The sequence below is a fragment of the Phycicoccus sp. DTK01 genome (assembly GCF_017312765.1).
Taxonomy (GTDB): Bacteria; Actinomycetota; Actinomycetes; order Actinomycetales; family Dermatophilaceae; genus Phycicoccus; species Phycicoccus jejuensis.
The window spans coordinates 637545-752887 of the sequence record NZ_BOPU01000001.1 but is presented as its reverse complement, the minus strand read 5'-3'; the positions used below and the strand labels follow the sequence as shown (position 1 = coordinate 752887).

97 protein-coding genes and 1 tRNA gene (1 of these 98 only partly in view) are annotated in these 115343 nt (G+C 73.1%); 54 read left to right on the top strand and 44 right to left on the bottom strand.

Going from position 1 to position 115343, the window contains the following annotated elements:
* The 12 genes from trpC to J3473_RS03390 form a co-directional block, all read left to right on the top strand.
* Positions 1-243, top strand: the final stretch of a protein-coding gene (trpC, locus tag J3473_RS03445; protein WP_242525657.1) for an indole-3-glycerol phosphate synthase TrpC. 558 nt of this gene lie to the left of the window's left edge; only the last 243 of its 801 coding nucleotides appear in the window; its start codon lies beyond the left edge, outside the window; its stop codon occupies positions 241-243.
* Positions 240-1487: a tryptophan synthase subunit beta gene (trpB, locus tag J3473_RS03440; RefSeq protein WP_242525656.1), complete on the top strand. Its 1248-nt coding sequence runs from the start codon at positions 240-242 to the stop codon at positions 1485-1487. Before trpC ends, trpB begins: the two co-directional genes overlap by 4 nt.
* Positions 1484-2302, top strand: a complete 819-nt coding sequence (gene trpA, locus J3473_RS03435; RefSeq protein WP_207021888.1) for a tryptophan synthase subunit alpha — start codon at positions 1484-1486, stop codon at positions 2300-2302. The genes trpB and trpA overlap by 4 nt, the downstream gene beginning before the upstream one ends.
* Entirely contained in the window at positions 2299-2817 is a 519-nt protein-coding gene (locus J3473_RS03430; RefSeq protein ID WP_030528327.1) for a MauE/DoxX family redox-associated membrane protein, read from the top strand. The genes trpA and J3473_RS03430 overlap by 4 nt, the downstream gene beginning before the upstream one ends.
* 30 nt (positions 2818-2847) lie before the next feature.
* The gene (locus J3473_RS03425; protein ID WP_207021887.1) at positions 2848-3627 is read left to right on the top strand and encodes a thioredoxin domain-containing protein; all 780 of its coding nucleotides are present in this window, start codon (positions 2848-2850) and stop codon (positions 3625-3627) included.
* A gap of 31 nt (positions 3628-3658) precedes the next feature.
* On the top strand, positions 3659-4558 hold the full coding sequence (gene lgt, locus J3473_RS03420; RefSeq protein ID WP_207021886.1) for a prolipoprotein diacylglyceryl transferase: 900 nt from the start codon (positions 3659-3661) through the stop codon (positions 4556-4558).
* Between the two features lie 129 nt (positions 4559-4687).
* Complete coding sequence (gene gltB, locus J3473_RS03415) at positions 4688-9229, top strand: glutamate synthase large subunit (protein WP_207021885.1); 4542 nt, start codon at positions 4688-4690, stop codon at positions 9227-9229.
* The gene (locus tag J3473_RS03410) at positions 9222-10673 is read left to right on the top strand and encodes a glutamate synthase subunit beta (protein ID WP_207021884.1); all 1452 of its coding nucleotides are present in this window, start codon (positions 9222-9224) and stop codon (positions 10671-10673) included. Before gltB ends, J3473_RS03410 begins: the two co-directional genes overlap by 8 nt.
* Before the next feature lie 196 nt (positions 10674-10869).
* Positions 10870-12333 (top strand): pyruvate kinase, encoded by a 1464-nt coding sequence (gene pyk / locus J3473_RS03405; protein WP_207021883.1) that lies wholly within the window; start codon positions 10870-10872, stop codon positions 12331-12333.
* A 39-nt stretch (positions 12334-12372) separates the two neighbouring features.
* Positions 12373-12455 (top strand) — tRNA-Leu (locus J3473_RS03400).
* A 1-nt stretch (position 12456) separates the two neighbouring features.
* Positions 12457-13050 (top strand): ANTAR domain-containing response regulator, encoded by a 594-nt coding sequence (locus J3473_RS03395; RefSeq protein ID WP_030528333.1) that lies wholly within the window; start codon positions 12457-12459, stop codon positions 13048-13050.
* 164 nt (positions 13051-13214) lie between these two features.
* Positions 13215-13775 (top strand): GNAT family N-acetyltransferase, encoded by a 561-nt coding sequence (locus J3473_RS03390; RefSeq protein WP_207021882.1) that lies wholly within the window; start codon positions 13215-13217, stop codon positions 13773-13775.
* 27 nt (positions 13776-13802) lie between these two features.
* On the opposite strand, the gene J3473_RS03385 is transcribed toward J3473_RS03390, so the two are convergent.
* The 3 genes from J3473_RS03385 to J3473_RS03375 form a co-directional block, all read right to left on the bottom strand.
* Positions 13803-15101: a DUF1501 domain-containing protein gene (locus J3473_RS03385; protein WP_207021881.1), complete on the bottom strand. Its 1299-nt coding sequence runs from the start codon at positions 15099-15101 to the stop codon at positions 13803-13805.
* A gap of 11 nt (positions 15102-15112) precedes the next feature.
* Complete coding sequence (locus J3473_RS03380; protein WP_207021880.1) at positions 15113-16867, bottom strand: DUF1800 domain-containing protein; 1755 nt, start codon at positions 16865-16867, stop codon at positions 15113-15115.
* 168 nt (positions 16868-17035) lie between these two features.
* Positions 17036-17467, bottom strand: coding sequence for a hotdog fold thioesterase (locus tag J3473_RS03375; protein WP_207021879.1), 432 nt, complete (start codon positions 17465-17467; stop codon positions 17036-17038).
* Here J3473_RS03375 and polA point away from each other — a divergent pair.
* Entirely contained in the window at positions 17466-20174 is a 2709-nt protein-coding gene (polA, locus tag J3473_RS03370) for a DNA polymerase I (RefSeq protein WP_207021878.1), read from the top strand. The two genes, J3473_RS03375 and polA, sit on opposite strands and share 2 nt — an antisense overlap.
* A 24-nt stretch (positions 20175-20198) precedes the next feature.
* On the opposite strand, the gene J3473_RS03365 is transcribed toward polA, so the two are convergent.
* Both J3473_RS03365 and J3473_RS03360 read right to left on the bottom strand, forming a co-directional pair.
* Positions 20199-21518 (bottom strand): lipopolysaccharide biosynthesis protein, encoded by a 1320-nt coding sequence (locus J3473_RS03365; RefSeq protein ID WP_207021877.1) that lies wholly within the window; start codon positions 21516-21518, stop codon positions 20199-20201.
* 29 nt (positions 21519-21547) lie between these two features.
* Positions 21548-22258, bottom strand: a complete 711-nt coding sequence (locus tag J3473_RS03360) for a class I SAM-dependent methyltransferase (RefSeq protein WP_207021876.1) — start codon at positions 22256-22258, stop codon at positions 21548-21550.
* A 65-nt stretch (positions 22259-22323) separates the two neighbouring features.
* On the opposite strand from J3473_RS03360, the gene J3473_RS03355 reads away from it, so the two are divergent.
* A complete protein-coding gene (locus J3473_RS03355; RefSeq protein ID WP_207021875.1) occupies positions 22324-24039 on the top strand; it encodes a hypothetical protein in 1716 nt (571 codons plus the stop codon).
* A gap of 42 nt (positions 24040-24081) precedes the next feature.
* A complete protein-coding gene (locus tag J3473_RS03350; protein ID WP_157577530.1) occupies positions 24082-24222 on the top strand; it encodes a DUF2613 family protein in 141 nt (46 codons plus the stop codon).
* Here J3473_RS03350 and J3473_RS03345 read toward each other — a convergent pair.
* The 3 genes from J3473_RS03345 to J3473_RS03335 are packed head-to-tail and all read right to left on the bottom strand — an operon-like array spanning position 24207 to position 28818.
* A complete protein-coding gene (locus J3473_RS03345; protein ID WP_242525655.1) occupies positions 24207-25340 on the bottom strand; it encodes a glycosyltransferase family 4 protein in 1134 nt (377 codons plus the stop codon). The genes J3473_RS03350 and J3473_RS03345 overlap by 16 nt on opposite strands.
* The gene (locus J3473_RS03340; protein ID WP_207021874.1) at positions 25337-27370 is read right to left on the bottom strand and encodes a hypothetical protein; all 2034 of its coding nucleotides are present in this window, start codon (positions 27368-27370) and stop codon (positions 25337-25339) included. The genes J3473_RS03345 and J3473_RS03340 overlap by 4 nt, the downstream gene beginning before the upstream one ends.
* Complete coding sequence (locus tag J3473_RS03335; RefSeq protein ID WP_242525654.1) at positions 27367-28818, bottom strand: bifunctional glycosyltransferase/class I SAM-dependent methyltransferase; 1452 nt, start codon at positions 28816-28818, stop codon at positions 27367-27369. The genes J3473_RS03340 and J3473_RS03335 overlap by 4 nt, the downstream gene beginning before the upstream one ends.
* 114 nt (positions 28819-28932) lie before the next feature.
* Between J3473_RS03335 and J3473_RS03330 the strand changes: the two genes are divergently transcribed.
* Complete coding sequence (locus J3473_RS03330; RefSeq protein WP_030528345.1) at positions 28933-29775, top strand: 2OG-Fe(II) oxygenase; 843 nt, start codon at positions 28933-28935, stop codon at positions 29773-29775.
* Here J3473_RS03330 and J3473_RS03325 read toward each other — a convergent pair.
* Positions 29714-30961, bottom strand: coding sequence for an acyltransferase family protein (locus J3473_RS03325; RefSeq protein WP_207021873.1), 1248 nt, complete (start codon positions 30959-30961; stop codon positions 29714-29716). The two genes, J3473_RS03330 and J3473_RS03325, sit on opposite strands and share 62 nt — an antisense overlap.
* Positions 30962-31098: 137 nt before the next feature.
* On the opposite strand from J3473_RS03325, the gene J3473_RS03320 reads away from it, so the two are divergent.
* Complete coding sequence (locus J3473_RS03320) at positions 31099-32043, top strand: DUF3068 domain-containing protein (RefSeq protein WP_207021872.1); 945 nt, start codon at positions 31099-31101, stop codon at positions 32041-32043.
* 9 nt (positions 32044-32052) lie between these two features.
* Here the strand turns inward: J3473_RS03320 and J3473_RS03315 are convergent, their stop codons facing one another.
* A complete protein-coding gene (locus J3473_RS03315) occupies positions 32053-32853 on the bottom strand; it encodes a class I SAM-dependent methyltransferase (protein ID WP_207021871.1) in 801 nt (266 codons plus the stop codon).
* Positions 32854-33007: 154 nt separating this feature from the next.
* Between J3473_RS03315 and rpsA the strand changes: the two genes are divergently transcribed.
* From rpsA to J3473_RS03285, 6 genes are all read left to right on the top strand, one after another.
* Positions 33008-34501 carry a 30S ribosomal protein S1 gene (gene rpsA, locus J3473_RS03310; RefSeq protein WP_030528349.1) on the top strand — a complete coding sequence of 498 codons (1494 nt, stop codon included), beginning with the start codon at positions 33008-33010 and terminating at the stop codon, positions 34499-34501.
* Positions 34502-34678: 177 nt separating this feature from the next.
* The gene (locus J3473_RS03305) at positions 34679-35644 is read left to right on the top strand and encodes a carbohydrate ABC transporter permease (protein ID WP_084696758.1); all 966 of its coding nucleotides are present in this window, start codon (positions 34679-34681) and stop codon (positions 35642-35644) included.
* Complete coding sequence (locus tag J3473_RS03300) at positions 35641-36501, top strand: carbohydrate ABC transporter permease (protein WP_030528351.1); 861 nt, start codon at positions 35641-35643, stop codon at positions 36499-36501. Before J3473_RS03305 ends, J3473_RS03300 begins: the two co-directional genes overlap by 4 nt.
* 96 nt (positions 36502-36597) lie before the next feature.
* Positions 36598-37890: an ABC transporter substrate-binding protein gene (locus J3473_RS03295; protein WP_030528352.1), complete on the top strand. Its 1293-nt coding sequence runs from the start codon at positions 36598-36600 to the stop codon at positions 37888-37890.
* Positions 37891-37903: 13 nt separating this feature from the next.
* On the top strand, positions 37904-38995 hold the full coding sequence (locus tag J3473_RS03290) for an ABC transporter ATP-binding protein (protein ID WP_030528353.1): 1092 nt from the start codon (positions 37904-37906) through the stop codon (positions 38993-38995).
* A gap of 30 nt (positions 38996-39025) precedes the next feature.
* Positions 39026-39496, top strand: a complete 471-nt coding sequence (locus J3473_RS03285) for a PPOX class F420-dependent oxidoreductase (RefSeq protein WP_030528354.1) — start codon at positions 39026-39028, stop codon at positions 39494-39496.
* Here the strand turns inward: J3473_RS03285 and J3473_RS03280 are convergent.
* Both J3473_RS03280 and J3473_RS03275 read right to left on the bottom strand, forming a co-directional pair.
* Positions 39449-40678, bottom strand: a complete 1230-nt coding sequence (locus tag J3473_RS03280; protein WP_207021870.1) for an acyltransferase — start codon at positions 40676-40678, stop codon at positions 39449-39451. The genes J3473_RS03285 and J3473_RS03280 overlap by 48 nt on opposite strands.
* A complete protein-coding gene (locus J3473_RS03275) occupies positions 40675-41853 on the bottom strand; it encodes an acyltransferase (protein ID WP_207021869.1) in 1179 nt (392 codons plus the stop codon). Before J3473_RS03275 ends, J3473_RS03280 begins: the two co-directional genes overlap by 4 nt.
* 71 nt (positions 41854-41924) lie before the next feature.
* Here J3473_RS03275 and coaE point away from each other — a divergent pair, with 71 nt between their 5' ends.
* Both coaE and J3473_RS03265 read left to right on the top strand, forming a co-directional pair.
* Positions 41925-43109, top strand: a complete 1185-nt coding sequence (gene coaE / locus J3473_RS03270) for a dephospho-CoA kinase (protein WP_207021868.1) — start codon at positions 41925-41927, stop codon at positions 43107-43109.
* 88 nt (positions 43110-43197) lie between these two features.
* The gene (locus J3473_RS03265) at positions 43198-44619 is read left to right on the top strand and encodes an APC family permease (RefSeq protein WP_207021867.1); all 1422 of its coding nucleotides are present in this window, start codon (positions 43198-43200) and stop codon (positions 44617-44619) included.
* Here J3473_RS03265 and J3473_RS03260 read toward each other — a convergent pair.
* The 6 genes from J3473_RS03260 to J3473_RS03235 form a co-directional block, all read right to left on the bottom strand.
* Entirely contained in the window at positions 44609-44758 is a 150-nt protein-coding gene (locus J3473_RS03260; protein WP_207021866.1) for a hypothetical protein, read from the bottom strand. The genes J3473_RS03265 and J3473_RS03260 overlap by 11 nt on opposite strands.
* A gap of 337 nt (positions 44759-45095) precedes the next feature.
* Complete coding sequence (locus J3473_RS03255; protein WP_207021865.1) at positions 45096-48158, bottom strand: glycoside hydrolase family 38 C-terminal domain-containing protein; 3063 nt, start codon at positions 48156-48158, stop codon at positions 45096-45098.
* Positions 48159-48174: 16 nt separating this feature from the next.
* Positions 48175-49098, bottom strand: coding sequence for a carbohydrate ABC transporter permease (locus J3473_RS03250; protein ID WP_207021864.1), 924 nt, complete (start codon positions 49096-49098; stop codon positions 48175-48177).
* Positions 49095-49913 carry a carbohydrate ABC transporter permease gene (locus J3473_RS03245; RefSeq protein ID WP_084696776.1) on the bottom strand — a complete coding sequence of 273 codons (819 nt, stop codon included), beginning with the start codon at positions 49911-49913 and terminating at the stop codon, positions 49095-49097. Before J3473_RS03245 ends, J3473_RS03250 begins: the two co-directional genes overlap by 4 nt.
* Before the next feature lie 124 nt (positions 49914-50037).
* A complete protein-coding gene (locus J3473_RS03240; RefSeq protein ID WP_207021863.1) occupies positions 50038-51396 on the bottom strand; it encodes an extracellular solute-binding protein in 1359 nt (452 codons plus the stop codon).
* A gap of 140 nt (positions 51397-51536) precedes the next feature.
* Positions 51537-52853: an ROK family transcriptional regulator gene (locus tag J3473_RS03235; RefSeq protein ID WP_207021862.1), complete on the bottom strand. Its 1317-nt coding sequence runs from the start codon at positions 52851-52853 to the stop codon at positions 51537-51539.
* A 90-nt stretch (positions 52854-52943) separates the two neighbouring features.
* Here J3473_RS03235 and uvrB point away from each other — a divergent pair, with 90 nt between their 5' ends.
* Complete coding sequence (uvrB, locus tag J3473_RS03230) at positions 52944-55058, top strand: excinuclease ABC subunit UvrB (protein ID WP_207021861.1); 2115 nt, start codon at positions 52944-52946, stop codon at positions 55056-55058.
* A 100-nt stretch (positions 55059-55158) separates the two neighbouring features.
* Here the strand turns inward: uvrB and J3473_RS03225 are convergent, their stop codons facing one another.
* Positions 55159-56184: an aldo/keto reductase gene (locus tag J3473_RS03225; protein ID WP_207021860.1), complete on the bottom strand. Its 1026-nt coding sequence runs from the start codon at positions 56182-56184 to the stop codon at positions 55159-55161.
* A 112-nt stretch (positions 56185-56296) separates the two neighbouring features.
* Between J3473_RS03225 and J3473_RS03220 the strand changes: the two genes are divergently transcribed.
* Positions 56297-56764, top strand: a complete 468-nt coding sequence (locus tag J3473_RS03220) for a hypothetical protein (protein WP_207021859.1) — start codon at positions 56297-56299, stop codon at positions 56762-56764.
* Between the two features lie 12 nt (positions 56765-56776).
* On the opposite strand, the gene J3473_RS03215 is transcribed toward J3473_RS03220, so the two are convergent.
* The 3 genes from J3473_RS03215 to J3473_RS03205 all read right to left on the bottom strand — a co-directional run bounded on the left by J3473_RS03215 (position 56777) and on the right by J3473_RS03205 (position 61207).
* Positions 56777-56965 (bottom strand): hypothetical protein, encoded by a 189-nt coding sequence (locus J3473_RS03215; RefSeq protein ID WP_207021858.1) that lies wholly within the window; start codon positions 56963-56965, stop codon positions 56777-56779.
* Between the two features lie 9 nt (positions 56966-56974).
* Positions 56975-58432 carry a DUF222 domain-containing protein gene (locus J3473_RS03210; protein ID WP_207021857.1) on the bottom strand — a complete coding sequence of 486 codons (1458 nt, stop codon included), beginning with the start codon at positions 58430-58432 and terminating at the stop codon, positions 56975-56977.
* A 117-nt stretch (positions 58433-58549) separates the two neighbouring features.
* Positions 58550-61207, bottom strand: coding sequence for a phosphoenolpyruvate carboxylase (locus J3473_RS03205; protein ID WP_207021856.1), 2658 nt, complete (start codon positions 61205-61207; stop codon positions 58550-58552).
* Between the two features lie 66 nt (positions 61208-61273).
* Here J3473_RS03205 and J3473_RS03200 point away from each other — a divergent pair, with 66 nt between their 5' ends.
* Positions 61274-62293, top strand: a complete 1020-nt coding sequence (locus J3473_RS03200; protein ID WP_242525653.1) for a TerC family protein — start codon at positions 61274-61276, stop codon at positions 62291-62293.
* 21 nt (positions 62294-62314) lie between these two features.
* Here J3473_RS03200 and J3473_RS03195 read toward each other — a convergent pair whose 3' ends face one another.
* From J3473_RS03195 to J3473_RS03180, 4 genes are read right to left on the bottom strand one after another with little or no spacing between them, the layout of a single operon-like run.
* Positions 62315-63190, bottom strand: coding sequence for a DMT family transporter (locus J3473_RS03195; protein ID WP_207021855.1), 876 nt, complete (start codon positions 63188-63190; stop codon positions 62315-62317).
* A 16-nt stretch (positions 63191-63206) separates the two neighbouring features.
* Positions 63207-63869 (bottom strand): MBL fold metallo-hydrolase, encoded by a 663-nt coding sequence (locus tag J3473_RS03190; RefSeq protein ID WP_207021854.1) that lies wholly within the window; start codon positions 63867-63869, stop codon positions 63207-63209.
* Positions 63870-63871: 2 nt separating this feature from the next.
* The gene (locus J3473_RS03185) at positions 63872-64567 is read right to left on the bottom strand and encodes a maleylpyruvate isomerase family mycothiol-dependent enzyme (protein ID WP_207021853.1); all 696 of its coding nucleotides are present in this window, start codon (positions 64565-64567) and stop codon (positions 63872-63874) included.
* A gap of 10 nt (positions 64568-64577) precedes the next feature.
* The gene (locus tag J3473_RS03180; protein ID WP_207021852.1) at positions 64578-66371 is read right to left on the bottom strand and encodes a glycoside hydrolase family 15 protein; all 1794 of its coding nucleotides are present in this window, start codon (positions 66369-66371) and stop codon (positions 64578-64580) included.
* A gap of 92 nt (positions 66372-66463) precedes the next feature.
* Here J3473_RS03180 and uvrA point away from each other — a divergent pair, with 92 nt between their 5' ends.
* Positions 66464-69481: an excinuclease ABC subunit UvrA gene (gene uvrA, locus J3473_RS03175; RefSeq protein WP_242525652.1), complete on the top strand. Its 3018-nt coding sequence runs from the start codon at positions 66464-66466 to the stop codon at positions 69479-69481.
* A 19-nt stretch (positions 69482-69500) separates the two neighbouring features.
* Here uvrA and J3473_RS03170 read toward each other — a convergent pair whose 3' ends face one another.
* From J3473_RS03170 to J3473_RS03145, 6 genes are all read right to left on the bottom strand, one after another.
* The gene (locus J3473_RS03170; RefSeq protein WP_207021850.1) at positions 69501-70400 is read right to left on the bottom strand and encodes a hypothetical protein; all 900 of its coding nucleotides are present in this window, start codon (positions 70398-70400) and stop codon (positions 69501-69503) included.
* An 87-nt stretch (positions 70401-70487) separates the two neighbouring features.
* Positions 70488-71201, bottom strand: a complete 714-nt coding sequence (locus J3473_RS03165) for an ABC transporter ATP-binding protein (RefSeq protein ID WP_207021849.1) — start codon at positions 71199-71201, stop codon at positions 70488-70490.
* On the bottom strand, positions 71198-72028 hold the full coding sequence (locus J3473_RS03160; protein ID WP_030528379.1) for an ABC transporter ATP-binding protein: 831 nt from the start codon (positions 72026-72028) through the stop codon (positions 71198-71200). The genes J3473_RS03165 and J3473_RS03160 overlap by 4 nt, the downstream gene beginning before the upstream one ends.
* Positions 72025-73737, bottom strand: a complete 1713-nt coding sequence (locus J3473_RS03155; RefSeq protein WP_207021848.1) for a branched-chain amino acid ABC transporter permease — start codon at positions 73735-73737, stop codon at positions 72025-72027. The genes J3473_RS03160 and J3473_RS03155 overlap by 4 nt, the downstream gene beginning before the upstream one ends.
* Complete coding sequence (locus J3473_RS03150; RefSeq protein ID WP_207021847.1) at positions 73734-74693, bottom strand: branched-chain amino acid ABC transporter permease; 960 nt, start codon at positions 74691-74693, stop codon at positions 73734-73736. Before J3473_RS03150 ends, J3473_RS03155 begins: the two co-directional genes overlap by 4 nt.
* 183 nt (positions 74694-74876) lie before the next feature.
* Positions 74877-76094, bottom strand: coding sequence for a branched-chain amino acid ABC transporter substrate-binding protein (locus J3473_RS03145; RefSeq protein WP_242525650.1), 1218 nt, complete (start codon positions 76092-76094; stop codon positions 74877-74879).
* Positions 76095-76348: 254 nt separating this feature from the next.
* Here J3473_RS03145 and J3473_RS03140 point away from each other — a divergent pair, with 254 nt between their 5' ends.
* From J3473_RS03140 to J3473_RS03090, 11 genes are all read left to right on the top strand, one after another.
* The gene (locus J3473_RS03140; RefSeq protein ID WP_207021846.1) at positions 76349-76828 is read left to right on the top strand and encodes a Rieske (2Fe-2S) protein; all 480 of its coding nucleotides are present in this window, start codon (positions 76349-76351) and stop codon (positions 76826-76828) included.
* 189 nt (positions 76829-77017) lie between these two features.
* On the top strand, positions 77018-77950 hold the full coding sequence (locus J3473_RS03135; protein WP_207021845.1) for a type IV toxin-antitoxin system AbiEi family antitoxin domain-containing protein: 933 nt from the start codon (positions 77018-77020) through the stop codon (positions 77948-77950).
* Positions 77951-78102: 152 nt separating this feature from the next.
* On the top strand, positions 78103-80043 hold the full coding sequence (gene uvrC, locus J3473_RS03130; protein WP_030528385.1) for an excinuclease ABC subunit UvrC: 1941 nt from the start codon (positions 78103-78105) through the stop codon (positions 80041-80043).
* A 70-nt stretch (positions 80044-80113) separates the two neighbouring features.
* The gene (rapZ, locus tag J3473_RS03125; RefSeq protein WP_084696779.1) at positions 80114-80953 is read left to right on the top strand and encodes an RNase adapter RapZ; all 840 of its coding nucleotides are present in this window, start codon (positions 80114-80116) and stop codon (positions 80951-80953) included.
* Complete coding sequence (gene yvcK, locus J3473_RS03120) at positions 80950-81906, top strand: uridine diphosphate-N-acetylglucosamine-binding protein YvcK (protein WP_207021844.1); 957 nt, start codon at positions 80950-80952, stop codon at positions 81904-81906. The genes rapZ and yvcK overlap by 4 nt, the downstream gene beginning before the upstream one ends.
* A 21-nt stretch (positions 81907-81927) precedes the next feature.
* Positions 81928-82908: a DNA-binding protein WhiA gene (gene whiA / locus J3473_RS03115; RefSeq protein ID WP_030528387.1), complete on the top strand. Its 981-nt coding sequence runs from the start codon at positions 81928-81930 to the stop codon at positions 82906-82908.
* Positions 82909-83069: 161 nt separating this feature from the next.
* Positions 83070-84074 carry a type I glyceraldehyde-3-phosphate dehydrogenase gene (gene gap / locus J3473_RS03110; RefSeq protein WP_030528388.1) on the top strand — a complete coding sequence of 335 codons (1005 nt, stop codon included), beginning with the start codon at positions 83070-83072 and terminating at the stop codon, positions 84072-84074.
* 21 nt (positions 84075-84095) lie between these two features.
* Positions 84096-85301 (top strand): phosphoglycerate kinase, encoded by a 1206-nt coding sequence (pgk, locus tag J3473_RS03105; protein ID WP_207021843.1) that lies wholly within the window; start codon positions 84096-84098, stop codon positions 85299-85301.
* Positions 85302-86099 (top strand): triose-phosphate isomerase, encoded by a 798-nt coding sequence (gene tpiA / locus J3473_RS03100; protein ID WP_207021842.1) that lies wholly within the window; start codon positions 85302-85304, stop codon positions 86097-86099. It begins immediately after the preceding gene.
* Between the two features lie 100 nt (positions 86100-86199).
* Positions 86200-86442, top strand: coding sequence for a preprotein translocase subunit SecG (gene secG, locus J3473_RS03095; RefSeq protein ID WP_030528391.1), 243 nt, complete (start codon positions 86200-86202; stop codon positions 86440-86442).
* 13 nt (positions 86443-86455) lie between these two features.
* Positions 86456-86806, top strand: coding sequence for an RNA polymerase-binding protein RbpA (locus J3473_RS03090; protein WP_084696763.1), 351 nt, complete (start codon positions 86456-86458; stop codon positions 86804-86806).
* Positions 86807-87256: 450 nt separating this feature from the next.
* Here the strand turns inward: J3473_RS03090 and J3473_RS03085 are convergent, their stop codons facing one another.
* From J3473_RS03085 to tkt, 7 genes are read right to left on the bottom strand one after another with little or no spacing between them, the layout of a single operon-like run.
* Entirely contained in the window at positions 87257-87733 is a 477-nt protein-coding gene (locus J3473_RS03085) for a hypothetical protein (protein ID WP_207021841.1), read from the bottom strand.
* Positions 87734-87737: 4 nt separating this feature from the next.
* On the bottom strand, positions 87738-88472 hold the full coding sequence (gene pgl / locus J3473_RS19430; protein WP_030528394.1) for a 6-phosphogluconolactonase: 735 nt from the start codon (positions 88470-88472) through the stop codon (positions 87738-87740).
* Entirely contained in the window at positions 88469-89605 is a 1137-nt protein-coding gene (gene opcA, locus J3473_RS19425) for a glucose-6-phosphate dehydrogenase assembly protein OpcA (RefSeq protein ID WP_030528395.1), read from the bottom strand. Before opcA ends, pgl begins: the two co-directional genes overlap by 4 nt.
* Positions 89602-91146, bottom strand: a complete 1545-nt coding sequence (gene zwf / locus J3473_RS03075; protein WP_207021839.1) for a glucose-6-phosphate dehydrogenase — start codon at positions 91144-91146, stop codon at positions 89602-89604. Before zwf ends, opcA begins: the two co-directional genes overlap by 4 nt.
* Complete coding sequence (locus J3473_RS03070) at positions 91143-92756, bottom strand: glucose-6-phosphate isomerase (RefSeq protein ID WP_207021838.1); 1614 nt, start codon at positions 92754-92756, stop codon at positions 91143-91145. The genes zwf and J3473_RS03070 overlap by 4 nt, the downstream gene beginning before the upstream one ends.
* Positions 92753-93868, bottom strand: coding sequence for a transaldolase (gene tal, locus J3473_RS03065; RefSeq protein WP_207021837.1), 1116 nt, complete (start codon positions 93866-93868; stop codon positions 92753-92755). Before tal ends, J3473_RS03070 begins: the two co-directional genes overlap by 4 nt.
* Before the next feature lie 7 nt (positions 93869-93875).
* Positions 93876-96152 carry a transketolase gene (tkt, locus tag J3473_RS03060; protein ID WP_207021836.1) on the bottom strand — a complete coding sequence of 759 codons (2277 nt, stop codon included), beginning with the start codon at positions 96150-96152 and terminating at the stop codon, positions 93876-93878.
* 194 nt (positions 96153-96346) lie between these two features.
* On the opposite strand from tkt, the gene J3473_RS03055 reads away from it, so the two are divergent.
* Positions 96347-97276: a heme o synthase gene (locus tag J3473_RS03055; protein ID WP_207021986.1), complete on the top strand. Its 930-nt coding sequence runs from the start codon at positions 96347-96349 to the stop codon at positions 97274-97276.
* Here the strand turns inward: J3473_RS03055 and J3473_RS03050 are convergent.
* On the bottom strand, positions 97218-98534 hold the full coding sequence (locus J3473_RS03050) for an MFS transporter (protein ID WP_207021835.1): 1317 nt from the start codon (positions 98532-98534) through the stop codon (positions 97218-97220). The genes J3473_RS03055 and J3473_RS03050 overlap by 59 nt on opposite strands.
* Positions 98531-99103, bottom strand: coding sequence for a helix-turn-helix transcriptional regulator (locus J3473_RS03045; protein WP_030528402.1), 573 nt, complete (start codon positions 99101-99103; stop codon positions 98531-98533). The genes J3473_RS03050 and J3473_RS03045 overlap by 4 nt, the downstream gene beginning before the upstream one ends.
* 198 nt (positions 99104-99301) lie before the next feature.
* Between J3473_RS03045 and J3473_RS03040 the strand changes: the two genes are divergently transcribed.
* On the top strand, positions 99302-99493 hold the full coding sequence (locus tag J3473_RS03040; protein ID WP_207021834.1) for a hypothetical protein: 192 nt from the start codon (positions 99302-99304) through the stop codon (positions 99491-99493).
* 20 nt (positions 99494-99513) lie between these two features.
* Positions 99514-102345: a LuxR family transcriptional regulator gene (locus tag J3473_RS19700; protein WP_207021833.1), complete on the top strand. Its 2832-nt coding sequence runs from the start codon at positions 99514-99516 to the stop codon at positions 102343-102345.
* Between the two features lie 19 nt (positions 102346-102364).
* Here J3473_RS19700 and J3473_RS03030 read toward each other — a convergent pair whose 3' ends face one another.
* The 3 genes from J3473_RS03030 to J3473_RS03020 are packed head-to-tail and all read right to left on the bottom strand — an operon-like array spanning position 102365 to position 104793.
* Positions 102365-103288, bottom strand: coding sequence for a heme A synthase (locus J3473_RS03030; RefSeq protein ID WP_051750489.1), 924 nt, complete (start codon positions 103286-103288; stop codon positions 102365-102367).
* 51 nt (positions 103289-103339) lie between these two features.
* Complete coding sequence (locus J3473_RS03025; protein WP_207021832.1) at positions 103340-104083, bottom strand: ABC transporter permease; 744 nt, start codon at positions 104081-104083, stop codon at positions 103340-103342.
* On the bottom strand, positions 104080-104793 hold the full coding sequence (locus J3473_RS03020; protein ID WP_207021831.1) for an ABC transporter ATP-binding protein: 714 nt from the start codon (positions 104791-104793) through the stop codon (positions 104080-104082). Before J3473_RS03020 ends, J3473_RS03025 begins: the two co-directional genes overlap by 4 nt.
* A 113-nt stretch (positions 104794-104906) precedes the next feature.
* Between J3473_RS03020 and pssA the strand changes: the two genes are divergently transcribed.
* The 11 genes from pssA to J3473_RS02965 form a co-directional block, all read left to right on the top strand.
* Positions 104907-105869, top strand: coding sequence for a CDP-diacylglycerol--serine O-phosphatidyltransferase (gene pssA, locus J3473_RS03015; protein ID WP_207021830.1), 963 nt, complete (start codon positions 104907-104909; stop codon positions 105867-105869).
* Positions 105870-105945: 76 nt separating this feature from the next.
* Positions 105946-106638: a metalloregulator ArsR/SmtB family transcription factor gene (locus J3473_RS03010; RefSeq protein WP_036829888.1), complete on the top strand. Its 693-nt coding sequence runs from the start codon at positions 105946-105948 to the stop codon at positions 106636-106638.
* Positions 106635-108056 carry a Fe-S cluster assembly protein SufB gene (sufB, locus tag J3473_RS03005; RefSeq protein WP_207021829.1) on the top strand — a complete coding sequence of 474 codons (1422 nt, stop codon included), beginning with the start codon at positions 106635-106637 and terminating at the stop codon, positions 108054-108056. The genes J3473_RS03010 and sufB overlap by 4 nt, the downstream gene beginning before the upstream one ends.
* Positions 108056-109234 carry a Fe-S cluster assembly protein SufD gene (gene sufD, locus J3473_RS03000; RefSeq protein WP_207021828.1) on the top strand — a complete coding sequence of 393 codons (1179 nt, stop codon included), beginning with the start codon at positions 108056-108058 and terminating at the stop codon, positions 109232-109234. Before sufB ends, sufD begins: the two co-directional genes overlap by 1 nt.
* Complete coding sequence (locus tag J3473_RS02995) at positions 109231-109572, top strand: non-heme iron oxygenase ferredoxin subunit (protein WP_242525649.1); 342 nt, start codon at positions 109231-109233, stop codon at positions 109570-109572. Before sufD ends, J3473_RS02995 begins: the two co-directional genes overlap by 4 nt.
* An 8-nt stretch (positions 109573-109580) precedes the next feature.
* Positions 109581-110345, top strand: a complete 765-nt coding sequence (gene sufC, locus J3473_RS02990) for a Fe-S cluster assembly ATPase SufC (RefSeq protein ID WP_030528413.1) — start codon at positions 109581-109583, stop codon at positions 110343-110345.
* Position 110346: 1 nt separating this feature from the next.
* Entirely contained in the window at positions 110347-111642 is a 1296-nt protein-coding gene (locus J3473_RS02985) for a SufS family cysteine desulfurase (RefSeq protein WP_207021827.1), read from the top strand.
* Entirely contained in the window at positions 111642-112088 is a 447-nt protein-coding gene (sufU, locus tag J3473_RS02980) for a Fe-S cluster assembly sulfur transfer protein SufU (protein ID WP_207021826.1), read from the top strand. Before J3473_RS02985 ends, sufU begins: the two co-directional genes overlap by 1 nt.
* Entirely contained in the window at positions 112085-112411 is a 327-nt protein-coding gene (locus tag J3473_RS02975) for a metal-sulfur cluster assembly factor (RefSeq protein WP_030528416.1), read from the top strand. The genes sufU and J3473_RS02975 overlap by 4 nt, the downstream gene beginning before the upstream one ends.
* Before the next feature lie 2 nt (positions 112412-112413).
* Positions 112414-112938 carry an acVLRF1 family peptidyl-tRNA hydrolase gene (locus tag J3473_RS02970; protein WP_207021825.1) on the top strand — a complete coding sequence of 175 codons (525 nt, stop codon included), beginning with the start codon at positions 112414-112416 and terminating at the stop codon, positions 112936-112938.
* 110 nt (positions 112939-113048) lie between these two features.
* Positions 113049-115343, top strand: a 2295-nt coding sequence (locus J3473_RS02965; RefSeq protein WP_207021824.1) for a fibronectin type III domain-containing protein, incomplete at its 3' end; no start/stop codon positions are given.

Here is a 115343-nt window from a genome sequence, read left to right as displayed (position 1 = left end):
AACGCCCGCAACCTCAAGACCCTCGAGGTGCACCCCGACACCTTCTCGCGGCTGCGGCCGCTCGTCCCGGACGGCGTCGTCATCGTCGCCGAGTCGGGCATCACCGGGCCCGCCGACGCGGCGGCGTACGCGGCGCAGGGCGCCGACGTCGTCCTCGTCGGCGAGGCCCTCGTCCGCGACGGCGACCCGGCGGCCGGGGCCGCCGCGATCGTCGCCGCCGGAGCCGTGGAGGCGACCCCGTGACCGACACCACCGACACCACCGAGACCGGCCTGACGGTCGACGAGCTGCCCCGCCCGGGACGCTTCGGCGACTTCGGCGGCCGCTACGTGCCCGAGGCGCTCGTCCCGGCGCTCGAGCAGCTCGACGAGGCCCGCCAGAAGGCCGCCGTCGACCCCGAGTTCCAGGACGAGCTCGCCCGCCTGCACGCCACGTACACCGGCCGGCCGAGCATCATCACCGAGGTGCCGCGCTTCGCCGCGCACTGCGGCGGCGCCCGGGTGGTCCTCAAGCGCGAGGACCTCAACCACACCGGGTCGCACAAGATCAACAACGTCCTCGCCCAGGCACTGCTCACGAAGCGCATGGGCAAGACCCGCATCATCGCCGAGACCGGCGCGGGCCAGCACGGCGTCGCGACGGCCACCGCCGCGGCGCTCATGGGCCTGGAGTGCACGGTCTACATGGGCAAGGTCGACACCGAGCGCCAGGCCCTCAACGTCGCGCGGATGAAGATCCTCGGCGCCGAGGTCGTCGCCGTCGAGCACGGCTCGGCCACGCTCAAGGACGCGATCAACGAGGCCCTGCGCGACTGGGTCACGAACGTCACGACGACGCACTACGCCATCGGCACGGTCACCGGCCCGCACCCGTTCCCCGAGATGGTCCGCGACTTCCACGCGATCATCGGCGAGGAGGCGCGGGCGCAGGTCCTCGAGCTGACCGGGCGCCTGCCCGACGCCGTCGTCGCGTGCGTCGGTGGTGGCTCGAACGCGATGGGCATCTTCCACCGCTTCGTCCCCGACGCCGGCGTGCGGCTCATCGGCATCGAGGCCGGCGGCGAGGGCGTGCAGAGCGGGCGCCACGCCGCCCGCTTCGCCGCGGACGCGACCCCCGGGGTGCTGCACGGCGCCATGAGCTACCTCATGCAGGACACCGACGGGCAGACGGTGGAGTCGCACTCGATCTCGGCCGGCCTCGACTACCCGAGCGTCGGCCCCGAGCACGCCCACCTGCGCGACAGCGGCCGGGCCGAGTACCGCTACGCCACCGACGACGCGGTGATGGAGGCCTTCCGCCTGCTCTGCCGCACCGAGGGCATCATCCCGGCGCTGGAGTCGGCCCACGCCCTCGTCGGGGCGATGGAGGTCGGGCGCGAGCTCGGCCCCGACGGCCTCGTCCTCGTCAACCTCTCCGGCCGCGGTGACAAGGACATGCACACCGCCGCCGCGTACTTCGGCCTCGTCGAGGAGGGCACCCAGTCGTGAGCACCACCCAGGTCACCCGCCTCGGTGAGGTCCTCGAGCGCTGCCGCGCCGAGGGCCGCGCCGCGCTCGTCGGCTACCTCCCGGTCGGCTACCCGAGCGTCGAGGGCTCCATCGAGGCGATGAAGGTCCTCGTCGAGGCCGGCTGCGACATCGTCGAGGTCGGCGTCGCGTACAGCGACCCGGTCATCGACGGCCCGGTCAACCAGGAGGCGATGGCCGCCGCCCTCGCCGCCGGGGTCCGCGTCGACGACGTCTTCACCGCCGTCTCGGCCGTGCGCGACGCGGGCGCCGTCCCGGTCGTCATGACCTACTGGAACCTCGTGCTCAAGCGGGGGGTCGAGGCCTTCGCCGCCGACCTCGAGGCGGCCGGGGGCGCGGGCCTCATCACCCCGGACCTCGTGCCGGACGAGGCCGACGACTGGCTGGCCGCGAGCGAGCGGCACGGCCTGGACCGGGTCTTCCTCGTGGCCCCGAGCAGCACCCCCGACCGCCTAGAGAAGGTCACCTCGGCCTGCCGCGGGTTCGTCTACGCCGCCTCGACGATGGGCGTCACCGGCGTGCGCACGAGCGTCGACACCGACGCCCGCACGCTCGTCGAGCGCGTCCGCGAGGTCACCGACGTCCCCGTCTGCATCGGCCTCGGCGTCTCCACGCGCGAGCAGGCGGCCGAGATCGCCGCCTACGCCGACGGCGTCATCGTCGGGTCCGCGCTCGTGCGGACCCTCGCCGGCGACGGGGAACTCTCCGAGCGGCTCGAGGCGTTGCGCAGTCTGACCACCGAGCTGGCCCAGGGTGTCCGGGAGGGGAAGCGATGAGCACGAGCACCGACGAGGTGGGCACCGCGCCCGCCCCCTGGTACCGCTCGGAGCGTGTCCTCGACGTCGTCGGGCTCGCGGCCCGCCTCTTCCTCGGGGTCGTCCTCGTGTGGGCCGGGTTCGCCAAGGTCGGCCGCCCGCTGACCTCGCAGCGCGCGGTGCAGGCCTACGACCTGCCGTTCCTTTCGTTGGACGTCGCGGGCTGGATCGGCCTCGCGCTGCCCTTCCTCGAGATCGTCCTCGGGGTCCTCCTCGTCCTCGGGCTCTTCACACGGCCGGCGGCGATCGTGGGGACGCTGCTCATGGTCGTCTTCGTCATCGGGATCTCGCAGGCGTGGGCCCGTGGCCTGACCATCGACTGCGGCTGCTTCGGCGGCGGCGGCCAGGTGGGCGCCAACGAGACGAAGTACCCTCAGGAGATCGCGCGCGACGCCTCGTTCGCCCTCGCCGGTGCGTGGCTCTGGTGGCGGCCGCGCACCCTCGCCTCCCTCGACCGCGTCCTCTTCGGACACTGACCGACCGCACCGAAAGGCATCATCCCCGACATGGCCAAGAACTCGACGAAGCCGAGGCCGGGCAACGCCCGCCAGGCGAAGATCCAGGCGGCGCAGAAGGCGAACGGCGGCGGGGGTGTCAACAAGATCGTCGTCGCGACGGTCGTCGTGGTCGTCGCCATCGTCGCGGTCGTCGGCGGTGTCATCTGGATGCAGACCTCGCAGAAGAACGCCGTGACCGGTGGCGGCAACGCCGTTCCGGCGGGCGCCGCGGGCCTGGGCGCCGGGTACCCGGCGTTCACCGACGTCAAGGCGGTCGCGGGCGCGCCGACGCTCGACGTCTTCGAGGACTTCCAGTGCCCGGCCTGCAAGGCCTTCGAGGACCAGCTCGGCCCGACCGTCGAGTCCCTCGCGAAGGAGGGCAAGGTCAAGGTCGTCTACCACGTGAAGAACTTCCTCGACGACAACCTGCGCAACGACAGCTCCACCAAGGCCGGCAACGCCGCCTTCTGCGCGGCCGACGCGGGCAAGTTCCAGGAGTTCCACGACCAGGCCTACGCCAACCAGCCGAGCGAGGGCGCCGGGTTCACCGACGCACAGCTCAAGGGCTTCGCCTCCGCGGCCGGCATCACCGGCAGCGCGCTGACGACCTGGCAGCAGTGCTACGACGCCGGCAAGTACGTCGACTACGTCAACTCCGTCGAGAAGAAGAGCTTCGAGGACGGCGTGCGCGGCACCCCGACCCTGCGTCTGGACGGCAAGGACCTCGACCTCGGCCAGGTCGGCACCCCCGAGCTGCTGACCCAGGCGATCCAGGGCGCCACGAAGTGACCCCGGTGCTCCGGCAGGCGGGTCGTCCGGCGTGACGACCTACCTGCCGAGCCCGACGGTCGCGGCGTTCGACCTCGGGCCCCTGACGATCCGGGCGTACGCCCTGTGCATCCTCGCGGGCATCGTCCTCGCGGTGTGGCTGACCGGGCGCCGGCTCGCGGCGCGCGGGGTCGACTCCGGCGTCGCGCTCGACGTGTCGGCCTACGCCGTCATCCTCGGGATCATCGGCGGCCGGCTCTACCACGTCATCACGACGCCCGAGCCGTACTGGGGCGAGGGCGGCCGCCCGCTCGACGCGTTGAAGATCTGGAACGGCGGTCTCGGCATCTGGGGCGCGATCGCGCTCGGCGCGGTGGGCGTCTGGATCGGGTGCCGCCGGGCCGGCGTCCCCTTCCTCACCTTCGCCGACGCCGCCGTGCCGGGCGTCGCCTTCGCCCAGGCGATCGGCCGGTGGGGCAACTGGTTCAACAACGAGCTGCACGGCGGCCCGACCACGCTCCCGTGGGGGCTGACGGTCCACCAGTGGGACCAGGCCGCCGGCCGCGCCGTCACCGACGCCTCCGGCAACGCCGTCGTGGCCGGCGTCTACCACCCGACGTTCCTCTACGAGTCGCTCTTCCTCCTCGTCCTCGGGTTCGGGCTCCTCGCGCTGGACCGGCGCCGTCGGCTCGCGCCCGGGCAGCTGCTCGGCCTCTACGTCGCGGGGTACCCGGTCGGGCGCATCGTCGTCGAGAAGATGCGCACCGACGAGGCCGAGCTGATCCTCGGCCAGCGGCTCAACGTGTGGACGAGCGTCCTCGTGTTCCTCCTGGGCGTCTGGATCGTGTGGCACACCGGCCGCCGGGCCCGCAGGGCCGAGCCCGAGCAGGTCGACGAGCCGGCCGCGGAGGCGTCCACGGCGGAGCACCCCGAGTCCCAGGATGTGGGATAGCGACGCTCGAATGGCAAGACGCGGGGGGCCGGGGATAGCATTCCGGCACGTGGCCAGAGACGTCCGCGCCTGACCTTGCCGTGCCCGGTCCCGCGAGGGGCCGTCGACCCCCGAGGACGGTGATCCGACGTGACCGTCGCCCGCTTCTCCGCCCAGCCCGACGACGTCGGGCTGTACCGCCGCGAGCACGAGCACGACGCGTGCGGTGTGGCGATGGTCGCGACGATGCGGGGGAGCGCGGGCCACGACATCGTCGCCCACGCCCTCGACGCGCTGCGCAACCTCGACCACCGCGGCGCCACCGGCGCCGACCCGCTCGTCGGTGACGGCGCCGGCATCCTCACGCAGGTGCCCGACGCCTTCTTCCGGGCCGTCGTCGACGCCGAGCTGCCGCCCGCCGGCGCGTACGCGGCCGGGATGGCCTACCTGCCGACCGACGCCGCCGAGCGCGAGGCCGCCCAGGAGCGCATCGAGGCGATCGCCGCCGAGGAGGGCCTGCGGGTCCTCGCCTGGCGCGACGTGCCCGTCGTCCCCGACCTCGTCGGCGAGGCCGCCCGCGCGACGATGCCCTGCTTCCGTCAGCTCTTCGTCGCGTCGCAGGAGGGCCTCACGGGCATCGAGCTGGACCGGGTCGCCTTCGTCCTGCGCAAGCGCGCCGAGCGCCAGGCCGAGGTCTACTTCCCGTCGCTGTCGGCCCGCACGGTGGTCTACAAGGGGATGCTGACCACGGGTCAGCTCGAGCCGTTCTTCCCGGACCTCTCCGACGAGCGGTTCGCCACCGAGCTCGCCCTCGTGCACTCGCGCTTCTCGACCAACACCTTCCCGAGCTGGCCGCTGGCGCACCCCTACCGGCTCATCGCCCACAACGGCGAGATCAACACCGTCAAGGGCAACCGCAACTGGATGCACGCCCGCGAGAGCATGCTCGCGTCCGACGTCCTGCCCGGCGACCTCTCCCGCATCTCGCCGATCTGCAGCCCGGAGGCCTCGGACTCCGCGTCCTTCGACGAGGTCCTCGAGCTGATCCACCTCGGCGGGCGCAGCCTGCCCCACGCGGTGCTCATGATGATCCCCGAGGCCTGGGAGAACCACGCCTCGATGGACCCGGCCCGCCGCGCGTTCTACGAGTTCCACTCGACCTTCATGGAGCCCTGGGACGGCCCGGCCGCCGTCTGCTTCACCGACGGCACCCTCGTCGGCGCGGTCCTGGACCGCAACGGCCTGCGTCCCGGCCGCTACTGGGTCACCGACGACGGTCTCGTCGTCCTCGCCTCCGAGGCCGGGGTCCTCGACCTCGAGCCCGAGAACGTCGTGCGCCGCGGCCGCCTGCAGCCCGGTCGGATGTTCCTCGTCGACACCGCCGCCGGGCGGATCGTCAGCGACGAGGAGGTCAAGTCCGGCCTCGCCGGCGAGCACCCCTACGAGGAGTGGCTGCACGCGGGCCTCATCGGCCTGAAGGACCTGCCCGAGCGCGAGCACATCGTCCACACCGCCGCCTCCGTCGCGCGCCGCCAGCGCACCTTCGGGTACACCGAGGAGGAGCTCAAGATCGTCCTCGCGCCGATGGCGCGCACCGGCGCCGAGGCCCTCGGGTCGATGGGCACCGACACGCCCATCGCGGTGCTCTCGGAGCGGCCGCGGCTGGTCTTCGACTACTTCACCCAGCTCTTCGCGCAGGTCACCAACCCGCCGCTCGACGCCATCCGCGAGGAGCTCGTCACCTCGCTCGCCGGCTCGATCGGGCCGGAGGGCAACCTCCTCGACGCCAACCCGGCCCACGCCCGGCAGGTCGTCCTGCCGTTCCCGGTCATCGACAACGACGAGCTCGCGAAGATCGTCCACATCAACGCCGACGGCGACCTGCCCGGCTTCGAGACGGTCGTCGTCCGCGGCACCTATGACGTGAGCGGCGGCGAGGCGGCCCTGCGCGCGCGCCTGCACGAGATCTTCGCCGAGGTGTCCGAGGCCATCGCCGGCGGAGCACGCTTCGTCGTCCTCTCCGACCGCGACTCCGACCGCGACCTCGCGCCGATCCCGTCGCTCCTGCTCACCTCGGCGGTCCACCACCACCTGATCCGCGAGAAGACCCGCACGCAGGTCGGCCTCGTCGTCGAGGCCGGCGACGTCCGCGAGGTGCACCACGTCGCGCTCCTCGTCGGCTACGGCGCCGCCGCGATCAACCCCTACCTCGCGATGGAGTCCGTCGAGGACATGGTCCGGCGCGGGGACATCACCGACGTCACCGAGGAGAAGGCGGTCGCCAACCTCATCAAGGCGCTCGGCAAGGGCGTCCTCAAGGTCATGTCGAAGATGGGCATCTCCACCGTCGCGTCCTACCGGGGCGCCCAGGTGTTCGAGGCGATCGGGCTCTCGCAGGAGCTCGTGGACGAGTTCTTCACCGGCACGGTCAGCCAGCTCGGCGGCATCGGCCTCGACGTCGTCGCCGCCGAGACCGCGGCCCGGCACGGGATGGCCTACCCGCCGGACGGCATCCGCCAGGCGCACCGCAAGCTCGTCGTCGGCGGCGAGTACCAGTGGCGCCGCGAGGGCGAGCCGCACCTCTTCGACCCCGAGACGGTCTTCCGGCTCCAGCACGCGACCCGCCAGCGCCGCTACGACGTCTTCAAGCAGTACACGCAGCGGGTCGACGAGCAGTCCGGCCGGCTGATGACCCTCCGCGGGCTCTTCGAGCTCGGCGGCGCGACGCCGCGCGAGCCCGTGCCGCTCGAGGAGGTCGAACCGGTCGAGTCCATCGTCAGGCGGTTCTCCACCGGCGCGATGAGCTACGGCTCGATCAGCAAGGAGGCGCACGAGACGCTCGCCGTCGCGATGAACCGCCTCGGCGCGCGCTCGAACACCGGCGAGGGCGGCGAGGACGTCGACCGGCTCCTGGACCCGGTGCGCCGCTCGGCCATCAAGCAGGTCGCCTCGGGCCGCTTCGGCGTCACGTCGATGTACCTGACCCACAGCGACGACATCCAGATCAAGATGGCCCAGGGCGCCAAGCCCGGCGAGGGCGGCCAGCTGCCCGGCCCCAAGGTCTACCCGTGGGTCGCGCGGACCCGGCACTCGACGCCCGGCGTCGGCCTCATCAGCCCGCCGCCGCACCACGACATCTACTCGATCGAGGACCTCGCGCAGCTGATCCACGACCTCAAGAACGCGAACCCGCAGGCGCGGGTCCACGTCAAGCTCGTCTCCGAGGTCGGGGTCGGGACGGTCGCAGCGGGGGTCAGCAAGGCGCACGCCGACGTCGTCCTCATCAGCGGCCACGACGGCGGCACCGGTGCCGCGCCGCTCACGTCGCTCAAGCACGCGGGCGGCCCGTGGGAGCTCGGCCTCGCCGAGACCCAGCAGACGCTCGTCCTCAACGGCCTGCGCGACCGGATCGTCGTCCAGGTCGACGGGCAGATCAAGACCGGCCGCGACGTCGTCGTCGCCGCGCTGCTCGGCGCCGAGGAGTTCGGCTTCGCCACCGCGCCGCTCGTCGTCTCCGGCTGCGTGCTCATGCGGGTCTGCCACCTCGACACCTGCCCCGTCGGCATCGCGACCCAGAACCCGGAGCTGCGCAAGCGCTTCTCGGGGCAGCCCGAGTTCGTCGAGACCTTCTTCGAGTACATCGCCGAGGAGGTGCGCGAGCACCTCGCCGCGCTCGGCTTCCGGAGCATCGAGGAGGCGATCGGCCAGATCCAGCACCTCGACGTCAGCAAGGCCGTGCAGCACTGGAAGGCGTCGGGGCTCGACCTCGGGCCGGTCCTCGCGGCCGTCGAGAGCCCCGACGGCTCGGGCATCCGCCACCGCGTCGCGCAGGACCACGGCCTCGAGAAGGCCCTGGACCACCAGCTCATCGCCGCGGCCCGCGACGCGATCGACCACGGCGAGGCGGTGCAGGCGCGCTTCGCCATCCGCAACGTCAACCGGACGGTCGGCACGATGCTCGGCCACGAGGTGACCAAGGCGCACCCGGACGGGCTCGCGGACGGCACGATCGACCTCACCCTGACCGGCTCCGCCGGGCAGAGCTTCGGGGCGTTCCTGCCGGCCGGTGTCACGCTGCGGCTCGAGGGCGACGCCAACGACTACGTGGGCAAGGGCCTCTCCGGCGGCCGCGTCGTCGTCCGGCCCGCCCCGGGGTCGGCGCTCGTCGCCGAGGAGAACGTCATCGCCGGCAACGTCATCGGCTACGGCGCGACCTCCGGCGAGCTGTTCCTCCGCGGCCGGGTCGGCGAGCGCTTCTGCGTCCGCAACTCCGGCGCCACCGCCGTCGTCGAGGGCGTGGGCGACCACGGCCTCGAGTACATGACCGGTGGCACGGCGCTCGTCCTCGGCCCGACCGGGCGCAACGTCGCGGCCGGCATGTCCGGTGGTGTGGCGTACGTCCTCGACCTCGACCACGACCGGGTCAACCCCGAGCTGGTCGACCTGCTGCCGCTCCGGCCGGACGACGAGCTCGTCGTCCACGACCTCCTCGAGCGCCACGTCCGGTGGACCGACTCGGGTGTCGCGGCGCGGCTCCTCGCCGACTGGGGCAGTGCCCGGTCGGCCTTCACCCTCGTCCTCCCGCGCCAGTACCAGCGCGTCCTCGACGTGCGGGCGCAGGCGGAGACGGAGGGACTCGACCCCGACGGCCCCCAGGTGTGGGAGCGGATCATGGAGGCCTCCCGTGGCTGACCCCCAGGGTTTTCTCAAGACGCGTGAGCGCGAGCTGCCGCGCCGCCGCCCGGTCCCGGTGCGCATCCGGGACTGGAAGGAGGTCTACGAGGCGCAGGCGGTGCCCGAGCTGCAGCGTCAGGCCGGTCGCTGCATGGACTGCGGGATCCCGTTCTGCCACAGCGGCTGTCCGCTGGGCAACCTCATCCCCGAGTGGAACGACCTCGCGTGGAAGGGGGAGTGGCGCGAGGCCATCGAGCGGCTGCACGCCACGAACAACTTCCCCGAGTTCACCGGTCGGCTCTGCCCGGCGCCGTGCGAGTCGGCGTGCGTCCTCGGCATCAACCAGCCGCCGGTCACCATCAAGCAGGTCGAGGTGACGGTCGTCGACCGCGCCTTCGAGAACGGCACGATCCTGCCGGTCTCGCCGGAGCGGCTGTCCGGCAAGACCGTCGCGGTCGTCGGCTCCGGCCCGGCCGGCCTCGCGGCCGCCCAGCAGCTGACCCGCGCCGGGCACACCGTCGCGGTCTACGAGCGGGCCGACCAGCCCGGCGGCCTGCTGCGCTACGGCATCCCCGAGTTCAAGATGGAGAAGGCCGTCCTCGACCGGCGCATCGCGCAGATGAAGTCCGAGGGCACCCGCTTCCGCACCGGCGTCGACGTCGGTGGCGACCTCACCGGGGCCGACCTGCGCAAGCGGTTCGACGCAGTCGTCGTCGCCATCGGTTCGACCGTGCCGCGCGACCTGCCGGTCCCCGGCCGCGAGCTCGACGGCGTCGTCCAGGCGATGGACTTCCTGCCGCCGGCCAACCGGGTCGCGCTCGGGCAGAGCGTCGAGAACCAGGTGACCGCCACCGGCAAGGACGTCGTCGTCATCGGCGGCGGCGACACCGGCGCCGACTGCATCGGCACGGCGCACCGGCAGGGCGCCCGCTCGGTGACGAGCCTCGAGATCATGCCGCAGCCCGGCATCGATCGCGCCGGCGCCCACCCGTGGCCGACCTACCCGATGCTCTTCCGCGTCGCCTCGGCGCACGAGGAGGGCGGCGAGCGGGTCTACGCGACGACGACGAGCGAGGTCGTCGGCGACGACCAGGGTCGGGTGCGCGCGCTGCGCCTGCACGAGGTCCGGATGGGCGAGAACGGCTTCGAGAAGGTCGAGGGCTCCGAGCGCGAGATCCCGGCCCAGCTCGTGCTCCTCGCGATGGGCTTCCTCGGGCCGCAGCCCGGCGGGCTGCTCGAGCAGCTCGGGGTCGACAAGGACGAGCGCACGAACGTCGCGCGCGACGGCCACTTCATGTCGTCGGTGCCGGGCGTGTTCGTCGCCGGCCGCGGGCAGTCGCTCATCGTCTGGGCCATCGCCGAGGGACGATCGGTCGCCCACGAGGTCGACGCCTGGCTCATGGGCAAGCCGTCGCGGCTGCCCCGGCCGGTCGCGCCGACGGACCGTCCGCTGACGGCCTGAGCCGGCACCCCGGTCCGACCTCCCGCCCGACACAGGGCTTCGTCCGCGAGACCCCGGTTCCGAGCCGGGGTCTCGCGGACATTTCGGGGTGACCCCGAAATGTCGAGGCGCGGGGGGCCGGTGGGGTTCGGCGGGGGAGCGACCGCGATGTGGCCCGCGTCACGATGGAAGCGGTTGCACCGATAGGCTCGGCGACATGCGTCGTGCCAAGATCGTCTGCACCCTCGGCCCCGCCACCTCCAGCGCCGAGAACCTGCGAGAGCTCGTCCGGGCCGGGATGGACGTGGCCCGTCTCAACCTCAGCCACGGCGTCCACGCCGACCACGAGCAGGTCTACCTCGACGTCCGTCGCGCGAGCGACGCCGTCGGCCGCGCGGTCGGCGTCCTCGTCGACCTCCAGGGCCCGAAGATCCGCACCGCGCGGTTCGCGGACGGCCCGGTCGTCCTCCAGAACGGCGCGACCTTCACGATCACCACGCGCGACGTGCCGGGTGACGTCACCGAGGTCGGCACCACCTACGACGGGCTGCCGGGCGACGTCCACACCGGCGACCGCATCCTCATCGACGACGGCAAGATCGCGCTCATCGCCACCGACGTCACCGAGACCGACGTCGTCTGCCAGGTCCTCGAGGGCGGCCCGCTGAGCAACAACAAGGGCATCAACCTGCCGGGCGTCGCCGTCTCGGTGCCGGCCCTGTCCGAGAAGGACGAGGACGACCTGCGCTGGGGCCTGCGGGTCGGCGCCGACATGATCGCGCTGTCGTTCGTCCGCAGCGCCGACGACATCCGCCGCGTCCACGAGATCATGGACGAGGAGGGCCACCGCCTCCCGGTCATCGCGAAGATCGAGAAGCCGCAGGCCGTCGAGAACCTCGACGAGATCATCCGCGCCTTCGACGGCGTCATGGTGGCCCGCGGGGACCTCGGCGTCGAGATGCCGCTCGAGCAGGTCCCGCTCGTGCAGAAGCGTGCCTGCGAGATCGCCCGCCGCCGGGCCAAGCCCGTCATCGTCGCGACGCAGGTGCTCGAGTCGATGATCGAGAACAGCCGCCCGACCCGCGCGGAGGCCTCCGACGCCGCGAACGCCGTCCTCGACGGCGCCGACGCGCTCATGCTCTCCGGCGAGACGAGCGTCGGCAAGAACCCGTTCGCCGCGGTCCGGACGATGGCCCGCATCATCGAGAACACCGAGACGCACGGCCTGCACCGCATCCGCCCGCTCGGCACCCGGCCGAACTCCAAGGGCGGCGCCGTCACGGCGGCGGCCGCCGAGATCGGCGAGCTGCTCGGGGTCAAGTACCTCATCACGTTCACCGAGGGCGGCGACTCCTCGCGGCGCCTGTCGCGGGTGCGCCCGCGCATCCCGATGCTCGCCTTCACGCCCAACCAGTCCACGCGCAGCCAGCTCGCGCTCACGTGGGGGGTCGAGACCTTCCTCGTCGGCAAGGTGCGGCACACCGACGAGATGGCGATGCAGGTCGACGAGGTGCTCATGGGGCTCGGCCGGGTCCAGGAGGGCGACCAGGTGGTCATCGTCGCGGGCTCGCCCCCCGGCATCCCCGGCTCGACGAACGCCCTGCGCGTGCACAAGGTCGGGGACGCCAAGAACCGGGTCGCGCCGGCCTACGTCGAGGCGGCGAAGCACGGACACGCCTGAGGCCGGCACGGTGGCCCTCGATATGCTGTCCACGCCCCGGCCGGGGTGGTGGAACGGCAGACACGGCGGACTCAAAATCCGCTGCCCGCGAGGGCGTGCGGGTTCGAGTCCCGCTCCCGGCACATGACCCAGAGTGCAGCCACCACCAAGCGCGTCCTCGTCGCCGAGGACGAGGCCATCATCCGGCTCGACCTCGCGGAGATGCTCCGCGAGGCCGGGTACGACGTCGTCGGCCAGGCCGGCGACGGCGAGCAGGCCGTCGAGATGGCCCGCTCGCTGACCCCGGACATCGTCATCATGGACGTCAAGATGCCCGTCATGGACGGGCTGACGGCCGCCGAGACGATCGGCGCCGAGCGCATCTGCCCGGTCGTCATGCTCACCGCGTTCAGCCAGCGCGAGCTCGTCGAGCGCGCCCGCGACGCCGGCGTCATGGCCTACGTCGTCAAGCCCTTCACCGCGAGCGACGTGACGCCGGCGCTCGACATCGCCCTCTCGCGCTGGAGCGAGCTCAAGCAGCTCGAGGCCGAGGTCGCGGACCTGGGGGAGCGGCTCGAGACGCGCAAGGCCGTCGACCGCGCCAAGGGCGTGCTCATGGCGAAGCTGAAGATCAGCGAGGCCGACGCGTTCCGGTGGATCCAGAAGACCGCCATGGACCGGCGGATGGGGATGCGCGAGGTCGCCGACGCCGTCGTCGCCGGCATGGAGAAGAGCTGACCGGATCCGTGGGCCGGGAGCGGTCCCACGACGGGATCCGCGGGGCGCGTCGGGCCGTTCGGACCGGTTCCGGCCATCCGGACTTCCCTCGGGTGCCTGCGGGGGCATAGTGTCCGGTGTCGGTGCGGTTCCCGCGGGGGACCACCGTCGGACAGGAGGCGAACGTGGCGCGACGACCCGTCGAGGTGGCTGCCGTCGAGGGTGACCTCGAGGCCCTCACCGCGCTCTGGCGCGAGGCGAAGGTCGACGCCGGGACGAGCCCCGAGGTCTGCGCCCGCGCCATCTCCGACGGCCGCCTCTCGAGCGCCCTCCAGCGTCCCGGCGTGCAGGCGTTCATCGCCACCCTCGAGGGCGAGCCCGCCGGCTACGTCATCACGACCGACAACCCCTTCGGCCTCGCGCCGAGCCCCGAGGTCGCCATCGAGCAGCTCTGGGTCACCCCGGACGCCCGGCGCCACGGCGTCGCGAAGCAGCTCCTCGCCGCGGTGCTCGCGGCGGCCGAGCGCGCCGGCTGCGAGCAGGTCGTCTCCAACGTCCCCACGACGAGCCGCGAGGCCAACCGGTTCTTCGCCCGCCTCGGCTTCGGCTCCACGGTCACCCGTCGCGTCGTCGCCACGGGCACCCTGCGGCGCCGGATCGCGCCCGAGACGGCCGACACCGGCCTCGAGCTGACCCGGCGTCGCCGCAGCCTGCGCCAGCGGGCCTTCTCGACCCGCTCGGCCTGAGCCGGCCTCCCCGGCGGCCGGGCCCGTTCAGGCCTTCGGGCGCAGGAGGCCCAGCCGCGCGCTCGGGGCCCCGGGCAGGACGCCGCTCGCGGTGAGGCCGCAGCGCTTCTCGAGCACCTCGGCGAGGACCGAGCGGTAGTCGGTCGTCGCCTTGAGGTCACCCGCCTGCGTCTGGTCGGGGGCGACCCCGGGCCAGGTGCCGTAGACCTTGCCGCCGTTGACGCCACCGCCGAGGACGAAGCTGAAGTTGCCGTAGCCGTGGTCGACGCCCCCGGAGCCGTTCTCGGTGACGCGGCGGCCGAACTCCGACAGCGTCACGAGCGTGACCCGGTCGGCGGCGCTGCCCAGGTCGGTCATGAACGCGGCGAGCGCCTTGCCGACCTCGCTCAGCTGGCCGAACATCCACCCGCCGGTGCTGGACCCGAGGTCGGTGTGCATGTCCCAGTTGCCGGAGTCGATGCTCACCGCGCGCAGGCCGACGCCGGCCTTGACGAGGCGGGCGGTGTCGCGCAGCGCGTCGCCGAGGCCGCCCGAGGGGTAGGTCGCGCCGTTCGCCGGGGTGTAGCCCGCGGTCCGCAGCGTGCCCGCGGTGGTCAGCGCGTCGAGGGCGGTCCGGGCGGGGGTCGTGATGGCGTCGGCGTCGCCGGCGTGCATCGCCCGCAGCGCCGTCGTCCAGCGGGCGGTCTCCGTCGCGTCCCACGCCCCGCTGAGGGTGAAGGAGTCCACCGAGCGCATCGAGAGGTCGGCGGTCAGGTCCCCGAGGAAGGAGCGCGGGGCGGTCGTCGAGCCGATCGTGGTCCCCGCGAAGGGGCCGGGGGTGGTCGTGGCGCCGACCATGCGGTCGAGCCAGCCGGTACGGATCGAGGAGCCGGGGGCGGCACGCTCCATCTCGTCCATGTCGGTGAAGTGCGAGCGGGTCGGGTTGGGCTGCCCGACGGCGTGGACGACGGCGAGCCTGCCCGCGGTGTAGAGCGGCAGGAGCGGCGCGAGGGCGGGGTGCAGGGCGAAGCGGGTGTCCAGCGCGAGGCCCCGGGACTGGGGGATCGCGATGGAGGGCCGTGCGGTGTAGTAGGCGGGGTCGCCGACCGGCGGGACGACGGACAGGCCGTCGATGCCGCCGCGGAAGGAGAGCACGACGAGGGTGTCCCCGGTGTAGCCGGCGTCCGCGAAGGTCAGGCGGGTCATCGCCTCGGCCGGTCCGGCGAGGGCGAGGGTGGCGCCGGCCGCGCCGAGGACGGAGGCGCCGGCGAGCAGCGCGCGGCGGCTGGGGGCCATCGCGGCGAGTCCCTCGGGGCAGCCGCAGGTGGGGGTGCTGGTGGTGGTCATCGGGGCGCTCCTCAGCGGGTCGCGAACTCGGGGGTGTCGAGGATCAGCGCCACGACGTAGGGCAGGCGCCAGCCGACGGCTCCGTCGGTGGGCTTCAGCGGGTTGCTCGCGCTCCGGCCGAGGAAGGTGCAGACCGCGTCGCGCTTGGCCACGGGCAGCGGCGCGGAGAGCAGCCGGGTGGACAGGGCGTCGACGTAGTCGCCGTACGTGGCGGGCAGGGTCGTCGGGAGCAGCCCGCGCAGGGCGGGGAAGACGACGCGCTTCTCGTTCGTGTCCGCGGCCTGCCAGCCCTGGTACATCGAGAAGTTCCACGTCGCGAGCGTCGCCCCGGCGCCGGCCCAGAAGCCGGCCACGTCCGGGTAGCCGTTGGGCGCGGGCCAGGCGAGGGGGGCCTGGCCCGCCACGCGGGCGTTCCACACGACGTCGCCCAGCCACGCGCGGGGGTCGGCGCCCGGACGGACCCCGAGGATCCGGGCCGTCGAGACGATGCGCTCCAGGGGCCGCTTGACCTTGAGGCCGGTCGAGCCGGCGAACTCGGCGGAGGCGAAGAGGGCGCGCAGGACGGGGGCGATCGCGGTGTCGTTGGCCAGGTAGACCTGGGCGAGGGAGTCGACGAGGCTGCTCGGCGGGGTGTCGGAGACGAACCGGATCGCCAGCTTCGTGGCGATGCGCCGGGCGGTGCTCGGGTGGCGCGCCAGGTGCTGGAGGTAGGAGGTCGCCACCGCGTCACCCTTGGGCGAGGTGTTGGGGCTGGACCACCCGAGGAGACCCAGCTCGCCCACGTGGTGGCGGTTGTAGCGGTAGAAGTACTCGCCGGTCTCGTGCTCGGTCGACACGCCCGTCATCACGAGGGCCGAGGTACGGATGTCGGACTCGGCGTAGCCGCCGGTGACGCCGACGGTGTGCAGCTCGAGGAGCTCACGGCCGAAGTTCTCGTTGGGGGCCCGCTTCGAGGAGGACTCGTTGTCCAGCTGGGCGAGCATCGCCGGGTGCTTGGCGGCGGCGACGAGCATGTCGACGTAGCGGCCGAGGGCGTGCTTGCGGACGACGTCCTCGTGGAAGCGGTGCACGCAGTCCCACGTCTCGCCCCAGGGCGCCGTGACGACGAGGTGGTTGCTCCAGAAGTCGACCATCACCTCGAGCAGCTGGCGCTTGGACCAGATGGCCCGGGCCGTGTAGGCCTCGATCGTGTCGTACCCGAGGTCGCCCGTCTGGTTGGGCCAGTAGCGGTCGCGCACCTCCCAGGTCTGCCACCACAGCCGGGGGAACCGGGTCTTGAGCAGGTCGTCGACGACCGGGTCGGGCATCGTCTTCGGCGACAGCTGCGCCTCGAGCCACGCGCTCGCGCCCATCGACGTGATGGCGTCGATGACCTCGGGCGTCGCGCCCCAGGTCGCCCGCCGGGCCAGGTGCAGCGCGGCGACGGGACTGCCGGTCACGCCGGCGGTGGAGCTGCGCCGCGGGGCCGTCCGGACGGCCGTGTAGGGCAGCGTCCGGCCGCGGGTGGTGCGCGCGGGCGTCGCGGCGGCCACGGCCGCGCGCGGGGCGTACGCGGCGTCGACCGCCCTCGCGCTCGCCGTCCGGGTCGGCACCACCACGCCGGCCGGCGCGGTGGAGCGCGGCGGGGTGGGGTCGGGCAGCCGGGTCTTCGCCCTGGCGGCCCTGGCGGCCTTCTTCGCGGGCGCGGACGGGTCGGAGCCGGCGGTGGCGGCACCGAGGATGGCCTGGAGGGTCGCGGCCCGGCGAGGGGGCAGGGGAGAGCTCACCCTTCAATGGTTTCGGCCTGTGCCGCAACCGTCCTCGTCCGTTCGGGTGCCGCGCCATCGGGCCAACGGCCCTCGTCCGCCGGATTTGACCGGGGCTTTACCCGGGCTTGGCCGGGGGAAGGTCCGCCGCTGGTGAGCGCCTGACCCGAGCCGTCCGCCGGCCCGGCGTCACGCGCCCGGGGCGGCGTCCCGGATGAGGCAGGTGATGCGGCTCGTGCAGACCCGGCGGCCGTCCTCGTCGGTGACGACGACCTCGTAGCAGGCGAGGGTGCGCCCGAGGCTGAGCGGCGTCGCCGTGCCCGTCACGAGGCCGGAGCGGGCGGCCCGGTGGTGGGTGGCGTTGATGTCGAGCCCGACGACCGCCTTGCCCTCGCCCGCGTGCAGGGCGGCCCCGATGGACCCGAGCGTCTCGGCGAGGACGACCGAGGCGCCCCCGTGGAGCAGGCCGTAGGGCTGGGTGTTGCCGGCGACCGGCATCGTCGCGACGAGCCGGTCGGACGTGGCCTCCAGCACCTCGATGCCCATCCGGTCCATGAGGGAGTCGGGGTTCATCGCGCGCATCCGGGCGACGGCTGACATGAGGTCGGGGCTGTCGGTCATGGTCGTTAGGCTGCCACGCGTGAAGCTCCTCCTCCTCGACGGACACTCCCTGGCCTACCGGGCGTTCTTCGCGCTCCCCGTCGAGAACTTCTCGACGAGCACGGGGCAGCACACGAACGCCGTCTACGGCTTCACCTCGATGCTCATCAACGTCCTGCGCGACGAGGCGCCGACGCACGTCGCCGTCGCCTTCGACGTCTCGCGCCAGACCTTCCGGCTCGAGCAGTACGGCGAGTACAAGGCCGGCCGCTCCAAGACGCCCACCGAGTTCACCGGCCAGCTGCCGCTCCTGCGCGAGGTGCTCGACGCGCTGCGCATCAAGCACATCGGCGTCGAGGGCTTCGAGGCCGACGACGTCATCGCGACCCTGACCCGCCGCGCCACCGAGGCCGGCGCCGAGGTCGTCGTCTGCACGGGGGACCGCGACGCCTTCCAGCTCGTCACCGACAAGGTCAGCCTCATCTACCCGGTCCGCGGCGTCTCCGAGGTCTGGCGGATGGACCCCGCCGCCGTCGAGGAGAAGTACCTCGTCCCGCCGGACCGCTACAGCGACCTCGCGGCGCTCGTCGGCGAGGCCAGCGACAACCTGCCCGGCGTGCCCGGTGTCGGCCCGAAGACCGCGGCCAAGTGGATCGCGCAGTACGGCGACCTCCAGGGGATCGTCGCCCACGTCGACGAGATCAAGGGCAAGGCCGGCGAGAACCTGCGCGCCCACCTCGACGACGTCCTGCGCAACCGCCGCCTCAACAAGCTCGTCGACGACCTCGACCTGCCCCTGTCCGTGCCGGACCTCGAGCGCGCCACCTGGGACCGCGAGGAGGTGCACCGGGTCTTCGACGGCCTCGAGTTCCGGGTGCTGCGCGACCGCCTCTTCCAGACCTTCGACGTCGAGTCCGACGAGGTCGAGGGTGGCTTCGAGCTCGGTGGTGACGTGCTCACCGCCGACGACCTCACGACGCGGTTCGCCGACGACGGCCCGGGCCGCGCGCTGCCGCACGGTGTCGTCGTCTCCGGGCACTACCGCGCCGGCGAGGGCGACGCCACCGCGCTCGCGCTCGCGGGGGAGGACGGCGCCACCGCCCACCTCGACCTCACGGCGCTCACCGCCGAGCAGGAGCAGGCCCTCGCCGGCTGGCTCGCCGACCCCGACGCCCCGAAGGTCCTCCACGACCTCAAGCCGCAGCTGCAGGCCCTCAGCGCCCGCGGGCTCGCGCTCAACGGCGTCGTCAGCGACACCGCCCTCGCGGCCTACCTCGTGCGCCCCGACCAGCGCTCCTACGACCTCGAGGACCTCGTCGTGCGCCACCTCGGCCGCGAGCTGACCGCCGAGGGCGACGCGACGAGCGACCAGGGCGCCCAGGGCACCCTCGACTTCGACACCGACGACGACACCGCCGCCCGCGACGCGATGGTCCGCGCCCGCGCCGTCCTCGAGCTGTCGGCCGTCCTCGCCGAGAAGGTCGAGGAGACCGGCGGCACCGAGCTGCTCGCCGACCTCGAGCTGCCGCTCGTCGGCATCCTCGCCGAGATGGAGCGCACCGGCATCGCCGTCGACGAGGACGCCCTCACCGCGCTCGAGGCCGACTTCGCCGCGAAGATGCGCCAGGCCCAGCAGGACGCCTACGACGCGATCGGCCGCGAGGACGTCAACCTCGGCAGCCCGAAGCAGCTCCAAGAGGTCCTCTTCGACCAGCTGGGCATGCCGAAGACCAAGCGGACCAAGACCGGCTACACGACCGACGCCGACGCCCTGGCCGACCTCTTCGTCAAGACCGAGCACCCCTTCCTCGAGGCGCTGCTGCGCCACCGCGACACCAGCCGGCTGCGGGTCACCGTCGAGGGGCTCATCAAGTCGGTCGCGCCCGACCGGCGCATCCACACGACGTACCTGCAGACCATCGCGGCCACCGGGCGGCTCTCGTCCACGGACCCGAACCTCCAGAACGTGCCGATCCGCACCGAGGAGGGCCGGCGCATCCGCGACGTCTTCGTCGTCGGCGAGGGCTTCGAGTCGCTGATGTCGGCCGACTACAGCCAGATCGAGATGCGGATCATGGCGCACCTCTCCGGCGACGAGGGGCTCATCGAGGCCTTCCGCACCGGCGAGGACCTCCACCGCTTCGTCGGCGCGCGGGTGTTCGCGGTCGAGCCGGCCGACGTCACCCTCGAGATGCGCAGCAAGGTCAAGGCGATGAGCTACGGCCTCGCCTACGGCCTGTCGGCGTTCGGCCTCTCCAAGCAGCTGACCATCTCGACGGGCGAGGCGCAGGGCCTCATGGACGAGTACTTCGCCCGGTTCGGCGGGGTGCGCGACTACCTGCGCGAGGTCGTCGTCGAGGCCCGCGCCACCGGCTACACCGCGACGATGCTCGGCCGCCGCCGCTACCTGCCGGACCTCCTGAGCGACAACCGCCAGCGCCGCGAGGGTGCGGAGCGGATGGCCCTCAACGCCCCGATCCAGGGGACGGCCGCGGACATCATCAAGCTCGCGATGAAGGGCGTCCACGCGGCGCTGCAGGCCGAGGGCGCGCGCAGCCGGATGCTCCTCCAGGTGCACGACGAGCTCGTGCTCGAGGTCGCGCCCGGCGAGCGCGAGGACGTCGAGGCCCTCGTCCGCCGCGAGATGGGCGCGGCGATCGACCTCGGGGACGTGCCGCTCGACGTTAGCGTCGGGGTCGGCCGCTCCTGGCACGACGCCGCGCACTGACCCGGCACCGGCGCGGCCGCTCCCTCAGCGGACGGCGGGCTGCTCGGGCGAGGCGGCGTCCTCGGCGAGCGGCGGGTCGACCGTCGGCACGGCCGGGTCCTCGTCGGGCCCGGTGCGGGCCAGCAGGTAGCCGCCGAGGACGAGCAGCAGCAGGGCGTCGAGGCCGAGCTTGACGAGGAGCAGGTCGTGGGCGGTCGTCACGACACCGGACAGCGCGGCGGTCGCGGCGAGCGCGCCCCACAGGAGGAGGACCGCGCGCGGGTGCCGCCGGGCGAGCGCGCCGTAGACGAGCAGCTGGACCATCGCGAGCACCGTGCCCAGCGTCGCGAAGAGCCACAGGTCGTCGCGGACCGGGGCGTAGGCGGCGCCGCCGACGAACTCGAGGGCCAGGCCGCGCAGGAGGAGCACCCCGGCGACGGCCACGAGCCCGAGCGCGAGGATGGCCCCGAGCCCCCAGGCGTGCGTCCGGCGCAGGTCGTGGCCGCGGGCCATCCGGGGGAAGAGGACGACGACGACGAACTGCGGCAGGAAGAGCATCGCCTTCGTGAGGACGAGCCCCGCGGCGTAGTGCCCTGCCTCGTCGCCGGGCAGGACGACGCGGGCGAGGAGGACGTCGATGTTCGAGACGGCGAAGAAGGCGAGCAGGGCGGAGGCGCTGTGCACGACCTCGCGGGCGACGCCCTCGCGGTCCCACGCGCGACGCACCTGCTCGGGCACCGCGCCGACGGGGATGGCCGTGCGCCGGCGACCCGGGCGCCGCAGGGCCACCGTGCCGACCACGACCGGTGCCGCGGCCGCGAGCGCCACGCCGACGAGGGCGGCGGAGGCCGAGCGGTCGACGAGGAGCGCCGCGCCGCCGGCCACGAGCCGGGCGGTGCCCATCGTGACGTACAGGAGGGCGAGGGCCCCCCAGCGCTGCCCGCCCTGGAGGATCCCGGCCTGACCGCCCATGACGGTGAGGAGGCCGGCCGACACCGCGAGGCAGACGGCCCCGACCGGGCTGTCCAGCCGCAGGCCGCCGACGACGAGGGGGACGGCGAGCGTTCCGACGAGGGTCACCCCGGCGGCGGCCCGCAGCGTCGCGGAGAGCACGTCCCGGGTGACGTGCGCGGGGTCACCGGTGGTCGTCGACACCCGGCGGGCGCCGGTGGCCTGGAGCGCGAGCGAGACGACGTTGAGGACGATGAGCGCGCCGAGCACGCTCGAGAACTGCCCGAACTCGTCGGGGCCGAGGAGCCGGGCGCAGGCGAGGGTGAGGCCGTACGTCGTGAGGTTCATGACCCCGATGGCCGCCGCCATCGTGGCGCCCCCGAGGACGCCCCTGCGACGTCGCCGGCTGCTCACCGGCGAAAGTTACCACCGGGTAGAGCCGATCAGTAGGGGTCGTCGGCTCCCGTGTGTCCGAGCAGCCGGGCGACGGGGCGCAGGTGCAGGCGCAGCAGGACCTTGACCCCGACGTTGCGGACCCACCAGGGCAGCTCGGCGAGCATCCGGGCGCGGTCGGCGGTGGACGGCGCCGTGACGACGAAGTGCGCCATCGAGCCGGTGCGGCCGCGGTAGGCGAGCGTCCGGCCGGGGAGCACGTGCCGCAGCAGGGCGAGGGTGACCCCGATGGACGAGAACGCGTCGTGCACGAGGACGGCGCCGCCGGCGACGACGTGCTCGACCCAGCGCAGGTCGTCGGTCACCGTCCAGTAGTCGTGCTTGCCGTCGACGTGGAGCACGTCGACCTCGCCCGTCCACCCGCGCCGCGCCTGCGCCGACGTGGTGGCCAGCACGGTCACCCGGTCCTCGACGCCGAGCCGGGCGAGGTGGGCCGCGAGGAGGCCGCGGACGGCGGGCCCGGCGTACCGGCGGGTGCGCACGAAGGGGTCGATGGTCGTCACGACGACGTCGCGGCGGGCGCCGGCGAGCGCGCACGTGGAGCGACCCTGGTGCGCGCCGACCTCGAGCACACGGGCGGGCCCGGGGTGGACGGACCGGACGACGGCCTGCAGCAGCTCGGCCTGCGCGCGGGTCAGCCAGCCGGGGATGCGGTCGACCTCCGCCCAGGGCACGACGCCGCCCGGCGTTCTCTCGGGCACGGGTCCCTCCGCGGCTCGGTCATCTAGGGTGTGGCTCCGGACCGGGCCAGCATAGGGAGGCCGTGATGGTGGCCCCGAGGTGGCCGGGCGGGCGCAGGGCGCGCGAGGTGGTGCTGGACCTCTGGGTCCTCGTGCCCGTCGTCGTCCTCGGGTGGCCGCTGCTGACGCGCGGCGGGTACCCCTTCGCGCGCGACCTCGTCCTCACCCCGCGGCTGCCGCTGCGACCCGAGGCCGTGGGCCTCGGGACGGCCTCGCCGCGGGCCGCGCCGCTCGACGCCCTGGTCGGCGTCCTGTCGCTCGGGCTCGACGGGGGAGTGCTCGGCCGGGTCGCGGTCCTCGGTGGGCTGGCGCTCGCGGGGTGGGGGGCGCACCGGCTCGCCCGCCCGCTGGGGACGCCCGCCCGCCTGCTCGTCGGCGCCCTCGCGGTGTGGAACCCGTTCGTCGTCGAGCGCCTGGGCCTCGGGCAGTGGGCGCTGCTGCTCGGCTACGCCTCCCTCTGGTGGGTCGCCCTCGCGGCGGTGCGGGCGCGCGAGGACGGCCGGCTCCTCCCGCGGACGGCGCCCTGGCTGGCGCTCGGCGCCCTGACCCCCACCGGCGCGGTGCTCGTCGGGGGAGTGGCGCTGGTGACCGGTCTCGGGACGACCCGTCACGGTCGCCGTCGGGACCTCGGCCTCGTCGGGCTCGTCGCCGCCGCGCAGCTGCCGTGGCTCCTCCCGTCGCTGCTGTCCTCGGCGGCCACCACGTCGGACCCGGCCGGGGTCGCGGCGTTCGCCGCCCGGGCCGAGCTGCCCGGACCCGCGGTCGTCTCGCTCGTCGCGCTCGGGGGCGTCTGGGACCGGCTGAGCGTCCCCGGGAGCCGCGCCGGGCTGCTCGGGGTCCTCACCGTGCTCGTCGTCCTCGCCGGGCTCGTCGCCGGGCGACGGCGCGGGCTGCCCGGTCGACGGCTGCTCGCGTGCGGGGTCGTCGGTCTCGTCCTCGCCACCCTGACGAGCGTGCCCCTCGGGCAGCACCTCGTCGCCGCCGGCACCGACACCGTCCCGGGCCTGGGCCTGCTGCGCGACGCCCAGAAGTGGCTCGCCCCCTTCGTCCTCGTGGCCGTCCTCGGGGTCGGCGCGCTCGTCGACGGCCTGGCCCGGCTCGTGGCCCGCCGGGCGACGCCGCTGTCGTCGACCGTCCTCGTCGTCGCGCTCGCGCTGCCCTTCGTCCTGCTCCCCGACGGCGCGGTCGTCGTGCACCGGGTCCTCACCCCGAGCCGCTTCCCGGCCGACGTGGAGCAGGTCGCCCGGGCGGTGGACGGCACCGACGGGCTCCTCGTCTCGGCGCCGTGGCGCCTCTACCGGGCCTACCCGTGGGCCACCGCCTACCCGACCTACGACCCCGCGTCGCGCCTCTACGACGTCCGGGTCGTCACGAGCGACGCGCTGGTCCTCGGCGACCGCACACTCCGGGGCGAGGACCCGCTCGCGGCCGCCGTCGGCCGCGCCCTGGCCCCCGTGACGTCCGGCTCCGTCGCCGTCCTGCGCGGGCTGGGCGTGCGCTGGGTCCTCGTGACGCGCACCGACCCGGACGGGCCGGGCCTGCTCGCGGCGCTGCGTGCGGACCCCTCGGTCCGGGTCGTCGTCGAGGGGCCCGACGTCGTCCTCCTCGAGCTGACCGGCCCCCGGGCGGCGGCACCGCAGGTCGCCCCCGCCGCCCTCGCCACCGTGGTCGTGGCGGACCTCGCGGTGCTCCTCCTGCTGCTCGGCGTCGGTCTCTCCCGACCTCCCCGGGCGCGCCGCTGAGTTCTGTTACTGTGGCGTAGTTTCTCGACAGGAAGGCCGCGGATGTTCGGCAACGTGATCGCCCCCGCCGTCGCGGGCATCGCCCTCGCGCTCGCGGGGATCTTCGGGCTCGTGTCCTCGCAGACCGCCGCGCCCGCCGAGAACCCCGCCAGCCAGCCGGTCATCGTCTACGGCGCTCGCTGAGCCCGGCGGCCCCGCCGCCGCCCCGCCTCCTCCTGCAGGACGGCCACCAGCTCCTCGACGGAGCGCTCCCAGCTGAGCCCGGCCGCGCGCTCGCGTGCCGCCTCGCCCGCCAGCTCGACGTCGACCCGGCCGGACAGCACGTCGTCGACGGCCGCGGTCAGGCCCGCGCGGTCCTCGACGAGCCAGCCGGTGACGCCGTCGTCGACCGACTCGCGCAGCCCGCCGCTGGAGCGGTAGCCCACGGTCGGCGTCCGCTGCGCCGCGGCCTCCGTCACGGCGATGCCCCAGCCCTCCCGCACCGAGGGCAGGGCCAGGACGTGGGCGCCGGCGAGGAGCCGGTCCCGCTCGTCGTCGTCGACCCACCCGTGGAAGCGGACGACGTCGTCGACGCCGAGCCGGTGCGCCTCCTCCCGCAGTCGCCCCTCCCACCAGCCCGTGCCGACGACGTCGACCACCAGCCCGGGGTGGCGACCGCGCAGGGCGCGCGCGGCCTCGAGGACGTGCTCGACCTGCTTGTGCGGGACCAGCCGCGAGAGGACGACCACCCGGGGGGTGGGGGAGCGCGGTCCGGCGACCGGCCGCGGGACCAGGCCGTTGCGCACGACCCGCACGAGGTCGGCCCGCACCCCGAGGCGTTCCAGGTCGGCGGCCGTCGAGCGCGAGACGGTGACGTGCGGGGCCCGGCGGTAGAGGGCCGGCGTGACGCGGGACTCCACGAACCAGCCGAGCCGGCCGCGCCAGTCGGGGTAGATCATCCGCCACTGCTCGCGGTGGACGTGGTGGACGAGGGCGACGACCCCGGTCCGGCGGACGAGGGGCGTCGCGAAGGGCAGCCCGTTGATCACGTCGACGACGACGTCGAGGGAGCGCCGGTGCCGCGCCACCCAGAGCAACCCGTGGAGGTAGACGGTCAGCCGGCCGCCGCCGCGCACGTGGACGACGCCGTCGACCCGCTCCCCGGCCCGCGTGCCCGGGGGGCGTGCGGTGACGACGACGACCCGGTGGCCGCGGGCGGCGAGCCCGGCGGCCATCTGCTCCACGTAGACCTCGCTGCCGCCGGCCTCCGGGTGCGCCGCGTCCCGCCACGAGAGGAACGCGACGTGCAGGGGACGGCTCATCCGCCGGTCCCGACGACGCGCGGGCACAGACGGGTGGGTCGTCCTGCACCCTCGGTGACGGTGACGCCGAGCTCCTGCGCGCGCTGCGGGTCGGGGACGACGGCCAGGCGCCCGGGCTGGATGACCCAGTCGTCGCCGAGGCGCTGGCTGGGGAAGACCGCGACCCGCCCGCCGGGCGTCGAGGTGACCTCGACGACCGAGAGGTGGGGGTCGGTGCCGATCCCGACGGTCGTCGAGCTCTCGGGGTAGACCCCGTACCACCGTCCGGCGCGCGGGGTCTCGCCGTCGTCGACGACGACGCGCACCGTGTGGTCGGCCCGCGTCTGGAGGTAGACCTGGCGCTGGACCGAGCCCGTGTAGGTGGCGAGCAGGATGCGTCCGGGTCGGACGTCCCGGTGGACGGTGACCCGCAGCACGGTGGGCGCCGACTCGACGAGGACCCAGGGCTCGTAACGGTCCCCGGTCGCGAGGTACAGGGCGTCGCAGCCGGGTGTGGCGGCGAGCGTGTCGGGGGCGGCGTCGTCCGGGAGGTCGGTGACGTCGCGCAGGACCGGCGGCCCGGCCAGCCCGAGGGCGTGGTCGACCCGGTGCTGGAGCGAGAGCAGGCGCACCAGCGGCTCGCCGCGGCCGACGGTGGCGCTCGACCACACCCCCGAGACCGCCTGGACGGCGGTCGACCACACCGTGACGGCGGCGAGCACCCCGAGGACGACACCGGCCCGCCGGCGCGACCGCCGCAGCAGCGGCGGCAGGACGGTCCACAGCGCGACGACGGCGCCGACGACGAGGAGGGGGACGAACTCGCTCGTGTACCGGTTGGCGACGTAGCCGTAGGCGAGGATGCCGCCGGGCACGACGGCCGCACCGAGCAGCGGCACCCCGAGCACGCGCAGGGGCCGCCGGTCCCGCAGCAGGAGCAGGCCCGGGACCGCGGCGACGGCGAGCGCGAGGAGCAGGGGGGCGGTCGCGGTGACGCTCGCGGTGCGGTAGGTCTGGTCGAGGACGACGCCGTCGCGGACGACCGGGGGCGCCTCGGGCAGCGAGAACCACGGGAACCACGAGGTGAGGCGCAGGCCGTCGGGCGAGAGGTAGGCCTGGAGGGTCGTCGGCAGGAACTGCAGCCCGGTGATGTGGCCGCCGTTGGCCGCGAGGGCCTCGCGGCGGTGCGCGTTGACCTCCGTCCACACCTGGTCGGCCAGCGGGAACAGGTACGGGTGGCCGAACTTGACCTGGTTGAGCGCGACCGAGAGCGCGAGCGGGACGAGGGCGGTGGCGACGAACCCACCGGCCAGGCGCCGGCCGTCGGGGCGGGCACGCCCCTCCGCGAGCCACCACGCGGCGCCGGCGAGCACCGTCGCGCCGATGACGGCGAAGCCGCCGGTGGTCCGGGTCATGACGGCCGCGAGGACGAACGCCCCGAGCCACCCGAGCGAGCGCCGGTCGGGCGAGGACGCGGCGCGCGCCAGCCAGTACAGCGCGCCGACGACGGTGGCGACCGACCAGGCGTAGACCTCGTGGTAGACCCACGGCAGGCCGGCGTCGAAGGTGAGGACGGTGCCCCCGGTGAGGGCCGCGAGGAGCACCGCCGCCGCCGCGGCCTCGCGGCGGTCGGGCACGCCGTCGCCCCGGACGACGCGCCGGGCGAACCAGAGGAGCTTGGTCGCCATGACGGCGGTGACGAGCCACGCGAGGGCCATCGACAGCACGGTGAGGCGGCCGTCGAACTCGTGCGTCACGAGCATGACGGGCACCCGCAGGAGCGCGGGGAACGGCGGGAAGTACATGTACGTCCGGCCACCGATCTCGAACCCCTCGATGCCGAGGCTGCCGGCCGGGAGGTCCAGCCGGCCGTCGAGGAACGCCTGGGCCTGGAGGTCGAAGAAGTTCGACGCGTAGCCGAGCCCGACCGCCGTCCGTCCCGGGTTCCACCCGAGGTCGAGCAGGACGAGGAGGTGCACGAGGGCACCGGTCAGGCAGCCCGCGAGGGTGGCCGCGACGACCCGGGGGTGGAGCGGTGCCGGACGGCTCACGCGGGGGCGAGGCGGTAGAGCAGCTGGTAGCCGAACAGCGTCGGCCAGCTCCGCACGGCGGCGCGGTCGGCCGCGCCGACGGCCCGCAGGACGTCGACCCGGCGCCCGCCGCTGCGACCCCGGTCGAGCACGTCGACCGGCACCCCGACGACGTCGCGCTCGAGCACCGTCAGGCCGCTGCGGGCGACGAGGCGCTCGAAGCTGCGACGCGTGAAGAAGCGCAGGTGGCCCTCGTCGAGCGGTCCGCGGCTGTCGTAGTCGAAGCGACCGACGGCCGTGCGGCCCCGGGGGTACCAGTGGCCGAAGTTCGGCACCGACACGAGGATCTCGCCGCCGTCGGCGAGGCGCGCCGTGAGGTCGCGCAGCAGCGACTCGGGGTCGGCGACGTGCTCCAGGACGTCGGCCGCGACGACCCGGTCGTAGCCGGAGCCGACGGCGTCGGGCAGGCCCCGCCCGAGGTCGGCCTCGACGAAGTCGTCGAGGCGCTCGCCGACGCCGTCGTGCTTGACGAGGTCGACCCCGACGACCCGGTGCCCGGCGCGGCGGACCAGGGCGCCGAACGCGCCGTCGGAGCACCCGACGTCGAGGACCGACCCGGCGGGCGCTGCATCGAGCCAGGCGAGGAGCCGGCCGTGGCTCGAGTGCTCGGAGGGCTTCAGCTCGTAGGCGTCGGGGGCGCCCGGGGTCCGGTGGGCGCCGAAGCCCATCCGCCCGGCCCGGTGCCGCAGCACGTCGCGGGCGACGTCGCGCGCGTAGGCCATCCCGTTGACGTAGCAGATCTCGTCGCCGTAGTACGTCGGGATCGGGACCTCCTCGACCCGCTTCCCGGCGTCGAGGAGCCCGAGGATGATCTCGGTGTCGAAGTCGAAGTCGTCGCTGTAGGTGTCGAGGGCGAGGTCGGCGAGCGCGTCGACCCGGTAGGCGCGGTAGCCGCTGTGCCACTCGCTGAGCCGGGCGCCGGTCATCGCGTTCTGGAACGTCGTGAGGATGCGGTTGCCGACGTACTTGTAGACCGGCATGCCGCCCTTGAGCGCCTGGCCGCGCACCATCATCCGCGAGCCGAACACCGCGTCGGCCCGGCCCTCGGTCAACGGGCGCACGAGGTCCTCGATGACCTCGGGGGCGTACTGGCCGTCGCCGTGGAGGAGGACGACGACGTCGAGGCCGTGCCCGATCGCCCACCGGTACCCGGCCTTCTGGTTGCCCCCGTAGCCGAGGTTCTTCTCGTGGCGCACGACGGTGAGCGGCAGGTCGCTCGTCTCGCGGTAGGCGAGCCCGATCGCGTAGGTGTCGTCCTGGCTGGAGTCGTCGGCGAGCAGGACGTGGTCGACCTCGGCGCGGAACGCCGCGGGGAGCCGGTCGAGCGTCTCCACCAGCGTCGTGGCGGCGTTGTAGGCGACGACGAGCACGCCCACGCGGGGGCTGCCGGCGGCGGCGGTCTGGGTCATCGGGTGTCCGTCCTGGGTGGGCGCGGGTCCGCCCGGTCGAGGCGGCGTCGCGACGTCGCTGGATTGTATGTGACCCGCCAGTAGCCCCGTGGCACCTCGTGCCATAGTGGCGCCATGCCGAGCCAGTTCGTCGACCTCGAGCGGCTCGAGGCCGCCCTGCCGCAGGCCAGCGCCGCCTACCGGTCCGCCGACCCGTTCCCGCACCTCGTGCTCGACGACGTGCTCCGGCCGGAGGCCTTCGCCGCCGCGGTCGCGGAGTTCCCCGGCACCGACGACGAGTTCTGGCGCGGCTACCTCCACGTCAACGAGACGAAGTACTCCAACACCGTCCCGGACTCGTGGGGCGACACCCTCCGCGCCGTCGCCGAGGAGCTCTGCGCGCCCGCGTTCGTCGCCTACCTCGAGCGGCTCACCGGCATCGAGGACCTCATGGCGGACTGGACGATGGACGGCGGCGGCCTGCACCAGACGTTGCGCGGGGGCCACCTCAACATCCACGCCGACTTCACGACCCACCACGACCACGAGAACTGGGCGCGGCGGGTCAACATCCTCCTCTACCTCAACGAGGAGTGGCCCGCCGAGTGGGGCGGGCAGCTCGAGCTGTGGGACCCGCAGATGACGGCGTGCCGCGCCAGGGTCACGCCGAAGGGCAACCGGATGCTCGTCTTCACGACCTCCGAGGACAGCTTCCACGGCCACCCCGACGCGCTCACCTGCCCTCCGGGGGAGGCTCGGCGCTCGCTGGCCCTCTACTACTTCACCGAGGAGGACCACGCGGTCCGCCGCTCGACGCACTACCGCGCCCGGCCGGGTGACGGGGCCAAGCGGGTCGCCATCTGGGCCGACCGGCAGGCGCTGGACGTCTACGACCGGGCCAAGCGGCGGCTCGGGCTCAGGGACGAGACGGTGCAGAAGGCGCTGTCGCGGGTCCAGCGGCTGCGCCGGCGGGGCTGAGGGCCGGCTCCGGGACGAGGGGGAGGGCCGCGAGCTCCTCGCGGTCGGCCGGTCGCGCCCCGAGGCGGCGCTGGACCCAGGCCTCGACCGGCCGCTCGACGTAGCGGACGGTGAGGACCACGGCGGCGGCGAGCAGCGCGAGGGCGAGCGCCGCCTTGGCCGGGGCCGGCCAGGTCGGCAGACGCTGGCCCACGCCGAAGAAGATCGGGTAGTGCCACACGTAGACCGCGAGGCTGTAGCGGCCGAGCACGACGAGCGGCCGCCAGCCGAGGGCGCGGGAGAGCCGGCCCTCGGGCGGCAGACCGGGGGCGGCGACGACGACGGCGACGACGGCGAGGTTCGCGGCGACGCCGCCCCACCCGAGGTAGGCGCCCGAGTTGCCGAGCAGCAGCACGAGGGCGGCGAAGAGCGTCAGCGCGTACGAGACGACGGTCCCGGCGACCGAGCGGACCGGCCGCAGCCACGGCCAGCAGACGGCGGCGAGGGCCCCCCAGAGCATCCCGTCCATCCGCGTCGTCGTGCGCAGCAGCGCGGTCGTCAGCGGCTCGACGTCGGCGACGTGCGCGCGCCAGGCCGTGCAGGCGAGCAGCAGGCCCCCGAGGGTGAGCGCGAGCACGACGCGTCGGTGGCGCAGCCCCCGCACGAGGACGACGAGGACGAGCGTCACCTGCACGTAGACGGCGGTGTACCAGAGGTGCCCGAGGTCGGCCCGCGCGAGCAGGGCCTCGGTCTGGAGGTAGACGTTCCACCCGAACGTCGTGACCCAGAGCACCGAGCGCTCGGTCTGGGTCTCGACGACCTCGCCCGCGCCCTCGGCCAGGGTCGTGAACCACACGAGCAGCAGCAGGGGCCAGGTCTGCGACGAGATGCGCACGACCCGGCTGAGCACGGCGAGCGCCGGGCGCTCCGCGGCGATCGTGCCGACCCGGCCCTCGTCGTCGGCGCGCGTCCCGTCCCGGCCGATGAGGGATCGGGTCAGGAGGAAGCCCGCGACGACGAGGAAGACCGTGACGGCGATGTTGCCGCTCTGGAGCAGGTGCAGCAGGGGCGGCACACCGGCCAGGGCCTCGATCGACCACAGCGCCCACATGTGCGACAGGACGACGAGGACGAGGGCGACGCCGCGGACCCAGTCCAGAGCCGTCGAGCGCGTGCGCGGCGTGGTCGGCGCGGCGGCGGTGGTCATGGCGCGCTGGCCTCCCGGGACGGTGCGGACGGGGCTGCCGGGCGAGGGGTCGCCACGCGGCATCCGCGAGTCATGTTACCGGCGGGTTGCATCCTGCTACATTTCGTCCGACATCGAGCCCAACGGAGGGTCAAGCAGTGCGCGGAATCGTGACGAAGCTCCTCGTCTTCCTCGGAGCGTTCCTGGTGACGACCGCGATCCTGTCGCTGGCGTACGCCTCGGGACAGGTGCAGAAGACCCCCCTCGACGTCGACACGGTGACGCGGCTGTCGGGCGAGGCCCAGGTGGCCGGCCCGGACGGGCTCGAGACGACGCCGGTCAAGGCCACGAGCATCACGCACGCCGACTCCGAGCTGAGCACCGGCGAGGTCGTCCTCTTTCAGAACTCCAGCTGCCTCGTGCGCGACCCGGACGGCAACGCCCCCGACTGCGTCGCGGCGGACGACCCGTCCAAGACGTTGCTCTCGGCGAGCACCGACACCTTCGCCACCGACCGTCGCACCGCCCTGCCGGTCAACGACTTCGCGAACCTGCCGGCCGACGCGGCGCCGAAGGAGGGGCTGATCAACAAGTTCCCGTTCGGTGTCGAGCAGAAGACCTACCCCTTCTGGGACGGTCTCGTCGGCGGCGCGGTCGACGCGACGTACCAGGGCGAGGAGGACGTCGACGGCCTGGCCACGTACAAGTTCCTCGTCTCGGTCAAGGACGCCCCGATCCAGATCGCCGACGGCGTGGCCGGCACCTACTCCACCGACAAGACGCTGTGGATCGAGCCGACGACCGGATCGATCATCGACCAGAAGGAGCACCAGGTCCGGCTGCTCGACGACGGGTCGACCTTCCTCGACCTCACGTTCGGCTTCACGCCCGAGACCGTCCGGACCAACGTCGACTCCGGTTCCTCGAACGCCTCGCAGCTCGGCCTGCTGACCCGCACGGTGCCGCTGGTCGGTGGCGTCCTCGGCGTCGTCGCGCTCCTCGGCGGCCTCGCCCTCTGGCTGACCGGTCGCCGCAGCGGCCGCCACGGTGCGGCCGACGACGGCGAGACGCTCGAGCGCAGCCGGGTCCCCGCGGGCCGCTGACACGCGGGCTCAGGCCGGGCGCTCGGTGACGAGGATCGCCGTGCCCGGCAGCACCCGGCCGCGCAGCGGGGACCAGCCGCCCCACTCGGCCTCATTGCGCTCGGGCCACTCCGGCTCGACGAGGTCGACGAGCAAGAGCCCGGCCGCCACGACCTGGCGCACGAGGTCGCCGAGGGTGCGGTGGTGCTCGGTGTACGTGACGACGCCGGCCTCGCTCTCGACGTAGGGGGTGCGGTCGAAGTACGACTGCGACACGGTGAGCCCGGCCGGCCCGGGCACGTCCGGGAAGGCCCAGCGCACCGGGTGCGACGTCGAGAAGACGAAGCGCCCGCCGGGGCGCAGCACGCGGGCGGCCTCGCGCAGCACGGCGGCGCTGTCGGCGACGAACGGGATGACCCCGTAGGCGGTGAACACGCGGTCGACCGACGCGTCCGCGAGGGGGAGGACCGCTCCGTCGCACTGGAGCAGGGGGAGCGGGGCGGCGCCGGCCCGCACGTCGAGCCGACGCCCGGTGCGCAGCATCCCGGCCGACAGGTCGCTCGCGACGACCCGCACGTCGTGGGTGCGGGCCAGCCAGCGCGAGCACTGGGCCGCGCCCGCGCCGATCTCGAGGACGGTCATCCCGTCGCGGACGCCGAGCAGGTCCAGCTCGGCCTCGGTCCAGCCCTCGGGCCCCCAGACGAAGGAGTCGTCGCCGAGGAAGGCGCCGTGCTCGGTGTAGTAGTCGTCGGCCTCGGCGTCCCACCACGACCGGTTGGCCGCGCGCGTCTCGTCCGCGCCGACGGGTCGGCGCCCCGCCTCGGACGTCATCGGCCGGCGCCCCCGACCGCGACCGTCCCGGACGTTTTGCCCGCTGCACCCGGAGCCGAGTAGGCTGGCCGAGCACACGTGTGCCCTGCGTGGGTCACGTGTGCGCGCGAAGCATCCCATCGATTCCATCTGTCCACATCGGAGTTCCTACTACATGACTGCCAGCACGGTCGACACGACCGCCCCCCAGATCGCGATCAACGACATCGGATCTGAGGAAGACCTCCTCGCCGCCATCGACGCGACGATCAAGCACTTCAACGACGGCGACATCGTCGAGGGTCGCATCGTCAAGGTCGACCGGGACGAGGTCCTGCTCGACATCGGCTACAAGACCGAGGGCGTCATCCCCTCGCGCGAGCTGTCCATCAAGCACGACGTCGACCCCAACGAGGTCGTCGCCGTGGGCGACGAGGTCGAGGCCCTCGTCCTCCAGAAGGAGGACAAGGAGGGTCGTCTGATCCTGTCCAAGAAGCGCGCCCAGTACGAGCGCGCCTGGGGCACGATCGAGAAGATCAAGGAGGAGGACGGCGTCGTCACCGGCACCGTCATCGAGGTCGTCAAGGGTGGCCTCATCCTCGACATCGGCCTGCGCGGCTTCCTCCCGGCGTCCCTCGTCGAGATGCGCCGCGTCCGCGACCTCCAGCCGTACGTCGGCAAGGAGATCGAGGCCAAGATCATCGAGCTCGACAAGAACCGCAACAACGTGGTCCTGTCGCGCCGTGCCTGGCTCGAGCAGACGCAGTCCGAGGTCCGCACGACCTTCCTCAAGGAGCTCGGCAAGGGCCAGGTCCGCACGGGTGTCGTGTCCTCGATCGTCAACTTCGGTGCGTTCGTCGACCTCGGCGGGGTCGACGGCCTCGTCCACGTCTCCGAGCTGTCCTGGAAGCACATCGACCACCCGTCCGAGGTCGTCGAGGTCGGCGACGAGGTCAAGGTCGAGGTCCTGGACGTCGACATGGACCGCGAGCGCGTCTCCCTGTCGCTCAAGGCGACGCAGGAGGACCCGTGGCAGCACTTCGCCCGGACCCACGCGATCGGCCAGGTCGTCCCGGGCAAGGTCACCAAGCTCGTCCCGTTCGGTGCGTTCGTGCGCGTCGACGACGGCATCGAGGGCCTGGTCCACATCTCCGAGCTCGCCGAGCGTCACGTCGAGCTGCCCGAGCAGGTCGTCACCGTCGGCCAGGAGATCTTCGTCAAGGTCATCGACATCGACCTCGAGCGTCGCCGCATCTCGCTCTCGCTCAAGCAGGCGAACGAGGACGGCGCCGGCCAGGTCGAGTTCGACCCGACCCTCTACGGCATGGCCGCGGAGTACGACGAGCAGGGCAACTACAAGTACCCCGAGGGCTTCGACCCGGAGACCAACGAGTGGCTCGAGGGCTTCGAGACCCAGCGCGAGGCCTGGGAGAAGCAGTACGCCGAGGCGCACGCGCGCTGGGAGGCGCACCGCGCCCAGGTCGAGGCGTTCGCCAAGGCCGACGCGGAGGCCGCCGGCGGCAGCGCCGAGACCTCGTACTCCTCGGAGTCGGGCTCGTCCTCCTCGAGCGACAGCTCGCCGCGTCCGCAGCAGGCCGCGCAGTCCGAGGGCACGCTCGCCTCGGACGAGGCCCTCGCCGCCCTGCGCGAGAAGCTCACCGGCAACTGAGCCACCGCGCCGCCACGGCGCACCGGCTCTGCCACGAGGGGCCCGGACCACGCGGTCCGGGCCCCTCGCCCGTCCCCGGGTCCCAGCGCGTGACGACTTCACGCATGTCATCGGCCGGACGGAACTCGTTCACCTCCAAGCCCCCGTCGGTCGACCTGCGCGGTTAGGGTCGCGCACGTGCCGCCGACGTCGACGACCCAGCCCGATGTCGCGCGAGGGGGAACCACCGGCCCACCCGAGCCGGTCGGACCCCCTCCGCGACGCTCGTCCGGACGCGCGTGGGAGTGGTCGCTCGCCGCGCTGCTCCTCGCGCCGAACCTCGTCCTGCTCATCGTCTTCACCTACCGTCCGCTGCTGGACAACATCCGGCTGTCCTTCACGGACTGGAACATCTCGGCGCCGGTCGCGAACCCGGTCGGGTTCGCCAACTACGTCGAGTGGTTCGGCCGGGAGGACACCCGCACCGTCCTCGGCAACACGCTCGTCTTCACGGTCGCGACGGTCGGCATCTCGATGGGCCTCGGCCTGGGCCTGGCGATCCTCCTCGACCAGCGGCTGCGCGGGAGGAACCTCGTCCGCTCGGCCGTCTTCGCCCCGTTCGTCATCTCCGGCGCGGCGGTCGGTGTCGCGTTCCAGTTCGTCTTCGACCCGAGCTTCGGCCTGGTCCGCGACCTGCTCGCCCGCATCGGGGTCGAGGCACCGGACTTCTACCAGCGCTCCGGCTGGGCGCTGTTCATGGTGACCTTCACCTACATCTGGAAGAACCTCGGCTACACCTTCGTCATCTACCTCGCCGCCCTCCAGGGCCGGCGCGCCGACCTCGACGAGGCCGCCGAGATCGACGGCGCCTCGCCGTGGACGCACTTCCGCAAGGTGCTCCTGCCGCAGCTGCGCCCGACGACCTTCTTCCTCTCGATCACGGTGCTGCTCAGCTCGGTCCAGGTGTTCGACATCATCAACGTCATGACCCGCGGCGGGCCCGTGGGCGACGGCACGATGACCCTCGTCTACCAGGTCTACCGCGAGACCTTCGTCAACCAGCGGGCCGGCTACGGCGCGACGGTCGCGACCGTCATGTTCCTCATCCTCCTGGTCGTCACCGTCGTCCAGGTGCGGATCATGGACAAGGGGCAGCGCTCGTGAGGGCGCGCGCGCACGGTGCCGAGGCCGCCTCGCACCGCTCCCGTGGGATGACCGTCGCCGGCTACGTCGGGATGGTCCTCGTGCTGCTGCTCGTCGGCGTCCCGCTGTTCTGGATCGTCATCACCTCGCTCAAGGAGCGCGGCGACATCTACGTGCAGCCGGCGCAGTGGCTGCCCGACCCCGCGACGACCGCGAACTACCACGACGTGACGACGCGCATCCCGTTCCTCGACTACTTCCGCAACTCGGTCATCATCACGCTCGTGCTGTCGGCGTCGAAGATCGTGCTCGGCGTCATCAGCGCCTACGCGCTCTCGCTGCTGCGCTTCCCGGGGCGGGGGGTCGTCTTCCTCGTCGTCATCGCCGCGCTCATGGTGCCGAACCAGATCACGGTGATCAGCAACTACGCCCTCGTCGCGCAGCTCGGCTGGCGCAACACCTTCCAGGGCATCATCGTCCCGCTCGCCGGGGTGGCCTTCGGGACCTTCCTCATGCGCAACCAGTTCCTCAGCCTGCCCGGCGAGATCATCGAGGCGGCGCGGCTGGACGGGGCGGGGCCGATCAAGCTCCTCTGGCGGGTCGTGCTGCCGATGTCGTGGCCGACGCTCGTCGCCTTCTCGCTCATCACCGTCGTCAACGAGTGGAACGAGTACCTCTGGCCGTTCCTCATGTCCGACGACCAGCGCACCGCCCCGCTGCCGGTCGGCCTGACCCTGCTGCAGAACAACGACGGTGTGACGAACTGGGGCCCGGTGATGGCGGGCACCGTCCTCGCGATGCTCCCGGTGCTCGTCCTCTTCCTCGTCCTCCAGCGCCAGATGATCAAGGGCCTCACCGCCGGGGCCGTCAAGAGCTGACCCGGGCGACCCGCGAACCACCGACCAGCACCACCGACGACCACGACGCACATCCACCCCGGGCGAGCAGTCCCGGACCACAGGGAGGGCACCACCATGAACAACGTCACCCGCCGGGGCTTCCTCGGCCTCGCCGGCGTCGCCGGCGCCGCCGGTCTCAGCGCCTGCGCCGGCACCGGCACCAGCGCCACCTCGAACCAGGGCGGCGACGGCAACACGCTCGAGTTCTGGAGCAACCACCCCGGCAACAGCAAGCCGGTCGAGCAGGAGCTCATCGCCGCGTTCCAGAAGGCCAACCCCGGCATCACCGTCAAGCTCGTCGACGCCGGCAAGAACTACGAGGAGGTCGCCCAGAAGTTCAACGGCGCCCTCGTCGGCGGCACCCTCCCCGACCTCGTCGTCGTCTCGGACGTCACGTGGTTCAACTTCGCGCTCAACAAGCAGCTGACCCCGCTCGACGACCTCATGACCACGGCGAAGGTCGACCCGTCCGACTACGTCGACGCCCTCTACGGCGACTACCTCTTCGACGGCGGCCACTTCGCGCTGCCCTACTCGCGCTCGACGCCGCTCTTCTACTACAACAAGGAGATCTGGTCCAAGGCCGGCCTGGAGGACCGCGGCCCGAAGACCTGGGACGAGTTCAAGGAGTGGTCCGAGGCGCTCAAGGCGGCCGCCGGCAACGGCAAGTTCGCGATGGAGCTGCCCGACGGCTCCAACTACCTCGACTGGCACTTCCAGAACATGGCGTGGGGCTACGGCGGCGGGTACTCGCAGGAGTGGACGCCGACGTTCACGGCCGAGGGCACCGTCAAGGCGGGCCAGTACCTCCAGGACATCGCCAAGGCCGGTGTCGTCAAGTTCAACGCGACCCCCGAGGCCGACTTCTCCGCGGGCCTGGCCGGGTGCATCCTCCAGTCCACCGGCTCGCTCGGGGGCATCGCCAAGGACGCGAAGTTCGAGGTCGGCACCGCGTTCCTGCCGGGCGAGGGCAACTGCCCGACCGGCGGCGCGGGCCTCGGCATCCCGGCGAACATCTCGGACGAGCGCAAGGCCAACGCGCTCAAGCTCGCCGAGTTCATCACCAACGCCGAGAACACGGTGACCTTCACGCAGGCGACCGGGTACATGCCGGTGCGCAAGTCGGCCGTCGAGCTGCCGGCCGAGAAGGAGTACCTCGCGAAGAACCCCAACGCCAAGACCGCGATCGACCAGCTGCCGCAGACCCGCTCGCAGGACAACGCCCGCGTCCTCCTGCCCGGTGGCGGCGCCCGCATCGGCAAGGGCCTGGACCAGGTCGCGCAGGGGCAGGACGTGGCGACGGTCTTCGCCGGCCTCGACAAGGAGAGCCAGCAGGTCTTCGACAACCAGATCAAGTCCAAGCTCTGAGGAGAGCCATCCGATGGCAACGGTCTACTTCGACGCGGCGACCCGCCGCTACGCCAAGGACGCCTCCCCGGCGGTCGACGCGGTCACCCTCGACATCGAGGACGGCGAGTTCCTCGTCCTCGTCGGCCCCTCGGGGTGCGGCAAGTCCACGACCCTGCGGATGCTGGCCGGCCTCGAGCCGGTCGACGACGGCCGCATCCTCGTCGACGGGCACGACCAGCAGGGGGTGCGCCCGCGCGATCGTGACATCGCGATGGTGTTCCAGAGCTACGCGCTGTACCCGAACATGACGGCCGCGCAGAACATGGCCTTCGCGCTCGACAACTCCGGTGTCTCCAAGGCGGAGACGAAGACCCGGGTCCAGGAGGCGGCGCGCATCCTCGAGATGGAGGACCTGCTGCACCGCAAGCCGGGGCAGCTCTCCGGCGGGCAGCGCCAGCGCGTCGCGATGGGCCGGGCGATCGTGCGCCAGCCCAAGGTGTTCTGCATGGACGAGCCCCTCTCGAACCTCGACGCCAAGCTGCGTGTCTCGACCCGCAGCCAGATCGCGGGGCTGCAGCGACGGCTCGGGGTGACGACGGTCTACGTGACGCACGACCAGGTCGAGGCGATGACGATGGGTCACCGGGTCGCGGTCCTGCGCGACGGGCGGCTCCAGCAGGTCGACGCCCCGGAGGTGCTCTACGACAAGCCGGTCAACACGTTCGTCGCCTCGTTCATCGGCTCCCCGGCGATCACCCTCGTCGAGGCGCCGGTGCGCGAGGGCCGGGCCGAGGTGCACGGGGTGCCCGTCGCGCTCGACCGCTCGGTCGCGTCGGCGGCCGGTGACCGCGTCGTCGTCGGGCTGCGCCCGGAGGCCTGGCGGATCGCCGGCGCCGACGACCCCGGCGCGCTCGAGCTGACCGTCGAGCTCGTCGAGGCGCTCGGCTCGGAGTCGTTCGTCTACGGCCGCCGGCCGTCGACCGACGGCACCGAGGGGGAGCGGGTCACCATCAAGACCGAGAAGCGGGCCGGCGTCGAGGTCGGTGACGTCGTGCGCGTCCGTCCGCTCGAGGCCGAGGCGCACGTGTTCGACGCGGAGAGCGGCGAGCGGCTCGGCGCCTGACGGGGTGGTCGTGCGTGGCAGGGTGGAGCCATGCCACGCACGATCGCCACGAACACCTCCGTCGAGCTCGCCGAGCTCCTCGACTTCGTCCGCCCGCGCCACCAGATGGTGCTCATGACCACCCGCGCCTCGGACGGCCGCCCGCAGGCGTCGCCGGTCACCGGCGGGGTCGACGACGCCGGCCGCATCGTCGTCACGAGCTACCCGGAGCGGGCCAAGGTCCGCAACGCCCGTCGCGACGCGCGCTGCAGCGTCCTCGTGCTGTCCGACGACTTCGGCGGGGCGTGGGTGCAGGTCGACGGTGACGCCGAGGTCGTCGACGCGGTCGACGACGTCGAGCCCTTCGTCGAGTACTTCCGCAACATCTCGGGCGAGCACCCCGACTGGGACGAGTACCGGCAGGCGATGGTCGAGCAGGGCAAGTCGCTCCTGCGCATCACACCGACGCGCTGGTCACCGGTCGCGACCGGCGGGTTCCCCGCTCGCCTCGCCGGGGAGTGAGGCCGTCGGCCGAGGCTCGCCACCGGCCAGCCGGCTCAGGCGGCGCGAGCCGAAGACCCGGCGGACGACGGCCTCCGCAACCGGGGCCACCGCGCGGTGCACGACGACGACGACGGCGCCCAGGACGACCGCGGTGACGAGCAGCCGTGGGAGCGTGTCCCACCCGCCCGCGTGGCGGCGGACGAGCTGGAAGACCGGCATGTGCCACAGGAAGACCGTGAGCGACGCCTGGCCGAGCACGACGAGCGGGCGCCACGACAGCACCCGGCTGCCCGGGCCGTCGACGGAGGCGCCGTTCGCGAGCCCGACGACGAGGGCGGTCGCGGCGAGCGTGGCGACGACTCCCTGGAGCCCGAAGTAGCCGTCGATCCCGACGAACACACAGCTGAGGAGCGCGCCCGCGAGCAGCAGGAGGCCGCTGCCCGCGAGGGCCGCCGCATGCCGTCGCAGCCACGTCGGCGTGGGGCGACCCTGGAGCAGGGCCGCGGCGGCCGCCCCGGCGAGGAGCCCGTCCATCCGGGCCGTCGTCGTCAGCGCCGCGCGGAACCAGCCCTCGTCGAGGTAGAGCTGCCAGCGCCACCAGAAGGTGGCGACGAGCGCGACCACCGCGATCCCGACGAGCAGACGCCGGCGTCGGGCCAGCGCGACGACGACGAGGGCCGCGACGACGAAGAACTGCACGTCGATGCTGAGGAAGTACAGCGGTCCGATGTCGGCGCGCGCCGCCAGTGCGTGGTCGCGGACGTAGGTGTTGAACGTGAAGGTCGCCGCCGCGAGCACCGACCGGATCGTCGCGTCGCTCGAGGTCGTGTCGGTGGGGTCGAGGCGCCACACGAGGAGGACGGCCACGAGCAGCACCCAGACCTGGAGCGCGATCCGGACCGTCCGCTGCTCGAGGTAGACCAGCGGGCCCCAGACGCGGCTGCGGGTGGAGGCGGCGAGCATCCGCTCCGTCACGAGGTAGCCGCTGATGACGTAGAACGTGCTCACGGCGATGTTGCCGCCCTGGAACAGCGCGCCGAGGGAGCCGAGCGGCGGCCGCTCGGCGGTCGGCCAGACGACCGTCGCGTGGAACAGCACGACGAGGGCGATGGCGGCTCCCCGCAGCCCGTCGACCGGCAGGGAGCGGTGGACGACCCGGTGCAGGGTCGACGGCACGGCGACGGGCGGGGCGCTGCTCACGCGACCCCCACCCCCGGGGCCGGGGGCAGCGGGCGCTCGACGGCGGGCGGTCGCAGGTGGGTCGCGAGCCAGGCCCGGACCGGCTCCTCCACCCAGCGGTGGCTGACCGCCGTCACCACGGCGACGACGGCGAGGACGACCGCGGTCGTGGCGACGGGGGACGCCTCGGGCCCGACGTGCCGCCCGACGAAGAAGATGACGGGGTAGTGCCAGACGTAGACGACGAGGGAGGCGCGACCGAGCCAGGTGAGCCACCGCACCGACAACACCCTGGTCAGGCGGCTCTCGCGCTCGTGGAGGACGACGGCCGCGACGAGGGTGGCGGCGACGACGACGAACGCGACGCTCCAGCCCTCGAGGTAGGCGTAGGGGCCGAGCTCACCGCCGAGCGACAGGAGGACGGGCACCGCGAGCAGCGCGAGCGCCCCGACGAGCGGTGCGCGGGGAGCCAGGCGCCGCAGGTGGGGGAGCGCGACCGCGAGGGCCGCCCCGAGCAGGAGGCCGTCGGCGCGGGCCACGGTGCTGACCGAGAGCGCGAACCAGGTGCTGTCCGAGGCCTCGACGAGGCGGTAGGTCGCGGACGCGACGGCCAGCAGGACGAGCGTCCAGGTCAACGCCCGCCGGCGCGCCGCGAGGACCGCCACGAGGAGCGGCAGCACGAGGTACCACTGCTGCTGCACGGAGAGGAACCACAGGTGCCCGAGGTCCGGGCGGGCCTGGAGCGGGTCGAGCGCGTAGAGCCAGTTGTTCGTGTAGGTGAGGGTGTGGGTCACCGTCGTCACCGTCGACCCGGTCGGGGCGGTGTCGGTCGGGTCGAGCGCCGCGACGAGCACCACGGTCGCGCACAGCGGCACGACCTGCGCGCCCAGCCGCACGAGGCGCCGGGCGTAGAACCGCACCGGGTCGAGGGTCCCGCGGGCGTCGTCACGCAGCAGGCCGGCGGTGACGATGTACCCGCTGACGACGAAGAACACCGGTACGGCGCCCCCGGCGACGAGGCCGCGCAGCCACGGGGTCGACCGGATCCCCTCGGCCGGCCAGAGGAACGCGCTGAGGTGCCCCAGCACGACGAGGACGATGGTGAGCCCGCGCAGCCCGTCGAGGGCGAGGAGGCGCCGCCCGGGCGCGGTGGCCCGGGTCCCGGCGTCCGGGGCCTCCCGCGTGTGGGTCGTCACGGGAGGAGGTTACCCGTCGGTCGCCCGGCGCACCGGGGCTCGGCGGCAGGCGCGCCGGTAGGGTCGGCGGCATGCTGCGCGTGGGCCTGACCGGGGGCATCGGGTCCGGGAAGTCGACCGCTGCGCGGGAGCTCGCGCGGCTCGGGGCGCACGTCGTCGACGCCGACGCGGTCGCCCGCGAGGTCGTCGAGCCCGGGCAGTCGGCGCTCACCGAGATCGCCCGACGCTTCGGCGACCACCTCCTGCGCCCGGACGGCTCGCTCGACCGGCCGGCCCTCGGGCGCGTCGTCTTCGGTGACCCGGCGGCGCTGCGCGACCTCGAGGCCATCACCCACCCCGCGATCTGGGCGCGCACGGCCGAGCTCGTGGCCGAGGTCCCGGAGGGCGGTGTGCTCGTGCACGACATGCCGCTCGTCGTCGAGAAGGGGATGGCGGGGGAGTACCACCTCGTCGTCGTCGTGGGGGCCGACGCCGAGGTCCGCGTGGCGCGGCTGGTCCGCGACCGCGGGATGGACGAGTCCGACGCCCGCACACGGGTCGCCGCGCAGGCGGACGACGCGGCGCGCCGGGCCGCCGCCGACGTGTGGCTGCCCAACGAGGGGAGCCCCGAGGCGCTGGCCACGGCGGTGCGCCGGCTGTGGCACCGACGTCTCGAGCCCTTCGCCGACAACCTGCGCAGCGGGACCCGCAGCCGCCTGCCCGTACCCGTGCTGTCCCCGCCGGACGCCGACTGGGCGCCCACCGCGGCCCGGCTCCTCGCCCGGGTCCGGCACGGCGTGGGCGAGGCGGCGGTGACGCTCGACCACGTCGGCTCGACCGCGGTCCCGCACCTGCCGGCCAAGGACGTCGTCGACCTGCAGGTGGGTGTCGCGACCCTCGCCGACGCCGACGACCCCGCCTTCGTCGCCGGGATGGCGCGGATGGGGTTCGTGCGCGTCGAGGACGTCACCGAGGACCACGGCAGGGACGGCGCGCCGTGGCCCAAGCGCTTCCACGGGTCGTCCGACCCTGGGCGCGTCGCCCACGTCCACGTGCGCGAGGTGGGTTCTGCCGGTTGGCAGTTCGCCCTGCTCTTTCGCGACTGGCTCCGCGCCGACGCCGGCGAGCGCGACGCCTACGCCGCCGTCAAGGCCGACCTCGCGGCCCGCCTCGTGACGACCGAGGAGTACGCCGACGCCAAGGAGCCGTGGTTCGACGCGGCGTCCCCGCGAGCCCGCGCCTGGGCCGAGCGGACCGGATGGGCGCCGGGGGCCTGAACCTCCCCCCGGCCGACGGGGTGTGACAGGGTGGGTCGATCGCGCTCCGGTGGGGGGACCGGGGCACCATCGACGAACTGGGGACTCCGTGACCGCGACCGACACCACCGCCGTCGACGACGGGACCGGTGCGCTCAGACGATCCATCAACGGCAAGCAGCTCTTCTTCTACACGCTGGGTGACGTGCTCGGCTCGGGCATCTACGTCCTCGTGGGGCTCGTCGCGGCGGCCGTCGGTGGCGCGTTCTGGGTCGCCTTCGCCCTCGGCATCCTCGTGGCCGCCATCACCGGGTCCGCGTACGCCGAGCTCGTGACGAAGTACCCCCGGGCGGCCGGTGCGTCGCTCTACGTGAAGAAGGCGTTCGGCAGCCCCGTGCTGACCTTCCTCGTCACCGTGTCGTTCCTCTCCGCGAGCTTCGCCGCGACGGGGTCGCTCGCCACCGGCTTCGCCTCGTACTTCGCGACGCTCTTCGACGGCGGCGGCCCGCCGGCCCTGCTCGTGTCGCTGGTCTTCGTCGCGCTGCTCGCCGTCGTCAACTTCGTCGGCATCACCGAGTCGGTCGTCATGAACATGCTCATGACCTTCGTCGAGGTGGCCGGCCTCCTCGTCATCATGGCGATCGGCGTCTACCACGTCGTCCAGGGCGACGCCGACTTCGGCGTCCTCACCGACATCAGCACCGACGGCAACCCGGCGCTGGCGATCCTCGCCGGGATCGCGTTCTCGTTCTTCGCGATGACCGGCTTCGAGAACACGGCGAACGTCGCCGAGGAGACCGTGGACCCGCACCGCCACTTCCCGCGCTCGCTCGTCGGAGGCATGGTCGTCGCCGGCGTCGTGTACGTCCTCGTCTCGATGGCCGCCGCCCTCACCGTGCCCGTCGACCGGCTCGCCGACTCCGACGCCGCGCTGCTCGAGGTGGTGAAGTCCGGGATCCTGCCGTTCTCGACGGACCTCATGGCGACGGTGTTCTCGGTCATCGCCCTCGTCGCCATCACGAACACGACCCTCGTCACCCTCGTCACGCAGCCGCGCATCCTCTACGGCATGGCGAACGAGGACGTCGTGCCCGGCATCTTCGCGACGGTCCACCCCCGTCGCCGCAGCCCCTGGGTCGGGCTGCTGTTCAGCGCGCTCGTCGTCGCGGCGCTGCTCGTCACCGGCACGGTCGTGCTCGAGGCCGGCGGTGGGATCGACCTGGTCAACCGGCTCGCGCTGGTCACCGTCGTCTTCCTGCTCTTCATCTACGCCCTGGTCATCGTCGCGTGCCTGCGCCTGCGCGGGCAGGACGAGCACGAGAAGACGTTCCGGGCCAACACCCCGCTGCTGCTCCTGGGCCTCGTGGGCAACCTCGCGATCCTCGCGTTCGCGGTCTACGACGACCCGACGTCACTCCTGTGGTGCGGGGGCCTGCTCCTGCTCGGGGTGGTGCTGTACCTCGTCGAGCGGGTCGTCGGCTCGCGGACCGGCAGCGACGACACGGAGACGGACCCGGCGCTCACCCGGTGACGGTGGCGACGGCCCGGGGTCCGAGGCGCTCGAGCGCGGCGACGAACAGGTCGAGGTCCTCGGGCCGGGTGCGGTGGTTGCCGATGGCGACGCGCACGGCGAGCCGTCCCCGCAGCGTCGTCTCGGTGACGACCGCCACGCCGCTCTCCTGCACGAGGAGGACGAGCTCGCGTGGTCGTTGCCCATCGTGTACGGCACGACGCGCGCGAGCACCTCGGCGTAGGCGGCCTCCGCCCCGATGCCCTCACGGGGGAGGGGGCCGGCGAAGGAGTCACGCACGTCGTCGGGCAGCGGCTGCCAGACGGGCTCGTCCCGGCGGCGCTCGAGCCGGTCGAGGAGGTCGTCGACCACACGGTGGGCCAGGGCCCGGAAGGCCTCCGGATCGACGGGGTCGAGGGTCTCGGGCACGGAGCCGGTCATGGCGCCGATGCTCCCACCGGGCGCGCGGCGGGGCCAGACCCCGCCGCGCACCGGTGTCAGGCCCGCCGCAGCCGCAGCGTCGCGATCTGGAAGGGCCGCAGCGAGATCGAGCCGTCACGGTCGGTCAGCGCCCGCGGCTCCTGGAGCGGCCGTTCGAGGAGGTCGGTCTCGACGACCTCGGTCGCCTCGAACCCGGCGACGAGCCGGGCCGACGCGCGCCCGCCGTGGGCCTCGTAGAGCCGGACGACCACGTCGCCGCTGCGGTCCTCGGCGAGCTTGACCGCCTCGACGACGACACCCGGGTCGCCCTCGAGCCGCACGAGCGGAGCGGGGGCGGCCGCACCGCGCACCGAGCGCACCGGCAGGTTCGCCCGGTAGCCCTCGACGACGGCCTCGGCGACCTCGGCCCCGACGACGAGCCCGGCCCGCAGCCGGTGGTGGCCCTGGTCGGCCTCGGGGTCGGGGTAGACCGGCGCGCGCAGGAGCGAGAGCCGGACGGTCGTCGTCGTGCCGGGGGTGGCCTCGGCGTCGCCGCGCGAGGTCCGGCCGACGTCGTGGCCGTACGTCGAGTCGTTGACGACCGCGACGCCGTACCCCGGCTCGCCGACGTGGACCCAGCGGTGGGCGCAGGTCTCGAAGCGGGCCGCGTCCCACGAGGTGTTCGTGTGCGTCGGGCGCAGGACGTGGCCGAACTGGATCTCCGAGGCCGCGCGGTCGGCATGGACGTCGAGGGGGAAGGCGAGCTTGAGCAGCTTCTGACGCTCGCGCCAGTCGACGTCGAGCTCGACGTCGACGACCCGGCTGCCGGCCCGCAGGGCGAGCACCTGCTCGACCCGGGAGGAGCCGAACCGGCGCACGACGCGCACGGCGACCCGCTCCGGCCCCTTCTCGACGAGCTCGACGAGCTCGGCGTCGACGAGATCGGTCGTGTGCCGGCGGTAGTGCTCGTCGACGTCCCACGCGTCCCACTGGGTGGGGGTGTCGCGGTGCAGCTGGAGCAGGGCGCCGCGGCTCCCCGGCGCGAGGACCTCGCGGCCCCCGGCGGCGAGGTCGCGCACCGACGCGAGCAGCCCGTCGCGGTCGACGACCAGGCGCACGAGCCCGTTGTCGACGACCCACCCGCCGGTGTCGGGGTCGGGGGAGTCCTCGACGCCGACCGGGGTCTCCGGTCCCGAGCCGTCGAGGACCGCCGCGCCGAGGGCGGTGACCCCGTCGCGGTCGTGCGGCGCCGCGTTGAAGACGACCTCGTGCTCGCCCTCGCCCGCGAGAGCGGCCAGGGCATCGTCGACGAGCGTCTCGAGCTCGGTCGCCACCCGCTCGTAGTTGGCCTCGGCCTCGCGGTGGACCCAAGCGATGGACGAGCCGGGCAGGATGTCGTGGAACTGCTGCAGCAGCACCGTGTGCCACGCCCGCTCGAGCGCGTCGTAGGGGTACTCCGCGCCCGTCGTCACCGCCGCCGTCGCCGCCCACAGCTCGGCCTCGCGCAGGAGGTGCTCGCTGCGGCGGTTGCCCCGCTTGGTCCGGGCCTGCGAGGTGTAGGTGCCGCGGTGGAACTCGAGGTACATCTCGCCGCTCCACACGGGTGCGTCCGGGTAGGCCGCCTCCGCCCGGCGGAAGAAGTCGTGGGGGTCGCCGAGCTCGACGCGCGGGGAGCCCTCGAGGTCGTGGGTGCGCGCAGCGGCCGCGAGCATCTCGCGGGTGGGACCGCCGCCGCCGTCGCCGTACCCGAAGGGCAGCAGCGAGAGGTCGGTCCGCCCCTTCTCCGAGAAGTTGCGCTCGGCGCGCGCGAGGTCGGCCGCCGAGACGTCGGAGTTGTAGGTATCGGCCGGCGGGAAGTGGGTGAAGACCCGGGACCCGTCGATGCCCTCCCACCAGAAGGTGTGGTGCGGCATCCGGTTGGTCTCGTTCCACGACGGCTTCTGAGTGAGGAACCAGCGCGCGCCCGCCGCGAGAGCGATCTGCGGCATCGCCGCCGTGTAGCCGAACGAGTCGGGCAGCCAGACGTCCTCCGGCTCGACCCCGAGCTCCTCGAGGAAGAAGCGCTTGCCGGCGACGAACTGGCGGGCCAGCGCCTCGCCTCCGGGCATGTTGGTGTCGGACTCGACCCACATGCCGCCGACCGGCACGAACCGGCCCTCGCGCACGCGCTCCTTGATCCGCTCGAACAGCTCGGGCTGGCTGTCGCGCACCCAGGCGTACTGCTGCGCCGAGGAGCACGCGAAGACGAGGTCGGGGTCCTCGTCCATGAGGGCGAGGACGTTGGAGAAGGTGCGGGCGCACTTGCGCGCGGTCTCGCGGGTGGGCCAGAGCCAGGCCGAGTCGATGTGCGCGTGCCCGACGGCGACGACGCGGTGCGCGCTGGCGTCCGCCCCCGCGTCGAGCGCGGGCCGCAGCGCGGCGCGGCCGGCCGCCGCGGTGCCGGCGACGTCGTCGGGGTCGACCGCGTCGACGGCGTCCTCGAGCGCCTTGAGGGCGCCCGCGCGGCGGCTGCCGGCGGGCAGCTCGGCGACGAGGCCGCGCAGGGCCGTCACGTCCTGGAGCAGCTCCCACACCTCGACGTCGACCTCGGCGAGGTCGACCCCGTCGTAGCGGTAGCGCGGCTCGCGCCCGGCCGTGGCGAGGTCGCCGAGCGGGGTCGGCTCGAAGGTGAAGGCGCCGGCGCCGGCGACGTCCGGGTTGGACGACGCCTCGAGCAGCACCTCGACGGCCTGTCCGTCCGCGGAGACCGCCGCGAGCGGCACGTACCGGTTGCGGGGGTGCAGGCCCTTGATGACGGTGCCGTCCGGGCGGTAGGCCGTGGCCTCGGCCTGGAATCCGGGGTGGTCCTCGGAGTAGCCGAGGTCGGCGACGACCTCGACGCGCGTGCCGTCACCTCCCCAGCCCTCGGGGACGGTCCCGCTGGCGCGGAACCACGTCGTGCCCCACGGGCGGCCCCAGCGGGTACCGGGGGAGACGGGTTCGAACGCGGAGGTGGAGGCCTCGGCGAAGGGGACGGGCTCGCCGGGAGCCTCCCACCACTCGACGGTGAGGGGGGTGCTGCGGCGGTGGAGGCCGGGGACGAGGCGCTCCCGCACGAAGCGGTCGACGCGCAGCTCGACGAGGTGGCTGTTGTCGTGCACGGGTGGTGGTTTCCTCTCAACCCTTGACGGAGCCGGCGAGGGCGAACGAGCCGCCTCCGAGGCGTTGGACGACGAGGTACAGGACGAGCACGGGCAGGGAGTACAGGACGGAGAAGGCGGCGAGCTGCCCGTAGGCCACCGCTCCGTTGGTGCCGAAGAACGTGTAGATCGACACGGCCGCAGGCTGTTTCGCCGGGTCGAGCAGGAGCACGAACGGGACGAAGAAGTTCCCCCACGCCTGCGTGAACACGAAGATGAAGACGACCGCCATGCCGGGGCGCATGAGCGGGACGACGACCCGCCACAACGCCTGCATCGAGCTCGCCCCGTCGACCCAGGCGGCCTCCTCGAGCGACACCGGCACCGAGTCCATGAAGTTCTTCGTCATCCAGACGGCCATCGGGAGCGCCGTCGCGGAGAGGAAGAGGATCGTCCCGGGCACCGAGTCGAGCAGCCCGAGGGTGACGAAGAGGGCGTAGACCGGCACCATCACCGCGGTGATGGGCAGGCAGCTCCCGAAGAGGATCGTGTGGAGGAACGCCCGGTTGAACCGCATCTTGTACCGCGACAGCGGGTACGCCGACAGGGTCGCGACGAGGACGACGATGACCGCCGTCGCGCCCGAGACGACGAGCGAGTTGAGCAGCGGTCGGAAGGTCAGCTCCGGGGTGAGGACGTCGCGGTAGTTCTGCAGCGTCGGCTCCTCGGGCACCGAGACCGACACCGTGGCGCTCGGGTTGACCGACGCGAGGAGGATCCAGGCGAGCGGCACGAGGAACGCCACGCCGACGACGACGAGCGCGAGCCCGGCGGCCAGTCGCGGGCCCTTCGTGCGGCTCGGCGCCGCGGGGCTGACCCGGGGGCGCCGGGGTGGGCGGGTCGCGGCCGGCGGGACCGGCACGGCGGCGGTGGGCGACGGCGTGGTCGTGGGCGTCGTCATGAGTCGACCTCCGGCTTGAGCACCTTGACGTAGACGACGGCGAACAGCGCACCGACCATGAGCGTCACCGTGGCGATGGCCGTGCCGTAGCCGACCTGTGCGAACTTGAAGGCCTGCTGGAAGGCGAGGATGGGCAGCGTCGAGCTCTGCGTCCCGGGGCCGCCGCCGGTCATCACCCAGATGAGGGTGAAGACGCCGAGGGTCTGCAGCGTCGTGAGCATCATGTTCGTCGCGATGGCCCGGCGGACCATCGGCAGCGTGATCCGCGTGAAGCGCTGCCACCAGCCGGCGCCGTCGATCTCCGCGGCCTCGGTGAGGTCCGGCGGGACCTCGGCGAGGGCGGCCGAGTAGACCATCATCGAGAACGCCGTGCCGCGCCAGACGTTGGCGAGGATGACGGTGAGCAGCGGGAACGTGATGAGCCAGGTCGGCCCGTCGAGGCCGAGCCACCCGAGCATCTCGTTGAGCGTGCCGTCGGTGGCGAAGAACGCGTAGAGGGTGAACGCGGCGACGATCTCGGGCAGCACCCACGCCGTGACGACGAGGGAGCTGACGACCGAGCCGAGCCGCTTCGGGCCGTTGCGGACGAGCAGCGCGAGGGCCATCCCGAGGACGTTCTGGCCGACGATGGCGGAGCCGACGACGAAGACGAGGGTGAGCCAGACCGACTTCCAGAACTGGCCGCTCGTGAACAGCTGCGTGTAGTTGTCGAGACCGACGAACTCGGGGGCGACGGCGCGGTAGCCCGACAGGGCCGCGTTGGTCAGCGAGCCGTAGAGGGCGTACCCGATGGGGCCGACGAGGAAGATCCCCATGAGGACGACGCCGGGGGCGAGGGGGAGGAGGCGCAGGAACGTGCGCCGGCCGCCGGTGGCGGCACCCCGCCCCGGGCCGCCGCGGTCGCGGCGGCTCGGGGCGGGTGCGAGGGCGGTGCTCACCTCAGCCGCCCTGGACCTTGTCCTGGCCGACGATGCCGACCAGCCCCTCGTCGTAGGTCTTCGCCGCCTCGTCGGGCGTCGCCGACCCGGTGGCGACGGACTCCGCCGCGACCTGGATGTTGCCGGAGATCTGCGAGTAGTCCGGGGTCGCCGGCCGGAAGTTCGTCGTCGGCACGAGCGAGGAGAAGAACTCGAAGGACGGGTTGTACGAGGTGTACGCGTCGTCCGAGGCGACGTCCTTGCGGACCGCGATCTGGCTGTTCTCGGTGTCGTACTTGAGCGTGTTCTCGCGGTTGAGCGCGACCTTGATGAAGTCGAACGCCGCGTTCTTGTCCTTCGCGTTGGCGCCGACCGACAGCAGCCAGCCGCCGGACATCGACACCGAGCCGGGGGCCTGGCCGTTCTGGGTCGGCATCGGGGCGAAGCCGATGGTGTCCTCCCAGCCCTTCCAGGCGTTGTCGCCCTCGATCCACTGGCCGGGCAGCCACGAGCCGTCGAGCGCGATGGCCAGCTCGCCCTTGGGGAGCATCTCGGTGGCGACGCGCGAGCCGACCGTGGCGTCGAGCGCGACGTCGAGGGCCGGGGCGAGCTTCTCGCCGAAGATGGTCTGGTAGAAGCCGAGCGTGTCCTTGAAGCCCTGCGACCCGGTGACCCACTTCTGGCTCGAGTCGTCGTACAGCGTGCTGTCGGTGCCGTACAGCAGCATCTCGAAGCCCTGCATCGAGGTGGCCTCGCCGGCGGCCTTGCCCGCGTAGACGTTGATCGGCGTGACGCCCGGGGCCTTCTGCTTGATGGTGCGGGCGGCGCTGAGGACGTCGTCCCAGGTCTTCGGCTGCCAGTCGGTCGGCAGGCCGGCCTTCTCGAAGATGTCCTTGTTGTAGAACAGCGCACGGGTGTCGGTGCCCATCGAGACGCCGTAGGTCTTCTTGTCGTCGCCGAGGCCGGCCTGCTTGGCGACGTCGTCGAACTGGCTCCAGTCCGACCACCCGGCGAGCTGCTCGTCGATGGGGGCGAGGTAGCCGGCGGCGGCGTCGCTGCGGACCTGGAAGCTGTCCTCGTAGATGACGTCGGGGGCGGTGGAGGGCGAGCGGTTCATCAGGGCGAGCTTGGTGAAGTACTGGTCCTGCTCGGCCTCGATCGCGGTGAGCTTGACCTTCTTCCCGGGGTTGGCGGCCTCGTACTCCGAGGCGGCCTTCTTGAGGACGGCGTCGAGCTGCGTGAACTGCGCCGTGCGCTGGTAGGCGACCGTGATCGTGTTCGTGTCGCCGGACCCGGAGGATGAGCCCGAGCCGCAACCGGCGAGGACGATCCCGAGGGAGATGGCGGCGGCACCGAGGGCCGCAGGACGGGTGCGCTGCATCGGGGGGTCCCTTCGCGTTCGCGGGTCACCGTTGACCCGGCTTGCGAGGTTTATACATCAAATGGACTAACTGCCGTCAAGGGGGATCCGGGGTTCGTGGACACGGAATCTCGACAGGTGGACGCCGGCCGGCGGGGGTGTCAGTCGACGAGCAGGGCGGAGGAGCGCGCGCTGAAGGCCTGGTCGAGGACGGTGCTCGCGGCGCCCACCGCGGCGACGTCGGGGCCGAGGACGGTGCCGCGCACCGCGATCGGGTGGATGGCCGCACCGACGGCCCGGTCACGCACGAGCGCGGGGACGAGCGTGAGGAACGTGGGGGAGAGCCGGGCCCAGAGCGGCCCGCCGAAGACGACATGGTCGGCGTCGAGGACGTCGACGAGGTCCGTCACCGACTTGGCGACGTGCCGGGCCCAGTCCTCGAGCAGGGCGAGGGCGCGGGTGTCCCCGGCGTCGGCGAGGTCGCAGAAGGCGTCGAAGGCGACGAGGACCGAGGCGCCGGGGTGGAGGGGGTCGCCGGCCGGCGGGGGCACGGTGGGCCCGCCGGCGTCCGTGAGGTCGGGCGCAGCGGGGTCGAGGTCCCAGTGCCCGATGCCCTCGCGGACCGCGCGCCGGACGACCTGGCCCGGCGCGCAGACCTCGCCGAGGCAGCCGCCGAGGCCGCACCAGCAGGACGGGCCGGTGGCGCCGGTGCCGAGGTGGCCGACCTCGCCGGCGTTGCCCGAGGCCCCGCGCAGCACCTCGCCGCCGACGACGAGACCGGCGCCGACACCGGTGCCGAGGTAGAGGAAGACCGCTGTCGCGCCGGGCCCGAGGCCGCCGGCCCAGACCTCGCCGACGGCGGCGGCGACGACGTCCTTGTCGAGCAGCACCGGCAGTCCGGTCGCGTCGGCGAGGGTGTCACGCACCGCGACCCGCTCCCAGCCGGGGAGGTTCGGGGGGCGCACGAGCGTGCCGGCCGCGCGGTCGAGCGGACCGGGGGCGGCGACGCCGAGCCCGACCAGCCGCCCCGGGTCGATGCCCGAGCCGGCGACGAGGCGGTCGACGTCCTCGACGACGTCGCGCAGCACCTCGTCCGGGTCGGCGCCCGGGCGCAGCGCGCGGGCGGAGCGGGCGACCGGCTGCCCGGTGAGGTCGAGGAGGACGTGGCTGACGACGGCCGGGTCGAGGTGGACGCCGACGGCGTAGCGGCCCGAGGGCTGGAGGCGCAGCAGGGTGCGCGGCTTGCCGGGACCCGAGGCCCGGCGGCCGGCCTCGACGACGAGGTCGTCGTCGAGGAGGCGGCGGCAGATGTTCGAGACGGCCTGGGGGGAGAGGCCCGTCGCGGACGCCAGCTCGACCCGGCTCAGGCCCTCCGGGTGGTGGCGGATCGCCTCGAGGACGACGACCTGGTTGTAGCCCCCGACGCGGGGCAGGTTGGAGCCCCGGCGGATGGTCGGGGGCGCGGGCACGCCCGTCATCGTCGCACGTGGGCGCCCGGGCCGGGCAGCGATCCCGTCCACGCGCACGCGGCCGCGGCCCCTGTCGGTGCCGGGGCCTACCGTGGATGCATGCGCCCCACCACCGAGCTCCAGCGCCGCGTCGCGCCGTTCGAGGTCGTCTCCGAGTTCTCGCCCGCCGGCGACCAGCCGAAGGCCATCGAGGAGCTCGCCCGCCGCATCAAGGCCGGCGAGCAGGACGTCGTCCTCCTCGGCGCCACCGGCACCGGCAAGTCGGCCACCACCGCGTGGCTCGTCGAGCAGGTGCAGCGCCCGACACTGGTCATGGCGCCGAACAAGACGCTCGCCGCGCAGCTGGCCAACGAGTTCCGAGAGCTGTTGCCGCACAACGCCGTCGAGTACTTCGTCAGCTACTACGACTACTACCAGCCCGAGGCGTACGTCCCGCAGAGCGACACCTACATCGAGAAGGACTCCTCGATCAACGAGGAGGTCGAGCGGCTGCGGCACAGCGCCACGAACAGCCTGCTGACCCGCCGTGACGTCATCGTCGTGGCCTCCGTCTCGTGCATCTACGGCCTCGGCACGCCGCAGGAGTACGTCGACCGGATGGTCCCGCTGCGCGTCGGCGACGAGGTCAACCGCGACGACCTCCTGCGCAAGTTCGTCCACATGCAGTACACCCGCAACGACCTCGCCTTCACCCGCGGCACCTTCCGGGTCCGTGGCGACACCGTCGAGATCATCCCGGTCTACGAGGAGCACGCCGTCCGCATCGAGTTCTTCGGCGACGAGGTCGAGGCGCTCTACACGCTCAACCCGCTGACCGGCGAGGTCGTGCGCGAGGAGCAGGAGATGTACGTCTTCCCCGCCTCGCACTACGTCGCCGGCCCGGACCGGATGGAGCGGGCGATCGCGGGCATCGAGCGCGAGCTCGAGGACCAGCTGGCGAGCTTCGAGCGCCAGGGCAAGCTGCTCGAGGCGCAGCGGCTGCGGATGCGCACGACGTACGACATCGAGATGATGCGCCAGATCGGGTCGTGCTCGGGGATCGAGAACTACTCGATGCACATCGACGGCCGCTCGCCGGGCTCGGCGCCGAACTGCCTCCTCGACTACTTCCCGGAGGACTTCCTCCTCGTCATCGACGAGTCGCACCAGACCGTCCCGCAGATCGGCGCGATGTACGAGGGCGACGCCTCGCGCAAGCGCACCCTCGTCGACCACGGCTTCCGCCTGCCGTCGGCGATGGACAACCGGCCGCTGAAGTGGGAGGAGTTCCTCGAGCGGATCGGCCAGACCGTCTACCTGTCGGCGACCCCGGGCGACTACGAGCTGGCCAAGAGCGACGGCTTCGTCGAGCAGGTCATCCGCCCGACCGGGCTGGTCGACCCCGAGGTGATCATGAAGCCGACCAAGGGCCAGATCGACGACCTGCTCCACGAGATCCGGCTGCGCACCGAGAAGAACGAGCGCGTCCTCGTCACGACCCTCACGAAGAAGATGGCCGAGGACCTCACCGACTATCTCCTCGACAAGGGAGTGCGAGTCCGGTACCTGCACAGCGACATCGACACGCTCCGCCGCGTCGAGCTGCTGCGCGAGCTGCGGATGGGCGAGTACGACGTCCTCGTCGGCATCAACCTCCTGCGCGAGGGTCTCGACCTGCCGGAGGTGTCGCTCGTCGCGATCCTCGACGCCGACAAGGAGGGCTTCCTCCGCTCGACCCGCAGCCTCATCCAGACGATCGGCCGCGCGGCGCGCAACGTGTCGGGCCAGGTGCACATGTACGCCGACAAGGTCACGCCCTCGATGCGCGACGCCGTCGAGGAGACGACGCGCCGGCGCGAGAAGCAGGTCGCCTACAACCTCGCGCACGGGGTCGACCCGCAGCCGCTGCGCAAGCGGATCGCCGACATCACCGACATGCTCCAGCGCGAGGACGCCGACACCCAGGAGCTCCTCGGCTCCGGGCGGGCGCGGTCGCGCGGCAAGGCCGACGGTGGTCGTGGCCGCGGCGCGGTGGCGGCCGACGCGGACGCCGCGATGGGCACGCAGCGCGGCAAGGACCTGCCGGCGAGCGAGCTGGCCGGCCTCATCCAGGAGCTCTCGACGCAGATGCACCAGGCCGCCGGCGACCTGCACTTCGAGCTCGCGGCGCGGCTGCGCGACGAGATCGGCGACCTCAAGAAGGAGCTGCGGCAGATGAGCGAGGCGACGCGCTAGCCCGGGCCACCGGCGCTGGTCCAGGCCGCCGAGCGCGACGAGCGAGGCCACCCGCCGGAGGGCGGGTGGCCTCGTCGTCTGCTCGACCGGTTCGCTCGGCTCAGCCGGCGAGGTCGCGGCTGCGCTGCTGCACGCCCATCTCGCCGTAGGGGTAGTCGGTCGCGCCGAGGTCGCTCGCCGCGTCGAGCGCCGCGTTCTCCTCGGGCGTCAGCTCGACGTCGACGGAGCGGAGGTTGGCCCGCAGCTGCTCGGTCGTGCGCGCGCCGAGGATCGTCGAGGTGACGGCCGGGCGGTTGGTCACCCACGAGAGGGCGACCTCGGCCATCGACACACCGCGCGCCTGCGCGACCTGCTCGACGGCCTCGATGATCCGCCATGTGCGGTCGGTGCCGCGGCGGTCGTAGGCCTCCATCCCGCGGTTCGGGTCGTCGCCGAGGCGGGTGTCGCCGGTGGGTCGCTGGTCGCGGGTGTACTTGCCCGACAGCCAGCCGCCGCCGAGCGGGCTCCAGGGGAGCAGGCCCATCCCGGCGTCGAGCACGGCGGGGACGATCTCCCACTCGATCTCGCGGACGATGAGGCTGTACTGCGGCTGGAGGGTCACCGGCGGGCGCACCCCGAGGGCGCGCGCGGTGTGGACGAGCTTGGTCAGCTCCCAACCGGTGAAGTTGGAGAGGCCGTAGTAGCGGATCTTGCCCGCCTGCACGAACCCGTCGAGGGTGCGCAGGGTCTCCTCCATCGGCGTGTGCTCATCGGAGGCGTGCACCTGGTAGAGGTCGACCGAGTCGACGCCGAGCCGGTCGAGGGAGGCGTCGAGGGCTCGGGTCAGGTGCCGGGCCGAGAGGCCGCTGCTGTTGGGGCCCTCCTCGAGGGCGAAGCGGCCCTTGGTCGCGAGGACGACCCGGTCGGTGACGTCCGTCGGGCGGTCCTTGAGCCAGCGGCCGATGATCTCCTCGGACACCCCGCCGGAGTACACGTTCGCGGTGTCGACGAGCGTGCCGCCCGCCTCGAGGAAGACGTCGAGCTGCTCGTGCGAGCCGGCCTCGTCCGTCTCCGTGCCGAAGGTCATCGTGCCGAGGCAGAGCTCGGAGACCGCAGTTCCACTGTTGCCGAGTCGTCGGTAGCGCATGCGTTCGACCCTAGACCGGGGTCCGCCGCGGGACGGGCCCGCGATGCCGACCGACTCACGTGTTCGCTCGGTTCCGGCGACAGGGCTCTCACGCAGGCCCTAGCCTCCGGGGGTGGCTGTGGTGGAGATCGGTGAGCCCGGTCGCGTCCGACGAGACCTTCCTCCGCTGTGCGTGAAGTCGGGTGTCCCGACGGAGGACTCGGTACGGCTGGCCGGCAGCGCGGCCCCGGGGTGGACCGGCGCGATGATCCTCTTCGGGATCCTCCCGTGGCTCTTCGCGTCGACGATGTCCGGTCGGCGGTACGAGGTGGAGCTGCCGTGGCGACGCGACCTCGTCCTGCGCTACCGGGGATGGCGCCGCGCCGGCTGGGTCCTCGTCGCCGCGGGACCGGTCATGGCGCTCGTGGGGGCATCGGCCGGGGTCGAGCGGGCGGGGTTCCTCGTGTGGCTGTCGGTCCTCGGGCTCGCCACGGTCGTCGTCACCGAGTGGCGCCACAGCGTGGGCGTCCGGTTGTCGCCGGAGGGCGTCCTCGTCGTGACGCGGGTGCACCCGGACTTCGCTCGGGCCTGCCGGCGCTGACCGCGCCGACGGTCAGCCCTCCGGGGGAGTCTCGGCCGAGAGGCCGCTGTACCACCGCACCACGCCGGCGATGACGAGCAGGAGCACGCCCGAGACGAGCACCGCCCCCTCCCACGACATCCCGCCGAACCCGGCGAAGAACGCGACGAGCACGGCGCACAGACCGACGGCGGCCGCAGCGGCCGAGAACGAGGACCCCATGCGGGCACCCTAGGGGTGGTCGAGCGGGTTCGGGACGCGGTGCTGGGGCTCGGTGGTGCGGGTGGCGCCGTCGGGTCCGTGCCAGGTGACGGTGCCGTCAGGGTCGAGGTGGGGTCGCCAGCGTCCTTGCTGCTTGAAGCGGTGGTGGCGCCGGCAGAGGTCCTCCAACCCGGTCGGCGTGGTCGCACCGACGGGCCAGGGCCGGACGTGGTCGAGGTCGCAGTGCACGGCCGGTCTGGTGCAGCCCCACATCCGGCACGTCCCGTCCCTCGTCTTGACGAACTCGCTGATCGCTGTCGGTGGCTTGTACGCGCCGCTCGTGAGCGAGGCCAGGGTCCCGGTGTCGGCCTCGAGGACGGCGCGGGCGACCTCGAAGGGCAGCAGCTTGAGGAGGTTGGCGAGGGTGGCGGGGTCGACCCAACCCAGACCGGGTAGCTGCGTCCCGGACACCGCGTACCCCGGCGACACGACCGCTTGAGTCAGGGCGAGGTCGCCGTCCAGCTCGGCCGGCTCCTCCAGCCACGACAGCTCCTCCCGCGAGTCCGGGTCGAGGTCGCCGTACCGGACGACCTCCCCAGTCGTGGCGTCCACGAGGGTGTCCTCGTCGTCCCACTCCACCCGGAACCTCGTCCCACACTGCTCCTCGGGCGCCGGCCGGTCGCTCACCACCGGAACCCCGAGCGTGACCTGCGCGCTCACCTTGACGTTGCGCAGCACGAGGTCGGCCAGCGCGTCCGCCCGCGACTCCGGCACCGAGAGGGCGTCGTCGACCTGCCGGTAGTCACCGGCCAGCTCCTCCACCGCCGCCCACATCGCCGAGGACGTCGCCGTCGGCAGGGACGCGAACCAGTCCGTCAGCCCGTCCTCCCCGGGCCGGACCTCCACACACCGGCCCCGCTTCCGCAGCGCCACGTGCGCCGCGACCTGGTCGGCCGCCACCCGCGTCGCCACCCGCCGCGCCTCACCCGCGACCCGCGCCGGGTCCATCGCGGCCAGTCGCGGCGCCAGGTCCGCGTCGACCCGCACACACGCCTGCACGTCCAACCCCGCGCAGGCGTCGACGACCTTCTGCACGCTCACGCAAGCGACCGCACCCTCGAGGAGCAGCTCGCGCACCCGCGGGAACCGCTCACCCAGCGCGGCACCCAGCGCCGCCTTCCGGCCCGCGACCCCCTCGGTCAGCCCCGTCGCGAGCGACATCCGCGTCGACGCCATCGCATCGACGAACCCCACCGGGTGCACCCGCTCCCACGACCCGGACCGCACCGTCGTCTCCACCCGCGCACCCCACGCGCCAGCCACGGAGACCACCGCATCCGCAGCGTTCGCCACCCCCTGCGCCGCCCCCGCCAGCGCGAACGCCTCCTCCGACGACAGGACGTGACCACCCTCGACCAGCTCGGCCCCCAGCCGCGCGCACTCCTCGCGCAGCGCCGCGATGCGGCGGGAGAGGGTCTCGGTGTCCATGCCTCAGTGTACCGAACACGTGTTCGACAAGCAAGGGTCGACGGACACCTGTGGACGACGAAAATGCTTGCAGGGCAGATCCATCCGGACGCCGGACGCCACCGCTCCCCGCACGCATCACCCGGTGTTCTGCAGCCCCGCCGCGAGCCCGTTGACGGTCAGCAGGAGCGGCCGGTGCCACTCCGACCCCTCGTCCTCGCCGGTCGCCCGCAGCTCGCCGAGCCCGCGCAGTAGCAGGTGGCTGAGCATGTCGACGAACGGCCGCCTCAGCCCGACGGCGGTGTACAAGTGCGGCTTCCGCTCGAGCATCTCGTCCTGCCCCAGCAGCTCGAGCACCATCCGCCGGGTGAGTGCGAGCTCGTCGAGCACCTGGGTCGCGAGCTCGGGCCGCCCACCGAGGGCGAGGAACGCGGCCGCCAGGTCGTCGTCGGTCTTCGCCAGGCTCATCTCGGCGACGTCGACGAGCGCCGCGAACACCGGCCACTCGCGGTAGGCCTGCCGGGCCTCGTCGAGGTCGCCGAGCGCGGCGAGCCCACTGCCGAGCCCGTACCAGCCGGGCAGGTTGACCCGCGTCATCGACCACGCGAACACCCACGGGATGGCGCGCAGGTCGTCGAGGCTGCGTCCCGACTCCGAGCCGCTGCGTCGCGAAGGACGTGACCCGAGCCGCAGGTCGGCCAGGAGGTCGAGCGGGCTCGACATCGCGAAGAAGTCCGCAAAGCCCGGCTGCTCCACCAGCGAGCGGAACGCCGTCCGGCTCGCCTCTGCCACAGCGGAACCCACGGCGTCGAACCGCCCGGCCGCCTCGTCGCGCGCGGCGACGTGCTCCGGCGCGTCGGTCAGCAGCACGGCTGATGCGACCCGCTCGAGGTGCTGCTCGGCGATGCGGACGTCGGCGTACCGGGCGAAGATCACCTCGCCCTGCTCGGTCACCTTGAACCGCCCGTCGACCGACCCCGTCGGCTGCGCCGCGATGGCCCGGTGCAGCGGACCGCCCCCACGGCCGAGGGACCCACCACGACCGTGGAAGAGCGTCAGCTCCACCCCGTGCCGGCGGGCCCACGCGACGAGCCCGACCTGCGCGCGGTGCAGCGCGAGGGTGGCCGCCGCCGGACCCACGTCCTTGGCCGAGTCGGAGTAGCCGAGCATCACCTCGACCTGCCGGTCGACGCCCTCGAGCCACGTCGCCGTCGACGGCAGGGCCACCCACTCCTCGAGCGTGTGGTCGGCGGCGTCGAGGTCGGCCCCGGTCTCGAACAGCGGCACGACGTCGAGCGCCAACGGGCGCGTCCCCACCGCGAGCCGGGCCAGCGCCCGCACCGCGACGAGGTCGGCCGCCGACTGGCTGAACGAGACGACGTACCGGCCGCAGCTGCGACGGCCCCACCGCTGCTGGAGCCAGGCCATGACGCGCAGGGTGTCGAGCACCTCGCGGGTCCGGTCGCCGGGAGCCCCGACGAGCTCGGGCCAGCCGTCGACCGCGAGCCGGTCCAGCAGCGCGGGGTCGGTCGCCGCGACCTCGGGGTCGGCCGGCCGGGCGTCGTCCGGCAGGAGCCCGAGCGCCTCGACGAGGGCCGCCCGGTGGACGGCCGAGTGCTGCCGCACCTCGAGCTCGGCGAGGTGGAACCCGAACGTCTGCACCATCCACACGACGTCCTGCAGCTCGCCGTGGGCCGTGCGCGCGTCACCGGCGGCGACGAGCGAGTCCTGGACGAGGGCGAGGTCGGCCAGCGCCTCCTCGGGCGAGCCGTACGCGACGCCGGCCCGCTCGTCACGGGTCGCCGCCAGCCGGGCCGCGACGACGAGCAGCTTCTGGCGGTGCGGCTCGTTGGGGGAGTCCTTGGTCACCTCGGCGAGCAGGCGTGGGTGGGCGGCGGCATCGTTGGCGAGGGCGTCGCGCAGCGCCGCCGTCGGGGGCGTCGACTCCTCGTCGACCGTGATCATCCGCGCGACCCGGTCGACGGCGTCGTGGAGGATCTCGAGCGCCTGGTCGGCGTGGGCGCGCACCGTCTCGCGTGTCACCTCGGCGGTGACGAAGGGGTTGCCGTCGCGGTCACCCCCCACCCAGGACCCGAACCGGACGATGGGCGGCAGCGGTGTGTCGGAGGGGCGCTCGTCACCACCGAAGGCCGCCTCGACCGCGCGCTGGAAGCGCGGCACCGCGTGGATGAGCGACTGCCGGAAGACCGTGAGCACCGTCTTCACCTCGTCGGCCGGCGTCGGCCGGGTGATGCGCAGCGTCGAGGTGCGCTGGAGGATGTCGATGTCCTCGAGCATCCGGCGCCGCGCGCGGGCCCGCTCCGAGGGGCCCGAGCCCGGGTCGGCGTGCGTGTCGAGGTGCTCGGCGATGCGACGCAGCGCCGACGCCACCGCCCGGCGGCGCGCCTCGGTCGGGTGGGCGGTCAGCACGGGGTGGATGCGCATCCGCTCCAGGCGCGCCCGGGCGTCCGGACCCGCCGCGGCGACGGCCGGCCCGATGTCGCCGGTGTCGCTGCCGCCGCCGTACTCGCCGTCCTCCCGGCGCAGGGACCGGGCCCGGTGCCGCTCCTCGGCGAGGTTGGTCAGGTGCAGGTGCACCGTCAGCAGGCGCGCCAGCCGGGACGTCGTCTCCGGGTCGAGGGCCGCCACGAGCGCCGCCGGGTTGCCGTCCTCCTCGCCGCGGCAGCGCCGCTCGAGGGCGTCGGTCAGCTCGAGGAGGTCCGCGCGTCCGGACTCCTCGACCACCTGCCGGTGCAGGCTCGTCAGCAGGGAGAGGTCGTCGAGCATGCTGGCCATGACGGCCAGCCTAGGAGCGCGCGGACGTGGCGCAACGGGGCGTCCACCCACCGTTACGCTGGCGCGGTGCTTCCCGCCCTGCTGCCCGCCGCCACCAGCGACCTCGACCTCGCCCCCTGGGTCTGGTGGGTGACGATCGGCGTCGCCGTCGCCGTCCTCGCCTTCGACATCGCGGTCATCGCCCGCCGCCCGCACCGTCCCTCCACCAAGGAGCTCGTGTCGGCGCTGGCCGTCTACGTCGGTGCCGCGGTCCTCTTCGGGCTCGGGCTCTGGTTCACCGCCGGGGGCCAGCTCGCGGGTGAGTTCTTCGCGGGCTGGCTGACCGAGTACTCGCTCTCGGTCGACAACCTCTTCATCTTCATCCTCATCATGGCGAGCTTCCGGGTGCCGGAGAAGTACCAGCAGTTCGCGCTCATGGTCGGCATCGTCATCGCGATCGTCCTGCGCGGCATCTTCATCGCCGTCGGCGCGGCCGCGATCAACAACTTCAGCTGGGTGTTCTACATCTTCGGCGCGTTCCTCGTCTACACGGCGTGGAAGCTGGCCAGCGGCGGCGAGACCGACGACGACGAGTACGAGCAGAACCGCTTCATGCGCCTGGTGTCCAAGCGGTTCCCGGCCAGCGAGGACTACGACGGCACGAAGCTCTTCACGCGCAAGGACGGGGCCCGCCTCGCCACGCCGCTCTTCTTCGTCATCGTCGCGCTCGGCACGACCGACCTGCTCTTCGCGCTCGACTCCATCCCCGCGATCTACGGCCTCACCGACGAGCCCTACCTCGTCCTCGTCGCCAACCTCTTCGCGCTCATGGGTCTGCGGCAGCTGTACTTCCTCATCGGTGGCCTGCTCAAGAAGCTCATCTACCTCAGCTACGGCCTCGCGGTGCTGCTCGCCTTCATCGGCCTCAAGCTCATCCTCCACGCGCTGCACGAGAACGAGCTCGGGTTCATCAACGGCGGCGAGAAGGTGCCGGTGCCGGAGATCCCGATCTCCGTCTCGCTCGGCGCGATCGTCGTCATCCTCGGCGTCACGACCGTGCTCAGCCTCTGGCGCACCCGGCGCCACCCCGAGCTCGTCGAGGACTGACCGCGGGCCCGGTCCGGCGGCTCAGGCGGCCTGCGCCTCGGCGGGGTCCTTGCGCGCCCCGAGCCCGAGGACGAGGGCCGACGCGCCGACGACGAGCGCCATCCCGACGAGCTGGCTCGGCGCGAGCCGCTGGCCGAGCACGACCAGCCCGGCGACCGCGGCGGCCGCCGGCTCGAGGCTCAGCAGGATGCCGAACACCTGCGCGCGCAGCCGGCGCAGCGCCAGCAGCTCGAGCGAGTAGGGCAGCACCGACGACAGCACCGCGATGCCCAGGCCCTTGAGCAGCGCCTCGCCGGTCCACGACGGGACGCTGGTGACACCGAGCGGCAGCGTGACGAGGGTGGCGACGACCATCGCCAGCGCGAGGCCCTCGAGCTTCGGGAAGGCCGCGCCGGTGCGACCGGACAGGACGATGTAGGCCGCCCAGAAGCCGCCGGCGGCCAGGGCGAGCAGGATGCCGGTCCACTCCAGCTCGGCGAACGGCACCTCGAGCGCCTCCGAGATGAGGACGACGCCCGCCGCGGCCGCGAGCACCCCGAGGGCGTCGACGACACGGCGCGACAGCACGGCCGCCAGCGTGAGCGGCCCGATGAACTCGATGGTCACCGCGACGCCGATCGGCAGGTGCGCCAGCGACTGGTAGAAGGTGTAGTTCATGAGGCCGAGCGCGACGCCGAAGGCCGCGACGGTGGCCCAGGCGCGCCGGGTGTGACCGTGCCAGCGGGGCCGGACGAAGGCCAGCAGCAGCGCGGTCGCGAACAGCAGCCGCATGACGACCGAACCGCCCGCACCGATGACCGGCACGAGGGTCTGCGCCAGCGCGCCGCCGAACTGGACGGACACGACCCCCGCGAGGACGAGCAGGGGAGCGGGAACCCGGTCGGCGGCGGTCGTCACCGCTGCAGGCTAGCCATCACCATCCGCGCTCGCGCCACTCGTCCAGGTGCGGCCGCTCCGCCCCGAGCGTCGAGTCGCCGCCGTGCCCCGGGTAGAACCACGTCTGGTCGTCGTACACGCCGAAGATGCGCTCGGTGACGTCGCCGTAGAGGGCGTCGAAGTCCTGGCCCTTGTTCTTCGTGTTGCCGACGCCGCCGGGGAAGAGGGTGTCGCCGGTGAAGAGATGCGTCACCCCGTCGGGCGCCCGCCACGCGAGCGCGACCGAGCCGGGCGTGTGGCCGCGCAGGTGCACCACGTCGAGCACGAGCTCACCGACCCGCAGCGTGTCGCCCTGTCGCAGACGGACGTCCGGCGCCAGCGGCAGCGCGTCCGCGTCCTCCTCGCCGGCGTAGGTGCGGGCGCCGGTGGCGCGGGCCACGTCCGGCAGCGCCCGGACGTGGTCCCAGTGCTGGTGCGTCGTCACGAGGTGGTCGAGGCGCCCGGTGCCCTCGGCGACGAGCGCGAGGCAGCGGTCGGGGTCGTCCGCGGCGTCGACCATCAGCTGTTCGCCGGTGGCCGTGCAGGTGAGGAGGTAGACGTTGTTGTGCATGTCCGAGACCGACATCTTGCGCAGGGTCGCGGGGCCGAGCTCGCGCACGTCGCTCGGGCCGCCGGGGGTCACGTCGCCGGTGTAGGCCATCGTCATCGTCCGTCCGGGAGTCGGGGCAGGGGGTCGGCGGAGACGCCGTCGGTGAGGCCGCGGGCGAGCCATCCGAGGAGCGCGGCGCGGCTGCCGGCCACCGAGGTCGTGCCCAGGCCGACGGTCCACTCCTCGCCCTCGTCCGAGCGCAGCGTCACGTCCGGGGCGTCGTCGAGGGTGCGCAGGCGCTCGGCCTCCTCGTCGAGGAAGGCCAGCAGGAGCTCGGGCTCGAGGTCGGCGAACCCGAAGCCGGCGTCGAGGTCGACGTGGTGCCACGTCACCTCGCGCAGCCGCATCATCGGGATGTCGGCCGCGGTGCCGCGCACGTCGCCGGGGGTGCGCTCGAGGGCCTGCCCGGCGTGCTCGGGGCCCAGGCGCGGCGCCTCGGCGGCGTACTCGGCGGCGGTGCGCTCGAGGTCGTCGGCGAGCTCGGCGGGGGTGCGGCCGGCGCCCTCGTCGATGTCGGCGTTGCGCTGGTCCCGGCTCGCGTACATCGTCTCGCGGGTGCCGTCGACGGCCGAGCGCACGAGCCGGGCGAGCCCGTCGGCGTTGCGCGCGACGTGGGTGACGACGTGCCCGCGGGTCCATCCCTCGCAGAGCGTCGGGCCGGCGGCGTCGGGCAGGGCCCGCGTGGTGACGACGAGCCGGGCGGTGTGCGCGTCGACGTACTGGGAGGGGTCGATCCGGGTGCCGGTCATGCCGCCGACGCTACCGCCGCTCGGCCTGCGCGTCGGCCTCCGCGATCGCGATGGCCGCGCGGACGAGCGCGAGGTGCGAGAACGCCTGCGGGAAGTTGCCGACGAGCCGGTCGGTCGACGGGTCGTACTCCTCCGAGAGCAGGCCGAGGTCGTTGCGGATCCCGAGGAGCCGGTCCATCAGGATGTGCGCGTCGTCGACGCGGCCGCACCGGGCGTAGGCCTCGGCGAGCCAGAACGAGCAGGCGAGGAACGGGTTCTCGTCGCCGCTCAGCCCGTCGACCCCGCTCTCGGTGCGGTAGCGCAGGACGAAGCCGTCGCGCAGCAGGTCCTCCTCGACGGCCCGGACGGTGCCCAGCACGCGCTCGTCGTCGGCCGGCAGGAAGCCGACGGTCGGGATGAGCAGCAGCGCCGCGTCGACCTCGCGGGTGCCGTAGTGCTGGACGAAGGTGCCGCGCTCGGCGTCGAAGCCCTGGTCGAGGACCTCCGCGTGGACGCGGTCCCGCAGGGCGCGCCAGCGCTCGACGTCGCCCTCGTGGCCGTCCTCCTCGACCGCCCGGACGGCCCGGTCGAAGGCGGCCCAGACCATGACCCGCGAGTGCGTGAAGTGCTGCGGCTCGCCCCGGATCTCCCAGAGACCGTTGTCGCTCTGGTCCCAGTGGTCCGCGAGGTCGTCGACGAGGGCCTTCTGGACGGCCCACGACTCGTGGGACTCGCTGACGCCGAGGCGCCGGGCCTCGTCGAGCGAGATCATCACCTCGCCGAGGACGTCGCTCTGGCGCTGGTCGACCGCTGCGTTGCCGACCCGCACCGGGCGCGAGCCCTCGTAGCCGGGCAGGTGGTCGAGCGTGCGCTCGGGCAGCTCGCGGCTGCCGTCGACGGCGTACATGATCTGGAGGTCGGCCGGGTCGCCGGCGACCGCCCGCACGAGCCAGTCGCGCCACAGCCGCGTCTCGTCGACGTAGCCGCAGGCGAGCAGCGCCTCGAGGGTGAGCGAGGCGTCGCGCAGCCAGCAGTACCGGTAGTCCCAGTTGCGCTCGCCGCCGACGTCCTCGGGCAGGCTCGTCGTCGGCGCGGCGACGATGCCACCGCGCAGCTCGTCGGTGAGCAGGCGCAGGACGAGCAGCGAGCGGGTGACCGCGTCGCGGTAGGGCCCGTCGTGGGTGTGCCGGGCGGCCCAGTCGTCGAACCGCCGCACGGTGTCGTCGACGCGGCTCGGCACGTCGAGCGCGCCGGGGACCTCGCACCACGACGGCACCCAGGTCATCGCGAACTCGTAGCGCTCACCCGCGCGGACCGTGAACTCGTCGCGGTGGTGGTGGTCGGTGGGCTCGGGCAGCCGGTCGCCGCGCAGCACGAGCATGTCCGGCCCCGCGACGGCGCGGATGACCGTGACGCCGTCGCAGTCCTCGGTCCGCGACACCCAGGGCAGGACCTTCCCGTACCCCGTCCGCACGACCCACTCGTGGAGCATCGGCACCTCGCCCTCGAGGCCTTCGACGATGCGCACGAGGTCGGCGCGACCGTCGCCGAACGGCATGAGGTCGGTCACACGCACCCGCCCCGTCGCGGTCTCGTGGACGGTGTCGAGGACGAAGCTGTTCTCGCGGTACGCGCGCGTCGCCGTCGCCTCGTCGACCGGCCCGAGGAACCAGCGGCCGTGGTCGTCGGTCCCGAGGAGGGCCGCGAAACAGGCGGGGGAGTCGAAGCGGGGGAGGCAGAGCCAGTCGACGGCTCCGTGCCGGCTGACGAGGGCCGCGCCCTCGGTGTCCCCGAGGAGGGCGTACTCGGCGATGGGGGTGCTCACCTCGTCGACCCTAGACGCCGGGTCTGGACGAACCCCGGATGCCGTCACCGCTGATGAGGGGGCTGTCGGACCCGAGACCTAGCATGGCGGGTGTGAGTCATGACCACCTCGTCGTCCGCGGCGCCCGCGAGCACAACCTCAAGGACGTCAGCATCGAGCTCCCCCGGGACGCTCTCGTCGTCTTCACCGGCCTCTCGGGGTCGGGCAAGTCCTCGCTGGCCTTCGACACCATCTTCGCCGAGGGCCAGCGGCGCTACGTCGAGTCGCTCTCGGCGTACGCCCGGCAGTTCCTCGGGCAGATGGACAAGCCCGACGTCGACTTCATCGAGGGCCTCTCGCCCGCGGTGTCGATCGACCAGAAGTCGACCAACCGCAACCCCCGCTCCACCGTCGGCACCATCACCGAGGTCTACGACTACCTCCGTCTCCTCTTCGCCCGCGCCGGCCGCCCGCACTGCCCGGTCTGCGGCGAGCCGATCACCCGGCAGAGCCCGCAGCAGATCGTCGACCGGCTCCTCGAGCTGCCCGAGCGCACCCGCTTCCAGCTGCTCGCGCCGGTCGTCCGCGCCCGCAAGGGCGAGTACGTCGACCTCTTCGCCGAGCTCCAGGCCAAGGGCTTCTCCCGGGCCCGCGTCGACGGCGAGGTCGTCACCCTCACCGACCCGCCGAAGCTCGAGAAGCAGGTCAAGCACACGATCGACGTCGTCGTCGACCGCCTCGTCGCCAAGGGTGACGACACCTCGGCCAAGCGCCGGCTCACCGACTCCGTCGAGACCGCCCTCGGGCTGGCCGGCGGGGTCCTCGTCGTCGACTTCGTCGACCTCGAGGAGGGGCACCCGGAGCGCGAGCGCCGCTACTCCGAGAAGATGGCCTGCCCGAACGACCACCCGCTGTCGATGGACGAGGTCGAGCCCCGCTCGTTCTCGTTCAACAGCCCGTTCGGCGCCTGCCCCGAGTGCAGCGGCATCGGCACCGAGCTCGAGGTCGACCCCGACCTCATCGTCCCCGACGACGACCTGACCCTCGCCCAGGGCGCCATCGCCCCGTGGGCCACCGCGTCGGGCGCCGCCGACTACTTCCAGCGCGTCATGTCGGCCCTCGCCGACGAGATGAAGTTCTCGATGGACACGCCGTGGCGCGAGCTGCCGAAGAAGGTCCGCGACGCGCTGCTCACCGGGCGCAACCACAAGGTCCACGTCCGCTACCGCAACCGCTTCGGGCGCGAACGCTCGTACTCCACCGGCTTCGAGGGCGCCATCCCGTTCGTCCGGCGGCGCCACTCCGAGACCGACTCCGACTGGAGCCGTGAGCGCTACGAGGGCTACATGCGCGAGGTGCCCTGCCCCGTGTGCAAGGGCGCGCGGCTCAAGCCCGAGTCGCTCGCCGTCCTCATCGGCGGCCGCTCCATCGCGGACGTCTCCCGCCTGGCGATCGGCGACGCCGCGCAGTTCTTCTCGACGGTCGAGTTCACCGAGCGCGAGCGGCAGATCGCGGCGCGCGTCATCAAGGAGATCGACGCCCGGCTCGGGTTCCTCCTCGACGTGGGCCTGGAGTACCTGAGCCTGGACCGGCCGGCCGGCACCCTGTCCGGCGGTGAGGCGCAGCGCATCCGGCTCGCGACCCAGATCGGGTCCGGGCTCGTCGGGGTCCTCTACGTCCTCGACGAGCCGAGCATCGGTCTGCACCAGCGCGACAACCACCGCCTCATCGAGACGCTGACCCGGCTGCGCGACCTCGGCAACACTCTCATCGTCGTCGAGCACGACGAGGACACGATCGCGACGGCCGACTGGGTCGTCGACATCGGCCCGGGCGCGGGCGAGCACGGGGGCGAGGTGGTGCACTCCGGCACCGTCGCCGACCTGCTGACCCACCCCGACTCCATCACCGGCAAGTACCTCTCCGGCCGTCGCGAGATCCCGACGCCGGCCGTCCGTCGCCCGCAGGAGCGCGGCCGGGAGGTCGTCGTCGTCGGGGCGACCGAGCACAACCTCGACAACGTCACCGTCGGCTTCCCGCTCGGCAACCTCGTCGCGGTCACCGGGGTCTCGGGCTCGGGCAAGAGCACGCTCGTCAACGACATCCTCTACAACGTCATGGCGAACAAGCTCAACGGCGCCCGCCACGTCCCGGGCCGGCACAAGTCGGTCACCGGGCTCGACCACCTCGACAAGGTCGTCCACGTCGACCAGAGCCCGATCGGGCGCACCCCGCGCTCGAACCCGGCGACGTACACCGGGGTCTTCGACCACGTCCGCAAGCTCTTCGCGACGACCGAGGAGGCCAAGGTCCGCGGCTACCAGCCGGGGCGGTTCTCGTTCAACGTCAAGGGCGGCCGCTGCGACGCGTGCTCCGGCGACGGCACGATCAAGATCGAGATGAACTTCCTCCCCGACGTCTACGTGCCCTGCGAGGTCTGTCACGGCGCGCGGTACAACCGCGAGACGCTCGAGGTCCACTACAAGGGCAAGTCGATCGCCGACGTCCTCGACATGCCGATCGAGGAGGCCGCCGAGTTCTTCGCGGCGGTCCCCGCGATCGCGCGGCACATGCGCACGCTCAACGACGTCGGCCTCGGCTACGTCCGGCTCGGCCAGCCCGCGCCGACCCTGTCCGGCGGTGAGGCACAGCGCGTCAAGCTCGCCTCCGAGCTGCAGAAGCGCTCGACCGGGCGCACGGTCTACGTGCTCGACGAGCCGACGACCGGCCTGCACTTCGAGGACATTCGCAAGCTGCTCAAGGTGCTCCAGGGCCTCGTCGACAAGGGCAACACCGTCATCGTCATCGAGCACAACCTCGACGTCATCAAGTCGGCCGACTGGCTCGTCGACCTCGGCCCCGAGGGTGGCAGCGGCGGCGGCCGGGTCATCGCCGAGGGCACGCCCGAGGAGGTCGCGGCGCTCGAGGAGTCGCACACCGGGCGCTTCCTCGCGCCGATCCTCGCGAAGACCGCGCGCACGACGGCCGCCCCGGCCAAGCGGGCGGCGTCGAAGAAGACGGCGGCGACGAAGGCCCCGGCCACCAAGGCGCCGGCGAAGAAGACCGCGGCCAAGGGCTCGACCGCCCGTCGGGAGCCGACCCGCAGGACCACCTCCCGCAAGGCCGGCTGACCCGGCCCCCGGACCGCGCTCAGGCGCGGCCGGGGGTGCCGGGCAGCCAGCCGGCGTCGATGACCTTCTTCACCACGGCACGGGCCGTCGTCAGCAGCTGCTCGGCGTCGTCGACATCCGCCCAGGCCGCGGCCGAGGCGTCGTCGGTGGCGTCCTCGAGGTGGTCTCGCAGCCGCCGCCCGGCCTCGGTCAGCGTCGGCGCCCCACCCTCGCGGGCCGGTGTCAGAAGGCCCGACGTGCCCAGCGACTCCTCGGCCCCGGCCCACTCCTCGTCGGTCCACCTCCGGGTGGGCTGGAGGAAGGCACGACCGCGGCTCGCGCGCTCCGGGCTCGTCGCGCGCAGCCAGGCGTCGTAGAGGACGAGCGACTCGAGCGGACGCAGCCCCGCCGAGGTCAGGGCCGCGACGTGCCCGTCGCCGCGCCACTCGCGCCACAGGGCGGTCGCGTGCCAGAGGGCCAGGTGCGGGGTGTCCGGCCACTCCTGCGCCGCGAAGGCGGCCGCCAGCGGCCGACCACCGTGGTCCAGCCGGTCGAGGATCGGACGCAGCCGTCCGACGAGCTCGGTCACGGCGGGGGAGCCGACGTCCGCTCCCAGCGCGGAGCGCAGCCCGTCGTCGAGGCAGCGGGTGCGCACCTCGTCGAGCCCGCTCGGGGTGTGCCGCCCGAGCGCCAGGCCCCAGGCCTTGGCCACCGCCTCCGGCCGGAAGCCGAAGAAGGTCGCCGCGACCACCTGGCCCGGCACCGCGCCGAGCGGGGCGGCACGCATCCCGGTGTAGGCCCCCAGCCACCCGACACCGAGCTCCTCGCGGGCGGCGTCCACGTGCGGGCCGAAGTACGCGGCGAGGTGGTAGGGCTCGAGGGTGCGGTAGGCCAGGCGAGCCACCGCGCGCGCGGCCTCGTCGTGGCGGAAGGTCGTCATCGACCCACCCTAGGCGGGCCGGGCGGCGGGTGAGCAACGGGAACGGGCCGCGCGACGTGGAGTCGCGCGGCCCGTCCTCGTGTGTGATCAGTCCTCTCCGAGGTAGGCCTTCCGGACGTCGTCGCTCTCGAGGAGCTCCTTGCCGGTGCCCGAGAGGACGATCGAGCCGACCTCGAGGACGTAGCCCTTCGTCGCGCGCCGCAGCGCCGCCTGGGCGTTCTGCTCGACGAGGAGGATCGTCGTCCCCTGCTGCTGCAGGGTCGTCACGGTCGTCATGATCCGCTTCATCATCAGCGGCGAGAGACCCATCGACGGCTCGTCGAGCATGAGCATCTTCGGGCGGCTCATCATCGCCCGGCCCATCGCGAGCATCTGCTGCTCACCGCCCGAGAACGTGCCGGCGGGCTGCGCGCGTCGCTCCTCGAGGATGGGGAAGAGCTCGAACGCCGCCGCGAGGTCCTCACGGATGCCCTTGTCCTTGCGCGAGAACGCCCCGAGGAGGAGGTTCTCCTCGACGCTCAGCTTCGGGAAGATGCGCCGGCCCTCGGGGGAGTGGGCCAGCCCGAGCGAGACGATCTCGTGCGGGGCGACCTTCGTCAGGTCCCGGCCGTCGAAGACGATCGAGCCCGACACCGGGCGCAGCAGGCCCGAGATCGTCCGCAGCGTCGTCGTCTTGCCGGCGCCGTTCGTGCCGATGAGCGAGACGACCTCGCCCTGGTCGACGGTGAACGAGATGCCCTTGACGGCCTTGATCTTGCCGTAGGACACGACGAGGTCCTTGACCTCCAGCATCGCGCTCACGCGCTCTCCTCCTCGTCCTCGTCGGTGTCGTCGCCACCGATGTAGGCCTCGATGACCCGCGGGTCGGACTGCACCTCGCCGGGGGAGCCCTCGACGAGGACCTCGCCCCGGACCAGGCAGAGCACCCGGTCGCAGAGGTTGAAGATGAACCGCATGTCGTGCTCGATGACGACGACGGCGAGGCCGCTGTCCCTGATCTTGAAGATCAGGTGCATCGTCTCCTCGGTCTCCTTGGGGTTCATGCCCGCGGTCGGCTCGTCGAGGAGCAGGATCTGCGGGTCCGTCGCGAGGGCCCGCGCGATCTCCAGCCGGCGCTGGTCGCCGTAGGGGAGGTTGCGCGCGAGGATCTCGGTCGACTTCCCGAGCCCGACGTAGTCGAGCAGCTCCTGCGCCCGCAGGCGGGTGGCCTCCTCCTCGCGCCGGAACTTCGGCCCGCGGAGGATGGAGGTGAGCGCCATCGACGAGGTGCGGCAGTAGCGCCCGACCATGACGTTCTCGAGGGCGGTCATGTTGCCGAACAGCCGGATGTTCTGGAACGTCCGGGCCATGCCGGCGCGGACGACCTTGAGCGGCTTCGGCGGCAGCTGCTCACCGCCGAGGGTCACCCGGCCCTCGGTCGGGACGTACATCCCGGTGAGGCAGTTGAAGAAGGTCGTCTTGCCGGCGCCGTTCGGGCCGATGAGCCCGACGATCTCGCCGTCGTGCACCTTCATGCTGACGTCGCCGACGGCGGTGAGGCCGCCGAAGCGCATCGTGACGTGCTCGGCCTCGAGGACGACGCGGTCCCCGATCACGTGGCCGCTCGGCGTGGGGTCGGTGACGGTCACTTCGCCTCCTCCAGGTGTTCGGACTGCACGATCTCGGCGAGCTCCTCGTCGTCCTCGTGGAACTCCAGCTGCCGTCGTTTGCTCGCGACGAGGCCCTCCGGCCGGAAGCGCATCATGACGACGAGCAGCAGACCGAAGATGAGCAGCCGGTAGTCGTTGACGATGCGGGCCTTCTCGGGGAGGAGCTTGAGGACGGTCGCGCCGACGAGGACGCCGGCCACCGTGCCCATGCCGCCGAGGACGACCGCCGCGAGGAGGAACGCCGACTCGAGGAAGATGTACTGGTCGGGCGTCACCGAGGTGTCCTGGTGAGCCTTGATCGTCCCGGCGAGGCCGGCGAGCGAGGCGCCGACCGCGAACGCGAGCAGCTTGAGCCCGAAGACGTTGACGCCCATCGCCTCCGCCGCGCGCTCGTCCTCGCGGATCGCGACCCAGCCGCGCCCGATCCGGCTGTCGTTGAGCCGGGTGAAGACGAGGATGACGAACGCGATGAGCAGGAGCAGCAGGAAGTAGTAGTTGCTGAACCGTCCGAGCGGGATGCCCGCGACCGTGTGCGTCTGGCCGAAGTCGAACCCGAAGAAGTTGAGGTCCGGGATGCCGGGGATGCCGTTCGGGCCGTTGGTCAGGTCCGGGCCGTTGTTGCCGTCGAGGTTGAACATCGCCAGGCGGAAGATCTCGCCGAAGCCGAGGGTGACGATGGCGAGGTAGTCGCCGGAGACCCGCAGTGTCGGGGAGCCGATGATCAGGCCGAAGATCGACGCGACGAGCATCCCGAGGAGCATGACGACGAGGAAGGGCGGGTTCCACCCGATCGTCGCGAACGCCGACTTCGACAGCATCGCGCCGACGTAGGCGCCGGTGCCGAGGAAGGCGATGTAGCCGAGGTCGAGCAGGCCCGCGAGCCCGACGACGATGTTGAGGCCCAGCGCCGTCGCCGCGAAGATGAGGATCTGCGTGGCGATCGACATGTTCGCGTCCGAGCCGTCCTGGGTGAACGGGAAGAGGAACGCGACGAGGAAGGCCGCCAGCAGCAGCGGGCGCCGGTTGTTCTGCCCGATGAACCCGAGGTACTCGCCGAACCCGCTGCCCACGAGGCCGATCGCCACGGCGAGCAGCGTGATCAGGAGGCACCCGAAGGTCGCCGGGTCGTCGACGTTGAGCGTGTAGGCCGTCGCGAAGAGCAGCAGCCCGAGCATGACGACGATGACGAGGATCTCGGCCCAGGAGGGCAGCCGCGGCCAGGTCCGGACGTTGAGGTCCACGTGCGGCGACAGCAGGCCGCCCGCGAGGACGAGCGCGGCGCCGACGAGGCCGACCCAGCCGCCCTCGTTGACGTTGATGAGCCCGCCCGCCTGGTAGGCCACGGCGATGATGCCGGCGAGGGCGAAGACCACCGAGCCCCAGCCGACGGCGCGCAGGCCCCGGCCCGGGTTGAGCCACTGCGGCCGCCGGTAGAGCAGCACGCCGAGGGCGAGCGCGACGACGCCGAGGAGCATCGCGTAGAGCTGGATCCCGAGCGGGTAGAACCGGACGCTCACGTCGTCGAGGATCCGGTTGTCGTACGACCACGACAGCAGGCCGCTCACGAGGAGCAGCGCGCCACCGGCCACTGCGAGGATCGCGGCGCGGTCGCCGTGCTGCTCACGCAGCCGGTCCAGGCGCGAGAGCTCGGGGTCGGTCGTGTCGGGGGAGTGCGTCACGGTGCTCATGCGCGGTCCACCACCTTTGCGCCGAGGAGGCCCTGGGGTCGGAAGACGAGGACGAGGATGAGGAGCGCGAACGCCCACACGTCCTTCCACGGGCTGCCGCCGAAGGTGCCGGGGATGAACTGGACGGCCAGCGCCTCGACGAGCCCGAGGGTGACACCGCCGATGACGGCCCCCCAGACGTTGCCGATGCCACCGAGGACGGCGGCGGTGAAGGCCTTGAGGCCCGCGAGGAAGCCCATCTTGAAGTTGATGTTCGTGACCTGCAGGCCCTGCGCGATGCCGGCGACCGCCGCGAGGGTCGCGCCGATGACGAAGGCGACGACGATGATGCGGTCGACGTTGATGCCCATGAGGCGCGCGGTGTCGGGGTCCTGCGAGACGGCCTGCATCGCCCGGCCGGTCTTGGTCCGGGAGACGAAGTAGAACAGCCCCGCCGCGCAGATGACGAGAGCGCCGACGGTGAAGATCGTCGAGCGCTGGAGCGTCACGCCGCCGAGGTTGAACGCGGGGCCGCTGACGACCTCGATCTGCGGGAAGGGGACCTTCTGCTTGGCGTCCGGGAAGCTCGGGATCTTGCCGTAGAGGAGGCGGACGGCCTCCTGGAGGAAGACCGAGATGCCGATGGCCGTGATGAGCGGGGCGAGCCGCGGGGCGTTGCGCAGCGGCCGGTAGGCGATGCGCTCCATGAGGACCGCGATGGCCACCGAGGCGGCGACCGCCCCGACGATGAGGACGGGGAGCGCCCAGAAGGGGAGCATCTCGCCGCCGTCGACGTAGCTGCGGAAGAACAGGAGCGCGGTGCTGAGGGCACCGAACGCACCCACCATGAAGATCTCGCCGTGGGCGAAGTTGATCAGCTGGATGATCCCGTAGACGACCGTGTATCCGACCGCGATCAGGGCGTACAGCGATCCCAGGGTCAGCCCGTTGACGAGCTGCTGGGCAAGTTCCACCACGACCTCCTAGGCGTGACGTGCGGGTGGGCTGGGGGGAGAGTAGCGGGTGACGTGCGTCACGGACAGGCGCCACACGGGGGGTGGGCACGCAGCCGACGGCCGGGTCCGGACACGGACGGCGGGGGTGGTCTTCTCGACCACCCCCGCCGTCGGGGTGCTCACGACTGTGTCGTCAGGAGCGACTTACTTGAACTCCTCCGTGTTCACGGGGGCCCACGCACCGTCCTTGACCGCGTACACGGTGAGGACCTTGGAGGTGGTGTCGCCGTACTCGTCGAACGCGACCTTGCCGGTCACGCCGTCGAAGGAGACGCTGCTCATCGCCTGGACCGTCGCCTGGCGGGCGGCCTCGGCCGAGTCCGCGTCCTTGAGCGAGGTCTTGAGGGCGTTGATGATCGCGTTCGCCGCGTCGTACGCGTAGGCACCGTAGGCCTCGTACGGCTCGGCGTAACCGCCCGCGTTGTAGGCCTCGACGAACGCCTTGGCCGACTCGAGCTGGTCGGTCGGGGCGCCGACCGAGGTGGCGAGGTCGCCGGTGGCGGTGCTGCCCGCGAGCTTGATGAACTCGCCGGAGTAGATGCCGTCGCCGCCCATGAGCGGGACGTTGAGGCCGGCGGCCTTCATCTGCTGCGAGAACGGACCCGCCTGCGGGAACTCACCGCCGTAGTAGACGGCCTTGGGGTTGCTCGGCTTGATCTTGCTGACGACGGCGTCGTACTTGTCGTCGTCGGGGTTGATCGTCTCGGCCGCGACGATGGTGCCGCCGAGCTTCGTGAACTCCTTGCTGAAGGCGTCGACGAGGCCCTGGCCGTAGGTCTTCTTGTCGTGGACCGTCGCGACCTCCTTGATGCCGGCCTTCTCGAAGAGGTAGCGGGCCGCGAACGGGCCCTGGATCGAGTCGGTCGTGCAGGTGCGGAAGTAGTTCTGGTAGGTCCGCTTCGGGGCCGTCGCGAAGTCGGCGCCCTGGGTGAGCGACGGGTTCGTGTTGGCCGGCGAGACCATCGTGATGTTGGCCGTCGAGAGCACCGGCTGGACGCTCTGCGCGACCGAGCTGTTGAGCGTGCCGACGACGCCGACGACGTCCTTGTCGGACGCGAGCTTCGTCGCGGCGTTCTTGCCGACGTCGGGGGTGGCCTGGTCGTCCTCCGCCGCGAGCTCGAGCTTCCAGCCGGGGATGGCGTTGGACTCGTTGGCCTGCTTGATGGCGAGGTCGACCGAGTGCTCGATGCCCTTGCCGAGGGCGGCGAGGTCACCGGAGAGCGGCGCGATGACGCCGATCTTCGCGGTCTTGGTGCTGCCGGAGCCGCTGCCGGTGTCGCTGCCGCCGTCGTCGCCGCCGCGCGTGCCGCAACCGGAGAGCGCGAGCGAGGCCACGAGCAGCGAGGCGCCAACGGCAACCACGGAACGCTGAGGCACAGTTCCTCCTGGGGATCTGGTCTGGTGAGCGGATGCTCCTGCCCGCCGACGCGGACCTGACGGAATGTAGCCGTGATCGGCCCGTTTGCCGAGGACCTTCTTGTTTGTGGTGCCGAGTTGTTACCTGCGGATCCAGCAGGTGGACGGGCCGGACGGACAGTGGACGAAGGTCCACAGGCGGCGTCCAGCGACGACATGGATACTGCGAGGGACACCCACGGACCGAGAGGGACAGCCCGATGAGCACCGACCGCCCCACCCCGTCCAGCACCGAGTGCGGCTCCGGCTGCGCGTGCGTCACCCGACGCCAGTCCTTCCGCACGGCGGGCGCCGTCGGCGCCGTCGTCGTCGGGGCCGGCTCACTCGCCGCCTGCGGCTCCGGCGACGTCGAGGAGGCCGCCAGCTCGGCCGCCGGCGCCGCGAGCTCGGCCGTGTCGCAGGCGATCAAGGCCGCCGAGATCCCCGTCGGCGGCGGCAAGGTCTTCGAGTCGATCTCGACCGTCGTCACCCAGCCGACGCAGGGCGAGTACAAGGCGTTCTCGTCCGTCTGCACCCACCAGGGCTGCCAGGTGGGCGGCGTCGCCGACGGCGTCATCACCTGCCCCTGCCACGGCAGCCAGTTCGACGCCGCGACCGGCGCCGTCAAGCAGGGACCGGCGACGAAGCCGCTGCCCGAGAAGTCCGTCACCGTCAGCGGCGACGGCCTCACCGTCTCCTAGCCTCGTCACTCCCGTCACGACATTTCGGGGTGACCCCGAAATGTCCACGAGACCCCGGTTCCGAGCCGGGGTCTCGTGGACGAACCGGGGTTTCGTGCCGTCGTCCACAGGTGCCGGAGCGGACGGCCGTCGTCCACAGATCCGTCCCGGCCGCTGGCCCCTCGGCTCGACCGCGTCGATCGTCGGGGGATGGACGAGACGGATGACCTGGGTTTTCTCGGGCGGCTGCACGACGGCGTGTTCACGACCGCCGAGGCGGCCGGCCTCGGTGTCTCGCGCGAGGCGCTGACCCGTGCGGTGAAGGCTCGGACGCTCCGGCGCCTGGCGCGTGGCCTGTACGCGACCGGGGCCGCGGCCGCACGCCCGGAGGACCGACACCTCGAGCTGTGCCGCGCCCTGCGGGTCGAGTACCCGGATGCGTCGCTCGCCGGCCGGTCGGCCGTCGTCGCGCTCGGCCTGCCCACCTGGGGCCTGCCGCTCGGCACGGCCCTGCTCCATCGCCCGGTCGAGCGCCAGCTCAAGCGCAGCGGTGCCACCATCCGTCCCCTGGACCCGGTGGTGGACCTGCGGGACACCGCGTTCGGCCCGGTCGAGCCGCCGTTCGCCGCCCTCGTCGGCGTCGCCCTCGACCACGGGACGGTGGCGGCCGTCGTCTCGGTCGACGCCGCGATGCATCGGGGGATCGTCACCCTCGACGGGCTGACGGGCGAGGTCGCTCGGCGGGCCGGCCATCGCCACGTCCAGCGAGCCCTCGCGATGCTCCGGCTCGTCGACGCGGCCAGCGAGAGCCCGGGGGAGAGCCGCACGCGGGTGACGCTCGAGTCCCTCGGGCTCGAGCTCGACTCGCAGGTCGAGGTCCGTGACGAGGACGGTGAGCTCGTCGGGCGCGTCGACCTCGCCGTCCGCGGGACGAAGGTGCTCATCGAGTTCGATGGAGCCGTCAAGTACTCGGCGGGCGGTCCGGAGGCCGTCATCGCCGAGAAGCGTCGTGAGGACAGGTTGCGGGAGCTGGGCTACGTCGTCGTCCGCGTCATGTGGGACGACCTCGCGCACCCCGAGCGGCTGCTGGCCCGGGTGCGGCGGGCGATGGCCCTGGCCGAGCGGCTGACCGCCGGTGCGTGACCATCTCCGTCGGCTCGACACACGAGCTCGTCCGCGAGACCCCGGCTCGGAGGTCTTGCCTCGTGGACATTTCGGGGTGACCCCGAAATGTGGAGGCGGGTGGGGTGGGTGGGGGCAGTCGGGGTGTCAGGGGCGCGGCTTAGGGTTGACGGGTGGCCGACCCCTCGACGTACCGCCCCCGGCCGGGCGAGATCCCGACCGACCCGGGCGTGTACCGCTTCCGCGACCGCGAGGGCCGCGTCATCTACGTCGGCAAGGCCAAGTCGCTGCGCCAGCGGCTGTCCTCCTACTTCCAGGACGTCGCCGCGCTCCACCCGCGCACCCAGACGATGGTGCGCACCGGCGCGAGCGTCGAGTGGACGGTCGTCGGCACCGAGGTCGAGGCGCTCCAGCTCGAGTACGCGTGGATCAAGGAGTTCGACCCGCGCTTCAACGTCAAGTACCGCGACGACAAGTCCTACCCCTACCTCGCCGTGACGATGGCCGACGAGTACCCCCGCGCCCTCGTCGTCCGCGGCGCCAAGAAGAAGGGCACGCGCTACTTCGGCCCCTACGCCCACGCGTGGGCCATCCGCGAGACCCTCGACCTCGCGATGCGCGTCTTCCCGATGCGCACCTGCTCGACCGGCGTCTTCCGCCGCGCCGAGCAGGTCGGCCGCCCGTGCCTGCTCGGCTACATCGACAAGTGCAGTGCCCCCTGCGTCGGCCGGGTCGACGCCGCGCGCCACCGCGAGATCGCCGAGGACTTCTGCGACTTCATGGCGGGCAACAGCGGCCGGTTCGTCTCGCGCCTCACCCGCGAGATGAAGGCCGCCGCCGCCGAGCTCGACTTCGAGAGGGCGGCGCGGCTGCGCGACGACATCGGTGCGCTCGAGCGGGTGCTCGAGAAGTCGGCGGTCGTCCTGCCCGACGCCACCGACGCCGACGTGTTCGCCCTCGCCGAGGACGAGCTCGAGGTCGCGGTCCAGCTCTTCCACGTCCGTGGGGGCCGCGTGCGGGGCCAGCGCGGCTGGGTCGCCGAGCGCGACGCCGAGACGACGCCCGAGGTCGTCGAGCACCTCCTCCAGCAGGTCTACGGCGGTGAGTCCGGCGAGGGCGTGCCGCGCGAGGTCCTCGTCCCGGTCCTGCCGGACGACGACGAGGCCCTCGCGGCGTGGCTCGCCGGCCTGCGCGGCAGCCGGGTCGACCTGCGCGTCCCCCAGCGCGGCGACAAGCGCACCCTGATGGAGACGGTGGCGCGCAACGCGACCCAGAGCCTCGCCCGCCACAAGGTCACCCGTGCCGGAGACCTGACGACCCGCAGCCAGGCCCTCCAGCAGCTCCAGGAGGTCCTCGACCTCGACGACGCGCCGCTGCGCATCGAGTGCTTCGACATCAGCCACGTCCAGGGCACGCAGGTCGTCGGCTCGATGGTCGTCTTCGAGGACGGCCTACCCCGCAAGTCGGAGTACCGGCGCTTCATCGTCCGCGGTGACGAGACCGGGGCCACCGACGACACCGCGGCCATGCACGAGGTCCTCACCCGTCGTTTCCGCCGCGGCCGCAAGGAGGCCGAGGAGCGGGAGGCCGAGGTGGCCGAGGGCCGCGAGCGGCCGGCGCGCTTCGCCTACACCCCGAACCTCGTCGTCGTGGACGGCGGTCTGCCGCAGGTCAACGCGGCGGCCCGAGCCCTCGAGGAGGCGGGTGCCGTCGACGTCGCCGTCGTCGGTCTCGCGAAGCGTCTCGAGGAGGTCTGGGTGCCGGGGGAGGAGTTCCCCGTCATCCTCCCGCGCACCAGCGAGGGGCTCTACCTGCTCCAGCGGCTGCGCGACGAGGCGCACCGGTTCGCCATCACCTTCCACCGGCAGCGCCGTTCCAAGGCGATGACCCAGAGCGCGCTCGACGGCATCGCCGGTCTCGGCGAGAAGCGGCGCCAGGCGCTGCTCAAGCGGTTCGGGTCGGTCAAGAAGATCCGCGCCGCCTCCGTCGACGAGCTCGCCGACGTGCCGGGCATCGGGCCTGCGTTGGCTGCCGTCGTTGCGGCAGAGTTGGGCTCGACCGAACAGGACATGCCGGCCATCGACCCGCTGACGGGCGAGGTCGTCGAGCAGTAGGGAGCATCCAGTGGCTGACGCACCGTCGTCGGGGTCGAACGGACGGGCGGACTTCCTCGTCGTCAGCGGGATGAGCGGCGCCGGCCGCTCGACCGCCGCCAACGTCCTCGAGGACCACGGGTGGTACGTCGTCGACAACCTCCCGCCCCAGCTCATCCCGGCGATGGCGGTGCTCGCCGGTCGCGCCCGCGACGAGGGGGCCGGCGACCTGCGCATCGCCGCGGTCGTCGACGTGCGCGCCCGCCCGTTCAGCTCCGAGCTGCGCGAGGGCATCGCCGCGGTGCGCGAGCACGGCTGGCACCCCCAGCTGATGTTCCTCGACGCCACCGACGAGGCCCTCGTCCGCCGCTTCGAGAGCGTCCGCCGGCCGCACCCGCTCCAGGGCGAGGGGCGCCTGCTCGACGGCATCCAGGCCGAGCGTGAGCTCCTGCGCGACCTGCGGGCCGACGCGCACGTCGTCATCGACACCTCCGGCCTCAACGTCCACCAGCTGGCGCGCAAGCTGACCCCGATCGTCGGCAAGAGCGGCGGACCCTCGCTGCGGCTGGCCGTCATGTCCTTCGGCTTCAAGTACGGCGTGCCGCTGGACGCCGACTTCGTCTTCGACATGCGCTTCCTGCCCAACCCGTTCTGGGTGCCCGAGCTGCGCCCGCTGACCGGCGTCGACGCGCCGGTCGCCGAGTACGTGATGTCGCAGGCCGGTGCCACGTCGTTCGTCGACCGCGTCGTCTCCCTCATGGAGCCGGTCACCGCCGGCTACCGGCACGAGGGCCGGCGCTACGCGACGGTCGCCGTCGGCTGCACCGGGGGCAAGCACCGGTCGGTCGCCGTGGCCGAGGCGCTCTCGCGCCGCCTCGGGAGTCCGGACGTCGCGACCTTCGTCGTCCACCGCGACCTGGGGCGCGAGTGAGCGGGCCGGTCGTCACCGCCCTCGGCGGGGGCCACGGGCTGTCGGCGACGCTCACGGCGTTGCGGTTCGTCACCGACGAGATCACCGCCGTCGTCACGGTCGCCGACGACGGCGGGTCGAGCGGGCGGCTGCGCGACGAGTTCGGCGTGCTGCCGCCCGGCGACCTGCGGATGGCCCTCGCCGCCCTGTGCAGCGACACCGAGTGGGGCCACACCTGGCGCGACGTGCTCCAGCACCGGTTCGAGGGGGAGGGCCCCCTCGGCGGGCACGCGCTCGGCAACCTGCTCATCGTCGCGCTCTGGGAGCTGCACGAGGACCCCGTCGCGGGCCTCGACCTCGTCGGGCGCCTGCTCCAGGCCCACGGGCGGGTGCTGCCGATGGCCGCGGTGCCGCTCGCCATCGAGGCCGAGGTCGGCGGGCTCGACCCGCAGGCCCCCGCGACGGTGACGACGGTCCGCGGGCAGGCCCAGGTCGCCCGGACCCGCGGCCGGGTGGAGCGCGTGCGCCTCGTGCCGTCGGACCCGCCTGCCTACCCCGAGTCGGTGGCGGCCATCCGCAGCGCCGACTGGGTCGTGCTCGGCCCCGGCTCGTGGTTCACCTCCGTCATGACCCACCTCCTCGTGCCCGACCTCGAGGAGGCGCTGCGGGTCACGCGGGCCCGTCGCCTCCTCGTGCTCAACCTCGACCCGGGAGCGGGGGAGACGGCCGGCTTCGACGCCGTGCGCCACCTCGAGTCGTTCGCGGCGCTCGCGCCGGGGCTGCGCCTCGACGCGGTGCTCGCCGATCCCGCCGCGGTCGAGGACCACGACGCGCTGGAGGTGGCCGCGGCGCGGCTCGGCGCGCAGCTGCACGTCACCCCCGTCTCGCGCGCGCGGGCCACCGGCGAGCACGACCCGCTCCGGTTCGCGGCCGCCCTGCGGGACATCCTGTACACCCCGCGACCCGGTCACTGACGCGTGGCAGGATGACCCGCTATGGCGATGACGGCGAAGGTGAAGGACGAGCTGAGCAGGCACGTCGTGACCAAGCCCTGTTGCCGCAAGGCCGAGGTCGCGGCGATGCTGCGGTTCGCCGGGGGCCTGCACATCATCGGAGGGCGGATCGTCGTCGAGGCCGAGCTCGACACGGCCAGCGCGGCGCGCCGGCTGCGGCGTGAGCTCGCCGAGGTGTACGGGCACACCCCGGAGGTCCTCGTCCTCGCGGCCGGGGGGCTGCGCAAGGGGAGCCGCTACGTCGTCCGGGTCGTCCAGGACGGCGAGGCGCTGGCCCGGCAGACCGGCCTCATCGACAGCCGCGGCCGCCCGGTCCGCGGGCTGCCCGCCAAGGTCGTCAGCGGCTCCGTCTGCGACGCCGAGGCCGCGTGGCGGGGCGCCTTCCTCGCGCACGGCTCGCTGACCGAGCCCGGGCGCTCCTCCGCCCTCGAGGTCACCTGCCCCGGGCCGGAGGCCGCGCTCGCCCTCGTCGGTGCCGCCCGCCGGCTCGGCATCCAGTCCAAGGCCCGCGAGGTGCGTGGCGTCGACCGCGTCGTCATCCGCGACGGCGACGCCATCGGGGCGATGCTCACCCGCCTCGGGGCGCACGACGCCGTCCTCGCCTGGGAGGAGCGCCGGATCCGGCGCGAGGTCCGGGCCACGGCCAACCGGCTCGCCAACTTCGACGACGCCAACCTGCGTCGTTCGGCCCGGGCGGCGGTCGCGGCCGGGGCGCGCGTCGAGCGGGCCCTGGAGATCCTCGGCGAGGAGGTGCCGGAGCACCTGCGCGAGGCCGGCGAGCTGCGGCTGCAGCACAAGCAGGCCTCGCTGGAGGAGCTCGGCCAGCTCGCCCAGCCGGTCATGACGAAGGACGCGGTCGCGGGGCGCATCCGCCGCCTGCTCGCGATGGCCGACAAGAAGGCGCAGGACGAGGGCATCCCGGACACCGAGGCGGTCCTCACCGCCGACATGCTCGACGGCTGAGAGCGGCCCGGACCGTCTCACGGACGGGCGTGCGTAAACGGTTACTCGCCCGTACCCCGGACACCGTGATGGTGCTCCCGAGTGGGGTCTAGGGTGTGTGGTGGACCACAGGGACGTGGGACCCGCCCCGTCCTCACCCTCCCCATCGGAAGGCAACGCAAGTGACCGTTCGCGTAGGCATCAACGGCTTCGGCCGCATCGGGCGCAACTTCTTCCGCGCGGTGCAGGCGTCCGGCGCCGACATCGAGATCGTCGCCGCCAACGACCTGATGGACAACGCGTCCATCGCGCACCTCCTCAAGTACGACTCGGTCCTCGGCGTCCTCGCCGACGACGTCTCGCACACCGAGGACTCCATCACCGTCGGGGGCAAGACCATCCGCGTCTTCGCCGAGCGCAACCCCGCCGACATCCCCTGGGGTGAGGTCGGCGCCGACGTCGTCATCGAGTCCACCGGCATCTTCACCGACGGCGAGAAGGCCAAGGCCCACATCGCCGGCGGCGCCAAGAAGGTCATCATCTCCGCCCCGGCGAAGAACGAGGACGCCACCTTCGTCATGGGCGTCAACGACGCCGACTACGACCCGGCCAACCACCACGTCATCTCCAACGCCTCGTGCACGACGAACTGCCTCGCGCCGATGGCGAAGGCCCTCAACGACGAGCTCGGCATCGTCAAGGGGCTCATGACCACGGTGCACGCCTACACGCAGGACCAGAACCTGCTCGACGGCCCGCACAAGGACCTGCGTCGTGCCCGCGCCGCCGCCCTGTCGATCATCCCGACGAGCACCGGCGCCGCGAAGGCCATCGGCCTCGTCCTGCCCGAGCTCAAGGGCAAGCTCGACGGCTACGCGCTCCGCGTCCCGACCCCGACCGGCTCCGCCACCGACCTCACCTTCGAGGCCGGCCGCGAGACCACCGTCGAGGAGGTCAACGCGATCGTCAAGAAGGCCGCCGAGGGCGCGCTCAAGGGCTACCTCAAGTACACCGAGGACCCGATCGTCTCCGCCGACATCGTCACCGACCCGAGCTCGTGCATCTTCGACTCGGGCCTGACCAAGGTCATCGGCAACCAGGTCAAGGTCGTCGGCTGGTACGACAACGAGTGGGGCTACTCCAACCGCCTCGTCGACATCACCGCCCTCGTCGGCAAGAGCCTGTGAGCCGGGGGGACCGACCGACCCATGGCTGACATCGCCTCCCTGGGCGACCTGCGCGGCAAGCGCGTCCTCGTCCGGTCAGACCTCAACGTGCCGCTCGACGGCACGACGATCACCGACGACGGCCGCATCCGGGCGTCGGTCCCCACCCTGCGGCAGCTGTCCGAGGCGGGCGCACGCGTCATCGTGTGCGCCCACCTCGGGCGCCCCAAGGGCGCACCGGAGGAGAAGTACTCCCTCCGGCCCGTCGTCGGCCGGCTCTCCGAGCTGCTCGGCCGCGACGTCGTCTTCGCCACCGACACGGTGGGGGAGAGCGCGCGGGCAGCGGTCGACGGGATGGCCGACGGTGACGTCGTCCTCCTCGAGAACCTCCGGTTCAACGCCGGCGAGACCGCGAAGTCCGACGATGACCGCGCCGAGTTCGCCGACGCGCTCGCCGGACTCGCGGACGCGTTCGTCTCCGACGGCTTCGGCGTCGTCCACCGCAAGCAGGCGTCGGTCTACGACGTCGCGACCCGGCTGCCCTCGGCCATGGGCGGGCTCGTCCACGACGAGGTCGAGGTGCTCAAGCGCCTCACCGAGTCGCCCGAGCGCCCCTACGCCGTCGTCCTCGGCGGCGCCAAGGTCGCCGACAAGCTCGCGGTCATCGACAACCTCATGGGCACGGCCGACCGCCTGCTCATCGGCGGCGGGATGCTCTTCACCTTCCTCGCGGCCCAGGGCCACGAGATCGGCACGAGCCTGTTCGACGCCGACAGCGTCGACGCGTGCAAGGGCTACCTCGAGCGCGCGGAGCGCGAGGGCGTCGAGATCGTCCTGCCGGTCGACGTCGTCGTCGGGCGGGAGTTCTCGGCCGACACCGAGGTCGACACGGTCGCCGCGGACGCCATCCCGGCCGACACGATGGGGCTGGACATCGGCCCCGAGTCGGCCCGCCTGTACGCCGAGAAGCTCGCCGACGCGCGCACCGTGTTCTGGAACGGGCCGATGGGCGCGTTCGAGATGGAGCCGTTCGCGGCCGGCACGAAGGCCGTCGCGCAGGCGCTCGTCGACGCGACCGAGGGCGGCGCGCTGACCGTCGTCGGAGGTGGCGACTCCGCCGCCGCCGTGCGACAGCTCGGGTTCTCGGACGACCAGTTCGGCCACATCAGCACCGGCGGCGGCGCCTCCCTCGAGTACCTCGAGGGCAAGGAGCTGCCCGGCATCGCGATCCTCACGAAGGAGCACTGAATGGCCTCCGGCCGCACCCCGCTCATGGCGGGGAACTGGAAGATGAACCTCGACCACCTCCAGGCGACGCACCTCGTGCAGAAGCTCGACTGGACGCTCAAGGACGGCAAGCACGACTTCGGCGCCGTCGAGGTCGTCGTCCTGCCGCCGTTCACCGACATCCGCAGCGTCCAGACGCTCATCGACGGTGACCGGCTCGAGCTCAAGCACGGCGCGCAGGACCTCTCCGCCCACGCCTCCGGGGCGTACACCGGCGAGGTGAGCGGCGCGATGCTCGCGAAGCTGGGCTGCTCGTACGTGGCGGTCGGCCACAGCGAGCGGCGCGAGTACCACGGCGAGACCGACGAGGTCGTCAACAGCAAGGTCAAGGCGGCCTTCGCGGCCGGGCTGACGCCGATCTTCTGCGTCGGCGAGGGCCTGGAGGTCCGCCAGGCCGGCACGCACGTCGAGCACGTTCTCGCGCAGGTCGAGGCCGGCCTGGCGGACGTGCCCGCCGAGCAGGCCCGCACCGTCGTCGTCGCCTACGAGCCCGTGTGGGCCATCGGCACCGGCGAGGTCGCGACCCCCGAGGACGCGCAGGAGGTGTGCGGGGCCATCCGCACCAAGCTCGCCGAGCTGTACTCCGGCGACGTCGCGGACGGCATCCGGGTGCTCTACGGCGGCTCGGTCAAGTCCGGCAACGTCGCGGCGATCATGGGCCAGGACGACGTCGACGGCGCGCTCGTCGGCGGGGCCTCGCTCGAGGCCGGCGAGTTCGCGGCCATCTGCCGTTTCCGCGACCACCGCGGCACCGTCTGACCCGATCCGTGCCGCCGCGCCCCCCGGGGTCGCGGCGGCCGGGCCGGGCAACGGTTATCCTTGTCCGGTTGTCCCCGACCCCCACACCGAAGGATCCCCCGTGGACGCGGTTCGCATCGGCCTCCAGGTCCTCCTGGTCATCGGAGGCCTGTTCCTGACCCTCCTCATCCTGCTCCACAAGGGCAAGGGTGGCGGACTCTCGGACATGTTCGGCGGTGGCATGTCGAGCTCGCTCGGCGGCTCGTCCGTGGCCGAGCGCAACCTCGACCGCATCACCGTCGGGGTGGCGGCCGTGTGGTTCACCTGCGTCGTCGGTCTCGGCGTCCTCGAGCGGTTCGCCTGAGAGGGGCTGGACGATGGCTGGTGGTAACGCGATCCGTGGCTCGCGCGTCGGCGCGGGCCCCATGGGAGAGGCCGAGCGCGGCGAGGCCGCGCCCCGGCGCTACGTCTCCTTCTGGTGCTCCAACGGGCACGAGACGAAGCCCAGCTTCGCCGAGGAGGCCGGCCTGGTCGTCCCCGAGCAGTGGGACTGCCCGCGCTGCGGCTTCCCGGCCGGGCAGGACCGGGACAACCCGCCGGCCCCGCCGAAGGTCGAGCCCTACAAGACGCACCTCGCGTACGTGAAGGAGCGCCGCTCGGACGAGGACGGCCAGGCCATCCTCGATGAGGCCCTCGCGAGCCTGCGCGGCCGCGGCCTCATCCAGTGAGGCACTGACCTCCTCGCACGAACGCACGCGACCCCCGGCCAGCGGCCGGGGGTCGCTGCGTGTTCGGCGTGCTGGCGTTCCCCAGCTCCATACCCCTCCGACCCCTGACACCCAGGGTCAGAGGGGTCGGCCCGCCGCTGTCGTTCGCTCCCGATGCTGACGCACTCATGACGAGCGGTCGCCGAGCAGCTGCTCGTCCCATGTGCTCCGGATGGTGGACCAGACACGATGAACGGCCCTTCATCCGCCGCTCGTCCCGTGTGCTCCGGATGCTGGAGCAGTCATGATGAGCGGTCGGGTGCAACCGCTCATCATGACCGCGCCGAGGGGTGGAGCGAACGACAGCGGCCGCGCGAGTACTGACAACTCGGCCAGGTCCGCGCTCGCTCGAGGTGAAACCCGACCTCGTGGCGGTCGGGTTTCACCTCGAACCGGCAGCGGGGTGGTGCCTCAGCGGCGAGCGGCGCGGGCCAGGTGGCCGACGACGTTCTCGACCCAGTCCTGCTCGCGCTGCATCCACCGCACCGCGACGAGGGTGCGCACGACGACCGGCACCCCGCGGCGCGGCGGCTCGACGGCGAGGTCGGTGCCGAACGGGTCGGTGCTGACGACCCAGCGGTAGCCGGCGCCGACGAGGTGGTCGCCGACCGCCGTCGCCACGACCGTCACGGCCTCGGGCCCCTCGGCCTCGTCACCCCGCGCGAGGGCCGCCGACCACGCCGCGGCGATCGTCGCCAGGTCGGCGGGGTCGATGCCGTGCTCGACGTAGCGCAGGCGGTAGGCCTCGAGCCGCGCCTCCTCCTCGCCGGTCAGCGGGCGCGTCGCGACCTCCTCGACCGGCTCGACGCCGTCGTGGCCACCGGGCCCGTCGTCGGCGACGACCGCGTCGTCGTCGCCGCGGGTGCGCCAGCGGTCGAGGATGCCCACGACGTCAGCCCCGGTCCAGGTCGGCGGCGGCGTCGGTGTCGACGAGCCAGAGCGTCTGCTCGCTGCCGTGGACGTGCGCGGCCGGCGTCTCCTCGAACGGCGACCCGGTGACCCCGCGACGGACGGCGTCCGCCTTGTCGCCACCGGCGACGAGGAACCACACGAGGCGCGAACGCTCGAGGCACTCGCGGGTCAGCGACACCCGGTCCGGCGGCGGCTTGGGGGAGTCGTGCACCGCGACGGCCATCGCATCGGTCGTCCCGGCGGCCGGGTGGTGCGGGAAGAGCGAGGCGATGTGCCCGTCCGGCCCGACCCCGAGCACCATGACGTCGAACGCGCCGTTGCCCGCCGCGTGGATGGCCTCGGCGTAGGCGTGCGCCGACTCCTCGGCCGAGGCCGAGCTGTCCGGCCCGGCGACGCGGTGGACGTGCGCCGGGTCGAGCCCGAGCGTGTCGAGACCGGCCTCGTCGTTCTGGGTGTCGTTGCGGTCGGGGTCACCGGCGGGCAGGTAGCGCTCGTCGCCCCACCAGACGTGGACCCGCGCCCAGTCGACCGCCGCCCGCGCCGGGGTGGCGGCGAGCGAGCGGACGATCTCGGAGCCCATAGAGCCGCCGGTCAGCGACACGTGGGCCACCCCGCGGACGGACTGCGCGTCGACGAGCGCGACGACGAGCCGCGCCGCCGCGGCGTCCGCGAGGGCCTGCTTGGACGGGTGGACGACGACGGTGCTCCCGCTCACGAGCGACGCTCCTTGACCTCGGCGAGCTTGGCCGCCGCGGCGGCCTTGACGGTCTCGGTGTCCGCGCCGTCCTCGGGCATCGGGCGCTTCTCGACCATCGCCGAGCTGCCGGCCACGCGAGCGGCCCGGCGCAGGCGCTGGGTCGTGCGCTCGGCCTCGGCCGGCGACGGGGCCGCCCCGGCCTTGACCGCCTCGCTCGCGGTGCGGCGTGCGCTCGTCAGCGTCGGGAAGCCCTTGGTGAGGGCGTCCTCGTAGACCTCGTCGGGGTCGAGCCGGCGCAGCTCGTCGGCCAGGCACTCGGCGTCCGAGCGGTGCGGCAGCGCGAGGGTGCGGTCCGGCTGGCCGACCTGGCGCAGCATCGACGTGCTGCCGTCCTCCGGACGGACCAGGTCGACGGTGCCGCTCTTGCGCTCGAGACGGACCGAGATGATGCCCGAGCCGCTCTTGGAGCGGGCGAGCGACACGGGGCAGCGCAGCCTGCTCGCCAGCCATCCGGCGAGCAGCTCGCCCGACGGGCTGTCCGGGGCCGCGACGACGAGCGCCTCGGTGACCGGCTCGAACGGCGGCTGGTCGAGGGCAGCGGTGAGCAGCCCGCGCCACAGCGTGATGCGTGACCAGGCGAGGTCGGTGTCGCCGGGCGCGTACGACTTCGCGAGCCGCTTGAGGACCGTCTTCGGCGGCCCCTGCGTCCGGGCCGCGTCGGTGATGCGGCGCTGGGCCATCTCGCCGATCGGGTCCTTCGAGGGGTCCTTCGGGGCCTCGGCCGGCCACCACGCCACGATCGGCGAGTCGGCGAGCAGGAGCGGAGTGACGACGGCGCGGCCGTGGCTCGCGAGCCGGCCGTACAGCCGGAGCACGACGACCTCGGACGCGCCGGCGTCGCCGCCCACGCGGATCTGGCCGTCGAGGCGGGCGGCGCCGCGGCGGTTGCTCCCGACGACGACGATGATCCGGCAGGGGTGCTGCCGGCTCGCGTCGTTGGCGACCTCGATGGCCTCCTCGGCCTCCGCCTCGTCGACGACGACGACGAGGGTGAGGACGCGGGAGAGCGCCATCGCGCCGGTGTCGGAGCGCAGGGCGACGAGCTTCTTGGAGACCGCCGCGGTCGAGGTGTTGGGCAGGTCGACGATCACGGCAGCCTCCACTCGCGTCCGTCACGGTGCATCAGCTCGTCGGCCGACGCGGGGCCCCAGCCACCCGAGGCGTACTGCTCGGGGGCCTTGCCCTTCGTCGCCCAGAACTTCTCGATGGGGTCGAGGATCTGCCACGAGAGCTCGACCTCCTCGTGCCGCGGGAAGAGCGGCGGCTCGCCGAGGAGCACGTCGAGGATGAGCCGCTCGTAGGCCTCGGGGGAGGACTCGGTGAACGCCCGGCCGTAGCCGAAGTCCATCGTCACGTCGCGCACCTCCATCTGCGAGCCGGGCACCTTGGCGCCGAACCGCAGGGTGACGCCCTCGTCGGGCTGGACCCGGATGACGATGGCGTTCTGCCCGAGCTCCTCGGTGGCGGTGTGCGTGAACGGCAGGTGCGGTGCCTGCTTGAAGACGACCGCGATCTCCGTGACGCGCTTGCCGAGCCGCTTGCCGGTGCGCAGGTAGAACGGCACGCCGGCCCAGCGGCGGGTGTCGACCTCGAGGCGCACGGCGGCGTAGGTCTCGGTGGCGGAGCCGTCGGCGACGCCGTCCTCGTCGAGGTAGCCGACGACCTCCTCGCCTCCCTGCCAGCCGCGGGCGTACTGCCCGCGCGCCGTGCCGGACGCGAGGTCGTGGGGGATGCGCACCGCCGAGAGAACCTTCTCCTTCTCGAGGCGCAGCCCGTGCGCGTCGAACGACACCGGCTCCTCCATCGCCGTCAGGGCCATGAGCTGGAGCAGGTGGTTCTGGATGACGTCGCGCGCCGCGCCGATGCCGTCGTAGTACCCGGCGCGGCCGCCGATGCCGATGTCCTCGGCCATCGTGATCTGCACGTGGTCGACGTAGTTCGCGTTCCACACCGGCTCGAACATCTGGTTCGCGAAGCGCAGTGCCAGGAGGTTCTGGACCGTCTCCTTGCCGAGGTAGTGGTCGATCCGGAAGACCGAGTCGGCCGGGAAGACGTTCTCGACGATGTCGTTGAGCTCGCGGGCGGAGGCGAGGTCGTGCCCGAACGGCTTCTCGATGACGACCCGGCGCCACGACCCGCTCTGCGGGGTCGAGAGGCCGGAGCGCTCGAGCTGCTCGCAGACGGTCGCGAACGACCCCGGGGGGATCGAGAGGTAGAACGCGTGGTTGCCGCCGGTGCCGCGCTGCTCGTCGAGCTCGGCGACGGTCTCGGCGAGGAGGTCGAACGCGGCGTCGTCGTCGAAGCTGCCCGGGACGAACCGGATGCCCTCGGCGAGGGTGCGCCACACCTCCTCGCGGAAGGGGGTGCGGGCGCGCTCCTTGACCGACTCGTAGACGATCTTCCCGAAGTCCTGGTCCTCCCAGTCGCGGCGGGCGAACCCGACGAGCGAGAAGCCGGGCGGCAGGAGACCGCGGTTGGCGAGGTCGTAGATCGCCGGCATGAGCTTCTTGCGGGCGAGGTCACCGGTGACACCGAAGAGCACCATCGAGCACGGGCCCGCGATCCGGGGCAGACGCTTGTCGCGCGGGTCCCGCAGCGGGTTCTGCTCGGCCGTGACGCGGGCCGGGCTCATGCGCCCCGTCCCAGGGCCGCGCGGACCCGGGCCAGCCCGGCGTCGTGCTCGGTCAGGTGCAGGCGCAGCACGGGCCGGCCGTGCTCGGCGAGGACCTTCGCGTCACCGGCCGCCTGCGCGGCGATGAACTGGCCGAAGGTGAAGTCCCGCCCGGGCACCTCGAGGTCCTGGGCCGGGTCGGCCGTGACCTGCACGTACACCCCGGTCGCGGGCCCGCCCTTGTGGTACTGGCCGGTGGAGTGCAGGAAGCGCGGGCCCCAGCCGAAGGTCACCGGGCGTCCGGTGCGCTCGAACAGGTCGCGCGCGACCTGCTCGAAGTCGGCGTCGGCCTCGCGGTCGAGGTAGGCCATGACGGCGACGTACCCGTGCTCGGCGTCGAGGGCGGCGAGGAGCGCGTCGACGGCGGCGTCGACCGAGCCGGCGTCGCCGAGCCAGTCGCCACCTAGCGCGCGGACCTCCACGGCCCCGTCGGTGAAGGCGGGGTCGTCCCCGGCGCCGATGCCCGCGTCGAGCATCTCGCGGGCCGCGGCCTTGGCGCTCTCGACGTCGGGCTGGTCGAACGGGTTGATGCCGAGCAGCCGACCGGCGACGGCGGTCGCGGCCTCCCACAGGAGCATCTGCGCCCCGAGGCGACCGGCGACCGTGACGACCGAGTCGCCGTCCGCGCCGTCGTCGTCGGAGTCGGTGGCCACGAGCCGGACGACCGTGCCGTCGGCGTAGAGGTGCGCCGGCTCGGTGCCGATCGCGACGACCGGGAGGATGCCGGTGCCCTCCTTGCCGGTGGACTCGGCGATGAGCTGCTCGGCCCAGGCCGGGAAGCCGACGTTCTCGGTGCCGGCGTCGACGAGGACGAGCTTGTCGCGCAGCGGCTCGGTGCCGGCCATCGCGGCGCCCAGGCGCAGCGCCGGGTTCGCCTCGTCGTCGGCGGCGAGCAGGTCGGCGACGAGCTCGGCGTCGTCGAGGAGGGCCTCGACGTCGGCCCCGGCGAGACCGGACGGGACGAGCCCGAACGCGGTGAGCGCCGAGTAGCGGCCGCCCACGGCCGGGTCGGCGTTGACGACGCGGAACCCCGCCTCGCGCGCCTGCCCGTCGAGCGGGCTGCCCGGGTCGGTGACGACGACCATCCGCGTCGTCGGGTCGATGCCCGCCTCGCGGTAGGCGGCCTCGAACGCGCGTCGCTGGCTGTCGGTCTCGACGGTCGACCCGGACTTGCTGGAGACGACGACGACCGTGCGGTCGAGGTCGGTCAGCGCGCCGCGCACGACGTCGGGGTCGGAGGAGTCGAGGACGACAAGGGGGACCCCGGCCGTGCCGCAGATGACCTCCGGCGCGAGCGAGGACCCGCCCATCCCGCAGAGGACGACGCGGTCGTAGCCCGCCTCCTGCAGCTCCGACCGGATCGCGGCGATCTCGCCGACGAGCGGGCGCGAGCTGCGGGGAAGGCCGGTCCAGGAGAGGCGCTTGGAGGCCTCGTCCTGCGCGGCCTCGCCCCACAGGGTGTCGTCCTGCGCGAAGAGCCGGCTCGCCACCCGGTCGGCGACGAGCTGCGGGACGTGCCGCGCGACGGCGTCGGCGGCGGCCCCGGTGGCGGAGACGTCGATCGTGCTCACGCGGCGGCCTTCTCGAGCTCGCTCTGGACGCGGTCGAGGAGCTCGGCCCACGACTTCTCGAACTTCTCGACGCCCTCGCGCTCCAGGAGGTCGACGACCTCGGAGTACGAGATGCCGAGGCGCTCGAGCCCGTCGAGGACCGCCGTGGCCTCGGCGTAGGAGCCGGTGACGGTGTCGCCGGTCACCTCGCCGTGGTCGGCGGTGGCGTCGAGCGTCTTCTCCGGCATCGTGTTGACGGTGCCGGGCGCGACGAGCTCGGTGACGTACATCGTGTCCGGGTAGGTAGGGTCCTTGACACCGGTCGAGGCCCAGAGCGGACGCTGCGGGTGCGCACCGGCCGCCTCGAGCGAGGCCCAGCGCGGGGTCGAGAAGACCTCCTCGTAGGCCTGGTAGGCCAGGCGGGCGTTGGCCAGGCCGGCCTTGCCGCGCAGGGCCTTCGCCTCGTCCGTCCCGATGGCGTCGAGGCGCTTGTCGATCTCGCCGTCGACGCGGCTGACGAAGAACGACGCGACGGAGCGGATCTGCGAGAGGTCCTTGCCCTTCTCGCGGGCCTGCTCGAGACCGGTGAGGAAGGCGTTCATCACGGCGCGGTAGCGGTCGAGGCTGAAGATCAGCGTGACGTTGACCGAGATGCCCTCGGCGAGCACCTGCGAGATGGCCGGCAGGCCCTCGAGCGTCGCCGGGATCTTGATGAGGACGTTGGGCTGGTCGACCGCGTCGCGCAGCGCCTTGGCCTCCTGCACGGTCTTCGCGGTGTCGTGCGCGGAGCGCGGGTCGACCTCGATCGAGACGCGGCCGTCCTCGCCGTCCGTCCGCTCGAACACGGGCATGAAGATCTCGCAGGCGTCGTGGACGTCGCGGGTCGTCAGCGAGAAGACGGTCTCGTCGACGCTGCGCCCGTCACGGGCGAGCTCGGCGACCTGCTCGTCGTAGGCGTGGCCCTCGGCGAGGGCGGCCTGGAAGATCGACGGGTTGGTCGTCACGCCGACGACCCCGTGGTCGTCGATCATCTCCTGGAGGTTCCCCGAGGAGATGCGGTCGCGGGAGAGGTCGTCCAGCCAGACGGACACGCCGTTCGCGGCGAGGTCCTGGAGGGGCTTCGGTGTGGTCATGCGGCTCTCACTTCCCTGCCGAGGCCTTCTGGCTCGGCGTCTTCGTGTTGCCGGCAGCGCGGGAGGACTTCGCCCGCGGAGCGGTGTCGGTGACGGCGGGGACACCGGTGGCCGTGCGCGCCGCCTTGAGCGAGTCCTTCGCGGCCTTGGCGACCGCCTCGGGCGTGAACCCGAACTCGCGGAACAGCGTCCCGGCGTCGGCCGAGGCCCCGAAGTGCTCGAGGCTGACGCAGCGGCCGGCGTCCCCGACGAGGTCGTGCCATCCCATGGCGACACCCGCCTCGACGCTGACGCGGGCCTTGACCTCGGGGGGCAGGACCTTGCTCTGGTAGGAGCGCGGCTGCTCCTCGAACCATTCCCGGCACGGCATGGAGACCACGCGGGTGCGGGTGCCGGAGCGCTCCAGGCGCTCGCGCGCGGCGAGGGCCAGGCTCACCTCGGAGCCCGTCGCGATGAGGATGACCTCGGGCGCCTCGTCGCCGTTCGTGCCACCGTCGACGAGCACGTACGCACCCTTGCGGACGCCGCTCGCCTTCGCGTGCGTCGTGCGGTCGATGGTCGGCAGGTTCTGGCGCGACAGGGCGAGACCGGCGGTGCGGCGGCGGCGGAGGATCTCGGCCCACGCCTCGGCGGTCTCGTTGGCGTCGGCCGGGCGGACGACGTCGAGCTGCGGGATGGCGCGGAGCGACGCGATGTGCTCGACCGGCTGGTGGGTCGGGCCGTCCTCACCGAGACCGATGGAGTCGTGCGTCCACACGAAGGTCACCGGCAGCTGCTGCAGGGCGGCGAGACGGACCGCGGGCCGCATGTAGTCGGAGAAGACGAGGAAGGTGCCGCCGTACGGGCGGGTCATCCCCTCGAGCGCGATCCCGTTGAGGATCATGCCCATCCCGTTCTCGCGGATGCCGAAGTGCAGCGTGCGGCCGTAGGGGCCGCCCTTCCACTCGGCGGTCTGGCGGCTCGTCGGGATGAACGAGTCGGCGCCGGCCATCGTCGTGTTGTTGGACTCGGCGAGGTCGGCCGACCCGCCCCAGAGCTCGGGCAGGACGTCGGCGAGGGCGCCGAGGACCTTGCCGGAGGCGGCGCGGGTGGCGAGGCCCTTCTCGTCGGCCTCGAAGACCGGGAGGGCCTTGGCGAAGTCCTTCGGGAGCTCGCCGGCGACGAGCCGGTCGAGGAGGGCGGCGCGGTCGGGGTTGGCCTTCCGCCACGCCTTGTAGCCCTTGTCCCACTCGCGGTGGGCGGCCTTGCCGCGCTTCTTGACCTCGCGGGCGTGGGCGAGGACCTCGCGCTCGGCGGGGAAGGACTTCTTCGGGTCGAAGCCGAGGATCTCCTTGGTGGCCGCGACCTCGTCGTCGCCGAGGGCGGAGCCGTGGGCCTTGCCGGTGCCGCGCGCCGACGGGGCGGGCCACGCGATGACGGTGTGCAGGCGGACCAGGGTGGGGCGCTTGCCCTTCCGGCTCTTCTCGAGCGCGGCGAGGAGGGCGTCGACGTCCTCGGTGTACTCCGGCGTGCCGGCCGGGTCGTCGGACTGGCGCCAGTCGACGTCGACGACGTCCCAGCCGTAGGCCTCGAAGCGCTTGGCGACGTCCTCGCTGAACGAGATGTCGGTGTCGTCCTCGATGGAGATCTGGTTGGCGTCGTAGACGACGGTGAGGTTGGCGAGCTCCTGGTGGCCGGCGAGCGAGCAGGCCTCGGCCGACACGCCCTCCATGAGGTCGCCGTCGGAGGCGAGCACCCACACGTGGTGGTCGAACGGGCTCTGGCCGGGCTTGGCGTCGGGGTCGAGCAGGCCGCGCTGGCGGCGCTGGGCCATCGCCATGCCGACGGCCGAGGCGAGGCCGGAGCCGAGCGGGCCGGTGGTGATCTCGATGCCCTTGGTGTGGTGGACCTCGGGGTGGCCGGGGGTCAGCGAGTCCCAGGTGCGCAGCGCCTTGAGGTCGGACAGCTCGAGGCCGTAGCCCGACAGGTAGAGCTGCACGTACTGCGTGAGCGACGAGTGGCCGCACGAGAGCACGAAGCGGTCGCGGCCGAGCCACGAGGCGTCGGACGGGTCGTGGTTCATCACCTGCTGGTAGAGCAGGTAGGCCACGGGCGCGAGGCTCATCGCGGTGCCGGGGTGGCCGTTGCCCTTGTGCTGGACGGCGTCGGCGGCGAGGATGCGGGCGGTGTCGACGGCGCGGACGTCGAGGTCCGACCACTTCGCCTTGCGGGCCACCGGCTTCGAGAGCTCGGGGGAGCGGCCGGCGACGGGGGACGCGGAACGGGGACGGGCGGTGGGGCTCAAGGGGTTCCTCTCTCGCGGGGACGTGCTCGTGACGTCGCCACCGGCGGTGAGGGCGCCGTGTGACGCAACTGGCAACCACCCTAGCCCTGCGTGAGGGGGTGACGACCGGGGGCGTCACGGGTGGTTCCCACGGGCGGATAGAATCGCCGGGCACGCTTCCGGCCGACCCGAAGGACGACGTGGCCACCACCCCCGTGACGACCGCTCCCGCGGCGGTCTCCGCCCGCCGCGGTCCGCGACGCGTCGGGGCCTTCGTGGCGCTCACCAAGCCGCGCATCATCGAGCTGCTGCTCGTGACGACCGTGCCCGTGATGTTCCTCGCCGAGCGCGGGGTGCCGTCGCTGTGGCTCGTCGTCGCGACGCTGGCCGGTGGCATCCTCAGCGCCGGCGCCGCGAACACCTTCAACTCGGTCTACGACCGCGACATCGACCGGCTGATGCACCGCACGAGCAGCCGGCCGATGGTCACCGGCGAGGTCACCGTCCGCGAGGCGATGCTCTTCGGCGGGGTCCTCACGGTGGCGTCCACGGTGTGGTTCGCGCTCGTCGTCAACGTCCTCTCGGCCGCGCTGTCGCTGCTGGCCATCGCCCTCTACGCCGTCGGCTACACGATGCTCCTCAAGCGGCGCACGTCGCAGAACATCGTCTGGGGCGGGATCGCCGGCTGCATGCCGACGCTCATCGGCTGGTCCGCGGTCACCGGCTCGGTCGGCTGGCCGGCGCTCGTCCTCTTCCTCGTCATCTTCTTCTGGACGCCGCCGCACTACTGGCCGCTCTCGATGGCCTTCCGTGACGACTACGCCTCGGCCGAGGTGCCGATGCTCCCCGTCGAGAAGGGGCCGGTCACGGTCGGCCGCCAGATCGTCGCCTACTCCTGGGTCATGGTCGCGGTCTCGCTCGCGCTCGTGCCGGTGGCGTCGATGGGCTGGCTCTACACGGTCGTGGCCGTCGCGTCCGGTGCGCTCTTCGTCGCCGAGGCCCACCGCCTCCTGGGCGCCGCGCGGCGCGGGGTCACGGGCCTGGCGCTCAAGCCGATGCGGCTCTTCCACTACTCGATCACGTACGTCACCGTCGTGTTCCTCGCGGTGGCCGTCGACCCGCTGCTCCACCTGCCGCTGCGCTGACCCCCGCGGGCAGGTCACGGCCGGCGCGGTAGGGCCCGACCCAGACCGCGAGCGACACGAGGGCGTGCAGCGCGGTCATCGCGACGATCGTCTCGTGGACGCCGAGCGTGCTGCCGAGCCATCCGGCGACGAGCCCCGCGAGCGGCATCGTGCCGAAGTTGAGCACCGACGAGGCCGACATGGTCCGGCCGAGCAGCGTCGGCGGGGTCCAGCGCTGACGGAACGCCGACCGGACGACGTTGGCCCCGACGACCCCGACCCCGACGAGGGCGACGCCGAGGGGCACGAGCGCCACGGCGACGCCGGGGCCGGCGAGCGGCACGAGCAGGGCGGTCGGTCCCCCCACGACCTGGAGCCACCGCATCGCCCGCGCGGTGCCGACGCGGCGCGCGAGGGGCGTGGCGACGGCCGCGCCGACGAGACCGCCGACGCTGCCGGCGGCCACGAGGAGGCCGACGGTGCCGGGCGCGACACCGAGGTCGCGGACGAGGAAGAGGACGAGCAGCGCCCCGTAGCCGGTCAGCGCGAAGTTCGAGGCCGCGCCCTGCAGGGTGAAGAAGCGCAGGTACCGGTCGCGCACGACCACCCCCACGCCGTCGGCGATCTCGCGCCGCAGCGGCTCGCGGGCCGGACGCTCCGGCGGGGGGCGGAGCGCGGCGGGGTCCATCCGCCACAGGCAGGCCGCCGACACGAGGAAGCCCGCGACGTCCGCGACGACGGCGGTCGCGGCCCCGACGAGCTGGACGAGCAGGCCGCCGACGCCCGGCCCGGCGACCTGCATCGCGGACTCGGTGCCGTAGAGGCGGCCGTTGGCGGCATCGAGGTCGTCGGCCCGGACGACACGGGGCACGAAGGCGCCGTAGGCCGTCCGGAAGAACACGGCGCACGTGCCGTTCGCGAGCACCGCCGCGAGCAGGTGCGGGAGGTCGAGCACCCCGAGCAGGGCCGCGACGGGGATGGAGCCGACGGCGGCCGCCGCGACGAGGTCGGCGACGAGCATCACCCGGCGCGGGTCGAGCCGGTCCACCCAGGCGCCGGCGGGCAGGCCGACGAGGAGCCAGGGCAGCCAGGCGGCGGCCGTGAGCAGCCCCATCCAGCCGGGCCCGGCGTCGAAGGTCGTCACCGCGAGGAGCGGGACGACCACCGTGGTGGTCATCGCGCCGAGGACGCTGACGCCCTCGCCGGCCCAGAAGAGACGGAAGTTCCGGCTGCGGCGCAGGGGTGGTGGCTCGGTCGCGGCGCGGACGGCCCCCGTCATGGACGGCACGGGAACCCCCGGGCGACGACGAGGACCGGCTCGCGCTCGACGCCGTCGTCCGGGACCTCGCGGTCGGCCCAGCGGCGGTAGAGGGCGATGGTCTCCTCGGCGACCTGCCGGAGCTCGGCGGGGGAGAGGCGCAGCCAGTTCTGGTTGGCGAACGCCGCGTCCTCCCAGGCGGGGTCGGCGTCGCGGTCGGCCAGCCACGTGGTGATGCGCTCGACCTGGCGGCGCAGCTGGAGGGCCTCCGCCTCGCGGGCCGCGGTGGCGGCGGCCGGGTCGTCGGCGAGCTCGGCGCTGCTCCACCGGGTGCCGGCGGAGACCAGGCGCCACCACCGCTCGCGGCGGTCGCGCGCCAGCTCGGGGGCCTCCTCGACGAGGCCGGCCCGGGCGAGCACCTTGAGGTGGTGGCTCGCGTTGCCGACGGCCTGGCCGGTGCGGGCCGCGAGCATCGAGGCGGTGCCGGGGCCGTCGACCTTGAGCGAGTCCATCATCCGGGAGCGGAAGGGGTGGGCGAGCGCCGCGAGGGGGGCGGCGTCGCGCAGCGTGCGGATCTCGGGTCGGGTCATGCCGTCGACGGTAGACCCACAATATGTGTTGTGCAATGGGTCTTGTGGATATCGGTACGACGGGACATCCACCTGAGGTACCTCAGGCCCCGAGTCGCGCCGCCGATCCGGGAGGACGCCCCATGTGCCGCCCTGCCTCAGCGCCCGACGGTGGAGGGGTCGGCGGCACCCGGCCGCCGGCACCGAGAGGAGACCACCGTGAACACCTCCGCCGACCCGCTCTTCGTCCGCGCCGAGCTCGAGTACCGCCTCGAGCGGTGGGGGAGCACCCGCATCGTGTCGACCCCGGACCGCGGAGCACCGGACCACCCGGTGCGCCGGCTCGCCGAGCGCCTGCGCCGCCGGGCGTCGCGGCCGGTGCTCGCGCCGGGTCGCCCCCGCCACCCGTGACGGGTGCCATGATCGGCACCGTGCCCACCCGTCCGAGCGCCGTCCTCGTCGGCCGTGACCCCGAGCTGGGCCGACTGCGGGAGGCCCTCGGCGGACCGGGGGACGGTGGGGCGGTCCTCCTCGGCGGCGACGCCGGCATCGGGAAGAGCGCCGTGGTCGCCCGCCTCGTCGACGAGACCACGACCCGGCGGGTCCTCCTCGGCCACTGCGTGGGTGACGTCGGGACCCTGCCGTACCTGCCCTTCGTCGAGATGCTGGCCGCCCTCGACGGGCGCGAGCGAGACCTCGTCGACGAGCTCGTCGAGGCGCACCCCGGCCTCGTCCCGCTCGTGCCCCGGCTCTCCGCCTCGGCGAGGGAGACGGCCCGCGCCGACCTGGTGGAGGCCGTCCACGCGGTGCTGGGCGTCCTCGGACGCGAGGGCGGCGCGCTCGTCGTCGTCGAGGACGCGCACTGGGCCGACGAGTCCACCCGTGAGCTGCTGACCCTGCTCTTCACGCGCGGTGCGCCCGAGGGCGTCTCGCTGGTCGTCACCTACCGCAGCGACGACGTGCACCGCCGGCACCCGCTCGCCCCGGCGCTCGCCGTCTGGTCGCGGCTGCCGCGCCTGGCCCGCCTCGAGCTCGGGCGACTGCCCGACGACGCCGTGCGCCGGATCGTCCGCAGCGCCGCGGCGCTGCCCGACCCGCTCGTCGACGGGGTGACCGCCCGCGCCGAGGGCAACGCCTTCCTCGCCGAGGAGCTGGCCGTCGCGGCGGCCGACGGCTCGGCGCCCGAGCTCGGCCGGCTCCTCCTCGGGCGGGTCGAGCGGCTCGACGACGACGCGCAGGCCGTCGTCCGGGTGGCCGCCGTGGTCGGCCGGCGCGTGCCGCACGCCCTGCTCGAGCGGGTCGCCGACGTGCCGCCCCCGACGTTGCGCTCGGCCCTGCGACAGGCGGTCGAGCACCACGTGCTCGAGCCGTGGGGGGAGCTCGGCTACGAGTTCCGGCACGCCCTCCTGGCCGAGGCGGTGTCCGAGGACCTGCTGCCGACCGAGCGCCTCCAGCTGCACCGCGCCTGCGTCGAGGCCCTGCGCGAGGACGAGCGGCTCGGTGCGGCGGCGGACCTCGCGCGCCACGCCCTCGCGGCCGGCGACCGCGCCACCGCCCTGCACGCCTCGGCCCGGGCCGGGGACACCGCCCGCCGGATGGGTGGACCGGCCGAGGCGCTGGGTCACTACGAGACCGCGCTGGGGCTCACCGACGACCCCGAGGTCGTGCACGACCTCACCCTGCGGGCCGCGGCCGCCGCCAACGGGGCCGGACGCGCCGGCCGTGCCGTCGCGCTGCTGCGGGCCCGGCTGGCGGACGCCGAGGGGGCGCCGCGCGAGCGGGCCGAGCTGCTCGCGGCCCTCGCGTACGCCGCACGGCTGACGGAGGAGCGCGTCGACCGGCTGACCGTCACGGCCGAGGCGCTCTCGCTCCTCGACACCGACGCCCCCGTGGCCCTGCGCGTGTCGGTCCTGACCCGTCGCGCCGACGCGCTGACCGACGCCGGGCTGGTCGAGGAGGCGCTCGCCGTCGCCGACGAGGCGATGGGCCTCGCCGTCGAGCACGGACTCCACGCCGACCGCGTCGACCTCAGCTCGAACCTCGCCTGGCTCGCCCAGGCCGCGGGCGACCCCGACGGGTCGGTCCGGCGCCTCCAGGGGGTCGTCGAGGGCTGGCGGGACACCCCGGACCTCGCGTTCCTCCGGGCGCTGCACATCCTCGCCGTCGTGCACCACCGGCAGAGCGACCTCCCCGCGGCGCTCGCCGGCTTCGAGCGCGTCGTCGACGAGGCGCGCCGCGCGGGCCTCGCGGCCTCGGTCTACTCGGTCGACGCGCTCGCCCTCGCGATCACCGTCGCGTTCGAGCTCGGTCGGTGGGACCACGCGCTGGAGCTCGCGGAGCGGGGCCGTGTCGGCGCGTCGCCGTCGGCGCGCGCCAGCATCGACGCGGCGGTGGGCTACGTCCACGCCGCGCGTGGGGAGCCCGACGTCGAGGCCACCCTCGCGGCCGGGCGCCCGTTCTGGCCGGACGACTCCCGCATCCCGGTGCAGGCCGGCGTCGCGGCGCTCGACGTGCTGGGGCGCTGCGGCGTGCTCGACCGCGTCCTGGCGCTGCGCGCCGAGCTCGTGACCTCGCTGCGCGCGGCGTGGTCGGTCGAGCACGCACCGGTGGAGGTCCGTCTGGCCGCCCTCGTCGTGGGGCACCTGGCGAGCGCCGCGTCGACGGCCTCGGCGGCGACCCGCGGGCGGCTCCTCGACGAGGGGGAGCGGCTCGCCGCGGAGGCGGCCCTCGTCTGGCCGGAGGGCTCGCCCGGACCCGAGCTGGAGGGGCGGATGTGGCTGGCGCGGCTCGCCGCGGAGCGGCTGCGGCTGCGGCGCGCCGCAGGTGAGCCGGTCGAGGCCGAGACCCTCGTGACGGCCTGGGAGGACGCCGTGACCCTGGCCGAGGAGCGAGGAGACCCCTACGAGAGCGCCCGGGCCCGCCTGCGGCTGGGGGAGGTGCTCCTGTCGACCGGGGACCGCCGGGCGGACGGGGTGCTCGAGAACGTCCGGGTGGTCGCCGTGTCGCTCGGGGCGGCGCCGCTGCTCACCGCGCTCGACACCCTGGCCACCGACCGTGGTCCCGCCCAGGGGCTCACGGCGCGCGAGCACGAGGTGCTCGCGCTGCTCGCGCTCGGGCGGTCCAACGGGGAGGTCGGGCGCGAGCTGTTCATCACGACGAAGACGGCGAGCGTGCACGTGTCGAACATCCTCGCCAAGCTCGGGGCGGCGAGCCGCGGCGAGGCCGTGGCGGTCGCTCGCAGCACCGGCCTCCTGGACCCCTGAGCGGTCGGGGCCGGGCGCCTCAGGCGGTGAGGGCGGCGTCGCGCCGGCGCGCAGCCGGCGTGCCCGGCACGAGCACCCCGCGGGAGAGGAGCAGGACGCGCGTGGCGGCGGCGACGAGCACGGCGGCCCCGAGCAGGTGCAGCGCGACGAGCGGGATGGGCAGACCGGTCCAGTACTGCGCGAAGCCGATCGCGCCCTGGGCGAGCTCGACGACGAGCAGCGTCGTGACCGGGCCGCGCAGGGCCGTGCCGCGCGAGCCCCACCAGAGGACCACCGTCACGGCGACGAGGGCGTAGACACCCACGGCGTGCACGTGGCTCCACACCTGCGGGTCCAGGCCGTTGCGCGGGGCGTCGGCATCGCCCGCGTGCGGGCCGCTGCCGGTGACGACGGTGCCGAGGTAGACGACGACCCAGACGAGCGCCTGCATGAGGAGGGTCGCGCGCCGCAGACCCGGCGCCGCGGGCGTCCCGAGCCGGTCCGTGACGCGCAGGAGCAGCCACACCGACCCGGCGACGAGCACGAGCGAGAGCAGGAGGTGGATCGCGACGACCCACGGGTTGAGCTGGGTCAGGACGGTGATCCCGCCGACGACGCCCTGGAACGGGATGCCGAAGGCCAGGAGGAACGCGTGGACCCGCAGCGACCGGCTCGTGCGGCTCCACCGCCAGACGGCGACGAAGGTCAGCACGGCGACGGCGATGAGGACGTAGGTGAGCAGCCGGTTGCCGAACTCGATGACCCCGTGGGCGCCGAGCTCGCGGTGCGGCACGAAGGACTCGTCGGTGCAGCGCGGCCACGTCGGGCAGCCGAGGCCGGAGCCGGTGAGGCGCACGAGGGCCCCGGTGACGATGATGACGGTGTTCGCGACGAGGCTCGCCCAGGCCCAGCGACGGACCGTCCGGGTCGAGACCTCGCCGGTGACGAGGGGGAGGGGGCTCACGCGTCAGATGCTACGACGGGCCGTCGTGGCCGGCCGAACCCGCTCGGCCGCTCAGCCGGACCAGCGGAACCAGCGCACGGCGGCCGCGCCGGCCGCCGCACCCCACACGACGAGGACGGCCCACTGCCCCCACGGCCAGCCGCCGTCGACGAGCGCGACGCGCGTCGCGTCCCCGAGGGCTCCGGAGGGCAGCGCCGCGGCGACGGTCGAGAGCGCGCCCGGGAGCCGGTCGGTCGGCACGAGCACGCCGAGCCCGAGCAGGACGACCCACGCGAGGTTGGCGATCGCGAGCACGGCCTCGGCCCGGACGGTCCCCGCGAGGAGCAGGGCGAGACCGACGAACGTCGCTGTCCCGAGGAGCAGCGAGACCAGCCCCGGCAGCAGCCCGCCCGCCGGGGGACGCCAGCCGAGGGCCAGACCCAGCGCGCCGAGCACGACCACCTGGACGGCGAGCACGGTCAGCACGGCGAGCGCCTTGCCGGCGAGCAGGCCACCGCGCCCCAGCGGTGTCGTGCCCAGCATCCGCAGCACCCCCGAGCGCCGGTCGAAGCCCGTCGAGATGGCCTGCCCCGTGAACGCGGTGGAGACGACGGCGAGGGCGAGCGCCCCGGCGGCGGCGAGGTCGACCCGGCGCCCCGCGCCGAGGTCCGGGACGGAGGCGAGGGCGAGCCCCGCGAGCGCGAGGGCGGGCAGGACGACCGAGACGAGCAGCTGCTCGCCGTTGGCCAGCAGCACCCGGCTCTCGAAGCGGGCCTGCGCGAGCACCCGGCCCCGGGGCGCCGTGGGCGCGCTCACGACGCCTCCCGGCGGCGGGTCAGGGAGAAGTAGACGTCCTCGAGCGACCGGTCGCCGCGCACCCGGGCCAGCGGCCCCTCGGCGACGACCCGTCCGCCGGCCATGACGACGACGTCGTCGGCGAGCCGCTCGGCCTCCTCGAAGGAGTGGGTCGTCACGACCACGCAGACGCCGCGCCCGGCCTCGGCGCGCACGAGGTCCCAGACGTCGAGGCGCGCGTGGGGGTCGAGCCCGGCGGTCGGCTCGTCGAGGAAGAGGACCTCCGGCCGCCCGACGAGGGCGGCGGCCAGTGCCACGCGCTGCCGCTGGCCGCCGGACATCCGGCGGACCGTCGTGCGGGCGAACTCGTGGATGCCCAGCCGCTCGGCGAGCTCGTCGACCGGCCTCGGCGCCCGGTGCAGGGCCGCGAGGTGGTGCAGGAGCGGGAGGGGGCGCACGGTCGTCGGGAGGCCGCCGTCCTGGAGCATCACGCCGACGGCGGCGCGGTGGGCGGCGTCGGCGTGCCACGGGTCGGTGCCGAGGACGCGGACCTCGCCGGCGTCCGGGCGCTGCAGGCCCTCGAGGCACTCGACGGTCGTCGTCTTGCCGGCGCCGTTGGGGCCGAGGAGCGCGGTGACGCGCCCGGCGTCGGCCGACCAGGAGGCCCCGTCGACGGCCGTCGTCGTCCGGAACACGCGCCGCAGCTCACGCACGAGGACAGCGGCCACCATGCCCGGCATCCTAGGGTGGGGCCCATGCCACGCATCGACCGGGAGGCCGGGCCCGCCACGTCGCCCACCGAGACGACGGGCCCTGAGGCGGGCACGGGCCACGAGGGGGAGCGATGAGCAGCGACGCGTCCGACACGAGCACCGGCCGCCGGCGGATCCTCGACCGCTGGCGGCTCGTCTCGCCGACCGGCGCCCGCGTCGTCTCGCTGCGCCAGCTGCCGAAGCGGGAGCGCGCCCGCCTCCTCGCCCCGAGCACGTTCACGACGCTCAACATGGTGAGCGGCTTCTCGTCGGTGCTGCTCGCGTTCCGGGGGCACTTCACCCTGGCGGCGGTCCTCATCGCCTTCTCGATCGTCATGGACATCGCCGACGGCTTCGTCGCGCGCCTGGTCGGGGCGACCTCGCCGTTCGGCCTCCAGCTCGACTCCCTGGCCGACCTCATCTCCTTCGGGGTGGCGCCGGCCGTCCTCGTCCACACCTGGGCCCTGAGCGACTGGCCGGTGCTCGCGTGGCTCGTCGCCTTCCTCTGGCTCTCGTGCGCGGCCTTCCGCCTCGCCCGCTTCAACGTGACGATCGACCCCGCCGCCGACAAGCGGTACTTCGTCGGCCTGCCGTCCCCGGGCGCCGCGAGCGTCGTCATCGCGACGATCTTCGCCCTCGACTCGCCGTTCTTCGGCCCGGGCACCGGCCCGTGGCAGGCCTGGTTCCCGCTGCTCGTCAGCGTCGTCCCCGCCTTCCTCATGGTGATGACGATCCGCTTCCGGTCCTTCCGCAACCTGCTCCAGCCCACGACGCCGGGCGCCCGGCTGACGACGGGTCTCGTCGCGGCCGCCATCGTCATCGGGCTCGTCGTGGCACCGGGCCTCACCGGGATCGTCGTCGCCTACGGGTACGTCCTCACCGCCCCGCTCGGCGTGCTCACCGCGCCGCTGCGCGAGCGGCTGCTCGGGTCCGAGTCGGTCGCCCCGCCGCGCCGCCGGATGCAGTCGGTCTTCCTCCCGATCGAGGGCGACGACGAGCTCGACGGCCCGGACGCCGACGACCCCTGCGACGAGCCGGGCACGGCCCCCGCCTGACCCGGTCCCTCACCCGTGTCACGGGTTAGGCGACCCTTCCTTGGACGTCGTCGGAGCAATTACCTAACATGGGTGTGTGGTTAATCCCGCAGCCTCCGTCGACGAGTCGCGCACGCGCGACCGGGTGCTGCGTGTCGTGAGCCAGGAGGGCCCGGTGAGCATCACCGCCCTCGTCGAGCGGCTCGGCCTCACCGAGACCGCCGTGCGCCGCCACGTCGACAACCTCTTCGCCGAGGGTCTCGTCCTCGCCCGCGACGCCGCCGGCCCGCGCCGGCGCGGCCGCCCCGCGAAGGAGTGGCTCCTCACCGACGCCGGCCACCGCGCCCTGGCGTCCGACTACGACGACCTCGCCGGCGAGGCGCTGCGCTTCCTGCGCCGCACCGGCGGCGAGCACGCGGTCCAGGCCTTCGCCGAGGAGCGCGTCGCCCACCTCGAGGCCCGGCTCGCCGGGCGCCTCGACGACGCGGGGCAGGACGTGCGCTCGCGCGCCGACGCCCTCGTCGACGCCCTGAGCACCGAGGGCTACTCGGCCTCCGCCCGCCCGGTGGGAACACCCGGCGGCCCGGCGGCCTTGACCGGTGTGCAGCTGTGCCAGGGTCACTGCCCGGTCCAGCACGTCGCGAGCGAGTTCCCCGAGCTGTGCGAGGCCGAGACCGAGGCGTTCTCCCGACTCCTCGGCGTCCACGTCCAGCGCCTGGCGACCCTCGCCCACGGCGACCACGTCTGCACCACGTTCGTCCCGACCCCTACCGAGAGGCCATCGCGATGACGAGCCACATCGAAGAGCTCAACCCGGGTCTGAAGGACCTCGGCACCTACGAGTACGGGTGGGCCGACAGCGACACCGCGGGCTCCACCGCGCGCCGCGGCCTGTCGGAGGAGGTCGTCGCCGACATCTCCGACCGCAAGAGCGAGCCGCAGTGGATGAAGGACCTGCGGATGAAGTCGCTGCGGCTGTTCGACAAGAAGCCCATGCCGAGCTGGGGCAGCGACCTCACCGGCATCGACTTCCAGAACATCAAGTACTTCGTGAAGTCCACCGAGAAGCAGGCGACCTCCTGGGAGGACCTGCCCGAGGACATCAAGAACACCTACGACAGGCTCGGCATCCCCGAGGCCGAGAAGCAGCGCCTCGTCGCCGGCGTCGCCGCGCAGTACGAGTCGGAGGTCGTCTACCACCAGATCCGCGAGGACCTGGAGGAGAAGGGCGTCATCTTCGTCGACACCGACACCGGCCTGCGCGAGCACGAGGACCTCTTCCGCGAGTACTTCGCCTCGGTCATCCCGGCCGGCGACAACAAGTTCGCGGCGCTCAACACCGCCGTGTGGTCGGGCGGCTCGTTCATCTACGTCCCGCCGGGCGTCCACGTCGACATCCCGCTCCAGGCCTACTTCCGCATCAACACCGAGAACATGGGCCAGTTCGAGCGGACGCTGATCATCGCCGACGAGGGCTCGTACGTGCACTACGTCGAGGGCTGCACCGCGCCGATCTACAAGTCGGACTCGCTGCACTCCGCGGTCGTCGAGATCGTCGTCAAGAAGAACGCCCGCGTCCGCTACACGACGATCCAGAACTGGTCGAACAACGTCTACAACCTCGTCACCAAGCGCGCGACCTGCGCCGAGGGCGCGACGATGGAGTGGATCGACGGCAACATCGGCTCCAAGGTGACGATGAAGTACCCGGCGGTCTTCCTCCTCGGCGAGCACGCCCGGGGCGAGACGCTGTCCATCGCCTTCGCCGGCGAGGGCCAGCACCAGGACGCCGGCTCGAAGATGGTGCACGCCGCCCCGAACACGAGCAGCTCGATCGTCTCCAAGTCCGTCGCCCGCGGCGGTGGCCGCACCTCCTACCGGGGCCTGGTCCAGGTGATGGAGGGCGCGACCGGCTCGAAGAGCTCGGTCGTCTGCGACGCGTTGCTCGTCGACACGATCAGCCGCTCCGACACCTACCCCTACGTCGACATCCGCGAGGACGACGTCCAGATGGGCCACGAGGCCACGGTCTCCAAGGTCTCCGAGGACCAGCTCTTCTACCTCATGTCCCGTGGCATGTCCGAGGAGGAGGCGATGGCGATGATCGTGCGCGGCTTCGTCGAGCCGATCGCCAAGGAGCTGCCCATGGAGTACGCCCTCGAGCTGAACCGCCTCATCGAGCTGCAGATGGAAGGAGCAGTCGGCTGATGCCGTTGCTGACCCCCCAGCGCCCCACCGAGGGCGCCCACACCCACAGCGCCGCGACGATGGTCCCGGACCAGTCGCGCGCCGAGCGCACGGCGTCCTTCGACGTCGACGCGTTCCCGGTCCCGCACGGGCGCGAGGAGGAGTGGCGCTTCACGCCGGTCGACCGGCTCGGCACCTTCTTCCGCGACGAGGCGACCGGTGAGTGCCTGACCTGGGAGGAGAACCTCCCCGAGGGCGTCACCGTCTCGACCCTCCCCGTCGCCGACTGGCAGGCGCTCGGCGTGCCCGCGCCGCAGGACCGCGCGGCCGCCGTCGCCGCCGCGCACAGCGGTGGCGTGGCGCTCGTCGACGTCCCGGCCGAGGCCGAGCTCACCGAGCCGGTGCGGCTGCGCCTGACCGGCGGCGAGCAGGGCCTCGTCCACGGGCACGTCACCGTGCGCGTCGGCCGCTTCGCGAAGGCCACCGTCCTCCTCGAGCACGACGGCACCGCGGACTACTCCGAGGTGCTCACGGTCCTCGCCGGCGACGGCTCGGACGTCACGCTCGTCTCGGTCCAGGAGTGGGACGACGCCTCGCACCACCTCGGCCAGCACGACGTCGTCGTCGGCCGCGACGCCCGCGTCCGGCACATCGCCGTGACGCTCGGCGGCGGGGTCGTCCGGCTGAACACGAACGCCACCTACGCCGGTCCCGGCGGGTCGTTCGAGGGTCTCGGTGTCTACTTCGCCGACGCCGGCCAGCACCTCGAGCACCGGCTCTTCGTCGACCACGAGGCGCCGCACTGCCGCAGCAACGTCGAGTACAAGGGCGCGCTCCAGGGCGAGACCGCCCGGACCGTCTGGGTCGGCGACGTCCTCATCCGCGCCGCGGCCGAGGGCACCGACACCTACGAGCTCAACCGCAACCTGCTGCTCACCGACGGCGCCCGCGCCGACTCGGTGCCCAACCTCGAGATCGAGACCGGCGAGATCGAGGGGGCCGGGCACGCCTCGGCCACCGGCCGGTTCGACGACGAGCAGCTCTTCTACCTCATGGCGCGCGGCATCCCCGAGGACGAGGCCCGCCGCCTCGTCGTCCGCGGGTTCTTCGCGAGCGTCGTCGGCCGCATCGGCGTCCCCGAGGTGCAGGAGCGCCTCATGGAGGCCATCGAGCGCGAGCTCGCCGGGGGCGCCGCGTGAGCGAGCAGCTGACCGAGGAGGGCTTCACCTACGTCTGCCGGCTCGACGAGCTGCCGGCCGTCGGGGCCGCCCTCGCCGAGATCGAGGGGCGCCGCGTCTCGATCGTCCGCACCGAGGACGGCGCCGTCCACTGCGTCGACGACACGTGCAGCCACGCCAACGTCTCGCTCTCCGAGGGCGAGCTCGACGGCTGCACCCTCGAGTGCTGGCTCCACGGCTCGCGCTTCGACCTGCGCACCGGCGAGCCGACCGGCCCGCCCGCCATCGCCCCCATCGCCGTCCACACCGTCCGCACCGAGGGTGACGACGTCTTCGTCGCCCTGTCCGAGGAGCTCTGACCCCACGTATGTCCACCCTTGAGATCAAGGACCTGCACGTCACCGTCGAGACCGAGCAGGGCACCAAGGAGATCCTCCGCGGTGTCACCCTGACCATCGAGTCCGGCCAGACCCACGCCATCATGGGCCCCAACGGCTCGGGCAAGTCGACGCTCGCCTACTCGATCGCCGGCCACCCGAAGTACACCGTCACCTCGGGCACCGTCACGCTCGACGGCGAGGACGTCCTCGCGATGAGCGTCGACGAGCGCGCCCGCGCCGGCGTCTTCCTCGCGATGCAGTACCCCGTCGAGGTCCCCGGCGTCACCGTCTCGAACTTCCTGCGGACCGCCAAGACTGCCGTCTCCGGCGAGGCCCCGAAGCTGCGCACCTGGGTCAAGGACGTCAAGGACGCCATGGGCAACCTGCGCATGGACCCGGCGTTCGCCGAGCGCAACGTCAACGAGGGCTTCTCGGGTGGCGAGAAGAAGCGCCACGAGATCCTCCAGATGGAGCTGCTGCGGCCGAAGTTCGCCGTCCTCGACGAGACCGACTCCGGCCTCGACGTCGACGCGCTGCGCATCGTCTCCGAGGGCGTCAACCGCGCCAAGGAGTCGACCGGTTCCGGCGTCCTCCTCATCACGCACTACACGCGCATCCTGCGCTACATCCGGCCCGACTTCGTCCACGTCTTCGTCGACGGCCGGATCGCCGAGCAGGGCGGCCCCGAGCTCGCCGAGCGCCTCGAGGCCGAGGGGTACGACCGCTTCCTCCCGGCGACCACCGAGGCCTGACATGGCGGCCGCCCCCTTCACCGACGAGGAGCTGGCCCGCCTGCGGGCCGACTTCCCGATCCTGTCGCGCACCGTGCGCGGGGGGCACCCGCTGGTCTACCTCGACTCCGGGGCCACCTCGCACAAGCCGACCGTCGTCCTCGACGCGGAGCGGCACTTCTACGAGCACACGAACGCCGCCGTGCACCGCGGGGCGCACCAGCTCTCCGAGGAGGGCACGGACGCCTACGAGTCGGCCCGCGAGACCATCGCCCGCTTCATCGGCGCGCAGGCCTCCGAGGTCGTCTTCACCCGCAACGCCACCGAGGCCCTCAACCTCGTCGCCTACGCCTTCACGAACGGGGCGCACGGCGGCGGGGGCGGCCACGGCGACCGGTTCGCGCTGCGTCCGGGCGACGAGGTGCTCGTCACCGAGATGGAGCACCACGCCAACCTCATCCCGTGGCAGGAGGCGTGCCGCCGCACCGGCGCGACCCTGCGCTGGGTGCCCGTCACCGCGGACGGCCGGCTCGACCTCACCGACCTCGACTCCCTCCTCACCGAGCGGACGAAGGTCTTCGCGTTCACGCACGTCTCGAACGTGCTCGGCACGGTCAACCCGGTGCGTGAGCTCGCCGAGCGCGCGCACGCCGTCGGCGCCCTCGCGGTCCTCGACGCCTGCCAGTCGGTGCCGCACCTGCCGATCGACGTCACCGACCTCGGCGTCGACCTGCTCGCGTACTCGGGTCACAAGATGTTCGGCCCGCTCGGCGTCGGCGTCCTCTGGGGCCGCCCGGAGCTCCTCGACGAGATGCCCGTGTTCCTCACCGGCGGCTCGATGATCGAGACCGTGACGATGGAGTCGGCCACGTACGCGCCGGTGCCGCAGAAGTTCGAGGCCGGCGTGCCCGTCGCGGCGCAGGCCGTCGGGCTCGCCGCCGCGTGCGACTACCTCACCGCCCTCGGGATGGACCGCGTCCACGCTCACGAGCAGATGCTCACCGAGCGCCTGCTGCGCGGGCTGGCCGAGCGGCCGTGGGTCACCGTCCTCGGGCCGGCCGACCTGCGCGAGCGCGGCGGCGCCGTCGCGTTCGCCGTCGACGGCGTGCACCCGCACGACGTCGGCCAGGTGCTCGACGACCGCGGCGTCGAGGTGCGCGTCGGCCACCACTGCGCGTGGCCGCTGCACCGGACGCTCCGCGTGCCGGCCAGCACCCGGGCGAGCTTCGCCGCCTACACCACCCCCGGCGAGGTCGACGCGCTCCTCGAGGCGCTCGACCGCGTGCCGGCGATCTTCGGGACGGAGGTGCCCGCCTGATGGACCTCTACCAGGAGCTCATCCTCGACCACTCGAAGAAGCCCGTGAACCACGGTCTGCGCGAGCCGTTCGAGGGCGAGAGCCACCAGGTCAACCCCACGTGCGGCGACGAGGTCACCCTCCGGGTGCACCTCGTCGGCGAGGGGCCCGACGCGGTCGTCGAGGACGTCTCGTACGACTCGATGGGCTGCTCGATCAGCGTGGCCTCCGCGTCGATCCTCGCCGAGGAGCTGACCGGCGGCACCGTCGCCCACGCCCGTGACACCTACGAGGCGATGCGGGCGATGCTCACGAGCAAGGGCGAGGACCCCGGCGACGAGGACGTCATCGGCGACGGCGTCGCCCTGTCCGGCGTCGCCAAGTACCCCGCCCGCGTCAAGTGCGCCCTCCTCTCGTGGGCCGCGTTCACCGATGCCCTGTACAAGGCCGAAGGAGCCCAGCAGTGACCGACACCGCAACCCCCGCCAACGTGGCGGACGTCGAGGAGGCCCTGCGCGACGTCGTCGACCCCGAGCTCGGGATCAACGTCGTCGACCTCGGCCTCGTCTACGGGATCACCGTCGACGGCCAGAACCACGCCGTCATCGACATGACCCTCACCTCGGCGGCCTGCCCCCTCACCGACGTCATCGAGGACCAGACCGCGGCCTCCCTGGAGGGTCTCGTCGCGTCCTACCGCGTCAACTGGGTCTGGATGCCCCCGTGGGGCCCGGACAAGATCACCGACGACGGTCGCGAGCAGCTGCGCGCCCTGGGCTTCAACATCTGAGCGTGACCACGCGCGTCGTCGAGGTCGCGCCCGGGCGGTACGACCGCTGGCGGGCGCGCTTCGACGAGAACAACGGCGCCGACGGCCCCCAGCGGGTCGTCGGCGTCGACCGTCTCGACGCCGACCCGCTGGCGCTCCTCCTCGTGCGCCGCGGTGGCTACGCCGTGGGGGTCGCGGTGGGGGAGAGGCTGACTCAGCACAAGGTCGGCACCCGCTACGTGCAGTCGCGCACGGCGGCCGGTGGCTGGAGCCAGCAGCGCTTCGCGCGGCGACGGGCGAACCAGGCCGACGAGCTCGTCGGGGCGGTCACCGAGCACGCCGTGCGGCTGCTCGCCGGGTCGGGGGCGGCGGGGCTCGTCGTCGGCGGTGACCGGTCGCTCGCCGAGGCCGTCCTCGAGGACCCGCGGCTCCGCGGTCTCGTCGGGCTGCCGCGGCGCGAGCTCTACGACCTGCCCGACCCGCGGCTGGCCGTGCTCCAGACGGCGCTCGAGCGCGCCCGCGCCGTGCGCGTCACCATCGAGGAGTAGCCCCTCCGCCGGTTGGCTGCGGTTTCCGGCGTTCGGCGACGGCCGGGCGTGGGCCCACCTAGGATCCCCGATCAGGTGGGGGTGTCCTGCCCGGTCTGTCAGGAGAAGCGGTGCGTCGGTCGGTCCGGGTCGTGATGGCGACTGCGGTCGTGGGGGGCCTGCTGGTCCCCGCGGCCGCGGCGACCGGGGCCGCCGCCCCGACCGGGAGCACCCCGGCGTCCGGGGTTGCGCTGCCGATCCGTCCACAACGGGCGGACTACGGGACGGCGACGCACTTCGTCTCGCCCGACTACGTGGGCTGGCGCCGGGAGACCTACCGGCAGTACGAGACCCCGCGCGTCGACCTCCACCGGACGACCGATGGCTCCGTCGTGCGGAGCCTGGAGTACTGGGGGGAGCCCCGCCAGAGCGACGTCCTCTCCGGGAGCTCGGTGGTCCGGCGAGTGCCGTCGCCCGTCGAGGGCACCCGTGTCGAGGTGTCCGACGTGGAGACCGGCGCGACGCAGTGGACGGTGGACGTGCCGGCGGCGGAGACGATCTTCTCCACGGGTGCCTCCTGGGTCCTGAGCCTGCTCCCGGCACCCGACGAGGGAAACCTGGCAATCCTGAGGCGGCCCGGCCGGCCCGTTCTCGCGGTCGAGGGCATGAGGCTGGGCGTTCCGGGGTCGGACGGTCCGTACGCGGTCGGTGACTCCACAGGGCTCGTCGTCCACACCGGCGGCACCCAGACGTGGGCCCTGAATCTCGACACCGGCCGCGCCACCCTGCTGGACACCGCCCGGTTGACGACCCGCGCGTTCGCGACGCCGCACCGCTTCTTCGTCGTCGAGGAAGGCTACTCGGTCATGCCCGACTCGGTCCGGTGGTGGGAGCGGGACGGCTCGGGCTCGGGGAGCGTCCAGGTCGAGCCCGTTCCGGACAGTCGGTCGTACGTGGCCTTCGGCGACCGGCTGGCGTCGTTGCGTGCCGACACGGCGTTCGAGAGCCGTGTCGAACCCCTCGACCTGGCGACCGGTGCCCGGGAGACGGCCGTGCTGACGCGCGCTTTGGAGGTCCGCAGTCTGGGCGACGGTCGCATCTTCGCGCACCTGGCCGACACGGAGAACGGTCGGATGGTCATCGCCGGCGACGGGGTCCCGACGAGGACGCTGGCGGACCTCCCGGAGATCGGCCGACCTGTGGACGTCTTGACCCTGGCCGACGGCCGGCTCCACACCGGTTTCGTCGACCAGAGCCCGTCGCCCCCGGCCGAGACGTGGTCGCAGCCGGTGGATGGGTCCGCACCGCCCGCGCCCCTCTCGGTCGGCGGGGAGCCGGTCGAGGGAGGCCTGATCGACGCCCGGGGAGGCACCCTCCTCACGCTGGTCCCGGCCGCCCACGGTCATCCCACCCTGCGCCGACTCAGCTGGGCTGGCGGTCACCGCGACGTGACGACCACGGACAGCCTGGTGCTGAGCGGGGGAGGCCAGGTCCTCCAGCGCACGGCGGACGGAGCACCCACGACCAGGTTCGAGGACGCCCGGACCGGCGCGTCGTTCGGATCCGTGACCAACACCACATGGTTCTGGGTGGACGGCACCATGCTGTGGTCTGCGCCGGACGCGAGCGGTGTCGTGCGGGCCCGGGACCTGACCGGGGTCACGCCTGACCGTTCCGTGGTGACCGGCCTGCGGTCGAGGTGCGTTGACGGAATTCAGGTCGTTGACCGGTTCGCCCTGCTCCGGTGCGGAAGCTCGTCGACCGTGGTGGAACTCACCGGGCGACAAGCCCCGCTGATTGTGCCGGCCGGCTCGGCCAGCGTGTATTTGGGCGCGGGATTCGTCAGCTGGCTCACCTACGTGACCGACCAGGATGTGACGCGCGCCTTCGTCGAGGTCCGTGACCTCGGGGGCACGGGGGAGCAGCGGCGCTACGGACCGGTGGCCACGGGGTCCGGGGTGGCTGCCGACGCGGACACGGCGCGCCTGGTTTACCTCGACGACCAGCGGCTCCCCCGCCGCGTCGACCTCGGGTGGATCATCGGTGACGAGCTCCCACCGGCGACGACGCCCGGGGTGCCGACCGGTGTTTCGGCGACAGCGGGGGACGGGCAGGCCGAGGTGACGTGGACCGCGCCCGTGGTCTCGGGTGGCTCTGCGGTCACCGGTTACACCGTGACCGCCAGCCCCGGCGGTCGCACCGCGTCGACGGCCGGAGCGACGACCGCTACCGTGACCGGGTTGACGAACGGCACGCGGTACACGTTCAGCATCGCCGCCCGCAACGCAGTGGGATCAGGTTCCGGGTCGACGCCGTCCGGTCCCGTCACCCCGAAGCTCGCACGATCGGGGTCGGGGTTCGTGGCGGTGTCCCCGAAGAGGGTGCTGGACACGCGTTCCGGGATCGGCGCCCCGCGGGCGAAGGTC

What these genes read in the sequence shown, in the direction of transcription:
- whiA (WP_030528387.1), top strand. Translation starts at nt 81,928, where the DNA reads ATGGCGATGACGGCGAAGGTGAAGGACGAGCTGAGCAGGCACGTCGTG.
- J3473_RS03050 (WP_207021835.1), bottom strand. Translation starts at nt 98,534, where the DNA reads ATGACGGGGGCCGTCCGCGCCGCGACCGAGCCACCACCCCTGCGCCGC.
- J3473_RS03210 (WP_207021857.1), bottom strand. Translation starts at nt 58,432, where the DNA reads ATGGACACCGAGACCCTCTCCCGCCGCATCGCGGCGCTGCGCGAGGAG.
- J3473_RS03155 (WP_207021848.1), bottom strand. Translation starts at nt 73,737, where the DNA reads ATGAGCACCGTGACGCACTCCCCCGACACGACCGACCCCGAGCTCTCG.
- coaE (WP_207021868.1), top strand. Translation starts at nt 41,925, where the DNA reads ATGCTGCGCGTGGGCCTGACCGGGGGCATCGGGTCCGGGAAGTCGACC.
- tal (WP_207021837.1), bottom strand. Translation starts at nt 93,868, where the DNA reads ATGACCACACCGAAGCCCCTCCAGGACCTCGCCGCGAACGGCGTGTCC.
- J3473_RS03375 (WP_207021879.1), bottom strand. Translation starts at nt 17,467, where the DNA reads ATGACCGACAGCCCCGACCTCATGTCAGCCGTCGCCCGGATGCGCGCG.
- J3473_RS03385 (WP_207021881.1), bottom strand. Translation starts at nt 15,101, where the DNA reads ATGACCACCACCAGCACCCCCACCTGCGGCTGCCCCGAGGGACTCGCC.
- J3473_RS03185 (WP_207021853.1), bottom strand. Translation starts at nt 64,567, where the DNA reads ATGACCGGCACCCGGATCGACCCCTCCCAGTACGTCGACGCGCACACC.
- zwf (WP_207021839.1), bottom strand. Translation starts at nt 91,146, where the DNA reads ATGAGCCCGGCCCGCGTCACGGCCGAGCAGAACCCGCTGCGGGACCCG.
- pgk (WP_207021843.1), top strand. Translation starts at nt 84,096, where the DNA reads ATGGCTGACATCGCCTCCCTGGGCGACCTGCGCGGCAAGCGCGTCCTC.
- J3473_RS03235 (WP_207021862.1), bottom strand. Translation starts at nt 52,853, where the DNA reads ATGACGGGCGTGCCCGCGCCCCCGACCATCCGCCGGGGCTCCAACCTG.
- J3473_RS03295 (WP_030528352.1), top strand. Translation starts at nt 36,598, where the DNA reads ATGAACAACGTCACCCGCCGGGGCTTCCTCGGCCTCGCCGGCGTCGCC.
- sufU (WP_207021826.1), top strand. Translation starts at nt 111,642, where the DNA reads ATGGACCTCTACCAGGAGCTCATCCTCGACCACTCGAAGAAGCCCGTG.
- J3473_RS03325 (WP_207021873.1), bottom strand. Translation starts at nt 30,961, where the DNA reads ATGACCACCGCCGCCGCGCCGACCACGCCGCGCACGCGCTCGACGGCT.
- tpiA (WP_207021842.1), top strand. Translation starts at nt 85,302, where the DNA reads ATGGCCTCCGGCCGCACCCCGCTCATGGCGGGGAACTGGAAGATGAAC.
- J3473_RS03355 (WP_207021875.1), top strand. Translation starts at nt 22,324, where the DNA reads ATGGTGGCCCCGAGGTGGCCGGGCGGGCGCAGGGCGCGCGAGGTGGTG.
- uvrB (WP_207021861.1), top strand. Translation starts at nt 52,944, where the DNA reads ATGCGCCCCACCACCGAGCTCCAGCGCCGCGTCGCGCCGTTCGAGGTC.
- J3473_RS03045 (WP_030528402.1), bottom strand. Translation starts at nt 99,103, where the DNA reads ATGACCCGACCCGAGATCCGCACGCTGCGCGACGCCGCCCCCCTCGCG.
- J3473_RS03350 (WP_157577530.1), top strand. Translation starts at nt 24,082, where the DNA reads ATGTTCGGCAACGTGATCGCCCCCGCCGTCGCGGGCATCGCCCTCGCG.
- rapZ (WP_084696779.1), top strand. Translation starts at nt 80,114, where the DNA reads ATGAGCGGCGCCGGCCGCTCGACCGCCGCCAACGTCCTCGAGGACCAC.
- J3473_RS03190 (WP_207021854.1), bottom strand. Translation starts at nt 63,869, where the DNA reads ATGGCCTACACCGGCGACGTGACCCCCGGCGGCCCGAGCGACGTGCGC.
- sufB (WP_207021829.1), top strand. Translation starts at nt 106,635, where the DNA reads ATGACGAGCCACATCGAAGAGCTCAACCCGGGTCTGAAGGACCTCGGC.
- rpsA (WP_030528349.1), top strand. Translation starts at nt 33,008, where the DNA reads ATGACTGCCAGCACGGTCGACACGACCGCCCCCCAGATCGCGATCAAC.
- J3473_RS03140 (WP_207021846.1), top strand. Translation starts at nt 76,349, where the DNA reads ATGAGCACCGACCGCCCCACCCCGTCCAGCACCGAGTGCGGCTCCGGC.
- J3473_RS02985 (WP_207021827.1), top strand. Translation starts at nt 110,347, where the DNA reads ATGGCGGCCGCCCCCTTCACCGACGAGGAGCTGGCCCGCCTGCGGGCC.
- J3473_RS03205 (WP_207021856.1), bottom strand. Translation starts at nt 61,207, where the DNA reads ATGGCCAGCATGCTCGACGACCTCTCCCTGCTGACGAGCCTGCACCGG.
- J3473_RS03330 (WP_030528345.1), top strand. Translation starts at nt 28,933, where the DNA reads ATGCCGAGCCAGTTCGTCGACCTCGAGCGGCTCGAGGCCGCCCTGCCG.
- J3473_RS03215 (WP_207021858.1), bottom strand. Translation starts at nt 56,965, where the DNA reads ATGGGGTCCTCGTTCTCGGCCGCTGCGGCCGCCGTCGGTCTGTGCGCC.
- J3473_RS03290 (WP_030528353.1), top strand. Translation starts at nt 37,904, where the DNA reads ATGGCAACGGTCTACTTCGACGCGGCGACCCGCCGCTACGCCAAGGAC.
- J3473_RS03170 (WP_207021850.1), bottom strand. Translation starts at nt 70,400, where the DNA reads ATGACGACCTTCCGCCACGACGAGGCCGCGCGCGCGGTGGCTCGCCTG.
- J3473_RS03395 (WP_030528333.1), top strand. Translation starts at nt 12,457, where the DNA reads ATGACCCAGAGTGCAGCCACCACCAAGCGCGTCCTCGTCGCCGAGGAC.
- sufD (WP_207021828.1), top strand. Translation starts at nt 108,056, where the DNA reads ATGCCGTTGCTGACCCCCCAGCGCCCCACCGAGGGCGCCCACACCCAC.
- J3473_RS03020 (WP_207021831.1), bottom strand. Translation starts at nt 104,793, where the DNA reads ATGGTGGCCGCTGTCCTCGTGCGTGAGCTGCGGCGCGTGTTCCGGACG.
- J3473_RS03285 (WP_030528354.1), top strand. Translation starts at nt 39,026, where the DNA reads ATGCCACGCACGATCGCCACGAACACCTCCGTCGAGCTCGCCGAGCTC.
- J3473_RS03335 (WP_242525654.1), bottom strand. Translation starts at nt 28,818, where the DNA reads ATGACCCAGACCGCCGCCGCCGGCAGCCCCCGCGTGGGCGTGCTCGTC.
- J3473_RS03345 (WP_242525655.1), bottom strand. Translation starts at nt 25,340, where the DNA reads ATGAGCCGTCCCCTGCACGTCGCGTTCCTCTCGTGGCGGGACGCGGCG.
- J3473_RS03315 (WP_207021871.1), bottom strand. Translation starts at nt 32,853, where the DNA reads ATGACGTCCGAGGCGGGGCGCCGACCCGTCGGCGCGGACGAGACGCGC.
- J3473_RS03135 (WP_207021845.1), top strand. Translation starts at nt 77,018, where the DNA reads ATGGACGAGACGGATGACCTGGGTTTTCTCGGGCGGCTGCACGACGGC.
- polA (WP_207021878.1), top strand. Translation starts at nt 17,466, where the DNA reads ATGGTCGTTAGGCTGCCACGCGTGAAGCTCCTCCTCCTCGACGGACAC.
- pssA (WP_207021830.1), top strand. Translation starts at nt 104,907, where the DNA reads ATGAGCAGCGACGCGTCCGACACGAGCACCGGCCGCCGGCGGATCCTC.
- J3473_RS03240 (WP_207021863.1), bottom strand. Translation starts at nt 51,396, where the DNA reads ATGCAGCGCACCCGTCCTGCGGCCCTCGGTGCCGCCGCCATCTCCCTC.
- J3473_RS03090 (WP_084696763.1), top strand. Translation starts at nt 86,456, where the DNA reads ATGGCTGGTGGTAACGCGATCCGTGGCTCGCGCGTCGGCGCGGGCCCC.
- J3473_RS03250 (WP_207021864.1), bottom strand. Translation starts at nt 49,098, where the DNA reads ATGACGACGCCCACGACCACGCCGTCGCCCACCGCCGCCGTGCCGGTC.
- pyk (WP_207021883.1), top strand. Translation starts at nt 10,870, where the DNA reads ATGCGTCGTGCCAAGATCGTCTGCACCCTCGGCCCCGCCACCTCCAGC.
- sufC (WP_030528413.1), top strand. Translation starts at nt 109,581, where the DNA reads ATGTCCACCCTTGAGATCAAGGACCTGCACGTCACCGTCGAGACCGAG.
- J3473_RS03245 (WP_084696776.1), bottom strand. Translation starts at nt 49,913, where the DNA reads ATGGGGATCTTCCTCGTCGGCCCCATCGGGTACGCCCTCTACGGCTCG.
- J3473_RS03225 (WP_207021860.1), bottom strand. Translation starts at nt 56,184, where the DNA reads ATGCGCTACCGACGACTCGGCAACAGTGGAACTGCGGTCTCCGAGCTC.
- J3473_RS03425 (WP_207021887.1), top strand. Translation starts at nt 2,848, where the DNA reads ATGGCCAAGAACTCGACGAAGCCGAGGCCGGGCAACGCCCGCCAGGCG.
- J3473_RS03430 (WP_030528327.1), top strand. Translation starts at nt 2,299, where the DNA reads ATGAGCACGAGCACCGACGAGGTGGGCACCGCGCCCGCCCCCTGGTAC.